The sequence below is a fragment of the Vitiosangium sp. GDMCC 1.1324 genome, from assembly GCF_003044305.1.
GTDB lineage: Bacteria > Myxococcota > Myxococcia > Myxococcales > Myxococcaceae > Archangium.
Genome location: NZ_PZOX01000016.1, coordinates 111,797 through 227,139 on the forward strand (window position 1 = coordinate 111,797; position 115,343 = coordinate 227,139).

Annotated in this window: 72 protein-coding genes and 1 pseudogene (2 of these 73 running past the window's edge); 46 read left to right on the plus strand and 27 right to left on the minus strand. The window is 68.2% G+C overall.

Annotated elements, in window-relative coordinates; translation table 11 throughout:
• The 7 genes from DAT35_RS37295 to DAT35_RS37325 all read left to right on the plus strand — a co-directional run.
• Positions 1 to 542, plus strand: the final stretch of a protein-coding gene (locus DAT35_RS37295; RefSeq protein ID WP_108074039.1) for a lantibiotic dehydratase. Its footprint begins 2,146 nt before the window's first position; 542 of the gene's 2,688 nt are visible here — the last part of the coding sequence; its start codon lies beyond the left edge, outside the window; its stop codon occupies positions 540 to 542.
• Entirely contained in the window at positions 535 to 1,521 is a 987-nt protein-coding gene (locus tag DAT35_RS37300) for a thiopeptide-type bacteriocin biosynthesis protein (RefSeq protein WP_108074040.1), read from the plus strand. The genes DAT35_RS37295 and DAT35_RS37300 overlap by 8 nt, the downstream gene beginning before the upstream one ends.
• Positions 1,521 to 2,609, plus strand: a complete 1,089-nt coding sequence (locus DAT35_RS37305; protein WP_108074041.1) for a lantibiotic dehydratase C-terminal domain-containing protein — start codon at positions 1,521 to 1,523, stop codon at positions 2,607 to 2,609. Before DAT35_RS37300 ends, DAT35_RS37305 begins: the two co-directional genes overlap by 1 nt.
• 22 nt (positions 2,610 to 2,631) lie before the next feature.
• Entirely contained in the window at positions 2,632 to 3,561 is a 930-nt protein-coding gene (locus tag DAT35_RS37310) for an acyl-CoA dehydrogenase family protein (protein ID WP_108074042.1), read from the plus strand.
• Between the two features lie 163 nt (positions 3,562 to 3,724).
• Positions 3,725 to 5,065, plus strand: coding sequence for a radical SAM family heme chaperone HemW (hemW, locus tag DAT35_RS37315; RefSeq protein ID WP_158502069.1), 1,341 nt, complete (start codon positions 3,725 to 3,727; stop codon positions 5,063 to 5,065).
• 227 nt (positions 5,066 to 5,292) lie between these two features.
• Entirely contained in the window at positions 5,293 to 6,936 is a 1,644-nt protein-coding gene (locus DAT35_RS37320; protein ID WP_108074044.1) for a GMC family oxidoreductase, read from the plus strand.
• Positions 6,937 to 7,098: 162 nt separating this feature from the next.
• Complete coding sequence (locus DAT35_RS37325; protein WP_108074045.1) at positions 7,099 to 9,102, plus strand: S8 family serine peptidase; 2,004 nt, start codon at positions 7,099 to 7,101, stop codon at positions 9,100 to 9,102.
• Between the two features lie 68 nt (positions 9,103 to 9,170).
• On the opposite strand, the gene DAT35_RS37330 is transcribed toward DAT35_RS37325, so the two are convergent.
• The 4 genes from DAT35_RS37330 to DAT35_RS37345 form a co-directional block, all read right to left on the minus strand.
• Positions 9,171 to 9,590 (minus strand): CBS domain-containing protein, encoded by a 420-nt coding sequence (locus tag DAT35_RS37330; protein WP_108074046.1) that lies wholly within the window; start codon positions 9,588 to 9,590, stop codon positions 9,171 to 9,173.
• Positions 9,591 to 9,674: 84 nt separating this feature from the next.
• A complete protein-coding gene (locus tag DAT35_RS37335; RefSeq protein WP_158502070.1) occupies positions 9,675 to 10,634 on the minus strand; it encodes an RNA polymerase sigma factor RpoD/SigA in 960 nt (319 codons plus the stop codon).
• Positions 10,635 to 10,831: 197 nt separating this feature from the next.
• On the minus strand, positions 10,832 to 12,931 hold the full coding sequence (locus DAT35_RS37340; protein WP_108074048.1) for an alkaline phosphatase: 2,100 nt from the start codon (positions 12,929 to 12,931) through the stop codon (positions 10,832 to 10,834).
• Positions 12,932 to 13,112: 181 nt separating this feature from the next.
• Positions 13,113 to 14,603, minus strand: coding sequence for a sigma-54 dependent transcriptional regulator (locus DAT35_RS37345; RefSeq protein ID WP_108074049.1), 1,491 nt, complete (start codon positions 14,601 to 14,603; stop codon positions 13,113 to 13,115).
• A gap of 488 nt (positions 14,604 to 15,091) precedes the next feature.
• Between DAT35_RS37345 and DAT35_RS37350 the strand changes: the two genes are divergently transcribed.
• From DAT35_RS37350 to DAT35_RS37420, 16 genes are all read left to right on the plus strand, one after another.
• Positions 15,092 to 22,240, plus strand: a complete 7,149-nt coding sequence (locus DAT35_RS37350; RefSeq protein WP_233261948.1) for a S8 family serine peptidase — start codon at positions 15,092 to 15,094, stop codon at positions 22,238 to 22,240.
• 521 nt (positions 22,241 to 22,761) lie between these two features.
• Positions 22,762 to 28,992, plus strand: a complete 6,231-nt coding sequence (locus DAT35_RS37355) for a S8 family serine peptidase (protein WP_233261949.1) — start codon at positions 22,762 to 22,764, stop codon at positions 28,990 to 28,992.
• A gap of 171 nt (positions 28,993 to 29,163) precedes the next feature.
• Positions 29,164 to 29,547 (plus strand): hypothetical protein, encoded by a 384-nt coding sequence (locus DAT35_RS37360; RefSeq protein ID WP_108074052.1) that lies wholly within the window; start codon positions 29,164 to 29,166, stop codon positions 29,545 to 29,547.
• A 123-nt stretch (positions 29,548 to 29,670) separates the two neighbouring features.
• Positions 29,671 to 30,426, plus strand: a complete 756-nt coding sequence (locus DAT35_RS37365; RefSeq protein ID WP_108074053.1) for an OmpA family protein — start codon at positions 29,671 to 29,673, stop codon at positions 30,424 to 30,426.
• Between the two features lie 26 nt (positions 30,427 to 30,452).
• Positions 30,453 to 30,887, plus strand: a complete 435-nt coding sequence (locus DAT35_RS37370; RefSeq protein ID WP_108074054.1) for a chemotaxis protein CheW — start codon at positions 30,453 to 30,455, stop codon at positions 30,885 to 30,887.
• A gap of 3 nt (positions 30,888 to 30,890) precedes the next feature.
• Positions 30,891 to 31,271, plus strand: a complete 381-nt coding sequence (locus DAT35_RS37375) for a protein CrdC (RefSeq protein WP_108074055.1) — start codon at positions 30,891 to 30,893, stop codon at positions 31,269 to 31,271.
• Positions 31,268 to 33,100 carry a methyl-accepting chemotaxis protein gene (locus DAT35_RS37380; protein WP_233261950.1) on the plus strand — a complete coding sequence of 611 codons (1,833 nt, stop codon included), beginning with the start codon at positions 31,268 to 31,270 and terminating at the stop codon, positions 33,098 to 33,100. Before DAT35_RS37375 ends, DAT35_RS37380 begins: the two co-directional genes overlap by 4 nt.
• Complete coding sequence (locus DAT35_RS37385; protein WP_108074056.1) at positions 33,100 to 34,920, plus strand: methyl-accepting chemotaxis protein; 1,821 nt, start codon at positions 33,100 to 33,102, stop codon at positions 34,918 to 34,920. Before DAT35_RS37380 ends, DAT35_RS37385 begins: the two co-directional genes overlap by 1 nt.
• Positions 34,917 to 37,412, plus strand: coding sequence for a response regulator (locus DAT35_RS37390; protein ID WP_108074057.1), 2,496 nt, complete (start codon positions 34,917 to 34,919; stop codon positions 37,410 to 37,412). Before DAT35_RS37385 ends, DAT35_RS37390 begins: the two co-directional genes overlap by 4 nt.
• Before the next feature lie 70 nt (positions 37,413 to 37,482).
• A complete protein-coding gene (cheB, locus tag DAT35_RS37395) occupies positions 37,483 to 38,547 on the plus strand; it encodes a chemotaxis-specific protein-glutamate methyltransferase CheB (protein WP_108074058.1) in 1,065 nt (354 codons plus the stop codon).
• Between the two features lie 6 nt (positions 38,548 to 38,553).
• Entirely contained in the window at positions 38,554 to 40,011 is a 1,458-nt protein-coding gene (locus tag DAT35_RS37400; protein WP_233261951.1) for a protein-glutamate O-methyltransferase CheR, read from the plus strand.
• Positions 40,012 to 40,114: 103 nt separating this feature from the next.
• Positions 40,115 to 40,978, plus strand: a complete 864-nt coding sequence (locus DAT35_RS37405; RefSeq protein ID WP_108074059.1) for a tetratricopeptide repeat protein — start codon at positions 40,115 to 40,117, stop codon at positions 40,976 to 40,978.
• Positions 40,975 to 41,106 carry a hypothetical protein gene (locus tag DAT35_RS61930; protein WP_255415235.1) on the plus strand — a complete coding sequence of 44 codons (132 nt, stop codon included), beginning with the start codon at positions 40,975 to 40,977 and terminating at the stop codon, positions 41,104 to 41,106. Before DAT35_RS37405 ends, DAT35_RS61930 begins: the two co-directional genes overlap by 4 nt.
• 66 nt (positions 41,107 to 41,172) lie before the next feature.
• Positions 41,173 to 42,090, plus strand: coding sequence for a 5'-nucleotidase (locus DAT35_RS37410; RefSeq protein WP_108074060.1), 918 nt, complete (start codon positions 41,173 to 41,175; stop codon positions 42,088 to 42,090).
• Positions 42,091 to 42,215: 125 nt separating this feature from the next.
• A complete protein-coding gene (gene rpmE / locus DAT35_RS37415) occupies positions 42,216 to 42,500 on the plus strand; it encodes a 50S ribosomal protein L31 (RefSeq protein ID WP_108074061.1) in 285 nt (94 codons plus the stop codon).
• Positions 42,501 to 42,697: 197 nt separating this feature from the next.
• Positions 42,698 to 43,588: a site-specific DNA-methyltransferase gene (locus DAT35_RS37420; RefSeq protein ID WP_108074062.1), complete on the plus strand. Its 891-nt coding sequence runs from the start codon at positions 42,698 to 42,700 to the stop codon at positions 43,586 to 43,588.
• A 78-nt stretch (positions 43,589 to 43,666) separates the two neighbouring features.
• On the opposite strand, the gene DAT35_RS37425 is transcribed toward DAT35_RS37420, so the two are convergent.
• The 6 genes from DAT35_RS37425 to DAT35_RS37450 all read right to left on the minus strand — a co-directional run bounded on the left by DAT35_RS37425 (position 43,667) and on the right by DAT35_RS37450 (position 56,985).
• Positions 43,667 to 47,209: an efflux RND transporter permease subunit gene (locus tag DAT35_RS37425; RefSeq protein WP_108074063.1), complete on the minus strand. Its 3,543-nt coding sequence runs from the start codon at positions 47,207 to 47,209 to the stop codon at positions 43,667 to 43,669.
• Positions 47,206 to 48,729 carry an efflux RND transporter periplasmic adaptor subunit gene (locus tag DAT35_RS37430; protein WP_108074064.1) on the minus strand — a complete coding sequence of 508 codons (1,524 nt, stop codon included), beginning with the start codon at positions 48,727 to 48,729 and terminating at the stop codon, positions 47,206 to 47,208. Before DAT35_RS37430 ends, DAT35_RS37425 begins: the two co-directional genes overlap by 4 nt.
• A complete protein-coding gene (locus DAT35_RS37435) occupies positions 48,726 to 49,949 on the minus strand; it encodes a TolC family protein (RefSeq protein WP_108074065.1) in 1,224 nt (407 codons plus the stop codon). Before DAT35_RS37435 ends, DAT35_RS37430 begins: the two co-directional genes overlap by 4 nt.
• 655 nt (positions 49,950 to 50,604) lie before the next feature.
• Entirely contained in the window at positions 50,605 to 54,795 is a 4,191-nt protein-coding gene (locus DAT35_RS37440) for a protein kinase (RefSeq protein WP_108074066.1), read from the minus strand.
• 339 nt (positions 54,796 to 55,134) lie between these two features.
• On the minus strand, positions 55,135 to 55,779 hold the full coding sequence (locus DAT35_RS37445; RefSeq protein ID WP_108074067.1) for a hypothetical protein: 645 nt from the start codon (positions 55,777 to 55,779) through the stop codon (positions 55,135 to 55,137).
• An 18-nt stretch (positions 55,780 to 55,797) separates the two neighbouring features.
• The gene (locus DAT35_RS37450; protein ID WP_146210055.1) at positions 55,798 to 56,985 is read right to left on the minus strand and encodes a hypothetical protein; all 1,188 of its coding nucleotides are present in this window, start codon (positions 56,983 to 56,985) and stop codon (positions 55,798 to 55,800) included.
• Between the two features lie 127 nt (positions 56,986 to 57,112).
• Here DAT35_RS37450 and DAT35_RS37455 point away from each other — a divergent pair, with 127 nt between their 5' ends.
• The 4 genes from DAT35_RS37455 to DAT35_RS37470 all read left to right on the plus strand — a co-directional run bounded on the left by DAT35_RS37455 (position 57,113) and on the right by DAT35_RS37470 (position 62,303).
• On the plus strand, positions 57,113 to 58,171 hold the full coding sequence (locus DAT35_RS37455) for a trans-acting enoyl reductase family protein (RefSeq protein WP_108074069.1): 1,059 nt from the start codon (positions 57,113 to 57,115) through the stop codon (positions 58,169 to 58,171).
• 93 nt (positions 58,172 to 58,264) lie between these two features.
• Entirely contained in the window at positions 58,265 to 60,430 is a 2,166-nt protein-coding gene (locus DAT35_RS37460) for an FAD-dependent oxidoreductase (protein WP_108074070.1), read from the plus strand.
• A gap of 5 nt (positions 60,431 to 60,435) precedes the next feature.
• Positions 60,436 to 61,254, plus strand: coding sequence for a hypothetical protein (locus tag DAT35_RS37465; RefSeq protein ID WP_146210056.1), 819 nt, complete (start codon positions 60,436 to 60,438; stop codon positions 61,252 to 61,254).
• An 11-nt stretch (positions 61,255 to 61,265) separates the two neighbouring features.
• Entirely contained in the window at positions 61,266 to 62,303 is a 1,038-nt protein-coding gene (locus DAT35_RS37470) for a polyprenyl synthetase family protein (RefSeq protein ID WP_108074072.1), read from the plus strand.
• Between the two features lie 25 nt (positions 62,304 to 62,328).
• Here the strand turns inward: DAT35_RS37470 and msrB are convergent, their stop codons facing one another.
• The gene (gene msrB, locus DAT35_RS37475; protein ID WP_108074203.1) at positions 62,329 to 62,751 is read right to left on the minus strand and encodes a peptide-methionine (R)-S-oxide reductase MsrB; all 423 of its coding nucleotides are present in this window, start codon (positions 62,749 to 62,751) and stop codon (positions 62,329 to 62,331) included.
• A gap of 328 nt (positions 62,752 to 63,079) precedes the next feature.
• On the opposite strand from msrB, the gene DAT35_RS37480 reads away from it, so the two are divergent.
• From DAT35_RS37480 to DAT35_RS37535, 8 genes are all read left to right on the plus strand, one after another.
• Positions 63,080 to 63,493: a ribosome-binding factor A gene (locus DAT35_RS37480; RefSeq protein ID WP_108074073.1), complete on the plus strand. Its 414-nt coding sequence runs from the start codon at positions 63,080 to 63,082 to the stop codon at positions 63,491 to 63,493.
• Complete coding sequence (locus tag DAT35_RS37485; RefSeq protein ID WP_108074074.1) at positions 63,490 to 64,647, plus strand: RtcB family protein; 1,158 nt, start codon at positions 63,490 to 63,492, stop codon at positions 64,645 to 64,647. Before DAT35_RS37480 ends, DAT35_RS37485 begins: the two co-directional genes overlap by 4 nt.
• 1,099 nt (positions 64,648 to 65,746) lie before the next feature.
• Positions 65,747 to 67,999, plus strand: coding sequence for a MopE-related protein (locus tag DAT35_RS37495; protein ID WP_158502071.1), 2,253 nt, complete (start codon positions 65,747 to 65,749; stop codon positions 67,997 to 67,999).
• Between the two features lie 664 nt (positions 68,000 to 68,663).
• Positions 68,664 to 69,032: a GFA family protein gene (locus DAT35_RS37505; protein WP_199243110.1), complete on the plus strand. Its 369-nt coding sequence runs from the start codon at positions 68,664 to 68,666 to the stop codon at positions 69,030 to 69,032.
• 636 nt (positions 69,033 to 69,668) lie between these two features.
• The gene (locus DAT35_RS37520; RefSeq protein ID WP_146210058.1) at positions 69,669 to 73,736 is read left to right on the plus strand and encodes a protein kinase; all 4,068 of its coding nucleotides are present in this window, start codon (positions 69,669 to 69,671) and stop codon (positions 73,734 to 73,736) included.
• A gap of 223 nt (positions 73,737 to 73,959) precedes the next feature.
• Positions 73,960 to 74,118, plus strand: coding sequence for a hypothetical protein (locus tag DAT35_RS59440; RefSeq protein WP_158502072.1), 159 nt, complete (start codon positions 73,960 to 73,962; stop codon positions 74,116 to 74,118).
• 96 nt (positions 74,119 to 74,214) lie between these two features.
• Positions 74,215 to 75,471: a glycosyltransferase gene (locus DAT35_RS37530; protein ID WP_108074080.1), complete on the plus strand. Its 1,257-nt coding sequence runs from the start codon at positions 74,215 to 74,217 to the stop codon at positions 75,469 to 75,471.
• A gap of 611 nt (positions 75,472 to 76,082) precedes the next feature.
• Positions 76,083 to 78,230, plus strand: a complete 2,148-nt coding sequence (locus DAT35_RS37535; protein WP_158502073.1) for a S8 family peptidase — start codon at positions 76,083 to 76,085, stop codon at positions 78,228 to 78,230.
• A 251-nt stretch (positions 78,231 to 78,481) separates the two neighbouring features.
• Here DAT35_RS37535 and DAT35_RS37540 read toward each other — a convergent pair whose 3' ends face one another.
• From DAT35_RS37540 to DAT35_RS62495, 4 genes are all read right to left on the minus strand, one after another.
• Positions 78,482 to 79,684 (minus strand): cytochrome P450, encoded by a 1,203-nt coding sequence (locus DAT35_RS37540; protein ID WP_108074082.1) that lies wholly within the window; start codon positions 79,682 to 79,684, stop codon positions 78,482 to 78,484.
• Positions 79,681 to 81,195, minus strand: coding sequence for a condensation domain-containing protein (locus tag DAT35_RS37545; protein WP_108074083.1), 1,515 nt, complete (start codon positions 81,193 to 81,195; stop codon positions 79,681 to 79,683). Before DAT35_RS37545 ends, DAT35_RS37540 begins: the two co-directional genes overlap by 4 nt.
• Positions 81,192 to 86,348, minus strand: a complete 5,157-nt coding sequence (locus DAT35_RS37550; RefSeq protein ID WP_108074084.1) for a non-ribosomal peptide synthetase — start codon at positions 86,346 to 86,348, stop codon at positions 81,192 to 81,194. The genes DAT35_RS37545 and DAT35_RS37550 overlap by 4 nt, the downstream gene beginning before the upstream one ends.
• 250 nt (positions 86,349 to 86,598) lie before the next feature.
• Positions 86,599 to 86,715: a M15 family metallopeptidase gene (locus DAT35_RS62495; RefSeq protein WP_158502074.1), complete on the minus strand. Its 117-nt coding sequence runs from the start codon at positions 86,713 to 86,715 to the stop codon at positions 86,599 to 86,601.
• Here DAT35_RS62495 and DAT35_RS61235 point away from each other — a divergent pair.
• A pseudogene (locus tag DAT35_RS61235) lies at positions 86,681 to 87,043 on the plus strand (DUF5953 family protein); the annotation flags it as partial. The gene DAT35_RS62495 and the pseudogene DAT35_RS61235 sit on opposite strands and share 35 nt — an antisense overlap.
• Before the next feature lie 107 nt (positions 87,044 to 87,150).
• On the opposite strand, the gene DAT35_RS37565 reads toward DAT35_RS61235, so the two are convergent.
• Positions 87,151 to 88,419 carry a phytochrome sensor protein gene (locus DAT35_RS37565; RefSeq protein WP_108074086.1) on the minus strand — a complete coding sequence of 423 codons (1,269 nt, stop codon included), beginning with the start codon at positions 88,417 to 88,419 and terminating at the stop codon, positions 87,151 to 87,153.
• Between the two features lie 287 nt (positions 88,420 to 88,706).
• Between DAT35_RS37565 and DAT35_RS37570 the strand changes: the two genes are divergently transcribed.
• The 3 genes from DAT35_RS37570 (at position 88,707) to DAT35_RS60155 (ending at position 92,932) form a co-directional block, all read left to right on the plus strand.
• A complete protein-coding gene (locus DAT35_RS37570) occupies positions 88,707 to 89,090 on the plus strand; it encodes a hypothetical protein (RefSeq protein ID WP_108074087.1) in 384 nt (127 codons plus the stop codon).
• Between the two features lie 118 nt (positions 89,091 to 89,208).
• The gene (locus DAT35_RS37575; protein WP_108074088.1) at positions 89,209 to 90,858 is read left to right on the plus strand and encodes an SAM-dependent methyltransferase; all 1,650 of its coding nucleotides are present in this window, start codon (positions 89,209 to 89,211) and stop codon (positions 90,856 to 90,858) included.
• Between the two features lie 16 nt (positions 90,859 to 90,874).
• Positions 90,875 to 92,932 (plus strand): hypothetical protein, encoded by a 2,058-nt coding sequence (locus DAT35_RS60155; protein ID WP_199243111.1) that lies wholly within the window; start codon positions 90,875 to 90,877, stop codon positions 92,930 to 92,932.
• A 381-nt stretch (positions 92,933 to 93,313) separates the two neighbouring features.
• On the opposite strand, the gene DAT35_RS37595 is transcribed toward DAT35_RS60155, so the two are convergent.
• The 4 genes from DAT35_RS37595 to DAT35_RS37610 form a co-directional block, all read right to left on the minus strand.
• A complete protein-coding gene (locus tag DAT35_RS37595) occupies positions 93,314 to 94,738 on the minus strand; it encodes a hypothetical protein (protein WP_108074092.1) in 1,425 nt (474 codons plus the stop codon).
• A 76-nt stretch (positions 94,739 to 94,814) separates the two neighbouring features.
• Positions 94,815 to 96,335, minus strand: a complete 1,521-nt coding sequence (locus DAT35_RS37600; RefSeq protein ID WP_233261953.1) for a glycosyl hydrolase family 18 protein — start codon at positions 96,333 to 96,335, stop codon at positions 94,815 to 94,817.
• A gap of 50 nt (positions 96,336 to 96,385) precedes the next feature.
• Positions 96,386 to 98,659 carry a CHASE2 domain-containing protein gene (locus tag DAT35_RS37605; protein ID WP_108074093.1) on the minus strand — a complete coding sequence of 758 codons (2,274 nt, stop codon included), beginning with the start codon at positions 98,657 to 98,659 and terminating at the stop codon, positions 96,386 to 96,388.
• A gap of 173 nt (positions 98,660 to 98,832) precedes the next feature.
• Positions 98,833 to 99,219: a sensory rhodopsin transducer gene (locus tag DAT35_RS37610; RefSeq protein WP_108074094.1), complete on the minus strand. Its 387-nt coding sequence runs from the start codon at positions 99,217 to 99,219 to the stop codon at positions 98,833 to 98,835.
• Between the two features lie 209 nt (positions 99,220 to 99,428).
• On the opposite strand from DAT35_RS37610, the gene DAT35_RS37615 reads away from it, so the two are divergent.
• From DAT35_RS37615 to DAT35_RS37625, 3 genes are all read left to right on the plus strand, one after another.
• On the plus strand, positions 99,429 to 100,178 hold the full coding sequence (locus DAT35_RS37615) for a YoaK family protein (protein WP_108074095.1): 750 nt from the start codon (positions 99,429 to 99,431) through the stop codon (positions 100,176 to 100,178).
• Positions 100,179 to 100,297: 119 nt separating this feature from the next.
• A complete protein-coding gene (locus tag DAT35_RS37620) occupies positions 100,298 to 102,154 on the plus strand; it encodes a glycoside hydrolase family 15 protein (RefSeq protein ID WP_108074096.1) in 1,857 nt (618 codons plus the stop codon).
• On the plus strand, positions 102,151 to 102,627 hold the full coding sequence (locus tag DAT35_RS37625; protein WP_108074097.1) for a hypothetical protein: 477 nt from the start codon (positions 102,151 to 102,153) through the stop codon (positions 102,625 to 102,627). Before DAT35_RS37620 ends, DAT35_RS37625 begins: the two co-directional genes overlap by 4 nt.
• Before the next feature lie 41 nt (positions 102,628 to 102,668).
• On the opposite strand, the gene DAT35_RS37630 is transcribed toward DAT35_RS37625, so the two are convergent.
• Positions 102,669 to 103,067, minus strand: a complete 399-nt coding sequence (locus DAT35_RS37630) for a VOC family protein (RefSeq protein WP_108074098.1) — start codon at positions 103,065 to 103,067, stop codon at positions 102,669 to 102,671.
• A 128-nt stretch (positions 103,068 to 103,195) separates the two neighbouring features.
• Here DAT35_RS37630 and DAT35_RS37635 point away from each other — a divergent pair, with 128 nt between their 5' ends.
• Positions 103,196 to 104,398 carry an acyltransferase gene (locus tag DAT35_RS37635; RefSeq protein ID WP_108074206.1) on the plus strand — a complete coding sequence of 401 codons (1,203 nt, stop codon included), beginning with the start codon at positions 103,196 to 103,198 and terminating at the stop codon, positions 104,396 to 104,398.
• Positions 104,399 to 104,473: 75 nt separating this feature from the next.
• Here the strand turns inward: DAT35_RS37635 and DAT35_RS37640 are convergent, their stop codons facing one another.
• The 5 genes from DAT35_RS37640 to DAT35_RS37660 form a co-directional block, all read right to left on the minus strand.
• Positions 104,474 to 105,169, minus strand: a complete 696-nt coding sequence (locus DAT35_RS37640) for a polymer-forming cytoskeletal protein (protein WP_108074099.1) — start codon at positions 105,167 to 105,169, stop codon at positions 104,474 to 104,476.
• Positions 105,166 to 105,960: an amino acid ABC transporter ATP-binding protein gene (locus DAT35_RS37645; RefSeq protein ID WP_108074100.1), complete on the minus strand. Its 795-nt coding sequence runs from the start codon at positions 105,958 to 105,960 to the stop codon at positions 105,166 to 105,168. The genes DAT35_RS37640 and DAT35_RS37645 overlap by 4 nt, the downstream gene beginning before the upstream one ends.
• Positions 105,957 to 107,435 carry an ABC transporter substrate-binding protein/permease gene (locus tag DAT35_RS37650; RefSeq protein WP_108074101.1) on the minus strand — a complete coding sequence of 493 codons (1,479 nt, stop codon included), beginning with the start codon at positions 107,433 to 107,435 and terminating at the stop codon, positions 105,957 to 105,959. The genes DAT35_RS37645 and DAT35_RS37650 overlap by 4 nt, the downstream gene beginning before the upstream one ends.
• 120 nt (positions 107,436 to 107,555) lie before the next feature.
• A complete protein-coding gene (locus DAT35_RS37655; RefSeq protein ID WP_108074102.1) occupies positions 107,556 to 109,940 on the minus strand; it encodes a glutamine--tRNA ligase/YqeY domain fusion protein in 2,385 nt (794 codons plus the stop codon).
• A 241-nt stretch (positions 109,941 to 110,181) separates the two neighbouring features.
• Positions 110,182 to 110,952 carry a TetR family transcriptional regulator gene (locus tag DAT35_RS37660; protein WP_108074103.1) on the minus strand — a complete coding sequence of 257 codons (771 nt, stop codon included), beginning with the start codon at positions 110,950 to 110,952 and terminating at the stop codon, positions 110,182 to 110,184.
• Between the two features lie 100 nt (positions 110,953 to 111,052).
• Between DAT35_RS37660 and DAT35_RS37665 the strand changes: the two genes are divergently transcribed.
• The 3 genes from DAT35_RS37665 (at position 111,053) to DAT35_RS37675 (ending at position 114,684) form a co-directional block, all read left to right on the plus strand.
• Positions 111,053 to 112,222, plus strand: coding sequence for an FAD-dependent monooxygenase (locus DAT35_RS37665; protein ID WP_108074104.1), 1,170 nt, complete (start codon positions 111,053 to 111,055; stop codon positions 112,220 to 112,222).
• Between the two features lie 121 nt (positions 112,223 to 112,343).
• A complete protein-coding gene (locus DAT35_RS37670) occupies positions 112,344 to 112,994 on the plus strand; it encodes a lipopolysaccharide assembly protein LapB (RefSeq protein ID WP_108074105.1) in 651 nt (216 codons plus the stop codon).
• Positions 112,995 to 113,133: 139 nt separating this feature from the next.
• Positions 113,134 to 114,684: a cytochrome B6 gene (locus DAT35_RS37675; RefSeq protein WP_108074106.1), complete on the plus strand. Its 1,551-nt coding sequence runs from the start codon at positions 113,134 to 113,136 to the stop codon at positions 114,682 to 114,684.
• A 46-nt stretch (positions 114,685 to 114,730) separates the two neighbouring features.
• Here DAT35_RS37675 and DAT35_RS37680 read toward each other — a convergent pair whose 3' ends face one another.
• Positions 114,731 to 115,343, minus strand: partial view of a Calx-beta domain-containing protein gene (locus tag DAT35_RS37680; protein WP_146210060.1) — the end only. The gene runs 3,113 nt beyond the window's last position; only the last 613 of its 3,726 coding nucleotides appear in the window; its start codon lies beyond the right edge, outside the window; the stop codon is at positions 114,731 to 114,733.

Sequence of the window (115,343 nt, forward strand, 5' to 3'; positions counted from 1 at the left end):
TCGTCCCGCGCTTGACGCCGCCGCTCTACCAGTTCCTCTTGCAGTTCGGTGAGGTGGGCAAGTACCCGCTCCCGTTCTGGAACCTCATCGACGCGAGGCGTCCCCCGCAGGAAGAGGGCCACATCCGCCACTACCCGCGCATGATGCTGGGGCGGTTGGTGCTCGGACGGCGCCGCTGGCTGATGCCTCGCGAGCTGCTGCCTCGCACGAATCCGGGCAGCCCGGGGTTTGGCGAGCTGCTGGAGCTCAATCGCTGGCGCGAGCGCCACGGCCTGCCGAAGCAGGTCTTCGTCCGTGCGGGGCGGGGCCGGGGACGGACGCGGGACGTGGAGCGCAAGCCCCAGTTCATCGACTTCGAGAACGCCTTCCTGCTGCGGCTGCTCGATCGGCAGATCGAACACGTGGAGCAGATGCTGACGGTCGAGGAGGCGCTGCCTGGACCGGACGCGCCGGTGATGGAGCTGGCGGATGGCCGCCACGCCTCCGAGTTCCTCTTCGAGGTGAACGAGGCCCGGTGGAGGCGAGGAGGCGGCCATGCATGACGCGGGAGCGTGGCTGAGCCTGCACCTCTTCTACCACCAGGTGGAGGCGCATGACCGGCTGCTGGTGGAGGCCGTCGCCCCGGCGGTGCAGGCGCTGCAAGGGGAGGGGTGGATCGACCGGTACTTCTTCCTGCGCTACGGCCAGGGAGGGCCGCACGTGCGGTTGCGGATGCGCGGTGTACGCGAGGGCTGGAGGGAGGTGGCGCGAGAGAAGGTCCGCCACGGTTTCTCCACCTTCATCGCGGCCCACCCGAGCCCGGTGACGCTCGAGCCCGAGTCCTTCTATCGCGGCGCGCCCTTCGCGAAGCCGGAAGGGGAGACCGGGCGCACGTGGTACGAGAACCAGAGCCTCCAGGAGCTCGCCTACGAGCCCGAGTACGAGCGCTACGGTGGGCCCGAGGCAATGGGACTCAGCGAGGACCTCTTCCACGTGAGCAGCACGTGCGCGCTGGGCGTGCTGCCCACGCTGCTGCAAGCACCGCAGAAGCGCATGGGCCTGGCGCTGGAGCTGACGTTCCTCGGCGCGCAGCCCATTGCCCCGCTGGCCCGGACGCTGGGCTCGTCCCTGGCGCACTACGCGCGCTTCCTCGGGCTGATGCGGGGACAGTCGGAGGAGATCCAGCGCGAGGCGCGCGCCATGTTCGACAAGCACGGCGCGCAACTCGGCGCGAGGCTGTCGTCGCTCGCCCAGGAGTACCGCGAGGGCCGCCTGACGGGGCTCTACCGCCGCTGGACGGAGGCGCTGCGCGAGACAGCCACCGCGCTCGAGGCACTGGAGCGCGAGGGGCGGCTGCAACAGGCCCGGGTCCGCGAGGCGGGGTTGAGCCCGGAGGGGCAGGAGTCCTCTCCCGCGCTGTCGGCGATCGGCATGTCGCACCTGCACATGCTCAACAACCGGTTGGGGGTGACGCTCCGGATGGAGGCCGTCCTCGCCTACCTCATCCAGCACCTGCTCGAGCACCGGAGGGTGGAAAGCTGATGTGGCACACCTGGCACGTCGTCTACTACCGCCCGGACAAGGACGCGCTGCTCCTGTCCGGTCTCAAGCCCCTGTTGGAGAGGCTCACCGCCGAGGGCACTCTGGAGCGGTTCTCGCTGCGCACCCGGTGGCGGCAGGGGCCTCGCGTCATCGTGGACCTGTGGGCGCGGCCCGAGCGCGAGGATGCGTTGGCCCGGGACTTCGAGGAGGGCATCCGCGCCTGGGTGGCCGCCCATCCCTCACAGGTGGAGATCTCCCCCGAGCAGATGCTGGCGCAGCACCGTCAGCTCGCGGCGCTGGAGCTGGAGACGGAGCCGCTGGAGCCGCTGCACCCCGACAACTCGGTCCTCCGAGTGCCCTACCAGTCTCCCTATACCGGGGTGGGCCCGGTCACGGAGCGCATGGCGCAGGAGTTCTACGCCGAGGCCTCGCCGCTGTTGCTGGAGCTCCTGCAGCGGGCGCGCGAGGGACAGGCGCGTTGGCAGGATGTGCTCTTCCAGATCCTCCTGTCGCTCACCCTGCTCAACGGAGACCTGCGCTACTCGCACTTCAGTTTGCGCTCACACTGCGAGGTGTTCCTCCAGCGCTTCGACACGAAGCGGGAGCTGCGGCAGAAGCTGGAGGCCTACGTGCAGGGCCACCAGGAGCAGCTCCTGAAAACGGTGGAGGTGGCGCGGCGCTACGTGGAAGGCGGCGGAGAGGATCCGCTCCTGCGCCAGTGGATCGCCCTGTGCGCGCGGCTGAAGAAGACGCTGACGGAGCTGGCGGTTTCGGGCGAGCTCACGCTGCCCACGAAGGAGTCCTTCGCGCCCCGCCGGGAAGCGCTGGAGTACAAGGCGGCCCCCATCACCCCGAGCGAGTTCCACAAGACAGTCCTCCACAGCCGCTCCTTCCAGGAGGTGTCGACGACGCCGGACTTCCTGACGATGCGCTGCCTGTTGGGGTGGCACTACGGCATCTTCATGCTGGCCGGGCTCGTGCCGCTGGAGCGGGTGAAGCTCGGCTATCTCGTGTCGCGGACGGCCGAGCTGTCGGTGGGCTCGACGTGGGCCGAGGCCCTCGAGAGGGGCGAGCGTGCCACCCGATAGCCTCGGAGTAGACTGGTCCGCCATGGACGAGCTCCTGCGCTTCCTTCTCACCGAGTCCCCGGTCCCGGAGCCCCTCGGCTCCGTCGAGGACTGGTGGACGCGGCACCTGCGGTTGTCCTCGCGCTTCTCCCTCCCGGTGGACGTGGCGTTCGCCGGAGGCTTCGCGGCCGACCGGTTGGGTTATGCCTTTGCCTCGGGCTACCACTCGGCGCTGCGCTCCCTCTTTCCCTCGCTGGCTCGCGAGCACCGCTACGCCCTGTGCGTCACCGAGGCCGAGGGCGGACACCCCGCGGCCATGAACACGCGGCTCACCGGCTCGGGCGAGGGTTCGCTGCGCCTGGAGGGCTCCAAGGCCTTCGTCACCCTGGGCACCGCGGCGGACGAGCTGCTGGTGGTGGCCAGCGAGGGGGAGGACGCGCAGGGTCGCAAGCGGCTGCGGCTGGTGCGGATCGATTCACACCGTCCAGGGGTGACGCTCACCGAGCTGCCCCCGACCCCCTTCGTACCGGAGGTGCCCCATGCCGAGTTGCACCTGCACGAGGTGACGGTGGCGTCCGGGGAGGTGCTGCCCGGCGATGGCTACGAGCGCTATGTCAAACCGTTCCGCACGGTGGAAGACTGTCACGTGTTCGCGGCGGTGCTCGGCTGGCTGTTCCAGGTGGCGCGGCGCTCGGGCTGGCCGGACGAGGTGCGCGAGGAGTTGCTGGCGCTCGCGGTGACGATGCGGGGGCTGGCGCAGATGGACCCGGCCTCTCCGGCGGTGCACCTGGCGCTGGCCGGGGCCATCGATCTGTGCCGGCGGCGGGTGGACGGGCTGGAGCCTCTCTGGGCGCAGGTGGACGCACCTACGCGCGAGCGGTGGGAACGGGACCGGATGCTGCTCAACGTGGCGGGCAAGGTGCGCGCGAAGCGCCGCGAGGTCGCCCGCCAGAAACTGGCCGCTCCCTCGTGAGACCGTGTGGGCGCGAAATTGAAGCCGGTCTTTACTTTTAGAGGACCGGATTATAAAAAGTATAAGAAGTCCCGTTGAAACCTGGAACTCCGGTCAGTAGCTGCTGCCGCATCTGAGCGCAGGGCGGGTTGGCCAGGATTGAACTCCTTCAGGGGGCATTTCCGTGAGCGACAGCGAAATCTTTACCAATAAAGATAACGAGTTCATCGCCTGGTATCCCAATGCGCTGACGCCCGAGGGTTCGGCATCTGTCTGGAAGCCGCGCCGGGCCGCCTACTATGTCCATATCCCGTTCTGTACCGCGATCTGTGACTATTGCGGCTTCAGCGTGGAGAAGGCCAAGGGAGCGCCCACGGAACGCTATCTCGACTCATTGCGTCGGGAGATCGAGCGCTACATCAAGGATGGCCGGTTGGCCAACCATCGCTTCGAGTGTGGACATTTCGGTGGCGGGACGCCTTCGGTGCTGGAAGCCTCGCAACTGCTGTCCATCAAGAAGCTGCTGCACGACTCGTTGAACATCGCGCCGGATGCGGAGATCACCGCGGAAGTAAACCCAATCAGTTTCACGTTGGAGAAGGCCCAGGCCTACTACGACGGCGGCATCAACCGGATCAGCTTTGGCTTGCAGTCCTTCAACGACAAGGTCCTGAAGGTGCTCGGCCGTCCCCACCGGGTGAGCGACTCCGAGGAGATCATCAAGATCATCCGCCAGGTCGGCTGGACCAACTATTCCCTGGACATCATCTATGGCGTCCCCGGCCAGACCATGGAGGAACTGCGGGAGGACCTGAAGCGGGCCGCGGATACGGGCTCGACCCACATCTCCTGTTTCCGGTTGCAGGTCGTTCCCTATACCGCGCTCAAGCTGCGCGAAGCGGCCGGCCAGCTTCCCGAGCAGTCGCCGATGGAAGTGCTCAACGAGATGGACCATGTGGTGGCCGAGGCGCTGGCCGGGTATGGCTATCGCCAGTACGGCGTCTTTGATTTCGCCAAGCCCGGCTACGAGACGGTCCACAACGCCATCGCCTTCGCCGCGCCCCAGGCCGACTACATCGGCTTCGGCAATAGCGCCTACTCGTTCATCAACCAGCACGTCTTCGTGAACTACGCCCAGAAGGAGGCCTACGAGAAGGCGATCGCCGAGGGCAAGGATCCGATCGCCTTCGCCAAGAAGGCCAACATGCAGGAGATGATGTCCCGCTACTTCGTGCTGGGGGTGAAGTTCCTGCGAGTGCCGCGCAGCGGCTTCATCAGCGAGTTCGGGGTCGAGCCCGAGAAGATCTTCGGTTCGGTGCTGGAGCGGCTGCTCAACAGCGGAATGCTCAAGCGCGACGGTGATGACTACGTACTGACCTCCAAGGGGCGCTACTACGTCAACAACGTCTCCAAGGAGTTCTACGTCGGCGAGAACGTGGGCAAGCGGCAGTACCTGCAGTTCGTGTCCAACCTCAGCCCCAAGCAGATGCAGGAGTACCACCAGCTGCACGCCGCGCGCCGCTAACGGCACGGGTACAGAGCAGGGTTTCCTTCGGGGGACTGGCCGGGAGCCCATTCCGGTCGGTCCCCCGCTTCATTTCGCCTGCTCCCCTGTCCGGCCAGGACTCAATCTTCCCGAGCGGGTACCAGAGGCTGGTAACGTCCGCGCGCCTGCTCATCTAGCAGGACGGGGGAGCACATCCGGCGAGCGCCCTCGAGTCTGTGAAGTATCCCCAGTGGGGGGAGGACACGATGGAGTTCGACTGCGACTGGCTCATCATCGGCTCGGGCTTCGGCGGCAGCGTGAGCGCCCTGCGCCTGACGGAGAAGGGCTACCGGGTAGTGATGCTGGAGAAGGGCCGGCGCCTGCAGGCGAAGGACTTCCCCAAGACGAACTGGAACCTGAAGCGGTGGCTGTGGATGCCGCGGCTCGGCTGGCGTGGCCTGTTCAAGATGACCTTCTTCCGCCACGTCACGGTGCTGTCCGGCGTGGGCGTGGGAGGCGGCTCGCTGGTGTACGCCAACACGCTGCCCATCCCGAAGGATGACTTCTTCCAGGCTCGCTCGTGGGGCGGACTGGCGGATTGGAAGACGGAGCTGGCGCCGCACTACGTCACCGCGCGCAAGATGCTCGGGGCGACGGTGAACCCGCTGCGCACGCTGCCGGACGAGGTCATCCAACAGGTGGGCAAGGACATGGGCCGCGAGGACTTCCAGCCCACCACGGTGGCGGTCTACTTCGGCCAGCCCGGGGTGACGGTGCCGGATCCGTACTTCGGCGGCGAGGGCCCCGAGCGCACCGGCTGCAACGCCTGCGGCGGCTGCATGACCGGTTGCCGCTTCAACGCCAAGAACACGCTGGACAAGAACTACCTCTACTTCGCCGAGAAGCGCGGCCTCACCATCCACGCGGACACCGAGGTCTCCTGGGTGCGCCCGCTGCCCGGTGGAGGCTATGAGGTGGAGGCGCTCGAGGGGGCCTCGCTCTTCTCCCGCCGCAAGCGGCGCTTCACCGCGCGCCAGGTCATCTTCTCCGGCGGAGTGCTGGGCTCGGTGGATCTGCTGCTCAAGCTCAAGGCCAGCCCGGACGGACTGCCCCGGCTGTCGGAGCGGCTCGGAGACGGCGTGCGCACCAACTCGGAGGCGCTCATTGGAGTGGTGGCCGGCAAGCGCTTCCACGACAGGGACTTGTCCAAGGGCATCGCCATCGGCTCCATCCTCCACACCGATGCGCACTCGCACCTGGAGCCGGTGCGCTACTCCGCGGGCTCCGACTTCTTCCGCGCCATGATGGCGCCCCACGTGGGTGGAGCCACCGCCTTCTCCCGGCTGGCGAAGGTGATGGGCCTCTTCCTGCGCCACCCCTTCAAGCTGATCACCACCTGGTTCACCCGCGACTTCGCGCGGCGGTCGATGATCCTCCTCTACATGCGCACGCTGGACGGGCACCTGCGCATGCGGCGCGGGCGCGGGCTCTTCACCGCCGGACGCAAGGGGCTCACCACGGGCCTTCAGGAGGGCCCCGCGCCCACGGCCCACATCCCCGAGGCCACCGAGCTGGCGCACCGGGTCGCGGAGAAGCTGGACGGCTTATCCATGACCCTGGCATCAGAAACGGTCATGGGCATCCCCACCACCGCTCATATCCTCGGAGGCTGCTGCATGGGGGATTCGCCCGAGACGGGCGTCATCGATCCCCTGCACCGCCTCTTTGGCTACGAGGGCCTGTACGTCATCGACGGCTCGGCCATCTCCGCCAACCCGGGAGTGAATCCCTCACTCACCATCACCGCGCTCGCCGAGCGCGCCATGACCTTCATCCCGGCCCGCCAGCAGGTGGACTCCGGGGCGAAGGGGACGGAGTCCGCTGCACGTTCCACCGCGCTCGGGGCGTGAGCCTCACGCGCAGTGAAGCGCGGACGCACGAACGACCTTCGCGGGTTGCGAAGTCAGAGAAAACAAGATTAGCGGTCTTGACCCTTTGGTCCCAAAAGACTAATTGCACGGGCCGCGCTCGTTTTCTTCACCCGCAGTCCTCCATACCCCCGGAGGTCGTTCATGAAGCTGAAGCTGACGCAGACGCTGTTGACGTGCTCTGTGCTGGGCCTGTCCGCGTGCGGTGGCCCGCTGCCCGAGGAGCAGGGAGTACTTCCGTCCAAGGAGGTGGGCCACATGGCTCAGCTCCTGCGCAAGCCGCGGTCGGTCCCGGACGAGTACATCGTCGTGCTGCGCGAGGACGTGAAGGACGTGGCCCTGCGCGGCTCGTCGGACGTGGCGCGGGAGATGGTGTCCGCGCGTGGCGGCCAGGTGCTGCACACGTATGAGCGCGCGCTCAGGGGCTTCTGGGTGAAGATGCCCATCTCCCAGGTGCGTGAGCTGCTGGCGGATCCCCGGGTGGCGTACGTCGAGGAGAACGGCATCGTGTCGGTGTCGGGCACCCAGACGGGCGCGACGTGGGGCATCGATCGCATCGACCAGGCGAGCCTGCCGCTCAACAGCACCTACAACTACAACGTCGATGGCACCGGGGTGCACGCGTACATCATCGACACGGGCATGCGGCTGACGCACTCGCAGTTCACCGGCCGCGTGGGCAATGGCTTCGACTCCATCACCTCGGGAGGCACGGCGTCGGACTGCCACGGCCACGGCACGCACGTGGCGGGCACGGTGGGCGGCACCACCTGGGGCGTGGCGAAGAAGGTGACGCTGCACCCGGTGCGCGTGCTCGACTGCACGGGCTACGGCTCGGACGCGCAGGTCATCGCCGGCCTGGACTGGGTGACGGCCAACCACGTCAAGCCGGCCGTGGCCAACATGAGCCTGGGCGGTGACGCGTCGCAGGCGCTGGATGACGCGGTGGAGCGCACCATCGCCGCGGGTGTGGTGGTCGCCGTGGCCGCGGGCAACGACAGCTCGAGCGCCTGCAACTACTCGCCGGCCCGCACGCCCAACGCCATCACCGTGGGCTCCACCACGAGCAGCGACGCCCGCTCGTCGTTCTCCAACTACGGCACGTGTCTGGACATCTTCGGGCCGGGCTCGAGCATCACCTCGGCCTCGTACTCGAGCGACACCTCCAGCACCTCCATGAGCGGCACGTCCATGGCCTCGCCGCACGTGGCGGGCGCGGCGGCCCTCTACCTGAGCGCCAACCCGAGCGCCACGCCGGCCCAGGTGACGGCGGCGCTCACCACCAACGCCACCCCGAACAAGGTGACGAGCCCGGGCACGGGCTCGCCGAACAAGCTGCTCTACACCGGATTCATCACCGGCGGTGGCGGCGGCGGTGACACCACGGCGCCCAGCACCAGCATCACCGCTCCGGCGGGTGGCTCCACGCTGAGCGGCACCACCACCGTGAGCGCGGACGCCTCCGACAACGTGGGCGTGAGCAAGGTGGAGTTCTACGCGGGCAGCAGCCTGATTGGCACGGACTCCACGACGCCGTACAGCGTGGACTGGAACACCACGGCGGTGGCCAACGGCAGCTACTCGCTGACCACCAAGGCGTATGACGCCGCGGGGAACGTGGGCACGTCGTCCACGGTGTCCGTCACCGTGAACAACGCCACGGGCAGCTGCTCCACCACCGAGCAGCTCCTGGCCAACGCCGGCTTCGAGAGCGGCAACGTGAGCTGGACGGCCAGCACGAGCGTGATTGACGGCACCACGTCGGGCAGCGCGGCGCGCACGGGCAGCTACAAGGCGTGGCTGGATGGCTACGGCTCGAGCCACACCGATACGATCTACCAGCAGGTGACGATCCCCTCCACGGCGTGCAGCGCCAGCTTCAGCTTCTGGGTGAAGGTCACCACGTCGGAGACGGAGGCCGTTGCCTACGACACGCTGACGGTGCAGGTGCAGAACAGCTCGGGCACGGCGCTGGCGACGCTGGCCACGTACAGCAACCTGGACGCGAGCACGGGCTACGTGCAGAAGTCGTTCGACCTGAGCGCGTACAAGGGCCAGACGATCCGCGTCTACTTCAAGGGCGTGGAGGACGCGTCGCTGAAGACGAGCTTCTTCCTCGATGACGCCGCGGTGAGCATCACCCGGTAGTCACTGAGCCCAGAGCTCGAAGTCCCGGCGGCGCGGGGGAGGCATGAGGCCCCCGCGCCGTTTCATTTCTACTGAGGCGTGTTGAGCTCCTTGAGCACCTCGCCGGCGTGCCTCGCCTCGCCCGGCACCGTGGCCAGATCATCCAGGCTGATGAGGCCCACCGGCCTCTTGTATCCATCGAGCACCACCAGGCGCCGCACCGCCTTCTCCTCCATCAGGTGCTCGGCCTCGGAGATCGGGGCATCCGCGTCGCACGTAATGACGATGTGGGTCATCGCCTCGCGCACGGTCGTTCGGTTCGGATCCTTGCCCGCGGCCGTCGCGCGCACGGTGATGTCCCGGTCCGTCAGCATCCCCACGAGCTGCTCCCCATCCATGACGGGCAGCGCCCCGATGCCGTAGGAGCGCATCCGCTCGGCCGCCGCGCGCAGGGGCGCATCCGCCTCGATCGTCTCCAGCCCCTTCGTCATCAGATCGCCGATCCTCATCTGGCGCCTCCTCGGGGCACTCCGAGCCCCTGTGTATTGCTTCCTGCCCACGTCGGGCTCCTCCGCCATGCGTGCCGCGCCGGCTCAGGCCGGTGCATGCAGTCCGGGCTCCTCGTCCAACCACGTGAAGTCCGGCATCCGCTTGAGCAGGTACTCGCGCATGCTCGCGATCAGCCCGGCCTCCACCTGGCGGGCCCGCTCGCGGCTCACCTGGAAGTGCTTGCCGATGGTCTGTAGCGTCTCGGGCTCTTCGGCCAGTAGCCGGTGCTCCAGGATGTAGCGCTCGCGCTCGTCGTGCAGTCCGCGGGCGAACTTGTGGGCCTTCTCCAGGAACCAGCGGGTGAGCTCTCTCTGTCCGAGCTCCTCGTCCACGGCCGGAGTCCCCGAGTGCAGGGCGCGAGCCTGGAAGGGGCGGCCCCGCTCGTCGTCGGGGGGAACATCGAGCCGGACCTCGTCCTGGCGCAGACGCTGGTCCATCTCGACGACCTCCTCCTCGGGGACGCCCAGGCGCGAGGCCAGCAGCCGGGGTGTCGCCTCCTGGCCCGAAGCGAGCAGGCGCCCCTCCTCCTCCCGCATCCGGAAGAAGAGCTTGCGCTGCACGTCCGTGGTTCCCAGCTTCACCACCCGCCAGTTCTCGATGATGAAGCGCAGCAGGTAGGCGCGGATCCACCAGGCCGCGTAGGTGCACAGCCGCACGCCGCGTTCGGGCTCGAAGCGTTCCACGGCGAGGAGCAGCCCGAGGTTTCCCTCCTGGATGAGATCCATCAGGAGGAGGGGAGGGCGGTGGTGCTCGCGCGCCAGCTTCACCACCAGCCGCAGGTTCGAGGCCACCAGCCGGGCACGGGCCTTTGGGTCTCCACATTCCCGGAGCTGCCGGGCGAGCGCCGCTTCCTCCTCCCGGGACAGGAGGGGATGGCGTCTCACCTCCGCCAGCCACGTCTCGAACAGCGCGCGATCACCGGGCGTCAGCGCCTCCAGGGAGAAGCGCCGGGACTTCGGCGACCGCGCCAGCCGGGCGGGGCGGAAGTGGCGGGCGGACAGCATGCATGCACCTCTTGGCGGATCAGGGTCGATTTGCGACCGCTGCCGTCGTGATGCAGCAGGCGTGCGAGGTGTGGCTCCTTCGGGAAGGTGCCCGGTCGCTCGCGAATTGGGCATGCGGGCGGGCGGCCGGACGCGGAAGGAGAGGAGGCCCCGGTGTGCACCGGAGCCTCCTGGGGTGAAGCGCGCCGGGGGTTGCGTCAGGCGTCGGTGATGGCGCCGTCGCGGACGCGGAGGGCCTTCTGGGAGAACTTCCCGCCGAGCGCCTGCGGCTGGTTCGCGTAGTTGGTCTTCACCTCGGAGCTGGGGATGAGGTGGAAGGTGGCGAGCGCCTCATCGGCGCGGACCTCGAGCACCACGAAGCCATGCGCGTCGCCGTTGGTGAAGGCGAGGCCGGGGTTGCTCGCGCGCAGGGTGGACTCCATCTCGGTGATGACGCGGCGGTAGACGGAGCTGCCGGGCGGGAAGCCCGCGGCGACCACGGAGCCGCTGGCGAGCTCCTTCACGGAGGAGGACGAGATGGCGGGGGTGGTGAGGGTGGGCACGCCGCCTTCCACCGAGGCGTGGGAGGAGTGGATGTCCCCGGAGATGAAGAGCGCGTTGTGCACGTTGTTGTCGCGCAGGAACTTGAGCAGCTCGGCGCGCTTGTTGGGGAAGCCGTCCCACTGGTCCGCGTTGAAGTAGAAGCGGGTGCGCAGCTGGGCGGGGATGTCCGTGAGGTCGCTCAGGTTCCACACCATGGAGGTGAGCGACACGGAGCTCACCACCACCTTCCAGGTGTTGTCCGCGCGCACCGTCTGGCGCAGCCAGGACTCCTGCACGGTGCCCAGGATGTTCTCGCTGGTGCCCTGCGACTTCAGGTAGCGCCAGCCGGAGTACAGGTCGAAGGTCTGCTTCACCACGACGTAGCGCGAGCCCAGCATGCTGAACAGCTCCGTCTTGCCCATGTGCGCGTAGGCGAGCCCGCGCGGCTTGTCGGACGGGCTGATGGGGGGAGCGCCGAGCTTCGCGAGCACCTGGTTCACGTACGCCAGCGCGAGCTTGCCGCGCACGTGCTCCACGGCCTTGGAGGCCGCCTCGGCGCCGATCCCCGCCTGGAGCGCGAGCTGGCCGTAGGCCTGTTGCAATGCTCCCTTCTGCTGGGCGTACTCCGCCGAGTCGATGTCCACATAGGCGTAGTCATCGGCCGTGAGGAGCTTGTCCACGCCCGCTTCCTTGAGCGCCACGTCATCCATCACCACGGTGCCGGGGTAGGCGTCCTCGGGGATGAGGTGGTCGGGCCGGTAGGTGCGCAGGTCGGTGAGGATCAGCCGCAGGTGCTTGCCGTACTCGAAGTCCCGGTAGATGCGCGTGGCGGGGTAGCGGGGCGTGCTGTCCACGTCGATGGCGCCCGCGCTCGAGTCGGTGGTGTCCAGGGGGATGTACTCGAAGAAGGCCTGCTCCGCGTTGCGCTTGCGCTCATCGGAGCGCTCATCGGCGCGGCCGTCCGAGTACGTCCCGGTCGAGCCCCAGCTGTCGTCGGAGAACTCGTGGTCGTCCCAGACGACGATGAAGGGATAGCGCTCGTGCAGTTGCCGCAGGTGGGTGTCCGAGCGCAGCGTCTTGTAGATGTCGCGGTAGTTGGAGAGCGCCGCCGCGGCGAAGTATTGCCCCGAGTTCTGGGACAGCGCCGAGGCGGTGTCGCTGAAGCGCACCGTGCGGGCCTCATCGGGCGTCTGGAAGGAGGTATCGCCGGTGGTCTCGTAGATGTAGTCGCCGAGGAAGACGATGAAGTCGAGGTCCTCGTCGCGCTGCAGCAGGTACTGCCAGGCGTTGTAGTAGCGGCCGATGAAGTCCTGGCAGCTGGCGAAGACGAAGCGCACGGGGACGTCCTGGCCCTGCTCGGGCGCGGTGCGGGTGCGGCCCACCACCGAGGCGTACCGCTTGCCATTCTTCTCGTAGAGGAAGCGGTAGTAGTAGGTGGTCCGCGGCTTGAGGTTGGTCACCTTCACCTTGAGGGTGTGGTCGTGCGCGGGCAGCGCCTGCAAGTCATTCAGCTCGAGCACGAGCGTGGTGAGCTCCGCATCCGTGCCCACCTGGAGCGAGAGCGGGGTGGCCGAGTCCTGGTTTGCGGGATCCACGGCGCGCGTCCAGAGCACCACGCTGTCGGAGCGCGGATCTCCCGATGCGACGGACTGGGAAAAGATCTCCTGGCCGGGAGTGATGGGAGAGTCTTCGTCCGGAGAACAACCGAAGGCGGTGCTGGCGGCGACAGCGGCGATGCACTTCAGGATGGTTCGACGGTGGAACTTCTGGCTCACGTGGGCCTCCGCTGAGAGGGACGGAGAGCCTAGCGCAGCCCCTCGCGGCACGTCCGTGACGCACCGCGGCCTGTGAGTGCTGGGAGAGCCACCGTGCCGCTGTGCCCGAGCACACTGAGAGCACACGGCGAGCACACGTCGTTTCACCCTCCATCAGGAGCAGTCAAAACGGTCACTGAAATCAAGGGGTTCCAGAGTCCGGCCCGCCGCGACGGAGTCCGAGCGCTTTCATCTTCTTGTAGAAGTGTCCGCGCTCCAGATCGAGCAGCCGCGCGGCCTCGGTGACGTTGTCCTGCGTATGCGCGAGCGTGTGCTGGATGATCTCCCGCTCGGCGTCCTCCACCTGCTCGCGGAAGGTCCGGTCCACGCGGGGCCGGAAGCCGCTGGCGGGTGCTGAAGCCACCGGAGCCTGGGCCACGGGCACCGGGATGGGCAGGGGAGGGGGATATGGCGTCGCGATGGCCGGAGTCCCCGGCGCGTCGGCCGGAGGTGGCGGAGGCAGGATGCCCTTGCCGCGCGGGAGCAGCTCGGCGGCTTCCTGGCCGGAGACGACGGGGCCCTCGCAGAGGATGGCGAGCCGCTCCACCAGGTTGCGCAGCTCGCGCACGTTGCCCGGGTAGTCATAGGCGGCCATCACCGCCAGCGCCTCGGGAGACAGCGACAGCGGCCGACGCCCGTTCCGCGCGCATGCTTCCTTCAGGAAGGCGTCGATCAACGCCGGCAGATCCTCGCGCCGCTCGCGCAGGGGCGGCGAGTGAATCTGCACCACGTTGATGCGGTAGTAGAGGTCCTCGCGGAACCGTGCGGCTTCAATCTCCTTCTCCAGGTTCTTGTTCGTCGCGGCGATGACGCGCACGTCCACCTTGAGGGTCTCCGAGCCGCCCACCCGCTCCAGCTCGCCCTCCTGCAGCACGCGCAGCAGCTTGGCCTGCATGGCCTGGGGCATGTCGCCGATCTCATCCAGGAAGAGCGTGCCCTCGTGGGCCAGCTCGAACTTGCCCCGGCGCACGCTCATGGCACCGGTGAAGGCGCCCTTCTCGTGGCCGAACAGCTCGCTCTCGATGAGCTCGTGCGGCACCGCCGCGCAGTTGAGCTTCACGAAGGGCCCGTTCTTGCGCTTCGAGTTCTGGTGCAGCGCCCGGGCGATGAGCTCCTTGCCGGTGCCGTTCTCCCCGGTGATCAGCACCCGGCCCTCCGAGGGCGCCGTGCGCTGGATGAGCGAGAAGATGCGCTGCATGGCCGGGCTACCGCCCACCATGTCGTAGCGGCCCACCTCCGCGCGCAGCGCCTGCAGCTCCTCCACCACCGCCTGGTGCTTGAGCGCGTTGCGCAGCGCCACCAGCAACCGGTCCCGGGCGATGGGCTTCTCCAGGAAGTCCCGGGCTCCCAGCTGCGTGGCCTTCACCGCCGTGTCGATGGTGCCGTGCCCGGACATCATGATGACCGGCAGATCCGGTTTGTGCTCCATCATTCGGGCCAGGGCCGTGAGCCCGTCCATGTCCGGCATCTTCACGTCCATCAACACCGCGTCCACCGGGCGAGCGGACACCACGTCGAGGGCCACCTGGCCACTGGCCGCCAGCTCCGTGCGGTATCCCGCCAGTTGGAGCGACGTCTGGAGGGTCAGGAGGATGTTCTTCTCGTCATCGACGATGAGGACGGTCGCGGGCATGTCGAGGCACCTTGGGGCGAGCCAGTGTGGCCGCCGGGCCACACCGTTCCGGAAATCCCGCGACCGTTCAAGGGCCGCGCCACCCGAAATCCACAGGCGTCACGCGCGCTTGGGGCGCAAGGGGGATGTCTCTACGGTGTTCCCCTGATCCCCTTCGAGCGGCGGCCAGGGCCCGGCCCGTCTCGAAGTCCGAAATTAAAAGAAACATTTGCTCAGCAAGTGAAAGCCGGCCTGTACACTGCTTGTCAACCTTTACGCTGCCGTGATATTTGTGCCTGCTCCGGTGGTGTGGATGGCGGTCGGAGCGGCTTCCGGATTCCCAGGGGGAGTACTCGCGCCCGCGGAGCAGCCGCCGGGTTTCACCCGAGTGGGTCCATGAAGAAGTGGCTCGCCCGGTTCCGTTCAGCAAAGGGGCAACAACAATGAAGGAAGCGGCGTACCGGTCCACCGGTATGCGCTCTCGGGGTGTGTCCAAGAGAGCGCTCGGGGTGGCATGGCTCGCAACGGCGTTGGCGTGCGGGGGCTCGGGGAGTGAGCCTGGAAACCAGCGGCTTGAGGGATATCGCTCGAAGGCGCCATTCCACAAGGTACAGCTCAGCGCGCAGCAGGCTGCCGAGCTGGAGAAGCACGGAGCGAAGGTCCTCGGCGACTACGGCTCCTACAAGCTGGTTCAGGTGGATGATGCCACGCTGGACTCGCTCTCGCCGGCCAAGGGCGCGGAGCTGCGCGATGACTATGATCACATCCTGCTGAACGCGGGAGTCATCGATACCGCCTCCGAGTACGCCAAGTCGCAGCGCGGGATGGTGAAGAAGGCCGCGGGCAAGGGCTTCCACATCGTGCACTTCGACGGCCCGGTGAAGGCCGAGTGGCTCGAGGAGCTCAAGGCCACGGGCGTACGGGTGGTGACGTACATCCCCAACAACGCCTACCTGGTGTACGGCGATGTGGCGGCCATGGGCAGCCTGCAGAAGCACATCGCCGCGGCGCCCGCCATCCGTTGGGACGGCGAGTACCTGAATGATTACAAGCTGGACCCCACCGTCCAGACGGTCGCGACGCCTGCCTACTCCATCCAGCTCATCAAGGATGAGGAGACGAACGGGGCGACGCTGGAGCTCATCCGCAAGCTGCAGACGCGCGAGGCCATTGTCCAGGAGGCCCTGGACTACGTGAACGTGGTGGCCTTCGTGGACCGCCAGGCGCTCAACGAGATTGTCCAGCGCGCCGACGTGCTGTCCATCCAGCCGCGCCTCGAGCCGAGGAAGTTCGACGAGCGGCAGAACATGATCATCGCCGGTCAGCTGACCGGAAACGTGCCGAGCGGTGCGACCTACCTGAACTGGCTGGCGTCCAAGGGCTTCACCCAGGCGCAGTTCACGGCGTCGGGCTTCGGCGTGGACGTGAGCGACAGCGGCATCGACAACGGTACGTCGCTGCCCAACCACTTCGGCCTGTACCTCAACGGAGACGTCACGGGCACCAGCCGCGTGGTGTACAACCGTCTGGAAGGTACGGCGAACTCCGGCAGCACCCTCCAGGGCTGCGACGGCCACGGCAACCTGAACTCGCACATCGTGGCGGGCTTCTCCAACCAGAGCGGAGCGCCGTTCGCGGACGCGGCCGGGTTCCACTACGGCCTGGGCGTGGCGCCCTTCGTGAAGGTGGGCTCGTCGGTGGTGTTCGACCCGGGCACCTTCACCTCGCCCAACTACGAGAACCTGCAGTCGCGCGCCTTCCGCGACGGCATGCGCATCAGCACCAACAGCTGGGGCTCGAACGCCAACACGTACAACTCGGACGCTCAGCGCTACGACGCGCTGGTGCGTGATGCCCAGCCGGCGAGCGCGGCGGTGCCTGCTGCCGGCAACCAGGAGATGATCATCGTCTTCGCGGCGGGTAACCAGGGCTCCGGCGCGAACACGGTGGGCAGCCCCGGTACGGCCAAGAACGTCATCACCGTGGGTGCCTCGGAGAACGTCCAGGCCTTCGGTGGAGCGGATGGCTGCGGCACCACGGATACGGAGGCCAACAGCGCCTACGACATCGTGGCCTTCTCCAGCCGTGGCCCTGCCTCGGACGGCCGCAAGAAGCCGGACATCATGGCGCCGGGCACGCACGTGTCGGGCGGTGTGGCGCAGACGGCGGGGCAGCGTGCGAGCCCGCCGGCGATTGCCACCGGCCAGGCGCTCTCGTGCTTCGACGCCACGGGCGTGTGCGCGGGCCCGAGCTCGAACTACTTCCCGGTGACGCAGCAGTGGTACACGGCGTCCTCCGGTACCAGCCACTCCACCCCCGCGGTGGCCGGTGCCACGGCGCTGCTGCGCCAGTACTTCATCAACCAGGGCGTCACCCCGCCGAGCCCGGCGATGACGAAGGCCTACTTGATGAACTCCACCCGCTACATGACGGGTGTGGGGGCCAACGACTCGCTGTACTCCAACAACCAGGGCATGGGATTGATGGACCTGGGAATGGCGTTCGACGGCGTGCCGCGCCTGTTGGATGACCAGAACCCGGCCAACCTCTTCACGGCCACGGGCCAGTCGCGCACCTTCAGCGGCGTGGTGGCGGATTCCACCAAGCCCTTCCGCGTGACGGTGGCGTGGACGGACGCGCCGGGCTCCACGACGGGCAGCGCGTGGAAGAACAACCTGGACCTGAGCGTGACGGTGGGGACCACCACGTACAAGGGCAACGTGTTCACCGGAGCCAACTCGACGACGGGTGGCACGGCGGACAGCTCCAACAACGTGGAGAGTGTCTTCCTGCCGGCGGGCATCGAGGGGGCCTACACCGTGACGGTGGCGGCCACCAACGTCACCTCGGACGGCGTGCCCAACAACGCCTCGTCGCTGGACCAGGACTTCGCGCTGGTTGCGTACAACTCCTGCGCCACCGCCACCCTGGCGCCCACGGGCACCACGGCGACGGTGAACGGGAACAACCGCATCGACGTGTCCTGGACTGAAAACGGCTCGGCTTCGTACAACATCTACCGTGCGACGGCGGCGGGTGGACCGTACACGCGCGTGGGCACGTCTGTTGCGTCGCCGTTCTCGGACACGGGCCTGTCGGGCGGCACGACGTACTACTACGTGGTGCGCGCGATGCAGTGCTCCGAGTCTCCGAAGTCCAACGAGTCCTCCGTGACGGCCACGGGCGTGTGCACGCTGCCGCCCACGTTCGCGGGTCTGACCTCCGCGGCCAACGGCGCGGCGAGCACCTGCTCCAACACGCTGAGCTGGTCGGCGGCCACGCCCATCTGCGGTGGCGCCATCAGCTACTCGGTGTTCCGCAGCGCCACTCCTGGCTTCGTTCCTTCGGCGGCCAACCGTGTCGCCACGGGCGTGACGGGCACCTCGTTCGCGGATGATGCGAACCTGTCCAACGGTACCCCGTACTACTACGTGGTGCGCGCCACCGAGGTGAGCTCGGCCTCCAACGAGGACACGAACACGGTGGAGAAGGCAGCCACTCCCACGGGCGTCATCACCCCGGGCGTGCGCTACTTCGACGACTTCGACTCCAGCCGTCCGGCCAACGCTTCGGCGTACTGGATTCCCACCGCGGGTACCGGCAGCGCGTCCACCATGGCCATCGTGTCTGGCTGCCGCTACCAGTCGGCCACCAACGCCTACCGCTTTGGTGCGGCCACCACGACTTGCGGTGGCACGTATCCGGTCAGCCAGCAGCACACGCTGGTGCTGGGTGGTAACGGCTCGGTGTCGTCCACCATCAATGGCTTCTCCGTCCCGACGGGCGCGTTCAACCCCCAGATGACGTTCAACGTCTGGTACAGCTTCGAGTCCCGGTACGACGGTGCCTGGCTCGTCTACAGCACCTCGGGGGCGAGCGGTCCGTGGATCAACGTGGGCGACGCAGCCGTGGCGACGGCGCCGTACATCTCGGCGGGCGGTTACGACAACACGCTCAACAGCAGCACCACCACGCGCATCTGGACGACGACGACCGCGGGCAGCTCCGGCACCAACGGCGCTCTCAAGGCCGTCACCGTCAACCTGGGCGCGCTGGCGGGCCAGAAGGTGTGGTTCGGCTTCAAGTTCTACAGCGACTCGTCCACTAACCAAGAGGGCTTCTACGTGGACGACGTCCGCATCAACGCGGACACGGCGGGCTCGTGCTCCACCAATGTGCCTCCTCCGGGACCGGCCGTTGCCTACAAGGTGACGGGTCTGCCCTCGGTGGCGCAGGTGACCATCCCGACCTCCTTCAGCGTCACGGCGGTTGACGCGGCGGGCGTGGTGGCCACGGGCTACAACGGGAGCGCCTCGTTCACCAGCACGGACAGCGCGGCGGTGCTGCCCGCCACGGCGACGTTCACCGCGGGCGTGGCGAGCGGTCTGCCCGTCACCTTCAACACGGGTGGCGACCAGTCCATCACCGCGACCGACGTGGCGGCTCCGGCCATCAAGGGCACGGGGAGCACGTTCGTCACCACGGCGACGAAGCTGGTGTTCACCACGCAGCCGACCAACTCGACGGCGGGCGCGACGTTCGCTCCGAAGGTGGGTCTGCAGGACAAGGACGGCAACGCGGTGACGACGGGCTCGTTCAGCGTCACGCTGTCCATCGCGAACAACGTGGGCGGGGGCTCGCTGTCGGGCACCACGACCGTGGCGATGAGCGGTGGAGTGGCCACCTTCAGCGGTCTGTCCATCGACAAGGTGGGTACGGGCTACACGCTGAAGGCGACTGCGAGCGGCCTGACGGATGCGACCAGCTCGGCCTTCAACATCACGGCGGCCACGGCCTCGAAGCTGGCCTTCGCGACCCAGCCCTCCGCCACCGTGGTGGGCTCGTCGATCGCTCCGGCGGTGCAGGTGGCCGTCCAGGACGCGTTCGGCAACCAGGTCACGTCCACGGCCAGCATCACCGTGGCGCTCAGCGGCGGTTCCGGCGCTACGCTCAGCGGCACGGCCACGGTCGCGGCGGTGGGCGGTATCGCCACCTTCGGCAACCTGTCGATCAACAAGGTGGGCACGGACTACAAGCTGACCGCGACCTCGGGGACGCTCACCAGCGCGACCAGCAGCGTGTTCTCCGTGACGCCGGGCGCTCCGTACCGGGTGCTCATCACCCGCCAGCCCTCCAATGTGGTGGCCGGTGCTTCCATGAGCCCGTCCGTTCAGGTCTCCCTCTATGACCAGCTCGGCAACCTGGCGACGCAGGCCTCCAACCCGGTGACGCTGTCCCTGGGCTACAACACGACCGGCGCTGTGCTGGGTGGTGTCACCACCGCCAACGCGGTGGCGGGCGTGGCGACCTTCGACTCGCTGTCGGTGAGCCGCGCTGGCACCAACTACACCCTGGTGGCGGGCGCGAGCGGCCTCTACCAGGACACCAGCGTCAGCTTCAACGTGAGCGAGGGTCCGTCGGCGAAGCTGGCCTTCCGTGCGCCTCCGGCCAACGCGGTGGCGGGCTCGGTGATCGCCCCCGTGACGGTGGAGCTCCAGGATGGTCAGGGCAACCTCAACACCGCCGCGACGGCGCAGGTGACGCTGTCGCTGGGTGGTCCTTCGGGCGGCGTGCTCGGTGGTACCTCCACGGTGACGGCCATCAACGGCGTGGCCACCTTCTCCGATCTCAAGATCGAGCGGGCGGCCAGCGGCTACACGCTGCATGCCGAGGCCACGGGCCTGACCGGTGCCACCAGCGGCGCCTTCTCCATCACTCCGGGTGCGGCGGCGGCTCTGGCCTTCTCCGCCCAGCCTGGGAGCGTGGTGGCGGGTGCGTCCTTCGCCCCCTCGGTGAAGGTCTCCATCGTGGACGCGTTCGGTAACGTCGTGACGGGTGCCCAGGACGAGATCTCCCTGGCGCTCGCCAGCCCGGTCGAGGGTTCCACGCTGACGGGCAACAACAGGGTGGTGGCCATCAACGGCGTGGCCATCTTCACCGGCCTGACCATCACCCGCGTGGGTGCTGGCTACACGCTGGTCGCCAGCGCGGGCTCGCTCGCGGGCGCCACCAGCTCCGCGTTCGAGGTCCTGCCCAGCACGTCGGCCCGGCTCGCGTTCAAGACGAGCCCGGCTCACACCACGGCGGGCGCGGTCCTGGGCACGGTCGAGGTGCAGATCCTCGACATCCACGGCAACGTGGTGCCGGCGACGAACGTCATCACCCTGAAGCTCGAGGGTGGCTCGGGTGCCTCGCTGGGTGGTACCACCGCGGTGTCCGCGGTGGCTGGCGTGGCGTCCTTCGGTGACCTGAGCATCACCCAGGCGTCGGCGGGCTACCGCCTGACGGCGCATGCGGAGGGGATGGCGGACGTCTCCAGCTCGGCGTTCGATGTCTCGCCCGGCGCGGCCGCGGCGCTGGCCTTCTCGGTCCAGCCCGGCACCGCCCAGGCGGGCGCCACGGTGGGCCCGGCGGTTCGCGTGTCCATCCTGGATGCGTACGGCAACGTCGTCACCTCGGCGTCCGACGCCATCACGCTCGCGCTGAGCGCCAACCCGGGTAGCTCCACCCTGACGGGCACCACCACGGTCGCCTCGGTCAACGGTGTGGCCACCTTCGCGGATCTGTCGCTCAACCGCGCCGCCAAGGGCTACACGCTCCAGGCGAGCACGGCCTCGCTGACGGCGACGAGCGCGGCGTTCGACATCACCGGCGGTGCTCCGGCGCGGCTGGTCTTCCGCAACGCTCCGGGCAACATCTCGGCGGGCGCCACGCTGGCCCCGATCGAGGTGGAGCTGCAGGACGCCCAGGGCAACGTGCTCACCGACAGCAAGGCCCTGGTGACCCTGAGCCTGGGTGCGAACCCGGCGGCCGGTACGCTGCTCGGTTCCGCTCCGGTGTCCGCGGTGGCGGGTGTGGCGAAGTTCGAGGGCCTCTCCCTGCGCAAGGCCGGCACCGGCTACACGCTGGTGGCGAGCGCCCAGGGCTTCGAGGGCGCGCAGAGCGCGGCGTTCAATGTGACGCCGGGTTCCGCGGCCAGCTTCGCGCTCGTCTTCCCCGCGAGCGTCACCGCCGGTCAGGAGGCCACGCTCTCCGCCACGGCGTATGACGCCTACGGCAACGTGGCCACCTCGTACGCGGGTCCCGCCAAGGTGACGAGCTCCGACGAGGCGGCGGCCCTGTCCGCCAACGCGACCTTCGTGGAGGGCGTGCTCAGCGGCTTGAAGATCACCTTCAAGTCCTCGGGCCTGAAGACGCTCACCCTGACGGATGCCGCGGAGGCCACGCTGACCGGCGTCGCGCAGACCAACGTCACGCCGTACGCGCAGCCCACGGTGTCCGTGACCGAGCCGGCGGGTGGTACGGAGGTGTCCGGCGAGGTCCGCATCTCCGCCACGGGCGCGGTGGCGGCTGGCACCACGCTGAGCCAGATCTCCATCCTGGTGGATGGCGTGGTGATCGCCACGGGCAAGGACGCGACGCTGACGGCCACCTGGGACAGCTCCAAGGTGGAGAGCGGCTCGTCGCACACCATCACGGCCGTCATCTCCGACAGCGCGGGCAACGTGGTGGGCTCCGCTCCGGTGGGCATCACCGTGAAGAACGAGGGCTGCGGCTGCGGCGCCACCTCGGGCACGGACGCGAGCATCTACATGGGTCTGTTCGCCCTGGCTCGCTACGTGACGGTGCGCCGCCGTCAGACGAAGAAGGCGGCCTGACGTGTTAACGGGTCCCGGTGCGCGCTGAGCTGGCGCGCCGGGACCTGGCCGGGTGCTCGAGCGCGTTGAGCAGCGCCACCCGCACCCTGTTTCAGGCGAGGGGCCTCCGCTGGAAGTCCCTCGTCCTCCCTCCCCGAGCGGTGTTCCGCCGAGTGCCCATCCTTCGGGCCCGTGCCGTGAGCCCGTCCACGTCCGGCGGCTTTTCCAGCCCAGTGCGTCTCAAGTTCGGGAAATCTGAAAACATTTTGTTAACTCTTGAAAACTGTTCTGTTGACATCTTGTCAACAGTTTAGGCTCCATGCTATTTGTACCGCTCCGGCGGTGTGGATGGCGGTCGGAGCAGCTTCTGGATTCCCAGGGGGTACTCGCGCCCGCGGAGCAGCCGCCGGGTTTCACCCAGGTGAGTCCATGAGAAGTGGGCTCGCCCGGTTCCGTTCAGCAAAGGGGCAATAACAATGAAGGAAGCGGCGTACCGGTCCACCGGTATGCGCTCTCGTGGTCTGTCCAAGAGAGCGCTTGGGGTGGCATGGCTCGCGACGGCGTTGGCGTGCGGGGGCTCGGGGAGTGAGCCTGGAATCAAGCGGCTCGAGGGATATCGCTCGAGTGCGCCGTTCCACAAGGTACAGCTCAGCGTGCAGCAGGCCGCTGAGCTGGAGAAGCACGGAGCCAAGGTCCTCGGGGACTATGGCTCCTACAAGCTGGTCCAGGTGGATGATGCCACGCTGGACTCGCTGACCGCGGCGCAGGGCGCGGAGCTGCGCGATGACTACAATCACATCCTGCTGAACGCGGGAGTCATCGACACCGCCTCCGAGTACGCCAAGTCGCAGCGCGGGATGACGAAGAAGGCCGCGGGCAAGAGCTTCCACATCGTGCACTTCGACGGCCCGGTGAAGGCCGAGTGGCTCAAGGAGCTGGAGGCCACGGGCGTACGGGTGGTGACGTACATCCCCAACAACGCCTACCTGGTGTACGGCGATGCGGCCGCCATGGGCAGCCTGCAGAAGCACATCGCCGTGGCGCCCGCCATCCGCTGGGACGGCGAGTACCTGGATGACTACAAGCTGGACCCCACCGTCCAGACGGTCGCAACTCCCGCCTACACCATCCAGCTCATCAAGGATGAGGAGACGAACGGGGCGACGCTGGAGCTCATCCGCAAGCTGCAGTCTCACGAGGCCATTGTCCAGGAGGCCCTGGGCTACGTGAACGTGGTGGCCTTCGTGGACCGCCAGGCGCTCAATGAGATTGTCCAGCGCGCCGACGTGCTGTCCATCCAGCCGCGCCTCGAGCCGAGGAAGTTCGACGAGCGGCAGAACATGATCATCGCCGGTCAGCTGACCGGAAACGTGCCGACCGGACCGACCTGGCTGTCGTGGCTGGCGTCCAAGGGCTTCACCCAGGCGCAGTTCACCGCGTCGGGCTTCGGTGTGGACGTGAGCGACAGCGGTATCGACAACGGTACGACGCTGCCCAACCACTTCGGCCTGTACCTCAACGGAGACGTCACCGGCACCAGCCGCGTGGTGTACAACCGTCTGGAAGGTACGCCGAACACCGGCAGCACCATCCAGGGCTGCGACGGCCACGGCACTCTGAACTCGCACATCGTGGCGGGCTTCTCCAACCAGAGCGGGGCTCCGTTCGCGGATGCGGCCGGGTTCCACTACGGCCTGGGCGTGGCGCCCTTCGTGAAGGTGGGCTCCTCGGTGGTGTTCGACCCGGGTACCTTCACCTCGCCCAACTACGAGAACCTGCAGTCGCGCGCCTTCCGCGACGGCATGCGCATCAGCACCAACAGCTGGGGTTCGAGCGCCAACACGTACACCGCGGACGCTCAGCGCTACGACGCGCTGGTTCGTGACGCTCAGCCCGCGACCTCGGCGGTGCCTGCTGCCGGCAACCAGGAGATGATCATCGTCTTCGCGGCGGGCAACAAGGGCTCCGGCGCGAACACGGTGGGTAGCCCCAGTACGGGCAAGAACGTCTTCACCGTGGGTGCCTCGGAGAACGTCCAGGCCTTCGGCGGTGCGGATGCCTGCGGCACCACGGACACGGAGGCCAACAGCGCCTACGACATCGTGGCCTTCTCCAGCCGGGGTCCGACCTCGGACGGCCGCAAGAAGCCGGACATCATGGCGCCGGGCACGCACGTGTCGGGCGGTGTGGCGCAGGCGGCGGGGCAGCGCGCGAGCCCGCCGGCGGTTGCCACCGGCCAGGCGCTCTCGTGCTTCGACGCCACGGGCGTGTGCGCGGGTCCGAGCTCGTCGAACTACTTCCCGCTGTCGCAGCAGTGGTACACGGCGTCCTCCGGTACCAGCCACTCCACCCCCGCGGTGGCCGGTGGCACGGCGCTGCTGCGCCAGTACTTCATCAACCAGGGCGTGAATCCGCCGAGCCCGGCGATGACGAAGGCCTACCTGATGAACTCCACCCGCTACATGACGGGTGTGGGGGCCAACGACTCGCTGTACTCCAACAACCAGGGCATGGGTCTGATGGACCTGGGCATGGCGTTCGACGGCGTGCCGCGCCTGTTGGATGACCAGAACCGGGACAACCTCTTCACGACCACGGGCGATACGCGCACCTTCAACGGCGTGGTGGCGGACTCCACCAAGCCCTTCCGCGTGACGGTGGCGTGGACGGACGCGCCGGGCTCCACGACGGGCAGCGCGTGGAAGAACAACCTGGACCTGAGCGTGACGGTGGGGACCACCACGTACAAGGGCAACGTCTTCACCGGAGCCAACTCGACGACGGGTGGCACGGCGGACAGCGCCAACAACGTGGAGAGCGTCTTCCTGCCGGCGGGTATCGAGGGTGCCTACACCGTGACGGTGACGGCCACCAACATCAACTCGGACGGCGTGCCCAACAACAGCACGTCGCTGGACCAGGACTTCGCGCTCGTTGCGTACAACTCCTGCGCCACCGCCACGGATGCGCCCTCCGGCGTCACCGCGACGGTGAGCGGGGACAACCGCATCGACGTGTCCTGGACTGAAAACGGCTCGGCCTCTTACAACATCTACCGTGCGACGGCGGCGGGTGGACCGTACACGCGCGTGGGCACGTCTGTTGCGTCGCCGTTCCCGGACACGGGCCTGTCGGGCGGCACGACGTACTACTACGTGGTGCGCGCGAAGGCGTGTGCCGAGTCCCCGAAGTCCAACGAGTCCTCCGTGACGGCCACGGGCGTGTGCGCGCTGCCTCCCACGTTCGCGGGTCTGACCTCCGCGGCCAACGGCGCGGCGAGCACCTGCTCCAACACGCTGACCTGGTCGGCGGCCACGCCCATCTGCGGTGGCTCCATCAGCTATTCGGTGTACCGCGGCAGCACCGCGGGCTTCGCTCCTTCGGCGGCCAACCGTATCGCCACGGGCGTGACGGGCACCTCGTTCGCGGATGATGCGAACCTGTCCAACGGCACCCCGTACTACTACGTGGTGCGCGCCACCGAGGTGAGCTCGGCCACCATCGAGGACACGAACACGGTGGAGAAGGCGGCCGCTCCCACGGGCGTCATCACCCCGGGCGTGCGCTACTTCGACGACTTCGACTCCAGCCGTCCGGCCAATGCTTCCGCGTACTGGATTCCCACCGCGGGGACTGGCACCGCGGACACCATGGCCATCGTGTCTGGCTGCCGCTACCAGTCGGCCACCAACGCCTACCGGTTCGGTGCGGCCTCCACGGCTTGCGGTGGCACGTACCCGGTCAGCCAGCAGCACACGCTGGTGCTCGGTGGTGACGGCTCGGTGTCGTCCGCCATCAACGGCTTCTCCGTCCCGACGGGCGCGTTCAACCCCCAGATGACGTTCAACGTCTGGTACAGCTTCGAGTCCCGGTACGACGGTGCCTGGCTCGTCTACAGCACCTCGGGGGCGAGCGGTCCGTGGATCAACGTGGGTGATGCGGCCGTGGCGACGGCGCCGTACATCTCGGCGGGTGGTTACGACAACACGCTCAACAGCAGCACCACCACGCGCATCTGGACGACGACGACCGCGGGCAGCGCCGGCACCAACGGCGCTCTCAAGGCCGTCACCGTCAACCTGGGCGCGCTGGCGGGCCAGAAGGTGTGGTTCGGCTTCAAGTTCTACAGCGACACGACCAGTAACTACGAGGGCTTCTACGTGGACGACGTCCGCATCAACGCGGACGCGGCGGGCTCCTGCTCCACCCACGTGCCTCCTCCGGGACCGGCCGTTGCCTACAAGGTGACGGGTCTGCCCTCGGTGGCGCAGGTGACCATCCCGACCTCCTTCAGCGTCACGGCGCTTGATGCGGTGGGAGTGGTGGCCACGGGCTACAACGGGACTGCCTCGTTCACCAGCACGGACAGCGCGGCGGTGCTGCCCGCCACGGCGACGTTCACCGCGGGCGTGGCCAGTGGTCTGCCCGTCACCTTCAACACGGGTGGCGACCAGTCCATCACCGCGACGGACACGGCGGCCCCGGGCATCAAGGGCACGGGGAGCACGTTCGTCACCACGGCGACGAAGCTGGTGTTCACCACGCAGCCGACCAACTCGACGGCGGGCGCGACCTTCGCTCCGAAGGTGGGCCTGCAGGACAAGGACGGTAAGCCGGTGACGACGGGTTCGTTCAACGTCACGCTGGCCATCGCGAACAACGCGGGCGGGGGCACGCTGTCGGGCACCACGACCGTGGCGATGAGCGCTGGTGTGGCCACCTTCAGCGGCCTGTCCATCGACAAGGTGGGTACGGGCTACACGCTGAAGGCGACTGCGAGCGGCCTGACGGAGGCGACGAGCTCGACCTTCAACATCACGGCGGCCACGGCCTCGAAGCTGGCCTTCGTGACCCAGCCTTCCACGACCGTGGCGGGCACGTCCATCACCCCGGCGGTGCAGGTGGCTGTCCAGGACGCGTTCGGCAACCAGGTCACGTCCACGGCCAGCATCACCCTGGCGCTCAGCGGCGGTTCGGCGGGCACCACGCTCAATGGCACGGTCACGGCTGCGGCGGTGGGCGGTATCGCCACCTTCGGCAACCTGTCGATCAACAAGGCCAGCACGGACTACTCGCTGAAGGCGACCTCGGGGACGCTCTCCGCCGCCACCAGCAGCGTGTTCTCCGTGACGGCGAGCGCTCCGCAGCGCGCGCTCATCACCCATCAGCCGTCCAACGTCGAGGCGGGCGCAGTCATCACCCCGGCCGTCCAGGTCTCCCTCTACGACCAGTTCGGCAACCTGGCGACGCAGGCCACCAACGCGGTGACGGTGTCCCTGGGCTACAACACGACCGGCGCTGCGCTGGGCGGTGTGACCACGGCGAACGCGGTGGCGGGTGTCGCCACCTTCGACTCGCTGACGGTGAACCGTCCTGGCACCAACTTCACCCTGGTGGCGGGCGCGAGCGGCATCTACCTCGACACCAGCGTCGGCTTCGACGTGCACGTGGGCGAGGCCAAGCGGCTCGTCTTCATCAGCACGCCGGCTGACAAGACGGCCGTGGGCTCGGCCTTCACGGTGCGCGTGGCGGTGCAGGACAACGCTGGCAACATCCTCTCCAGCTCGACTCCCGAGGTGACCCTGTCGCTCGTCAACGCGGCGGGCGCCACCCTCACCGGTCCCACGACGGCCACCGCCGTCGACGGCGTGGCCACCTTCTCCGGCCTCTCCGTGGACAAGGTGGGCACGGGCTACGCGCTCCAGGCGGACGCGGCGGGCCTGACGTCCGAGACCTCGCCGGCCTTCAGCATCGTTCCGGGTGCCCCGGGACAGGGCCGTCTGGTCTTCCGCAACACCCTGGGCAACGTCTCGGCGGGCGCCGCGCTGGCCCCGATCGAGGTCGAGGTGCAGGACGCCCTGGGCAACCTGCTCACCGACAGCACGGTCCAGGTCACCCTGAGCCTGGGTGCCAACCCGGCCGCGGGCACCCTGCTGGGCTCCGTCCCGGCTTCCGCGGTGGGTGGTGTGGCGAAGTTCGAGGGCCTCTCCCTGCGCAAGGCCGGCTCCGGCTACACGCTGGTGGCGAGCGCTCAGAGCTTCACGGGCGCGACGAGCTCGGCGTTCCAGGTGACGTCGGGTGAGGTGGCCAGCTACACGCTGTCGCTCCCCGCGAGCGTCACGGCGGGCCAGGAGATCTCCGTCTCCGCCAACGCGTACGACGCCTACGGCAACCTCGCCACGGCCTTCTCGGGCGCCGTCAAGCTGACGAGCTCGGATAGCGCCGCGGTGCTGCCCGCCGAGGCCGTCTTCCAGGAGGGTGTCGCCTCCGGTCTGAAGGTGACCTTCAAGTCCCTCGGCCTGAAGTCGCTCACCCTGGGCAACGGCGAGTCGTCCGTCTCGGCCGTCGCGCAGACGAACGTCACTCCGTTCGCCCAGCCCACGGTCTCGATCACCGAGCCCGCGGGTGGCACGGTGGTGTCCGGCAAGGTCACCATCAGCGCCACGGGTGCGGTGGCCACCGGTACCACGGTGAGCCAGCTCTCCATCCTGGTGGACGGTGTGTCCGTCGGCTCGGGTACGGACGCGAAGCTGTCCGCCTCCTGGGACGCCTCCAACGCCGCCCCCGGCTCGGCCCACATCATCACCGCCGTCATCACCGACGGCGCCGGTAACGTGGTGACCTCCGCTCCGGTGGCCATCACCGTGAAGGCCGACGAGGGGAGCTGCGGCTGCGGCGCCACCTCGGGCACGGACGCGAGCATCTACATGGGTCTGTTCGCCCTGGCTCGCTACGTGACGGTGCGCCGCCGTCAGACGAAGAAGGCGGCCTGAGGTGTGACGGGGCCCGGGCGCGCGCTGAGACGGCGCGTCCGGACCTGGCCGGGTGGAGGGGCTCGCTCCGCCCGGCTGCCAGGTAGACGAGCCGGTTGACCGGAACGCGCTGGTGTGGGCTCCTCCCCGCCGGCGCGTTCTCCTTTTTTGGGCGCGACGAGGAGGTGCTGCATGGCATTGCGGACGGTCCGGAAGGCGGCGTGGACGGTGGCGGTGATGCTGGCGGTGGGTGGAGTGGCGGCCGCGGGCGGCTCGAAGTTGAAGGAGCGGGCGGACAAGCTCGCGAGCGAGGCCCGGGCGCTGGCGAACCCGCGCGGGTGCGAGAAGGTGGAGGAGTGCGAGGTGGCGGGGTTCGGCCACAAGCCTTGCGGCGGGCCTCGCGAGTACATCGCCTACTGCTCGCGCACGACGGATGTGAAGGCCCTGCAGGCGAAGCTCGAGGCGCTCGACGCCGCCGAGCGCGAGTGGCAGGGCGAAGCGGACATCAAGTCCAACTGTGGCCTGACGCGCATCCCCCGGCCGCGGTTGGAAGCGGGGGAGTGCCGCGCCCGGTAGGGCTCCAGGGGCTCTGGGTGCAACCTTGCGATCGGGACAAAAGGCTTTGACTCAGCGTTCCAGGGCGGGCTAGACGCGGACGGCTTGTCACGTCCGCTGGACAACATCTTTTTTGGAGGAGAAATGCGTCGGATCTCGATGGTCGCGGGGCTCGCCCTCGCCGTGGCGGTTCTGGCTGGTTGTCCGCCGACCTACCCCAACTGCAAGAGCGACGAGACCTGCAAGGAGAAGGGCGAGGTGTGTGTCAACGGCACCTGCCAGGAGTGCTCTACCGACGCCAACTGCAAGGAAGGTTTCACCTGCCAGGGCAACAAGTGCACGCCCAAGGGCCCCGAGTGCTCGCGCGATGAGCAGTGCACGGGCGGGAAGATCTGCGAGGCCGGCAAGTGCGCCGAGCCGCAGTGCACCTCCAAGGCCCAGTGCCAGGGGGCCCAGGAGTGCCAGAAGGGCCGCTGCGCGCTGCCCCCGGGCGCCTGCAACTCCAACACGGACTGCGGCGAGGGCCAGGAGTGCCAGCAGAACAAGTGCATGGCCGCTCCCCACAAGGCCGAGTGCAACTGGGAGCCGCTGCGCTTCGGCTTCAACGAGTCCACCCTCACCCCCGAGGCCCAGAGCCGGTTGGGCGAGCTGGCCACGTGCATCAAGAACGCGGGCTCCGGCCGCATCGAGCTCGCCGGGCATGCGGACGAGCGTGGCACCGAGGAGTACAACCTCCAGCTCTCCCAGAAGCGCGCCGCCTCGGTGAAGAAGTACTTGGTGGACCTGGGGGTGCCGGCCAGCCAGCTCAAGTCGGTGGGGTACGGCGAGAACAAGCCGGCCGAGCAGGGTGCCACCGAGGAAGCCTGGGCGGCCAACCGTCGCGTCGAGTTCGTGCGCTAGCCGTCTTGAGGTAGGCTGCGCGCGCAATGGCCTCGACCGAGACCGAGACGCGGCAGTCCTACCTCGTATTCGCCTGCGGAAGCAGCTGGTACGCCGTACCAGCTGAGTGCGCGGCGGAAGTGGTCAGTTTTCCCGAGCTGACGCGGGTGCCCGGTGCCCCCGCGCACCTGCTGGGAGTCTTCGCCCACCGCGGGGAGGTCATCCCCGTGGTGGACATGAGCATGCTGGTATCCGGCGAGAGCGAGCCCACGCGCCGCGCGGTGCTGGTGCGGCTGCCTCGTGGCACCCTGGCCCTCACCGCCAGCCGGGTGGCCGGTGTCTCCCAGGTGGATGGACGCCTGGAGCCGCTGGGGGTCAACGGGGTGCACCTCCACCTGAGAGGGCCCGCCCGCAGCGCCCAGCGCGACGTGGCGGTCATCGACCCCGAGGGCTTGTTCGATCACCTCAGCCAGGGAGGCTGAGGGATGGTCACGGGCCATCGAAGCATCACGGGTCTGCTCCTGTGCCGGGCGGGTGCCCATCGGGTGGCGTTCGCCGCGCACGAGGTGGCCACCATCGAGTCCCCCAGCACCTTCGGCGGGCTGGCCGGCTGTGCGAGCCAGGCCTTCGGGGGGGCTTGCGGCGCCGAGCGCATCCTCGTGGCCGCCACGGGCGAGGCGGTGGGCGTGGACGCGCTCGAGATCGATCCCGAGCCGATGGCCCTGTTGCCCGCTCCGGGCGTGCTGGCCCAGGTGGCGGGTGGCAGCCTGAGCGGCTTCGTCCAGGTGCGCGGCGCGCTGTGGCCGTTGATGTCGCTGGCCGGTTTCGGGCGTTTCCTGGCGCCCTCCGCCCGGGAGGCCGCTTGAGCACACCCGAGGGACAGAAGGGGACCGAGGGGCAGAATGGCCCCGAGGGACTGAAGGGCCTGGCGCTCTGGACCACGCGTCCGTCCTGGCTGGGCGGCATGGTGGGCCTGGGGCTGGCGCTGCTGTATGGGCAGCTCACCAGGCCGATGCCTCCGGACACGGGCTGGCTCTTCCTCGGGTTGTTGGTGGCGGTGCTGGCGATGAACACCGTCCTGTCCGGCGCCCAGGAGCGGCACGCGCTGCGGGTGCTGCGGGCGGTGGCGGAGGGCCGGCTGCCTTCCAACCCGGACAACCTGCGCCGGGCGTTGCAGGAAGTCCGTCGCATCCCCGGGCGCTGCTTCTGGTTCACCCTCCAGGGGTGGCTGGGCGGCGCGTTGATGCTGGCGGTGACGTACTGTCCTCTGGCGGATGCCCATTGGACCATGGCGGTGCGCATCGGGCTGGTGGCCCTGTCGATCGGTCCGCTGTCCGCCATGCTCGTGTACCTGCTGGTGGTGCGCCGGGGCCGCCATGCCGCCGAGCGCATCGCCGCGCAGGGACTGTCTCCCCAGGAGATCATCGCCGCCCTTCCCTCCGAGCGGCTGCGGCTGCGGCGGCGGCTGGTGATGTTCACCGCGGTGGCGGTGCTCAGCCCGTCCGTCTTCATCCTCGACGTGTCGGTGAGCCGCTCCGTGAGCACCTTCAACCAGATATTGGAGACGAAGGATCCCCTGGTGCAGCGCGCGGTGGTGCACCGGGCCCGCCAGGACACCGGTTGGCCTCTGGGGCTGCTCGCGGGCATGGTGGTGCTGCTGGTGGTGGGCACGGCCTATGTGGCCGGCACCGCGCTGGCCGAGCCCCTGCGCGCCCTCTCGGAGGACGCCACCCGCATCGCCCAGGGCGAGGTCCGCACCCCCCGCTTCATCCCCGCCGAGGACGAGGTGTGGGCGGTGTCCGGGGCCTTCACCCGGATGCAGGCGCAGCTGGCCCAGGCGCTCGTCCAGTTGCAGCGCGCGGGACTGCAGATCTCCTCCACCACCGAGCAGCTGGTGGCCACCTCGGCGGACCAGGAGTCCGGCGCGGGGGAGCAGGCCATCTCGCTCAACGAGACTCGCGCCACCACCGAGGAGCTGGCGCGCTCGGCCCAGCAGATCGCCGTCAACGCCGAGTCGGTGTCCGCCATGGCGGAGACCACCTTCGGCGCGGCCCAGAGCGGGCAGCGCAGCGCGGCGGCCTTCCTCGCCGCCATGCACCGCATGAAGGGCGACAACCAGGCCATCGCCGATGCGGTGGTGCGGCTCAACAAGCGCGTGCAGCAGATCGGCAAGGTGGTGGAGTTCATCAACGAGATCGCCGACAAGTCGGACCTGCTGGCACTCAACGCCGAGCTGGAGGGTACCAAGGCGGGCGAGCCCGGCCGGGGCTTCTCGCTGGTGGCCGCGGAGATGCGCCGGCTGGCGGAGAACGTGTTGTCCTCCACGCTGGCCATTGAGCGGCTCATCGACGAAATCCGTGACGCCACCCAGGCGGCGGTGATGGCCACCGAGGCGGGCCTGAAGACGACGGAGCGCGGCGCCTCGCTGGCGGCCCAGGTGGATCAGAGCCTGGGCCTCATCCTCGAGCTGGCGCGCCAGACGTCCCACGCGGTGCGCTCCATCTCCCTGGCCACCCAGCAGCAGCAGACGGGCACGGATCAGCTCGCCGCGGCCATGGGCGACATCCTGCGCGTCACCGAGGAGAACGCCGAGGCCACCCAGCAGATGGTGGCCGCCAACACGGACCTGTCCGCGCTGGCCAGGGACTTGAAGGCCACCGTGCAGCGCTTCCGCGTGGCGGAGAAGGAGGGGTGATGGCGAGCCTGCGCTTCCTCCGGATTCGCCGCCCCTACAGCCGGGGCCTGCTGACGGCCATCGTCTACGCCAACCTGACCACCGCCATCCTCGGGGGGCGCTATGCGCAGCTCACCCTCGGGGAGCAGATGGTCGGCAACTTCCCGCTGTTCCTCCGGCTGATGGGCGTCTTCTCCCTCATCGCCGTGGGGGTGGCGGTGGTCCTCTGCATGCGCCGGTTGCGCGTGCTGCGCGGCGTGGAGGCCTCGGCGGGGCCGGTCGAGCCGGAGCGGCTCGGGCAGGCGCTGCTGGAGGTCCACCGCCTCGCGGACTTCGCCTTCTACTCCACGCTCGCGCTGTGGCTGCTCACCTCCGTCTTCGTCAACCTGGCGATGTGGGTGGGGGGCGCGCCCATGAGCTTCCTCCAGGCGCTGCGCCTCAGCTGGCCGGGGTTGCTCTTTGGTCCGCTCTCCGCGCTGCTGACGTACTGCATCGTCACCCTGCGGGCCCGGCGCGTGGTGCTGGAGATGTCCTCCCAGGGGCTGTCGCACGAGCTGGCCATCTCCCTGGCGCCCCGGCGCTCGGAGATCCGCCTGCGCCTGGTCATCTTCACCGCCATCGTCGTGGTGACACCGGCGGTGCTCATCTGGGACGTGTCCTCGTCGCTGGCGAACCGGGCCTTCGATGAGGTGCTGGCGGAGACGAGCCCCGCGCGGCAGGCGGAGCTGGCCGAGCTGTTGAAGGATGAGGCCCTGTGGTCCGGCAGCGCGCTGTGTCTGCTCGTCTTCGGGGTGGCGCTGGCCGCCGCCTACCTGGGGGGCACGCTCCTGGGCCGCCCCATGCGCCAGCTGGGCGAGGAGGCCCACCGCATCGCCGAGGGAGATCTCAGCCGTCCGTGCATCATCCCCGCCGAGGACGAGGTGTGGGCTGTCTCCGCCGCCTTCTCCACCATGCGCACCCACCTGGCCAACGTGCTGGCGCAACTGCGGCGCGCGGGGACCCGCATCGGCTCCACCACCGAGGAGATCATCGCCACCTCCGCCCGCTACGAGGCCGGTGCCGCCGAGCAGGCCAGCTCGCTGGACGAGACGAGCGCCACCACGGAGGAGCTGGCGCGCTCGGCCCGGCAGATCGCCGAGAACGCCGGCTCGGTGGCGGAGATCGCCCACAAGACGCTCGCGGCGGCCAAGGGTGGCCAGGCCAGCGCCGAGTCCTTCCTCGAGACGATGAACCGCATGCGCCACGACAACCAGGCCATCGCCGCGGCGGTGGCCCGGTTGAACAAGCGCGTGCAGCAGATCGGCAAGATCGTCGAGTTCATCAACGGGGTGGCCGACAAGTCGGACCTGTTGGCGCTCAACGCCGAGCTGGAGGGCACCAAGGCGGGCGAGGTGGGGCAGGGGTTCTCGCTGGTGGCCGCGGAGATGCGCCGGCTGGCGGAGAACGTCATCGAGTCCACCAAGGAGATCGAAGGGCTCATCGAGGAGGTGCAGGACGCCTCGGGGGCGGCGGTGATGGCCACCGAGGGCGGCGTGCGCGCCACCGAGACGGGCACCACGCTGGCGCAGCAGGTCTCCGAGTCGCTGCGGCAGATTGTCGAGCTGGCCGGGCGCACCTCGGACGCGGTGCGGGCCATCTCGCTGGCCACCCAGCAGCAGCAGGGTGGGACGGATCTGCTGGCCGAAGCCATGGCGGACATCCTGCGCATCACCCAGCAGAGCCACAACGCCACCAAGCAGGTCATCAGCGCCAATGGAGACCTGTCCTCGCTGGCGCGTGACTTGCGGGGGGTGGTGGAGCGCTTCCAGATCGACCCGTCACCGCCGGGGGGCAACGGGTGAGCGCGCGGGAGAAGCTGCTCAAGCAGTTCCGCGAGCTGGTGGGGGTGCGCCTGGAGCGCATCAATCGCCGCATCGTGGAGCTCGAGGCGGGGGCGAGCCTGGAGGCGGGCCGCACCGTGCTGCGTGAGCTGCATGGGCTCAAGGGCGAGGCCCGGATGATGGGCTTCGACGACATCAACGTCGTCGTCCACGAGATGGAGGAGCTGGTGCGCTCCACCGAGCGCGCCGAGCATGCCCTGTCCGCCGGCTCCATCGACGCGCTGCTCCAGGCCGCGGACGCGGTGCTGGTGCTGTCCGGGGCTTCGTCCGAGCCGCAGCAGGCCCCTCCCGAGGTGGGCAAGCTGGTGCGCTGGTTGCAGTCCTGCACCCGGACCGAGGTCAGCGGGCTGGCGGAGTCCGCTCCGGTTTCCCCGGGCGTGGCGCAGAGGGCGGAGCCTCCCGTGCCGGCCCCGGCTCCCTCCGTGGCGCAGAAGGTGGACCCGCCCGCGCGCAAGGAGCTCCCGGAGCGGGACGACCGGGAGGATGTCACGCCCGCGTGGGGCTCGGCCCCGCTGGGCGCCGTCCTGGCCCCCTCGTTGGTATCCCGTCAGGCACCTCTTCCGACGCAACCTCCGGTGCCGCCGTCCTCCTCCGCACCCCGGACGCCCATGGTGGGCCGGACGGTGGCGGTGGAGCCTCCGCGGACACAGGGCTCGGCGGCGTCCACGGCCTCCGTCACCATCAGCCGGATGCCGCCGGCCACACCCGAGCCGCCTCCCGCCCGGACGGGCTCCGTGTCGGGCCTGCGCACCGGGGACAGAGCGGATGGCTCGGTGCGCATTGGCGTGGCGAGCCTGGACCGGCTGACGAGCGCGGTGACCAACCTCACCCAGGTGTCCCGCCGCCTCGAGCTGGCCACGGCCCGGCGTCTGGAGCTGGCCCGGGAGTTGAGCCTGTTGGCGCGGGCCGCGGAGGACCTGGGGCCCGCGGGGGGCATGCTGGCCGAGCGGCTCGGTAGGGCGAAGGAGCTGGCCGCCTCGCTCCACCGCGAGGCGAAGCTGCTGGCCAACGAGGAGCTGCGCGACCTGGGCTATGTGGCCGACGAGGTGCAGCGCCTGCGCATGCTGCCGCTGTCCGTCCTCTTCGAGCCCTACCCGCGCATGGTGCGCGACATGGGGCGCGAGCTGGGCAAGGAAGTGGAGCTGGTGGTGGACGGCGAGGACACCCGCGCGGACCGGGCGGTGGTGGAGGCGCTGAGAGACCCTTTGCTGCACCTGGTGCGCAACGCGCTGGACCATGGGTTGGAGTCGCGGGTGGACCGGGTGGCCTCGGGCAAGCATCCGCGTGGGCGGCTGACGCTGGGCGCGGCGCGCGACGGCAACCGGCTGGTGCTCCGGGTGGAGGACGACGGCGTGGGGCTCGAGCCCGCGCTGCTGCGCCGGGCGGCGGTGCGCAAGGGCTTCCTGGACGAGGCTACGGCGGCGGCGCTGACGGATCAGGCGGCGCGCGAGCTCATCTTCCTCTCCGGCTTCACCTCGCGCGAGGTGGCCACGGACATCTCCGGGCGCGGCGTGGGGCTGGACGCGGTGCGCAGCTCCCTGCGGGCGCTGGGCGGGGACGTGCTGGTGGAGTCCACGGCCGGCCGGGGCACACGCTTCGAGCTCCGGGTGCCGGTGTCCCTCACCGTGGCTCCCTTGCTCTTCGTGAAGGTGGCGGAGGAGACGCTGTGCCTGAGCGCCGCCCACGTATCGCGGGCGGTGAAGGTGGAGGCCTCACAGGTGAAGGAGGTCGCCGGGCGCTCGGTGCTGGAGGTGGACGGCCAGCCCATGCCCTTCGCCGCCCTGGGCGCCCTGCTCGGGCTGGGTCCGGAGCAGGTGGCGGACGCGGGGGCACTCGTCCTGGTGGTGCGCAGCCAGGGCGCCACGGCCGCGCTGGCGGTGGATCAGGTGCTCGAGGAGAGCGTCCAGGCCATCCTTCCGCTCAAGGGTCTGCTGGCGCGCTTTCCCCACCTCACCGGTGCCACCACCCTGGCGGACGGCCGGCTCGCCATGGTGCTCTCCGCGGCCCACCTCATCGCCGGCGCCCAGGGGGCCATGGGCCTGCGCGCTCAGCGTCCCCCCACGCACGCCCGCCCCCCTCCCGCTCCCCGCCGCCGCATCCTGGTGGTGGACGACTCGCCCCTCACCCGGGAGCTCATCGGCTCGCTGCTGGAGGCCGTGGGGTATGACATCGTCATGGCCACCGACGGCATGGAAGCCTTGGATCTGCTCAACGTCACCAAGGTGGACCTGGTCTGCAGCGACCTGGAGATGCCCCGGGTGGACGGGCTGGAGCTCACTCGCCGGCTCAAGGCGCACCCGACCCACAAGGTCCTCCCCGTGGTCATCCTCACCACCCGTGGAGGAGAGGAAGACCGGCAGCGGGGGTTGGCGGCCGGGGCGGACGGCTACATCACCAAGGGGGACCTGGTGCGTCAGGACCTGGTAGACGTGGTGGGCCGTCTCCTGGGCTGACGAGCACCTGGGGGACAGTCGGCCACATTCGGTATACTCGGACCGGTCGCGCACGGGGTATGGAAGCCACATGGGCAAGAAAGTGTCGGTGCTGGTCGTTGACGACTCGCACATCTGCCGACAGCTGATCTGCGAAGCACTGAGCCGGGATCCGGATCTGGAAGTCGTCGGGACTTGCGCCAACGGCAAGGAGGCCCTCGAGGCCGCGAGGGATCTCCGTCCGCAAGTCATCACCATGGACGTGGAGATGCCGGTGATGGACGGGCTGACGGCCGTGGAGCACATCATGGCCGAGGTGCCCACGCCCATCCTGATGCTCACGGCGGATCCCCGGCATCAGGCGCCGGAGCTGACGTACCGGGCGCTGGAGCTGGGCGCGCTGGCGCTGCAGATCAAGCCCTCCATCGACGCGGGGGCGGAGGCGTGGAACCTGTCGCGCGAGGTGAAGTTGCTGTCCTCGGTGCGGGTCATCCGGCACATCCACAGCAAGCGCCGGCCCCCGTTGCCGGGCAGCGGCGGCGTGACGCCGGCTCCCGCGCCGGTGGGCATGCCCTACGGAGTGCTGGCGGTGGCCTGCTCCACGGGAGGTCCGCAGGTCCTCTTCCGGATGCTGTCCGAGCTGCCGGCGGACTTCTCCACGCCCATCGCCATCGTGCAGCACATCAACGCCGCCTTCTCCGAGTCGCTGGCGGGCTGGCTGGCCAACTCCTCGAAGCTGAAGGTGCGGCTGGCGCAGGATGGCGAGCAGCTCCTGCCGGGCAATGTGCTGATCGCCCCGCCGGGGCAGCACATGATGATTCCCTTCCGGGGGCGGGTGGCGCTGCGGCCGGGCGTGGAGCGGGATGGGCACATGCCCTCGGGGACGGTGCTGATGGAGAGCGCGGCCAAGGCCTACGGGCGGCGCACGCTGGGGCTCATCCTCACCGGTATGGGCGAGGACGGAGCCGAAGGCATGCTCGCCATCAAGCAGGCGGGGGGAATGACGCTGGCGCAGAACGAGGAGTCCTGCGTGGTGTTTGGCATGCCAGGAGCGGCGGTGGCCCGCAAGGCGGTGGACCACCTCGTCCACGGCGACGACATCGCGGGGGCATTGGTGCGGCTGGCTCGCGGTGAGTCCCTCTCCTTGGGACGTTGAGGCCCGGTGGCCCCCACCCCTCCGCCCGTCTTCAGTCAGGTCCACGCGCTCGTGGCGCGGCGGACGGGCATGGCCCTGAGCGAGCTGCAGTGCCGGCGGCTGGACGAGAAGCTGGCATCGCGGCCGGGTGGGATGAGCATGCAGTACCTGCTGTACCTGCAGTCCCCCGCGGGGCTCGCGGACCTGGCCGAGCTCATCGACGCCATCGCCGTGCAGAAGACGGAGCTCTTCCGGGATGAGTCACAGCTGGCGGCGCTGCGCTCGCACGTGCTGATGCCGCTGGTGGCGAGGATGCACCGGCCGCTGCGGCTGTGGAGCGCCGGCTGCGCCACCGGTGAGGAGGTGGCCACGCTGCTGGTGATGCTCGCCGAGGCGGGAGCGGATCCTTCCAGCACGGTGCTGGGCACGGACATCTCGGAGTCGGCCATCGCCCGGGCGCGGGAGCTGTGCTTCACCTCGGAGCAGCTGCAGCGGGTACAGCCCGGGGTGCGCGACCGCTGGTTCGTGCCCGTGGGCGCGGGCCGCTTCACCCTGGTGGGGCACCTGAAGGAGCGGGCCAGCTTCCAGTGCCACAACCTGATGGACGCGCCGTACCCGACGGCGGCGGAGGGGCAGGGCTTCGACGTCGTCCTCTGCCGCAACGTGCTCATCTACTTCACCCCCGAGTCCTTCGACCGGGTGGTGGAGCTGCTGGCCGGGCGGCTCGCTCCCGAGGGCATGCTGGTGCTCTCCGCCGCCGAGCCCCTGTTGCGCGCGCCTCCGTGTCTGCGCACCGTGCGCTTCGACCAGGCCTTCTTCTATGCCCGTGCGCAGGAGGCCACGCCTTCCTCCGACGGGGTGCTGCCCGGAGCCGTGAGGACGCCGAGCTCCAGCGGCCTGCCGGCGGTGGGTGCACGGCCGTCCCTGGGGAAGACGCCGAGCTCCAGTGGACTGCCGGCGGTGGGTGCACGGCCGTCCTCGGAGCCGGGCTCCACGCTGGCGGCGGGGACGGACAAGGGCCGGGAGCCTCGGAGCTCGGGACGCTTCCCGGTGGTGGCTCCCGCGAAGGCGCCGGAGTCCCCGGTGTCGGGGCGCTTTCCCTCGGTGTCCGGGAGCTTCCCCGTGGCGCCCGTGAAGGCGGAGGCCCCGGGTGGAGCGCAGCCCGGGGGCGCTGGCGCGCACGAGGCCGACGCCCTCTTCGCCCAGGTGCTGGAGTGGGCCCCGGGAGGCGATGCGAGCCCCCAGACGGCGGAGAAGCTGCGGCGCTGCCTCGAGCTGGATCCGGACCTGGCTGCGGCGCGCTACCTGCTGGGGATGTTGCTCGAGCAGGGCGATTCCCCGGCCGAGGCCGTCGAGGAATACCGGCGGGCCCTGCGCTCGCTGGAGGAGGGGAGGGCCCGCGCCACGCCCTTCTACCTGAACAACGCCCGGCTCCAGGTGGCCTGTGCGCACGCCATCGAGCGGTTGGAGCGGGCCTCCTCCTGACCCACCGGACCCACGTTGCCGCGTTGATGGGCAGGCAGGCGGGGCGCGGGGACGAGAAGAAGCCCACGCGGGCCGAGGGGTTTGCCCGTAAGATGCGCGCCCTATGCGAAGGCTTGCTCTGATCGCCCTCCCGCTCGCGATCTCCGGCTGCTTCTACCCAGCGGATCGCGGGCGCACGCTGGAGGCGCGCCTCGATAAGATCGACGCCACCCAGGCACAGCTCCAGGCGGAGCTGAAACAGACGCACGAGCAGCTCGACGCCACGCTGCCGCGCATCGACGAGAAGATCGCCGAGGTCTCCAAGGCCCTGCAGGGTCTGGACACCGCCTCGCGCCGCACGGGCGCGGACATCGGCATCCAGCTCCAGAAGACGGTGGAGGACCTGGCGCAGCTGCGCGGCCAGGTGGAGACGTACCTCCACAAGATTGGCGAGCTGGAGGCGGCGCTCGCCAAGACGAGCGACGAGACGGACAAGAAGCTGGCGGCGCTCAAGGGCGACGAGGCCCTCAAGGAGGCCGAGGCCCGGAAGAAGGCCGAGGAGCTCAAGCGTCCCACGGACAAGAAGGAGTTCCTCGCGCTGGCGCAGGAGAAGGCCAAGGGCGGGGACGTGGCGCTGGCCCGGCAGCTCTACGCGGAGTTCCTCAAGAAGTGGCCGAAGGATCCGCTGGCCGCCGACGCCCACTATGGCCTGGGCGAGACGTACTACGCCGAGGACAAGTGCCGGGAGGCCCTCTTCGAGTACGGCAAGCTGCTGCAGGAGTACCCCAAAGCGGACGCCACGCCGGACGCGTACCTGCGCTCGTCGGACTGCTTCAAGAAGCTGAAGATGGCGGAGGAGTCGCGGCTGGCGCTTGAGGAGCTCGTGAAGGGCTACCCGAAGTCGGAGGCGGCGAAGACGGCCAAGACCCGGCTCTCGGAGCTGGAGAAGGCCAAGAAGCCCGAGCCGAAGAAGGGAACCAAGAAATGAAGATGCGTCCGGCGCTGCTCGCCCTGCTGGCCCTGCTGCTGACGCCCCTGGTGGCCGGTGCGGCACCCAAGCAGGTGGTGCTCCTCTTCACCGGAGACAACGGGGGCGAGATCGCCCCCTGTGGTTGAAGCCACAACCCGTCTGGCGGTCTGGCCAGACGAAAGACGGCCCTCTCGCAAGAGCGCGCGAAGGGGATGCCGGTGCTGGTGCTGGATGCGGGTAACGCGCTCTTCAAGCTTCCCACTCCGGGGGGTGACCCGAAGGAGAAGGAGCGTGCCGGGCTATTGCTTGAGCAGATGGACGCGCTGGGCACCACGGCCATGGCGGTGGGCGCTCGCGACCTGACGCTCGGGACGGACTTCCTCGTCAAGGGCACGAAGGACCGGAAGATGAAGCTGCTGTCCGCCAACCTGGTGGATGCGGGAGGCAAGCTGCTCTTCCCGGCCTCCACCGTGGTGACGGTGGGCGGGGTGAAGTTCGGCCTGGTGGGGCTCTCCCCCGAGGGGCCGGTAGCCACGCAGAAGGGTCTGATGGGCAAGCCCCCCCTGCCGGCCGCCCTCGCCGAGTCCCGCCGCCTGCGCGCCAAGGACAAGGTCGACGTGGTGGTGGTGCTCGCGGCGGTGCCCTACCTGGAGGCCGTCAGGCTCTCCACGGAGGCGGGCAACGCCGTGGACTTCATCATCCAGTCGAACGACAGCCGGACCCTGGGGGTCGCGCAGCGCGAGGACTTCGCCGTCCTGGTCGCGGGGGGAGAGCGGGGCCGGCAGCTCGGCCGCCTGGAGCTCGCCGTGGATGGGACGGGGCCCTTCGTGGACCTCGACGAGGTGACGCGCGCCCAGCAGAACCTGAACATCCTCGACACCAACCTCCAGCAGGCGAAGCAGAGCCTGGCCGCCGCCAAGGACGAGCGGACCCGCAAGATGTGGCAGGAGACCATCGACAGCTTCGAGACCCGCCGCAAGGGGCTGGTGACCCAGACGGAGGCGAGCAAGCAGGGGGTCGGGCGTACCCTCCGCCTGTCGTACCTCATGCTGGGGACCGGCTTCACGGATGATCCCGCGCTGAAGCAGCGGGTGGAGCGAATCCAACCCCCGGGTTCCGCATCTCACTAGAGCTGGACGGGGCCCGGTAACGGGCCTTGTGCCAGGGCCGGTCCGCCGTTATAAGCGCCGGCCTACCTCTAGAACGCCAGACCTCCCACCTTGGGGGTGGGGGCAAGGCGTGGGAGTCGTCGAACATGAAGGCTGATCTGCATCCGGTCTACCCGCCCTCTCGCATCACCTGCGCTTGCGGCAACGTCGTCGAGACCAAGTCCACGCGTGGCTCGTTCACGGTGGAAGTCTGCTCGAACTGCCACCCCTTCTTCACCGGCAAGTACAAGCTGCTCGACACCGCGGGCCGCGTGGAGAAGTTCCGCAAGAAGTACGCGGCGAAGCCCGCCGAGGGTGCCGCGCCCGCCGCCGCTCCGGCCGAGGGCACCGCGCCCGCCGAGAAGAAGACCACCAAGAAGGCCAAGGCCTAGTCTCTTCCGCACCGCTTCGTAGCACCCGCCGAGCACGGCGCTGGATGCCTCTCCACGAGGCACTCCCGCCGTGCTCGCGGCGTTTCTGGCGCTCGTGTTTCTCGTCAAGTTTCTGGGTGCTACAGCCCAGAAATTGGACGTAGCAGCATGTTGACCGCACAGTCCCGCCCGTCACGACGACCCCTGACGGAGGCGAGATGTCCGCGGAAGCCGCAGCTCCTGCACTGAAGCTTGTTCAGCAGCCCTCGCTGCGCGAGAGCCTTTTCGCCAAGAGCGATGCGTACCGGCTGTACCAGGGCGACAGCCTGGCGCTGCTCGAGCAGTTCGAGCCGGGTACCTTCGACATGGTGTTCGCCGACCCCCCCTACTTCCTGTCCAACGGGGGCTTCACGTGCAAGAACGGCAAGCGCGCCGCGGTGAACAAGGGCGGCTGGGACGTGTCGCGCGGGGTGGAGGAGGACCACGCCTTCACCACCGCCTGGCTCAAGGCCTGCCAGCGGGTGCTCAAGCCCACCGGCACCATCTGGGTGAGCGGCACGCAGCACGTCATCTTCTCGGTCGGCTTCGCGATGCAGAAGCTCGGCTACAAGCTGCTGAACACCGTCACCTGGTACAAGCCCAACGCCAGCCCCAACCTGGCGTGCCGCTACTTCACCCACTCCTCCGAGCTGCTCATCTGGGCCTCGCCGAAGCCGGCCTCGAAGCTCCAGCACACGTTCAACTACGCCAAGATGAAGGCGGAGAACGGTGGCAAGCAGATGCGCGACGTGTGGGCGCTGCCGCGCACGGGCGACGAGGAGCTGGCCGCCGACGAGTCCGGCCGCGTGTGGACGATGACCGCCCCGCGCCGCGAGGAGAAGGCGCACGGCAGCCACCCCACGCAGAAGCCGGTGTCGCTGCTCGAGCGCGTCATCGAGGCGAGCACCCCCGAGGACGCGCTGGTGTTGGATCCCTTCAACGGCAGTGGCACCACGGGCGTGGCGGCGATGAAGCTGGGCCGGCGCTACGTGGGCATCGACATGGACGAGCAGTACCTGAAGCTCTCGCAGAAGCGCCTGGCCGAGGCCGAGCGCAACGCGGGCCGCTAGTGTCGAGTACCGGCCACTCGCGAAGCGGTGGGGCGCGCCTTCACGTTGCCCTGCCAAGCACGTCCGTCGCTCATGGTCCTACGGCAGCCGTCCGTGCTTGAGCTGCCACAGCCTCCAGTAGGTGTAGACGACGGGGATGATCTCCAGCGTCAGGAAGGCTGAGGAGAGGAGTCCCCCCACCATTGGCGCCGCGATGCGCTTCATGACATCCGCACCGGTGCCCTGGCTCCACAGGAGTGGCACCAGGCCGAAGAGCATGGTGGAGACGGTCATCAGCTTGGGCCGCACGCGCTGGACGGTGCCCTCCATGTGCGCCCAGATGATGTCGTTCAGGTCGCGCACCTTGCCTGCCCGCAGGCGGCGCTCGAAGGCTGCGTCCAGGTAGACGATCATCACGATGCCCGTCTCGGCGGCCAGCCCTACCATGGCGATGAGGCCCACGTAGCTGGCTGTGGAGAGCCGGTAGTCCAGCAGCCACATTAGCCAGATGCTGCCCACCAAGGCGAAAGGCACTGACAGCAGGACGATGAGCGCCTCGGTCAGGTGCTTGAAGTTGGCGACCAGCAGCACCACCACCAGGAGCAGCGTCAGGGGCACCACCCACTGCATCCGGGCCATCATCTTCTCCAGAAGCTCGTACTGGCCGGTCCACTGGAGATAGCCCCCTTTCGGCAGGTGCAGCCGCCCGTCCACCACCGCGCTCGAGACGGCGGCCTTTGCGTCGTGGACGTACCCGCCCACGTCACGCGCGCCCGTGTCCACGTCCACGTAGACGTAGCCGACCAACAGGCCCGCCTCGTCCCTCAGCATGGGCGGCCCTTGCACCACCTTCACCTCCGCCAGTTCCGAAAGCGGCACGAATGCCTGCCCGGGTAGAGGTGCCTCCGGTCCCCCCTTGCGCGTGGACGCCGCGGCTCCCATGCCTCCACTCGCCGGCACCATGGCACCGCCCGGTGGCATCGGACTCATTCCCATGCCGCTATCGGAGGCCGTCCGGCCGGGGCGCTCGGGCAGCCGCAGCTCCGTGCCGCTCGGCATTCCCGCGGCACCCGTGCGGCCCATGCCCGCCATGTCCGCCTGTGCCAGCGCGTAGGGGCCGGAGAGCAGGCGGCGAACGTCCAGTCCCGTTTTGCCCATCGTCCCCATGCCGGAGGTGCCCATCCCCGTGGCGCCGGTGCGCAGTGGCACCAGCACCTCGCGCAGCTTCTCCACGTCACTGCGCACGTCGCGCGGGTAGCGGACATTGACGCTGAAGCGGTTGCGCCCCTCCACCGTCATCGTCACTGGCTCCCCACCGATGGCGCCCTCGATGATGTCGTTGAGGTCTCCCACCGTCATCCCGTAGCGGGCGAGCGCGTCACGGTCGGGGATGATGTCGATGTAGAGCCCTCCCTGGGAACGCTCATAGAAGGCGCTGCGCGTGCCGGGCACCGCCGCCAGCACCCGCTCCAGCTCCTCCCCGGCCCGCTCGATTTCGGCCAGGTCCGTGCCGAAGACCTTCACCCCCACGGGCGTGCGGATTCCGGTCGTCAGCATGTCCAGCCGGTTCTTGATGGGCATGGTGAAGGCGTTGGTCCAGCCGGGCAGTTGTAGGGCCGCGTTCATCTCCGAGAAGAGCTCCTCGGTCGTCTTCCGCCGCTCGTCGGGGAAGAGCGGGCGGAAGGGTGCTTGGAGCCACGTGGGCCAGTGGCTGTAGAAGCGTTCGATCTCCACCTTGCGCCACTCCGCGTGCGGCTTCAGCCGTACCACCGTTTCCACCATGGAGAGGGGGGCTGGGTCCGTCGCGGTCTCCGAGCGCCCTACCTTGCCGAAGACGGACACCACCTCGGGAAAGCCACGCAGGATGCGGTCCTGAACCTGAAGAGCGCGCCGTGCCTCCTCGATGGAGACGTTGGGCATGGTCACCGGCATGAAGAGCAAATCGCCCTCGTCCAGGGCGGGCATGAATTCGCTGCCCAGCCGGGGGATGAGGGGCAGAGCCGAGATGACGGCCAGCACGCCGATGGCGAGCGTCGTCTTCGGCTTGCGCAGCGCGACATAGACGAAGGGCTTGTAGAGGGCGACGAGGAAGCGACTCACCGGGTGGCGGTGCTCGGGGACGATGCGCCCCCGGATGAAGAGCGCCATCAGCGCGGGCGCGAACGTCACCGACAGCAGCGCCGCGAAACCCATGCTGAACGTCTTCGTGTAGGCCAGCGGCTTGAAGAGGTGCCCTGCCTGCCCGTTGAGCGCGAAGATGGGCAGGAAGGCCACCGTGATGATGAGCAGCGAGAAGAAGATGGGTGGGCCCACCTCGCGGCTTGCCTCGGTGATGGCCTTCAGCCTCGCGCCCTCGCCCGCGTCTGGGGGCAGGTGCTCCAGGTGCTTGTGGGCGTTCTCCACCAGGACGATGGCCGCGTCCACCATGGCGCCCAGGGCGATGGCGATGCCACCCAACGACATGATGTTGGTGGAGATGCCGAGCGCGTGCATGGGGATGAAGGCGAGCAACACCGCCACGGGCAGCGTCAGGATGGCCACCAGCGCGCTGCGCACATGCAGCAGGAAGGCGATGATGATGAGCGAGACGACGAGGGCCTCCTCGATGAGCGTCCGGTTCAACGTGCCCACGGCCCGGTCGATCAGCCCTGAGCGGTCGTAGACGGGTTGCACCTCCACTCCCTCGGGCAGGGAGGGCTTTATCTGCTGGAGCTTCTCCTCGATGCGGGTGATGAGGGCGCGGGCGTTCTCCCCGTAACGAGCCACCACCGTGCCCCCGACGACCTCTCCCTCACCGTCCAGGTCGGCTGCCCCGCGCCGGATGTCGCCGCCCAGGGAGAGCGTGGCGATGTCGGTCAGCCGTACCGGCGTGCCGGTGGGGCTCGCCTTCACCACCACCTTGCCCAGCTCTCCCAGGTCCTGAAGGTAGCCGCGCCCGCGGATGTAATACTCGCGCCCGCTCATCTCCAGTACCCGCCCGCCCACGTCCGCGTTGGAGCGCCGGAGGGCCTGGGCCACGTCACCCAGAGTGAGTCCCAGCGCTTGGAGACGGCGCGGGTCCACCGTCACCTGGTACTGCTTCTCGAAGCCGCCCACGCTCGCCACCTCGGCGACGCCGGGGACGCTCTCCAGCGCGTAGCGCAGGTGGAAGTCCTGGAGGGTGCGCAGCTCGGCGAGGTCGTGCCTGCCGCTCCTGTCCACGAGCGCGTACTGGTACACCCAGCCCACTCCCGTGGCGTCCGGACCCAGGGTGGGGGTGACGCCCGGGGGCAGCCGGCGCTGGAGCGTCTGGAGGTACTCGAGGACGCGGCTGCGCGCCCAGTAGACGTCCGTCCCCTCCTCGAAGAGGACGTAGACGAAGCTCATGCCGAACATGGACACGCCGCGAACGTCCGTCACCTTCGAGGTGGCGAGCAGCGCCGAGGTGATGGGGTATGTCACCTGGTCCTCCACCAGCGGGGGACTGCGGCCCATCCACTCGGTGAACACCACCACCTGCGGATCCGACAGGTCCGGGATGGCATCCACCGGCACCGCGCGCATGGAGAAGAAGCCCGCCGCTGCCGCCACCAGCGTGGCCGCGATGACGATGGACTTGTGGCGGGCGCACCATTCGATGAGGGCTGCCAGCAGGCGGCTCATGGCGACCTCCAGAGCTTGGGAATGGCGTTCTTGCAATCGGCCTCCATCGTTCCCATGCCGCGATGGACGCGCTCGCACTGCTTGCACTGGGCGTACTTGTCGGGGGCGGCCCGGGCGTCGAACTCGGTGTCGCAGTCCGGCCCCGAGCCGGGTGGGGGTGGCGCCCGGGATGGGGCGGCCTGGGGCGCGGAGGCCACGGAGGCCCGCAGGCGGCTCTCCGAGTCGATGAAGAAGTTGCCGCTCGCCGCGATGCGCTCGCCCTCGGCGAGGCCAGACAGCACCTGCACCCGGTCCCCTGCTCGCGTCCCCACCACCACGGCCCGGGGCTCGAAGCGGCCCGCCTTCACCTCCACGAAGACGTAGCGGTGCTCTCCGGTGTCGATGAGGGCTTCCGCGGGAAGGGTGAGACCCTCGGTCGCGGGGAGGCCCACCACCACGCTTCCGAACAGGCCGGGCTTGAGTTTCCCCTCCGGGTTGGTGAAGGCGATACGTACTGGCAGGGTGCGCGTCTGCGCATTGAGCGTGGGGTAGACGTACTCGATGCGCCCCTGGAAGGTCTCTCCCGGGTAGGCGTCGAGGTGGAGCTGCACGGCGAGGCCCTTGCGGACACGGGCGACGTCGCGCTCGTACACCTCCGCCACCACCCATACGCGCGAGAGGTCGGCCACCTCGAAGAGAGCGCGATCCGGTTCCACCCGGTCCCCCTGTGCGACGTTGAGAGCCGTCACGAAGCCGTTCACCGGGCTGCGGAGGAGCAGCTCGTGCTGCGCCTGTCCAGAGGACTCGATGGCCGCGATGTCCGCCGGGGAGATGCCGAGCAGCCTCAGCCGTTCGCGCACCGGCCCGGCGGTATCTCCTCCCCAGCGCAGGGCCTGGAGCAGCTCGCGTTGGAGCAGCTGCAGGTCATCACTGTAGATGGCGGCCAGTGGCTGTCCCTTCTTCACGGGGGCGCCTTGCTCGGCGACGAGCAGCTGCTCGACGTAGCCAGTGACGCGCACGGAGACGCGAGCCAGCTTGGACTCGTCCGCCGTGACCCGGCCGAACAGGGAGAGGGTGCCCGCGAGCGGCTGGCGGCGCACCTCCTCGACACGCACGCCAATGGCCTGGGCCCGCCCGGGCTCCACCTCCACGGGCACGAGGCCCGGTAGTGCAGGCCCACGCTGGCCGGCCTCCTGGGCGTGCCCATCCTGCACGGCCGCGTTCTCTCCCTCTGGCTTCACCGGCACGAGGGGCATGTTGCAGATGGGGCAACTGCCCGGTTTGTCGGAGACCACCTGCGGGTGCATCGGGCAGGTGTACCGGGTGGCTGGCCGGGCAGCCTTCTCCTGCCCGGGCGCAGCGTGGCCCTCCTCGTGCGGAGAGGCTGGATGCGAGGCTCCGAAGATCGCCAGCGCCAGGGTGTAGATCGCCGCGAGGGCTACCAGCCCGAGAATGACCCAGCGCACGATGGCCATGGCCCGCGTCCCTGGCGGCGGGGCCTCCTCCCCCTCGGGGAGGGGGTTGTGGGGATGGTCGGTCATGGCTTTTCCTCCTGGATGAGGCTGAGCCCCAGGGCCCGGCGCAGATCCGCGATGGCATCTCCCAGCGCCGCGCGCTGGCGTACCTGTGTGAGCCGCGCGTCCAGGAGCGCGTTCTCCGCATCCAGCAGGGCCACGAGGTCGGCCTGGCCCGCCACATAGGTCGCCCGGGTGGCCTCGAGCGTCCGCTCCGCGCTCGGCAGCAGGCGCTCCTCGATGACCTGGAGCCTCGCCCTGGCGGCGGCGGTACGCGCCCGCGTCTCCGCCACCTCGTAGCGGGCGGCATTCTCCGTGGAGGCTTGCGCGAAACGGGCTTCCTCCACCCGGTGTCGTGCCTGCTCGGCTTCCGAGGCCCGCTTGCCCGACACCCACGGCAGTGGCACCTGGACCATGAGGGAGTAGGCGTCTGGCATGCCGGGCATCAGCATGTAGTCGAAGCCCACCATGACCTCTGGAACGAGGCGGGCGCGCGCCGTCAGGGCCGCGTTCTCCTGGGCCTGTTTGGCGCGCAGCTTCGCCGCGCCCACCTCGGGACGCTCGGCACTTCCCGAGGGCAGCTCGGCCTCGGGCTCGGCGGCGCGTGGCAGCGGCACATCCGGCGGCCGACCCAGAAGAGCATTGAGCAGCGCCGTGGTGCCCCGCAGCTCTTCCTGGAGTCCCCCGATGCTGGAGTGCAGCCGGTAGAGCTCCGTCTCGGCTCGGAGGATGTCCGCCTGCCGCGCCTGCCCCGCCACGTAGCGTGCCCGGACGGCGGCCAGAACCTCGTTGCCCAACGCGGCATGACGCTCGTGGAACTCCAGCTCGCGTTGCAACCGCCAGGACTCGGTGAGGGCATGCGCCACCTGGGCTTCCAGCCGCAGGCGTGCCGCACGGTAGTCCGCTTCCCGTGCGGCGGCCCCAGCCTCGGCGGCCCGGCCTGCTCGCTGGAGCTGGCCCGGGAAGGGCACCATCTGACGGATGCCCAGCATGTGCATGTTCGTGGCGCTCGGGTCGAAGGGCCTCGCCAGCGGCTGCTGCCATGCCTGATAGGAGAGGCTCGGCTCCGGCCAGGCCCGTGCGCCCGCGACACCCGCGCGCTCCGCGTCACTTCCGGCCCGGGCCTGGGCCAGCTCCGGATTGTGTTGCAACGCTTCGTGGATGGCGCTGCGTAGGTTCATCACTTCGGGCCCGGCCTGTGCGGAAACCACCAGCACCAGCCCGCCCACGACGGCGGAAAAGGACATGTTTCCCTCTGACGGCGCCCTGGGGGCGCCGCTTGGATGAGGTGGCGCACAGCGCCCTGGGCAGCCGCGCGGCCATCCCAGGTCATCAGCGCGTCACGAGGAGAGCCACGGCATGAGGACGTGCTTGGGCCTACCCACCACGCGGTGGCACGAGCGCGTGCACGTCACCCAGCGACAACCAGCGGAAGGCCGGTTGCTGGCCGGTTCCTCATCTCAGGAGGGGACGGTTGATCTGCAGTGGAGGTGGTGAGGGGGCGAATCTGGGGAGTGCCGGTGGGGCTGGCCTGGCCGCCCAGATGGCCTCGAATACGACGGGGGGCACCGCGACCGCTACCTCGGGCAGATGGACCGAGCGGGCATGCGGCTCCGCGGGTGGCGGAATGGGGGCCGCGCGGACAGTGCAGCAATCCGCCTTGAACGCGGGCCCACCACTCGTCGGAGCCTTCTTGCAATGCGGGCAGGAGGGCGGGCACTCCGCTCGGACCTGTGCCGACATCGCACGACACTCGACGAATGCCAGAGCGGGCGTGGCGGCCCAGCCCGTCACGGCGATCAACAGCAGAGTGGTGATGGCACGTGCCCACATCACAGGCGCACCTTAACGACTTGGTTCCCGGGCCTTCAATGTGGATCGCCAGGAAAACTGCCTACAACCCTAGGCCGGTGGTGGGCTTCCCGGTGAGTGCTCGGGCTCGGACGAGAGCTCGGCCAGCAGCTCCCGGGCGGCCTTGTGGTCCCGAAGGTCGAGGCCTTCGGTGAACCGGTCGCAGACCTCCGAGAGGAGGACGCGGGCTTCCTGGGTCTCACCGGACTGTCGCATGAGCCGGGCCAGGCTCGAGACCGCGCGCAACTCGTGGAGTGTCGCCCCGGAGTCATGGGCCTCCTGGCGTGCCTGCTCCAGGGAGGCCCGCGCCGCTTCCGTCTCGCCCTGCCGCAGCAGGAACTCACCCCGCAGCCGCAGCAGCTCTGTACGGGACCGGCGGGCCATGAGGGTCTCGAGGAGCCCCAGCCCTTCCTCCACTGCGGCCAGCCCTTCCGCGAGCTGCCCCGCGAGGAGCTGGGCCTTGAGGAGGCATCCCAGACAGGTGGGGTAGACGACCATGGCGCCCATGGCTCGCAGCAGGCCGAGCCCCTGGCGGATGGTGGCGATGCCCGCGGCCGCGTCCCCCAGCTCGGCGGTGGCCCAGCCGTGGACGCAGTGGCCGAGCGCCAGCGTGAACAGGAACCCGTTTCCGGCGGAGATGGAGATCAGCCGGTTGGACAGATCTCTCGCCGCTTCGGGCTCACCCGCCTCGTACTCGATGGATGCGCAGAACGAGAGGACGACGGCGACGGCATAGGGGTGCGCCTCGGCCATCGCGAGCGCCCGCTGGTAGGCCTCACGGGCCCGGACCATGTTTCCCCGCATGCTCTCGCCGAACGCCTCGGTCAGTTGCACATAGAGGATCTGCTCGGAGACATAGCTCTGGATGCCACCGCCGCGGATGTGGGCCACGTCCCCCAGGGCGCGCTCCCGGTCGAGCACCTCCCGGGCCTGGGCGCAGTGCCGCAGGGCCTCGGTGTAGGCGCCCCGCCAGAAGTTCCAGGCCGCGAGCGCCGCATGGGACACCACTCCCGTCGTCGGATCGTCACTGCTCTCGATGAGGCCCTGGTAGAGCGCGGCGATGCGGCCCGTGTCTTCGCGCTCGCCTCGGACCAGCGCGACGACCCAGATGCCCCAGAGCACCGAGGAGGGGACGTCGCCATAGCGCTCGCACAGCGCGCGAGCCCGGGAGTAGGCCTCCTCGACCTCGCTGGCGGCATAGCCCTTCGTCGAGATGAGGATCTGCCCCAGCTCGACGCTCAGGGCGATCTCCCGCTCGTCCCGCTCGCGCGAGGCGGGCAGCAACGCGAGCTGCTCGAGGGCCCGGGTGAAGTGGGTGACGGCCTCGGAGCAGGCGGACTTCGCTCCGGCGCGCTGACCGGCCCGCTGCCACAGCTCCGCCGCCTGTGCTGCCAGCCCCGCCCGGGAAGCATGGTGCGCCAGGACCTCCGGCTGCTCTTCCATCATCGCGGGGAAGCGCTCGCTCAGGACGTGGAAGATGCGCGTGTGGAAGTGCTGGCGCGTGCTCCGTGGCAGTGACTGATAGGCGGTGTCCTGGACGAGCGCGTGCTTGAAGGCATACGTGAGCTGGGGAGGCCAGCCCTGCTGGAAGAGGAGCCCGGCCTGCTCGAGCCGCTCGATGTCCTGTTTCAGCTCGTCTTCTCCGAGGAACGAGACGGCGCGGAGTACGTCGTGGTTGAACTCCCGGCCCAGCAGGGCCGCGAGCTGCGCCAGCGCCTTCGCCCGGGGCTGGAGCTGGTCGAGCCGGGCCAGGAGGAGCTCCTGCAGCGTGGCGGGGATGGGTGGAATGCCGCCCTCGCGAACGGGTCCGGCCGGGCCCTGCTGTTCCAGCATCATCCGGGTCATCTCCTCGATGAAGAAGGGGATGCCGTCGGACTTCGCCACGAGCTGCTCCACCGTTCCGGCCGGCAGCGTCCTGCCCTGGGCGGTCTCCTGGACCAGGCGCGTGGTGGCCTCGGGGGACAGGGGCTGGAGCCGCAGCTCATGGAAGCCGGGATGGCCCGCCCAGTCATGGGTGAGCTCGGGCCGGGTGGTGAGCAGGACGCAGATCCGGATGCGCTCGATGTTCGCCAGGAGGAACCCGAGGAACTGGAGGGTGGAGGGATCGGCCCAGTGCACGTCCTCCACCACGAAGACCAGGGGCCGCTTCTGGCTCAGCCGTTGGAGGAGCTCCGACAGGGCCTGCACGCCGCGCTCCCGCTGACGCTCCGGTGGGAGCAGCGGGAACGAGGAGCCCTCGGGGAGCGGCAGGGAGAGCAGTGCGGCGAGGGGCGCGACGTACTCCGGGTCCATGCCATACGCCGACAGCCGCTCCTCCAGGGTCCGCAGCTTCTGCCGGGGAGTGTCCACGGGCGCGAGCTCCAGGATGCGCTGGAGCCAGTCGATGAGCGGGTAGAAGGCGCTGTTCTTGTACTGGGACCAGCACTGACACCGGGCCCAGGTGCTCGCTCCCGGGGGCTCCTGGTCGTGCAGCTCCTGGACGAGCCGGGACTTGCCGATGCCCGCCTCGCCTCGGAGCAGGACGACCGCGCCGTGCTCGTGCGTGGCCTCGTCCTGGAGCAGGGTGAGCCGCCGCAGCTCGCGCTCCCTTCCCACCAGGGGCGTCAGCGGGCCCATCACGAGCGCCCGGTCGAAGCGCGTCACGTTCCTGAGCTCGTGGAGTACCTGGTGGACGCCGATGGAGCGCGAGCCCAGGAGGCCCTCGAAGATCCACTGTCCCAGGGGGCGGGTCTGGAAGCGGCCTCGAACGAGCGCATGGGTCTGATCACTCAGGAGCACCGTGTCCCGCTCGGCCTGCGTCGCCAACCAGGAGGCGATTCTCGGTCCCTCGCCCTGCATGGCGGGCGCCACTCCGTGGAACTCGGGCATGACGTCGGCCAGGGCCACCATGTCCGTGTGGATGCCCACCTTCACGGACAGCCCGTGACGCCACAGGCACAACAGCTGTCCGGGGAGCTCCTGGAACTGCCGCAGCGCCGCGCGCACCGCATGATCCGCGTCCTCCTCCTGGACACGGGGGTAGCCGAAACACGCGAGCACCTCGATGCCCACGGCGGTGGTGATGACACCTCCCTGCTGATGAATGATGTGCGTGCAGGCGCGGTGGAAGGCCGCCTCCAGCTCGCTGAAGTCCTCGGGATCGATCTCCCCGGTGCCCGGAGCCAGTTGGAGCCGGCAGGCCACGAGTGTCACCTGCCGCCGCTCGGCGTTGACCCGTGGACGCTGGGGACGGAGGGCGAGCCGCTCCTGGAGCGCGCACAGCTGCTTGAGCAGCTCGGAGCCATCGGCGGGCCGCTTGTCCGGCTCCTTGTCCAGGGTGGCCGCCACGAGCTGATCCACCTCCTCGGGCAGCTCGGGCCGGCGCTTGCGCACCGAGGGCATGGGCGCGGCGGAGAGGGTCTGGGCCCGGAGCTCATGGGGGCTCAGCCGCGGGAAGGGGAGCTCGCCGGTGAGCAGCTCGTAGAGGAGGATGCCGCAGGACCAGATGTCGTCGTGGGCCTGGGGCGGCGTTCGCCTCCAGCGCTGCGGGGACATGTAGGGCGGCGTTCCCGAGCCGCTGGAATCGACCTCGGTACGGGTGCCGATCAGCAACCGGGAGAGGCCGAAGTCGAGCAGCTTCACCCGGTGGGTGGCGAGGACGAAGACGTTGCCCGGTTTGAGGTCCAGGTGGACGAGCTGGCGCTCGTGCGCATGCGCCAGGCCCGCCGACACATCGACGACGATCTCCAGGATGCGCCGCAAGTCCAGCCGCTCGCGCTGGAGGAGCACCTGCAGGGACTCCCCCGGAAGGTATTCCATGACCAGGAAGGGAATCCTCGTGGTGGGGACGCCCCTGCTCGAGCGGATGCCGGTGTTCCACAGGGAGACGTCGTAGATGCGGACGATGTTGTCGTGCTCGAGCCGCGCGGTCGCCTGGGCCTCCTCGCGGATGAGCTCCGCCATCTGCTCCGGGGCCAACCGCAAGAAGGAGAGGAGGAACTTCAGGGCGACCGTTCGTTGCAGCTCGTGGTCGAGCGCCCGGAAGACCTGACCCATGCCGCCCCGGCCGACCAGCCCGAGGATCTCATACCGGCTCCCCTCCAGGCCGCCCAGCCGCTCTCCCAGGACAGGCATGGGGACCAGGGTGGGTTGCTCGGCGACCTCTCGCAGGAACGAGTCATCGAACTCGGAGCCCGTGAGTGGAAGGGACTCTCCGGTGAGGAGTGCCTCGTTCGCTCCCTCGAGATCGACGGCGTTGCCCATGGCGTTTCCCTCTCTGAATTTCTACTGCTCGCGGGAGGGCCTGTCCGCCGTGCGCTCTACGGCACCGACGGCGCCAGAACGAGGACGGAAAGGAGGGCGACAGGACGAGGCACCGCCACCTCGGTGGCATGGATGGCACCCGATGCGTCCCTGTGCCATTTCCTCCGACCCAGATAGAGGTCCGTCGTTGTGATTGTGACTTCGTGATTGTGATTTCGGCCGGTAGTCCTCCCGAGCGGACGCGGTCCTCAGCCCGGTGGGGGCTCGGGTTCGGACGAGAGCTCGGCCAGCAGCTCCTGGCTCTTGCCTGGCCTCGGGAGGGCCTGTCCGCCGCACGCTCTAGGGCACCGTCGGCGCCTGGATGAGGACGGAGAGCAGCGCCACGGGACGGGGGACCGCCACCTCCGTGGCAAAGATGGCACCCGCGTAGAGGCCCGGTGCGACTCCCTTGAGTGTACGCGCGGCCACACCTCGACCGAGATCGACGAGGGAGACCTGCACCCGATCACCCCCTGGTGAGAGTCCGGCCCGGACATGATCCCTGGCGGATATCGTGCGAGCTCCCGCGGCCTGGCTGGCCGTCGTCGCTCCCGTGCCATTTCCTCCTATCAGGAAGAGATCCGTCGCCGTCGTTGTGACTTCGGGCGGAAGGAAGACATTGAGCGGTGCGTCGACGGGATCGTGGAACTCGGCGTCGCCATCCACGACGAGGAACAGGGTGGGGAGCTGCCGCACGTTCTGGGTTCCCAAGAGCCACGGCGTCGCCGCCAGCTGGGCCAACGCGTCCCACGTCCCGGCGGCGTCCTTGAACCATTGGGTGGCGTCATACTGCCCCGCCCTCATCCTCTGGAGGATGTCGGACCAGCGGGTGACCTGGTCCTGCAAAAACGAGGTGGTGGCTATCAGCACATCATTCCAGAACTCCGTGGAGCTGGTGGGGTCCGTCTGAAGCCCCGTGCTGCTGCCATTGGTGCTCGTCGTCATCGTGGCCTCCCTTCATGTCTAGCATTCGAGGCTCTGGAGAAGCTGGTTCATCCAGAGCCCCACGATGGCTGGTGCGAGGTAGGAGAGTGCCTGTCCGTTGCCGGCTGGACCCTCGTTGGGGATGCGTCTATCCAGGAGGTCCGAGTAGCGGATGTTCTTCACCGTGCGCAGCCTGAACCGACTCCCCGGTGGGCTGGGGAGCGACTGGACGCACTGGAAGCCGCTGTCGACGTTGAGGCCTCCGTTCTGCACGATCACGAAGATCTGACTGCCTGCACAGGCATAGAGAGCGAAGTCCAAGCGGATTGCCCTGGCGTGCGTGTCCACGGCGTATTTGATTCGCAGATGGTTCTGGAACGAGGCGGCGCGATTCGTGTTCCAGTTCCATTCGACGTTCTCGAAGAGGAATCCCTCCCAACTCGTCCCGATGGCCGTCCTGTTGGTGATATCGCGGGTGAACTCCTGTCCATTTGGGGCCAGCTCCTCCTGGAAGACCTCGGGCCAGAACAGCGAGGGGCCCCAGCTCCGAGGATCCAGCATGCGAGCGAGTATCCCGAAGTCGCAGATGACCTCCGAGGGAATGTCCACCGTCGTGACCAGCGATAGCAGGTCCAGGGTGCTCTCGGGCCTGGGGGGCTGGGGTTGAGCGGCCCCCGTGTCGAAGCACGTCTCGACGTCCAGGCTGGGGGTCTCGGCGGGCGTCGGGCTCGGCTCGATGCCCTGAGGGGAGGGAGGGAGAGCCTCCCGTGGCTGAAGCGCCTGCTGGGAGCTGGCGTCCCTGCGGCGGATGAAACGCCGGATGTCGTCGTTGCTCGGCGTTCGGCCCGCGATGTCCGACCCGCCGAGCACGCTTGCCGTATACTCCTTCACGAAGGATTTGGGATCCTTCACCTCCCGGCCGCTGAGCTCCGAGAGCTGGGGGATGAACTCCGCCCGGTGCTCGACGATGACGGCGGAGGCCAACCTGGCCTCGGCGACAGCCTTCGCCCCCCCTAACCGCGGGCTCCTGAGGAGGCTGTCGGGGAGTTGCTGGAGTAGCTTGATGGCGCTCGGGAGTGGGATCGGCTGCATGTCTGGAGTGAGGGCACACGAGGGAACGCCTCGCAGGTCGGTATGAAGGAACACGCTGGCCAGGGCCGCGCGCGCTTCATGGACACCCGGGGGCCGCTCGGGAAGAAAGGGGTCGGACTGTTGCTTGTCGCTCATCGGGACTCCACCGCCGAGGCCTGATCGAGTCACCCAGGTAGAAAATGAGTCAGCTCGGTGTGATCTCAACTGGCGGCCGTGCGGCGGGTCGGGTGCCCTGCCGTAGGCTGCCAGGAGGGGCGACCTGATGCCGAACTCCCATCCCTTTCTCATCTATGGAGCCACGGGCTACTCGGGCCGGCTGCTGGCCCGGGCGGCGAAGGCGCGCGAGCTGCGTCCCATCCTGTGTGGCAGGGACGAGCCCCGGCTCGCGGCCATCGCCTCGGAGCTCGGGCTGGAGTATCGGGTGGCGCGACTGGACCAGGACGTGGACCTGGACGAGGCCCTGCGCGGAATCAACGTCGTCCTGAACACCGCGGGACCGTTCTCCACCACCTTCGGTCCCATGAGCGAGGCCTGCCTGCGCGCGGGGGCTCACTATCTCGACTTCAGTGGTGAGGTCCTGGCCATCGAGGGCGTCTTCCAGCGGGACGCGCGGGCGCGACGGCGCGGGGTGATGCTCATGCCCGGGGTTGGCTTCGACGTCGTCCCGTCGGACTGTCTCGCGCTCCACCTGGCACGCCAGGTACGCGGAGCGCGGCGGCTCGTGCTGGGCATCTCCGGGCTCGAGATCATCTCTCGCGGCTCGTTCCGGACGCTCGCCGAGGGCGCGGGAGAGTCCATTCGCATCCGCCGGAAGGGCCGGATCGTCGGCATCACCCCGGGATCGCTCCAGCGCGAGCTGGACTTCGGAGCGGGGCCGCGCCCGAGCCTCGCCATGAGCTGGGGCGACGTCAGCTCCGCGTACTATTCGACAGGCATTCCAGACATCGAGGTGTATTGCGACGCCATCCCCGCCCTGAGGGTGATGGTGATGGCGAACCGCTGGTTTGGAGGGCTGCTGGCGATGCCCCCGGCTCGCATGTGGCTGGAGCTCCAGGCCCGGGCCCTGCCGGATGGACCCTCGGAGGCGGAGCGCGCCGGGCGCCAGGGCGTCATCTTCGCGGAGGTGGAGGACGCGGCGGGCCGCCGTCTCCGTGGGCGCTTGCGCACCCCGGAGGCATATGGGTTCAGCTGTACCACCGGGCTGACCATCGTCGAGCGCGTGCTCGCGGGAGACGTGGAGGTGGGAGCGCAGACGCCCGCGCGGGTGTATGGCCCGGACTTCGTGCTGTCGTTTCCGGGTGTGAGGCGGGAGGAACTTTGATTGCCCTGGAGTGCAGGTGGCCGTTCGCGCATGGACTGTCGGGGGCCCCGCTGGATTGACAGGCTTTGCGAAGGTCCTCATGTATGTGAGTCGATGAGCAATGAGCGCCCCATCAACGTCGCCATCATTGGAGGTGGTTGCGCTGGCGTCACCGCCGCGTTCGAGCTGACGCGGCCCGAGCACCAGGGCCGCTATCGCGTCACGGTGTACCAGCTCGGCTGGAGGCTGGGAGGCAAGGGCGCCTCGGGGCGGGGATCGGCGGACCGTATCCAGGAGCACGGCCTGCACCTGTGGATGGGATTCTACGAGAACGCCTTCCGGGTGATGCGCGAGTGCTACGCGGAGCTGAAGCGAGATCCCGCGACCTGCCGCATCGCGGACTGGCGCGATGCCTTCACGCCAGACCCCTTCAATGGATTGGCGGACTGGTCGCCTGGCCAGGTCTGGTCTTCCTGGACGGCACGGCTGCCGCCCTTCGAGGGCCTGCCTGGTGATCCTGGCAACGAGGTCCCCCGGTGGACCATCGCGCAATACATGGCGAGGAGCCTGGAGCTGGTGCGCGCGCTGGTGATGACGGTGCAGGAGCCCGCAAGCGAGGCGGCTTCTGGTGCTCAGCGGGCTCCGGCCGGAGTGGGGACTCCGGAAGCGCTACTGGAGTCGATGTCGAGCCTGCTCAAATACGGGCAGTTCGCCACGCTCGCCGTGGTCATCGAGGCCCTGCGGTTGATGGAGCTCGCCCTCGGGACGCTGCGCCGCTACCCGGAGAACCTGCTCCTGCGCTTCCATGATGCGGTGGCGACTGCTTTGCGCGAGCGCTTCGGGAAGCTGGTCGAGACGGACGACAGGCTCCGCCGCCTCTGGGAAATCATCGACATGATGCTGGCGGTCATCCGCGGGGGGCTCCGCTTCCGCCTGATGACGGACCCGAGAGGTTTCGACGCCATCGACGATTACGATTGCCGCGAGTGGCTGCGTCTCAACGGGGCTTCCGAGGGAACCATCAACGGTGCCTTCGTTCGGGCGCTCTACGATCTCACCTTCGCCTATGAGGACGGGGATGTGAGGAGGCCCCGGGTCGCCGCGGGGCAGGGCCTGCGGGGTGCGTTCCGCGCGTTCTTCGCCTACCGGGGGGCCTTCTTCTGGAAGATGCGCTCGGGGATGGGAGACGTGGTGTTCGCTCCCTTCTACGAGGTGTTGAAGCGGCGGGGGGCCCGCTTCGAGTTCTTCCACCGTCTGGAGAACGTGAGGCTGGCGGATTCCTCCCGGCTCGCGGAGGGCGAGCGCCCCTACGTGGAGGCACTCGAGTTCGACGTGCAGGCGGAGGTCGTGGGAGGAGGGGAGTACCAGCCGCTCATCGACGTGCGCGGGCTGCCCTGCTGGCCGGCGGTTCCGGACTACCGGCAGCTCGTGGAGGGCGAGCGGCTGGAGCGGGAGGGGTGGCGGTTCGAATCGCACTGGGACCGGCGCAAGGCGAGGTCTCGGACGTTGCGGGTGGGGCGGGACTTCGACCTCGCCATCCTCGCGGTGGGCGGCGGGGCGATTCCCTACGTCTGCAAGGAATTGCTCGAGCGGGACGCTCGCTGGCGCACCATGGTCCAGCAGGTCAAGACGGTGCCGACCCAGGCCCTTCAGATCTGGATGAGCGCGAGCATGAGCGAGCTCGGCTGGAACGAGCCGCCGATCAACATCTCGGGCTTCGTCGAGCCCTTCGACACCTGGGCGGACATGTCCCATCTGGCCTCGGAGGAGAGCTGGCCCTGGCCACCGGCGTCGATCGCCTATTTCTGCAGCGTGCTGCCGGATGTCCCCGAGGAGGAGCGGGTCCGCCCCGCCTTCCCCGAGGAGCAGCACGAGCGGGTCCGGCGCAACTGCGTCCACTTCCTCCGCGAGGACATCGTCCACCTGTGGCCCCAGGCCCTGGGAGCATCCGGCGATTTCCGATGGGACGTGCTTCTGGATCCCCACGAGCAGCCGGGCGTGGACGGGAGCGGGCAGGGGGAGGCGCGCTTCGCCTCGCAGTATTGGACCGCGAACGTCAATCCCACGGACCGGTACACCCTCACCCTGCCGGGGAGCCTGAAGTTCCGCATCTCGCCGCTCGACAACACCTACGACAACCTCACCGTCGCGGGTGATTGGACGGATTGCGGTTTCAACCAGGGCTGTGTGGAGGCCGCCGTGATGTCGGGACGGCTGGCGGCCCATGCCATCTCGGGCGCTCCGCGGCTCGAGGAGATCGTGGGGTTTGACCACCCGTGAGTTCCATGGATGCTCGTGAGAGGGTGAAGAAGCCGGAGCCGGAGCGCGTGCAGCCCATCCGGAGCTGGGGCGTGGTGTTCGGGTCTCCGGGTGCGGTCCCGCCCCAGGCGCCGCCGGGTACACCCTCTCCTCGAGGGACGGCGCGCCCAGGTACCCCTGTCTCTCAAGGTGTCGAGATGGGGTACCGGGTCATCGAGGAGTATCTGCGCCAGGGGCAGAACGTGGCTCGCGCGATGGGGCTCCCGTTTCCCGGGGGTTCAGGGGGTGCTCCGGCCGATGATGGGCTCCAGAGCCGCATGGGGGCGATGTTCCGGAGCTTCTCGGACTTCGCCAGCCTGTGGATGGACCTGATGGGCAGGGTGGGCGCCGGGGGTGGATTCGCGGTGCCGGGGGCGGGCGTCGCGCCCGCGACGGGGAGGGCGGATCCCTTCCCGGTGAGCGGCCCGGGTGATGCCGGGGCCCCTGTGCCGGTGTCTCCGCGAGCCCCTGCGGCCGTGGAGCCTCCCGTGGCGCCTGAGGCCCAGGTGGCTGTCCCGTTGGGGCTCACGCTCGACATCGAGTCGTCACGGCGCGTCGAGGTCTCGGTCGAGCTTCGTCCGCGCTCCTCGGGTCTGTCGTTGGTGGTTCACGACCTGCGTGCTCCCGAGCCGGACAAGCCGCGCCTCACGGGGGTGAAGCTCGAAGTCCTGCCGGACGAGGAGCGGATGGTCCTCCGCCTCCGGGTGCCCGAGGACCACCCTCCGGGCATCTACAGTGGCCTCATCCTCGATGAGCGGACGAGCCTTCCGCGCGGCACGCTCTGCGTGCGGATTCCTTCGCCGTGACAGGGAGGCCCATGTCCGCCACGGCCCTATCGGAGCATGTCCGGGAGCGGCTCGAGGAGTACGGCACCGCGGCGCGGATGCGCATGCGGCAGTACCTGCGGGACAGACAGTCCCAACATGCGTTCTATGAGCTGGTCTCGGACTATCCCGAGAGGGGAGGCCGGGTGCTTCGCGCCAGCCTCTGCCTCGCCACGGCGCGCGCCTTCGGGGCCCAGCCCGAGGACGCCTTGAACTCGGCCGTGGCGCTCGAGCTGCTCCACAATGCCTTCCTGGTCCACGACGACGTGGAGGACGAGAGCGAGGAGCGGCGGGGCCGTCCGACCCTGCACTTGAGCCACGGGGCGCCCCTGGCCATCAACGTCGGAGACGCTCTGGCCGTCATGAGCCTGCGTCCGCTCATCGACAACGTGGGCACGCTGGGCTCACGGCTCGCCCTGCGCATCCTCGAGGAGGCGGAGCGGATGGCGCGCGAGTCCGTCGAGGGGCAGGCGCTCGAGCTGTGGTGGCGCCAGCATCACGTCATCGACCTGGCAGAGGCCGACTACCTGCGGATGGTCCTGAAGAAGACCTGCTGGTACACCACCATCTACCCGATGCGTGTGGGGATCCTCATCGGCACGCGGGACGGCGTGGAACTGGACCGCTATCTGCACTTCGGTTTCTTCGTCGGCGCTGCCTTTCAGATCCAGGACGATCTGCTGAACCTCGTGGGAGACGCGGCGCGCTACGGCAAGGAGCTCAATGGCGATCTCTGGGAGGGCAAGCGCACGCTGATGCTCATCCACCTGCTCAACGTGATGGAGCCCGATGAGCGGGCCCGGCTCTCCCGGGTGCTCGGAGTGCCGAGAGTGGAGCGGACCCGGGAGGACGTCGGGTGGATCCGCGAGCAGATGGACCGGTATGGGGCGATCGACTACGCGCGGCAGGTGGCGCACGGGCTGGCGGGGGCGGCGCTCCACGAGTTCGCGCTCGCCTTCGCCGACCTGCCCGACTCGCCCGACAAGGACTTCCTCGCGGCGCTGCCCACCTGGGTTCTTGAGCGGACCTGAGGCGGTGCAGCGCGCGCGGTACCGCTCACTTCGTGACGAGCTGGAGGGGCTGACCTTCGGGCAGGTGCTTCATCGCCACCGAGTTCATGCAGTAGCGCAGCCCCGTGGGAGGCGGGCCATCCGGGAAGACGTGTCCCAGGTGGCCATCACACCGGCCGCAGCGCACCTCGGTGCGGAGCATGCCGTGCGAGCGATCCTGGTACTCCGTCACCGCGTCCGGCTGGACGGGCCGGGTGAAGGAGGGCCAGCCGGTGCCGGACTCGAACTTCTCGCCCGACTTGAAGAGGGGGTTGCCACAGCCGGCGCAGACGTATGTACCGGGCTCCTTCGTCCCAAGGAAACAGCCCGTCCAGGGCCGCTCCGTGCCATGCACGCGCAACACCTGGTACTCCTCGGGTGTCAGACGCTTCCGCCATTCCTCGTCGCTGAAGACCAATTTGTCGACCATGCGGCCATCCTGCGTTCCGGCCACCTCGGGAGCAACGGTTTCCGAGGGCCTTCGGACCAGGCGTTGACACATGGGGGCCGTGGGTTCATTTTGTAGGGCTGGCTCGCGCTGATGGACCTCGCGCGGCGGGAGGTGTGCCATGGGACGTGTGCAAAACGGTGTCTCGGGTCTCTCCACGCTGCCGCTCGTGTGACCGGGCGCGTTCCGTTTCCCCGCTAGAACGGACCGCTGACTCCGGCGTCCTCGCGCCGGTGTGGAGCCTCGTCTCTTCCTGATTCATCGCGCCGTGCCCGGCTCCGGGTGCGGCGTGTCGGGAACCGTTCGCTCCATGAGCTCCAAACATCGCCGTACCCGCGCGTCCCACCGGCGCACGGGCTTTGATTCCTTTTCGTCTGAAGAAGCCTCCGTTCCGGCGCGCCACCTGCGCCTCCAGTCCACCCTCTTCGAGGAGGTATCCCTCCTGTTCCGAGGCGAGCTGTCCGACCCGCTGCTCGAGGGCGTCACGGTGACGTCGCTCGAGCTGTCACCGGATGGCCGCAATGCCCGTATCGGTTTCACCCTCCCGCCCGAACGCCAGGAGTCAGGCCCGGCACCGGTGGAGGAGGCCCTCGAGCGCGCGATGGGCTACATCCGCTCGCAGCTCGCGCTCGGCCTGAACCTCAAGCGTGTCCCTCACCTGCGCTTCGTCTGCGTGGGCGTGGCGCCGCGCCTGGCCCCGGGCGGGGAAGGAGACGAGCCATGATGCCTCGTGTCCTCGAGAGCCCGCCGGGAGCCGTCCCCATCCTCGCCTGGGCGCGCGAGGTGCCACCGGGGGCGGTGAAGCAACTCCAGCACATCGCCAGCCAGCCGTACGTGGTGGAGCACGTGGCGGCGATGCCGGACGTCCACGTTGCTCACGGAGTGGCCGTGGGCACAGTCTTCGCCACCGAGCACACCGTTGTCCCGGGCGCGCTGGGGGGAGATCTGGGATGCGGCGTCAGTGCGCACCGCTTCGCCTTCCCGGCGGCGTCACTCGGGCGTGCGGACCTGGAGCGGTTGCTGGCATCCGTGGCGCGGCGGGTGCCGGTGGGAGACGCGGTGCACCGGGGCGCGGGCCTGCCCCTGCCTCCCGCGCTCCAGGCCGTGAGCCTGTCGACCCACCGGCTCCAGAAGGAGTGGGAGCGCCTCGCGCCGAGGCACTTGGCCACGCTCGGGGGAGGCAACCACTTCCTCGAGCTGGACCGGGACGCGGGGGGAGACCTGTGGCTGCTCATCCACTCGGGCTCGCGGGGCGTCGGAGGAGCCATCGCCGCGCACCACCTGCGAGTGGCGGCCGCGCGGGGAGAGGGCTCACTGCCGGGCCTGCGCACCGACACACCCGAGGGAGCCGCGTGCCTGGCGGACATCGCCTGGGCCTGCCACTTCGCCCGAGCCAACCGCGAGGCCCTCGCGGCGCGAGCGGTGGAGGTGCTGGCCGAGGCGCTCGGCTGCGAGCCGGAGCCCGGGGCGAGCGTGGACGTGCACCACAACCACGTGGCGGAGGAGACGCACCTGGGGCGGGTGCTACTCGTGCACCGGAAGGGCGCGGTAGGGCTCGAGGCCGGACAGCGGGGGCTCATCCCCGGCTCGATGGGGACGGCCTCGTACGTAGTGGAGGGGAGGGGAGAGCCGAGGGCCTTCCGCTCGTGCTCGCACGGAGCGGGGAGGGTGCTGACGAGAGGAGAGGCGAGGGCGAGCATCCGCCCGGCGGCGCTGGAGCAGGCGATGCGCCGGGTGGTGTTCGACCGGGGCCGGGTGCATGACCTGGTGGAGGAGGCCCCGGCGGCCTACCGGGACATCATGGACGTGCTGGAGGACGAGGAGGACCTGGTGACACCGGTCCTGCGGGTCACGCCCATCGCCGTACTCAAGGGCTGAGGTGTACGGGGGGCGGGACTCTCAGAGCGTGCTGCATACTCCAACGGAGGTCAGGTCAGCCTTGACCTGCAGAGCCCCTGCTTGATGAAAGGAAGTGGCTATGCGTTTGCGAACATGTTGCGCGCTCATGTTGCTGCTCTCCGCCTGTGCTAGTGCGCCCGCCCCGGAGTTGATGCCAAGGCCCTACGCCTTCGTATCGACTCCCACTTCGGGCCCGCGCATCCGGCTCGTTTCCGCGCCGATGGAGCCTGCGCCGGAACGGTCGCAAATTGGAAAGGCGGATCTGGACAAGGCGAGGGCACTGCTCTCTCGGGCGCGCAAGGACCTGGAGCCGCGTCAGTGGGAACAGTTGGATCGCAAGCTCGCCGCGGCGGAACGGGCCTTCGAGCGCTTCTCCAGAGCCGCGAATACGAGCGGGCAAGCCGCCGAGGTGGTGAGGGGGGGGCGAGGGCTTCGCCCGGGTTGGACGCGCAAGCGAGGCCACTTCAGCGCTCTCCAGGGTGGGCCCGGTGCTCGTGGCCCTCGTCCTGCTCTGGCCCTCCAGCACCGCCGGGCCGGAGCAGGACAGCCGCCCGCCCTGGCTCGACGCTCAACTGGAGTTTGAGGCACGGCTGCGGGACGTCATAGAGCGGTCAAAGTCTGTTGAAGTCAAACATTCTTTGTGGGGGTCGGGGCACGAGCCTGACTGCCTGAGGTGCAGGGGCCTGCCCATTTAACTGATTGCTCGCCTTGTTCCTGAAGCAGGCATGCGCAGCAGGCACTTGGAGTGCCCATTGCGTTCCGTTCGGCAATCACGCTCTCATTCCTGGTGAGTTGCCTCTCTCATCCATCATCCATTGTCGCTACCTCTGATCGAATCGAGCGCCGAGCAGTTCAAGGTGAGCGGGCGGGTGTGTCGATGGTCAGGGTCTCGTGTGGATTCACGCAGCCATTCATGCACCGGGAGAGGCGAATGCATGGATGGTTCTCAGGAGCAAACGTCTTGAAAAAGCAGTACACGCGGGGCTCTTGGCCCTGCTTTCGGTGGTGTGCGGCCATGCTTGCCGTAGTGGCTACGGGCTGTGCTTCGTCGCAATTGGACGAAGATGCTGTCCCGGGTATGACGGTCTCGGCGAAGCAGCAGGCGCTCGTGGCCGTGAACGTACCGGAAACAGTGGTCGCTGGGGCCTACCACTCCCTGGCGTTGCGCAGGACAGGGCAGGTGATGGGATGGGGCCAGAACCAGTACGGACAGCTCGGGCTGGGAAGTGGTGGGGCCTCCGTCGTCGCCACTCCCACGCTGGTGGCGGGGCTCCCCGCAGTGAAGGCTGTCGCTGCTGGTATCGGTCACTCACTCGCCCTGGACCTGGACGGCCAAGTGTGGGCCTGGGGTCAGAACGCCTCCGGACAAATGGGCATGGGCAGCGCCGGTGGCACCGTGACGGTTCCCACGCAGGTTGCGGGGCTCACGGGCATTCAGAGCATCGCGGCCGGTGGCAACTACTCCCTGGCTCTGGATGCGGCTGGTCAGGTATGGGCCTGGGGTCAGAATACCGCTGGACAGGTGGGAACGGGTGCCTCCAGTGCTTTGGTGCCCTCGCCCGTGAGAGTGGCTGGGCTTCCGACCATCCGCGCTATCGCCGCTGGTTTGAACCACGTGCTGGCATTGGACACGGATGGTGGGGTCTGGGCCTGGGGGCAGAACACCTTCGGCCAGGCGGGGACGGGTGCGACCAGCGCCGCCGTGTTGGTTCCCACGCGAGTGGCGAGTCTGCCTCGCGCCAAGGCCATCGCCGCGGGAGCGGGTCACTCGCTGGTGATTGATGCGCAGTTCGGCGAGGTGTGGGCGTGGGGCCAGAATAACTTCGGGCAGACCGGCAGTGGCACCATCAGCACGATGCCCACGCTGGTACCTACCCGGGTGAGTGGTGTGTCCGCCGCCACCTCCATCGTCGCGGGCCATTACTTCTCCATGGCCATCCTGGGGAACAATTCCGTGAAGGCCTGGGGACAAAACACCTACGGTCAGCTCGGCAATGGCACGACGGAGAACAGCGCCGTGTCCGTGGACGTGGCGGGTCTGGGTGATGCGAAGGCGATTGCCTCCGGTGCCCAGCACGTGTTGGTGATGCGCCCGGGTTGTCCGGTGTGGGCCTGGGGCAACAATGGCCAGGGCCAACTCGGCAATGGCACCACCTCCAGCAGCGGGACGATGGTGCAGAGCCTGGTCTTCAATACCTTCTACTTCGATGGAGATGGAGACGGTTTCGGTGACGAGTACGTGACCGAGCTTGCATGTACCCCGTCGACTGGCTTCGTGGCGCAGGTGGACTGCGATGACTACTCGCCGGATACCCATCCTGGGGCGATGGAGGTGTGCAATGGCGTGGACGATAACTGCGACGGGGTTGTGGATGACGGCAACCCGGGTGGCAACCTGGCCTGCTCGACAGGCTTGAAGGGTGTGTGCGCCCCAGGCACGACCGCCTGCTCCAATGGCCACGTGCTCTGTGTTCAGAACCAGCTGGCATCTCCCGAGCGGTGCGACGGGTTGGACAATGACTGCGATGGGGAGAGCGACGAAGACAATCCGGGAGGCCTGCAGGCCTGCTCGATGGGGAAGTCGGGTGTTTGCGACGCTGGCGTGACCTACTGCTCCAGCGGCACCCTCCACTGCGTGCAGACGGTGGCCGCCTCCAGTGAGGTCTGTGACGGGCTGGACAACGATTGCAACGGTCAGGTGGACGAAGGCCTGCCCACGCAGACGTGGTACCGCGACGCGGACGGCGATGGCTATGGAAACCCGAGCGACCCGAGACAGAACTGTCGGCAACCTGCGGGCTACGTCGCGAACGCCCTGGACTGCAACGACGGGAATGCGGCCATCAGGCCCGGGGCGGTGGAGGTGTGTGATCTCGTGGACAACGATTGCGATGCCCAGGTGGATGAGGGCGTGAAGACGACGTTCTACCGGGATGCGGATGCGGATACTTACGGAGTGACGACGTCGACGACGCAGGCCTGCTCGAAGCCCGCTGGCTATACCACGCGCGGAGGTGACTGCAACGACTCCAATTCGAGCATCCATCCTGGAGCCACCGAGGTGTGCGATGGGAAGGACAACGATTGTGACGGTAACGTCGATGAAGGCGTGAAGAAGACGTTCTACCGGGATGCGGATGGGGATACCTACGGGGTCACTGGGACGACGACGCTGGCGTGCTCGAAACCCACTGGGTATGCCACGCGTGGAGGCGATTGCAACGATTCCTATGCTGCCATCCATCCAGGGGCCCCTGAGTCGTGCGGTTATATCGACTATAACTGTGATGGAGATGTTCATCGGTGCCCAGATCCTGATAATGGTCACTGAGCGGCTTTTGAGCGCCCCTTGCTACCATCGGGGGGCGCCAATTCCTGCTCCGACAGCTTGTGCCTGAGCGGCTGCTGGGGTGACAGCACCTCCTGTGACTGCTAACCCCAGACCCAAAGAAGCTCAGTACCTCTGTGACTCGCGCGTGGGGGGGTGATTTCAGCCCCCCACCAGCGGTTCCTGGAGCTGCTGCCCGAGAATGCCCGGGTACTCGCTTTGGCCCACGAGCGGCACCTTGTCGAGGCGGAGGGCTAACGGCGCTGGCCCGCCGCACGTACGAGATGGGCACTGAGCTCGGTGACGTAGGTGTCGTCGAGGGGGGCGTACCCCACGAGCTCACCTTCAGCTGCCCGAGCGGCCGCCGCGGCTGGCTGCGGCGCAGGGGCCAGCGCAGCAGGCGCTCTGGGAGTAACTCTCGGCTGAGGGTCGCACCCTCTCGAGCAGCTCGCGGCAACCGGTCGCCCGCGCAAGGCAGTGGTGCGCCTGGAGCGCGACGTGCAGGCCTCCTTGGGAGGCCTCCTTCACCGTCCAGGGCATGTCGCAAGGCCCTCCTGGCCCACCACCTACCCCGGCCCTCGTCCGCAACAGGACTCCCATCCGGCCTATACTCAACCCTTTCACTCATGAACGTGGGAGACTGGGAAGTCCATTCGGGGGGAGAGCCATGACTGCAACCACCATTCAGTGCCACTGCGGTGCTGTCAGGATCGAGCTCACGGGAGAGCCCCTGGCACAGGGCTACTGTCACTGTGACGACTGCCAGGCAGCGCATGTGGCCGCCTACGTGCCGTTCGCGATGTACCGGATCCCTCAGACCCGGATCGTCTCGGGCTCGCCGGGCCAGTGGAAGCGCAAGACGACGCCGCGCTTCACCTGCCGGGACTGTGGCACGCGCCTCTTCGCGGAGCCGCTGGGCCTGGGGATTCGGGGCGTCAGTGCGCTCCTGCTGCCTCAGGGCATGTTCAAGCCCGCGTTCCACATGCAGTGCCAGTACGCACTGCTGCCCATCCAGGACGAGCTTCCCCACTACTAAGGAGTTCCCGGCCGCGTTCGGCGGCTCCGACGAGCAGATGCCCTGGTAGGGGCTCTTCGCTCAGGGAGCCTGCTCGGGGGCGGCGGCTGGCCCCAGCGCGAGGGCCACATAAGGCCGCGTGGTGGTGTGCCCCTCCTGCAACGCGAAGCGGGCGCATGTAACGGCGGTGCACTTGGTGGAGCGCGTGCTGCCGCGCGTGCCCTACCGGCAGTGGACGCTGTCCTTTCCCCACCGGGTGCGGTGGGTACTGCTGAAGGAGGCGGGACTGCTCTCGGACGTCCTCACTCTCTTCCTGCGCGCGGTTTTCGCATTGCAGCGGCGGAGGGCAAGGCGGCGAGCCGGGCCTGTGAAGAGGCGGTGCAGCCCCTGTGGGCCCCACCGAAAGCCATCAGGTACGCCAGCACCTGGCACCTGCCTCCACACCTCACGCGCGCGAACACGTCCAGCGCGTTTGTCCTGCACAGCAGTCCTGGAGTCCTGCTTTCTCCACGCCATCGAGGTCGCCCTTGAGCAGGGGGCCGGCCTCTGACAGGGCCTCCAGGCAGGCCACCCCGTCACATCCAGGGGAGAGCGCTCTATCTTTCAAGGAGGAGACCGGCTCGGGGCGTGGCCCGGCCGGAAGAGGGGATCGCGGCGATGAGCAAGGAAGTCTCCAGGGCGGACGAGCACGATGGGTTACCCACGAGCCTGGGCCTGTCCTTCTTCGGGGAAGGAGAGTCGGAGGACTCGTTCCTGAAGGAGGTGCTCCAGGTGGAGCGTGCCCCTCGGCTACCCGTCCCCGGGGAGCGGCTCGGAGGCTCGGACGGTCGCCGGTACACCGTGCTCGGCTGGATGGGCGGGGGCGGGATGGGGCAGGTCTTCCGCGCGCGGGACGAGGTGCTGGGCCGCGAGGTGGCGCTCAAGTTCCTCGTGGCCCGTCAGGGACTCGAAGGCGCCGTCCTGAGCGAGGCGCGGGCGGTGGCTCTGCTGAACCACGAGAACATCGTCCGCATCTTCGACGTGGCCGAGTGGCGGGGCACTCCCGGAGGGCGGGGCATCCCCTTCCTGGTAATGGAGTGCCTGGAGGGTGAGTCGCTCGCCGCGTTGCTGAAGCGGGAGTCACTGCAGGTCGAGCGCGCGTTGGAGATTCTGGATGGCATCGCCGCGGGCCTGTCGCACGCGCACGAGCGCCACCTGGTACACAGGGATCTCAAGCCCGCCAATGTCTTCCTCACCCGACAGGGGACGGTGAAGCTGCTGGACTTCGGCCTGTCACACCTCACCCCGTCCTGCGTGGCCCGGAGACTGGAGCTGGCCATGGCGGGGACGCCGGCCTACATGGCGCCGGAGCAGTGGCGGGGCGAGCCCCAGGACGCGCGCACCGACATCTGGGCGGTCGGAGTCATGCTCCACGAGATGCTCACCGGCAGGTTGCCCCATCCGAGCGCCACCCTTGAGGAGCTGCGCGCATGGGTCACCTCCGACGAGCCCGTACCCCCGGTGCGCGCGCGCCGGCCCGAGGTGCCCCAGGAGGTGGAGGCGCTGCTGTCCACCGCGCTGGCCAGGGACCCGGTCCGGCGCTTCCGCACGGCGCTGGAGCTGCGCGCGGAACTGCACGAGCTGAGGGCACGGCTCCGGCCTGGACGCGAAACCCCCCGGACCTCCCAGCGCCACCAGTTGACGCTGATGGTGTTCCTGCTCACGGGGCTCACCGAGGGCGCCTCGTCGCTCGACGCGGAGGACGTGGACGAGGTGGCGCTGGCCTTCCACGAGAAGAGCGCGGAGATCATCGGACAGCATGGGGGCCTCGTGGCTCTGTCCATGGGAGGTGAGGTGCTCGCGTGCTTCGGCTGTCCCCAGAGGCGAGAGGCTGACGCGGAGCGCGCGGTACGTGCGGGGCTCCAGCTCACCCGGGAGCTGCGGGACACCCTCCAACGCAAGCTGCCGCACCTGCCCCTCTCCGGCCTCTCCGTGCGAGGGGGTATCCACACCGAGTGGGTCACCGTGCGAGTGCCGGAGATGGGCTCGCCAGGCGGCGGAAGGCTGGCCATCCAGGGCGACGCCCCGAGGGTGGCCGAGTGGCTCGCGCGACAGGCCGGGCCCGGGGACGTGTTCCTCGGGGAGACGACGTGGAAGCTCGTGCGCGGGGCCTTCCTCACCGAGTCGTTCGGGCTCCGCGTTTTCGAGGGGCTCTCGGGGAGCCTGAGCCTGGAGGCCCACCGCGTGCGGGGCGAACGGAGGATGACCTCCCGGTTCGACCAGTCCCTCGTGACGGGGCGCCTCTTGCCGCTGGTGGGGCGGGAGCCCGAGCTGGCGCGGCTCCTGGATCTCTGGGAGCGGGCGTGGCGCGGGCAGGGTTCCTTCGTCCTGGTGAGCGGCGAGGCGGGGATCGGCAAGTCGCGCCTCATCGAGGAGCTGTGCGAGCGCGTGGCTCCGGAGTCGGCACTGCTGCTGCGCGTGCAGTGTTGGTTCCGATTCAGCACCCATGCCTTGCACCCGGCCAGCGCGATCCTCCAGGAGGTGGTCCGTTTCAGCCCGGAAGAGTCTCCGCCCCAGCGCCTGCGGAAGTTGGAGGCGCGGCTCCGGGAGATGGGGTTGTCCACGGAGGACACGCATCTGATGGGCCAGTTCCTGTCCCTGCCCATGCCCGAGGATTCTCCGGTGCAACAGCTCACGCCCGAGCGGCGCAAGCAGCGCATCTTCGAGGCGCTGGCGCGCATCCTCCTGCAAAGGAACTGTAGTGAGGCGCCAGTGTTGCTGGTCGTGGAGGACCTGCACTGGGCCGACTCCAACCAACTGGAGTTCCTCGGCTTCTTCCTGGAGTGCATCGAGCAGGGGCGGATCCTCGTCATTTTGAGCACCCGCCCGGAGCTGCGGCCGGACTGGCCTCGGCGGCCCTGGTTCCACCCGCTCACGTTGGAGCGGCTGCGGGCTGGACTTGCCGCGACCCTGGTGAAGGAGGCGGCCCGGGGCCACGCGCTGTCGGAGGAGACAGTCCAACGGCTGGTGAGTAGGACGGACGGTATTCCCCTCTTCATCGAGGAGATGACGCGCATGGTGCTGGAGGGCGGGGCGGAGGACTCCATCCCGGTCACCCTGCACGAGCTGTTGCTGGCGAGGCTGGACCTGTTGCCCTTGCGCCAGCGGGCACTGGCCCAGCTTTGCGCGGTGGTGGGGCGCAACTTCCCGAGGGCGCTGATCGCCGCGCTGATGGACCTGGAGGATGCCGTGCTGGAGCGCGAGTTGGCCGGGCTGGTGGCGGCGGGTCTGCTCCAGGAGGAGGCGGGAGCGGATGGTGCGGAGCCCGGGTTCCGGTTCCGGCACGCGCTCATCCAGGACGCGGCCTATCAGTCTCTGTCCCGGAGCACGCGGAGGCAGCACCACCAACGCATCGCGCGAATCCTGGAGGAACGCTTTGCCCACCTGGTGACGATGAAGCCGGAGATGCTCGCGCACCACTACACGGAAGCGGGGGATGTCGAGCCAGCCGTCCACAACTGGTTGCGGGCCGGGCTGCTCGCCAACCAGCGCTGGGCCATTCAGGAGGCGGTGAATCATCTCACGCTGGCGCTGAAGCTGCTGCCTGGACTGTCCGGGGAACGGCAGCGCCTCCATGCGGAGCTTCGGATATTGAGTGCCCTGAGCCTGCCCATGGCCCACCTGCATGGCTACGGCTCGCCCCGGTTGGCGCAAATGCTCTCCCGGCTCCGCGAGCTCTTCCTCGAAGTGGGCGATGCATTGCCACAAACGGACCTGTGGTGCTGGGGAATCTTCGCCTACTCCTATGCGCGGTTGGATTTTCCCTTGACGTTGAGCCTGGTGGAGCGGCTCATGGATCAGGGAGCGCGTCATCACAATCAGGAACTGCTCTCCGTGGGGCACCGGCAGATGGCCAACGTCCTTTTGCTCACGGGGCGGCTCCAGGGGGCCATGGAGCGGATTGATCGCGCCATGACGTGCGCGCGGCTCCATCTGAGGTCGCACCGGCGGCTCGCCACTCCGCAGTGGACCGATCCAGAGGCAACGGCGCTGGGCCTCGCCAGCATCATCTACACGGTGGCGGGCCGTATCGAGGAAGCACAGGCTTTCGGCCGGAGCGCTCTCAAGTTGGCGGGGCGTATCCATCACGTCGACACCACGGCCTATGCGCTGACATACACCGCCATTGCCTGTCAGCTCCGCCGCGAGCCGGGTGAGGTCCTGCGGTGGGCGGACCAGGCGCTCGCGCTCGCTTGCGAGAACAGCTACTGGCTCTGGCGCTCGTGGTCCACGCTGGTCCGGGGTTGGGCGCTGTCGGAGTTAGGCCATCCCCGCGAGGGCCTCGCCATCGTGGAGCAGGAAATCTGGAGCCGCAGGGAGCGGGGCATCCTGGTCGGGGTGCCGCACTACTACGGCATGCTCGCGGAGATCCATCTGAAGCTGGGTTACCTCGGGGAGGGGCTGGACGCGACGCGCAAGGCGCTGGCGGAGCTGAAGGCCACGGGCGAGTGCGCCTACGAGTCCGAGCTGCACCGCCTGTATGGGGAACTGCTGCGGGCGGGCGAGAGGGAGTGCGAGGCGATGCCTCACTTCCTCCGTGCCATCGCGGTGGCCCGCCACCAGGGGGCCAGGCTCTTCGAGTTGCGCGCGACGGTGGACCTGGGCCGCTTGCCGCGGGCGCTCCTGCGAGCACTCCAGGTCGGCGGACCGGGACTGGCGTCCCAGCTACCCTCTGCCGAACCTTGAGCCTGGAGGGCTTCGCTTCAGCACGTTCCACGAATGCGCACCGCATGGGAAATCCGGGAGGAGCTCGAAGCGCGCTTCGTGCAGCGGGTGGCCCGGCTGGCCGTGCCCGTGCTCGCCGATTGGTGCGGGGTGGACGTGCTGGATGAGAGGGGGCAGACGCACCGGCTCGTCGTCGTCCACCGGGAACCGGAGAAGGCTCCGCGGCGAAGGGGTCGGTGGTTGGGTGCTGAGGGTCGCACCCTCTGGAGCAGCTCGAGTCAACCGGTCGCGCGAGGTGGACGCCTCGTTCGTGGCGGGCCACGGGCAGCTGCGCCTGGTAGCCCAGGACGGCGGCACGGCGGCGGGCAAGGCCCCCGTTCCGCCCACTGGTACGGGCGCCTGAGCCTCACGGTAAAACCCGGGATGTAATGAAGCCCCGCGCACGCACAGTGCCGCGGGGCTTTCTATTTCCGCCCTGCAACTGGGTATCATCTGCCCAATGCGTGCTCTCCTGATCGGCTCCGGCACACGTGGTGACTTCCAGCCGATGCTCGCGCTCGCGGTGGCGATGCGGCGGGCCGGCCACGAGGTGACGCTGCTCGGCTCGCCCGTCTTTCAGCGGGAGGCCGAGGCCTTCGGAATCCCCTTCGGGCCGTGCGGCCGTGACGTGCAGGCGCTCCTCGACGAGACCCGCAAGCAGACGCGCAGCCCGCTCGGCTTCATCAAGACGCTCAATTCGATCATCTCCAGCGAGTTCGAGCTGCAGGTGGCCTACATCGAGCCGCGAGTCCGGGAGGTGGACCTGGTAGTCGGCGGAGGCGCGACGATGGCGGCGCACCTGCTCGCGGACGCGGCGCGAGTGCCGTACCGCTACATCGGGTACACGCCCCAGATCCTCCCTTCCTCGTACCACCCGATGATGTTCGTGCCGCTCACCCGGCCACCGCGCTGGCTGAACCGGTTCCTCTGGCGGACCTCGAAGGGGTTCTACAACCGCCTGCTCGAGAAGCAGTACAACGCCCATCGGACGCGGCTCGGCCTCCCGCGCGACGAGGACAGCTTCAGCGCCATCTTCCCCCACGAGAAGACACTCCTCGCCTGCGATCCGGAGCTCGTGCCCGCCCCGCCCGACCTCGCCCACGTGCCCCAGGTGGGCTCCTTCGCGCTGAGTGACGACCGGCCTCTCCCGCCTGACGTCGAGGCCTTCCTGCGTGCCGGGCCGCCGCCCATCTACGTGGGCTTCGGGAGCATGCCGGACGACGACCCTCAGCGGACCACCCGGCGGCTCCGCGAGGCCGCGCGGAAGGCCGGTGTCCGGCTCCTCCTGTCCTCGGGGTGGTCGGGCCTCGGGAGCGGCGAGGACCTCGATTCCTCCGTGCACGTGATGGGCCCCGTGTCGCATGGGCTGCTCTTCCCACGCCTCGCGGGTTCGGTGCACCACGGAGGCGCCGGAACCACCGCGGCGTCGGCGCGAGCCGGCATTCCCCAACTTCTGGTGCCTCACGCGTTCGATCAGTTCATGTTCTCCCGGCACGTCCACCAGCGCGGCCTCGGCCCGAAGCCCATCTCGAAGACCTCGCTGACGGTGGAGAGACTCGCCGAGGGCCTCCGTGCGCTCGCCAGCGACGGGCCCATGCGGGAGCGGGCCAGGACCATCGGGGAGAGCATCCGGAGCCGGGACCCACTTCGAGCCGCCGTTTCCTGGCTCGAAGGCGCCATCGCCGGACAGGACAGGTCAATGGCCCGTACCGGCTGACGTGCAGCGTCTCCGCATCCAGACCCGTTATGGCCAGACGGCGGATGACGCGAGTCACGCTGCCGAATGCTCCACATTCAACGTGTGCGACGACTTCAGGAAATTCACGGCACACATCCCGTGCAGTGCGCCCAATCACATCTGCGTGGGTGCTGATACCAGCGGCGATGGCAGTGGTGCTTGCTACCCCGCCTGCGACTTCAGCCGTTATCCGACCACGGGGTGCGGTATTACTGGCAGCAGTTGCTGCGACGGCGTCTATTGCAGTGGCTCCTGCTTCTAATTCCCGTCGGGGAAGTCTGAAAAGGGAACGTCCTGGCCCCCGTCCCGACACCGAATTGGCCAGTCTGGGTGGCGCGGCCGGAGCGGTGGTCAGTTCTGGCTCTGCCGGAGCCTCACGGTGCCCGAGTTCTCGAAGGATTGCCTTTGGAAGTGGTTTGCAATGGAGCGAGGGGGCCGCCAAGCCGTTGTATATCGGGAGGATGGATGGCCTCCGGGCCCTCGAACGCTTGCCCAGCAACTTGCCCATGAGAGCGCTGAGCTCATGTTATGAGGCTCGCCCCCGCCGAGGTGTGTCAAGCCCTGGCGACAACCCATTTCCCGAGAACAGAATGAAGGACACCCGGAGTCGGCTCAGCAAGAAGTTCTACTCAAGCCTGTTGACTGCCCTTTTCCTGGGATGCTCGGGTTCAGAAGCTCCCTCCGCTGTGGAAACTCTGGCCACGAGTAGGGAGGCGGCCACGGCGGTGCGTTTGGGCATGACGTGGACTGTCCTGGGTCAACAAAACGGATATGTTCACGTGGGCGGTGATTCGCAGAGTGGCCCGTATTCGGGTGATACCGCTGTCACTCAGTTCCAGCCCATTCTCTGTGTGCAGGTGGACAACCGAGCCGCTCCGGGGGGAATTGCGTTCGACTTTTATAATGGATGGCTGCGCGGAGAGGTCCGTGCGACACCTCCCGTCCCGGGAATGCTGCTCTCGTCCCAGGCACAGGCGGACACCATGTGCGCCGACAACTTCGGTTCCGGCTGGCGCATGGCCGAGTTTCACGATGGCCGCTATCGCAGCGACTTCTCGGCTGGTGGTGGCTGGTCTTTCTGGGGCGCGGGCCAACTGCCCGCCGGGACGCGGTTCTGGGTCGCCATCAAGGATCAGCCAGCCAATCCCTGGAACTCCGCAGGGGACATGCCCACCACCGTGAAGTTCATTCCTTCGGAGGCTCCGGTCCCCGGGCAGTTCATCGTGATGTTCAGCGAAAGCACCCCGTCGGATCAGATCACGTCTCTGGCCAACAACCTCATTTCTGCCTATGGCGGAAGCATCATTGATGTGCTTCCGGCGGCGCAGATGTTCACTTTCTCGGGGTCGGATGCACAGGCTCGGGCCATGAGCCAGGATTCGCGGGTTGAGTCCGTGGAGCAGGATTCCTACGGCCAGGAGTACACATCCTGGAATCAGGACCGCGTGGATCAGCGCAACCTGCCCCTGGATGGCCGATTCACCCCAAGCAACAACGGCTCGGGGGTCAACATCTACATCCTCGACACGGGCTTCCGCCGCACGCACCAGGAGTTTGGCGGCCGCGCCTCGCAGGCGGTGGATTTCATTCGATTCCTCGGCCAGCGGGATGATTGCAATGGCCATGGCACTGCGGTGGGCAGCTTGGCGGGTGGAGCGACCCTGGGCGTGGCTCCTGGCGCGAACCTCATCTCCGTGCGGATCGCTGGCTGCGGGGGAAATGCCTATAACCCGGCCATTTCCGTGTTCAGTTCGACCATCGTGGCTGGCCTGAACTGGGTAGCGATGTTTCATACCAAACCCGCCGTCGCAAACGTCAGCTACGGCTTTCCACCCGGTTTCTGGCGCCGCTGGTTCAATTCGGCCACTCCGATGGATCGCGCCGCGCGTACGGCGGTGCGGGCGGGCGTCACGGTCATCGCCGCGGCAGGAAATGAGGGGAGGAACGCGGATCGCTCGAGCCCTGCCCGGGATGGCTCCGTCATCTCCGTCAGCGCAACGGACTTGAATGATCAGCGTGCGTCGTTCGCCAACTACGGCAAGGTTGATCTCTTCGCGCCTGGAGTGAGCGTCCAGATCGCGTCGCTGGCCAGCGACACGCAGACCACTACGGGAAGTGGGACTTCATACGCCGCCCCAATGGTGGCGGGGGCCACTGCCGTCTACCTCCATGACCATCCCACCGCCAGCCCCCAGGAGGTGCGCAACTCGCTCCAGAACGGTGCCACGCCCAACGTGGTGGGTAATGCAGGCTCGGGCTCCGCCAACCGGTTGCTGTATGTGAGCTCGGTAATGCCCGCCACCCATGCGGGGATGACCTGGGTATCTCGTCAGCAGCGCACGGACGGTGTGGTCTTGGTGGGCAATGACAGCCAGACCAATGCTTACAATGGTGATACGCCAGCGACCACGGCGCTGCCGATGCTTTGCCTGCTCGTCGACAACAGCCCCGTTCCCACTGGAATCACCCCCAGCTTCAATCCTGGCTGGGCGCGCGGCCAAGTCCGGACGACTCCTCCCATTCGAGGAACGGAGCTCGTCAGTCGTGCCGCGGCTGACAGCATCTGCGCCGCGAACTTCGGGACGGGCTGGCGAATGGCCGAGTTCCACGATGGCCGGTATGGCGCGGCTCTCTCCTCGTCCGGTGGTTGGAGTTACTGGGCCAGGGGCACCATCCCCGTGGGCACGCGCCTCTGGGTGGCCATCAATGATCAGACGGCCAATCCCTGGGGCCGGTAGTCATTTCTGAAATGACGCAGTCGGCCCGCCAACGCCTGGACCAGGTGCTACGTCTGGAGGGGGTGGGCCCATGACCCTGGCGGTTGCACTGCTTGATGAACCCCTTCCATGGGGAAGGGGTCGCGCAAGGCGGTGGGTAACCTCTCTCCGGCGTCAGGGTGGCCGAGAAGCCTTGGAGCGCGTGGGTATACGTGCGCCGTACCTGGGCGCCGTATGCCACGGGTCCACGGCCACCGCGGTAGGCACCGCGACTACCAGGTGACCGGCAGCTCGTACGCGCCGAGCAGGTTGTCATTCTGCCTGAAGGGGATGTCCTCGACGGGCACGGCCACCCGCAGGGTGGGGACACGCTGGTACAGCGTGTGGAACACGACCTCGAGCTCGACGAGTGCGAGCGAACGTCCCGTGCACGTATGAATCCCGTGGCCGAGGGCGAGGTTGCGTTGCGGTGTGCGGTGGATGTCCAGGCGGTCCGGGTCAGGGAATGCCGTCTCATCGCGGTTGGCCGAATCCGGCTGGATGAGGACGCCTTCTCCGGTGCGGATGAGCTGGCCGCCAATGGTGACGTCCTCCGTGGCGACTCGCTGCCGACCGTTGTGTGAGACGGTGGCGTAACGCAGGAGTTCCTGCACGGCCGCGGAGAGCTGGCGGGGATCATCTGCTATCACACGGAGCTCGCTGATCTGGTCTGGGTTGAGCGACAGCGCCAACACGCCCATGCAGATCATATACGCGGTGGGCCCATGCCCGGCGTGGAACAGCATCTGGAACATGGCGGCTGCGTCCTGTTTGCTCAGCGCTCCCGTCAACACGTTCTTGGCCACGACGCGGCCGACGAGCGTGTCGCGGGGGTTGCGCACGTTCGCTTCCACCAGGCGGTGGAAGTAGCCTTCCATCTCGTCCAATGTCTGTCCGACCGTCTCCTTCGACGAGGCGCGGGAGCCGATCGTGCGGCTGAGGCCGTGCAGATACATGGAGTCGTCGGAGGGTACGCCAAGCAGGTCGCAGATGACGCGAATGGCCATGGGGAGAGCGAAGGCCGCCATCAGGTCGGTCGGCCGCGGCCCGGCCAGCATCGGGTCGAGCGTCTCGTCGACGATGCGCTGGATCTGCGGTCGCAGGGCCTCCATCTGCCGCGCGGAGAACTCCTGCACGAGCATGGCCCGCTGGGCCCGGTATTCCGGATCGGGGCGAAATGGGAACGACATGATCCGGTCTCGCCGGGCAACCGATGAGGGCGACGTGTGAGGGATTCCCGGCAACCCGAAGTCCATGCTCAGCGTCGGGTCGCCGAGAGCCGCGAATGCGTCGTCGTAGCGGGTGATCAACCATGGCGTGCTGCCGTCCCACACCTGAACGCGAGTCACTGGGGCCTCCCGCCTGAGCCGCTTGTACTCAGCCGGAGGATCCAGCGGGCACCGCCAGTTCTTGGGCATTGGATAGGAATCGGTCATCGTGACTCTCCTGATTGCTCGAGTAGGGCGGCGGCTCCGGCCGCCGTCGGGGTGGCGTAAAGGTCGCGCAGTCCGATGTGACGGCCGAGCTCGGCGCGTATCCGGACCGCGATGTCGACCAACTGTAGGGAATGGCCGCCGAGGCGGAAGAAGTCGTCGTATGGACCGACGGCCTCGATACCCAGCACGTCGGCGAAGATCCGGGCGAGGGCCTTTTCGGTCGCGGAGCGCGTGGGCAGCAAGCGAGACACCGGCACACCGGGCGCGGCGGTGCGCAGGACCTCCTCGTAGGCCGACAGCAGGCCGTCGATGAATCCGATGTCGAACATGCTCTCATCGAACTCGGCCCAGACGACGCTCGCGCCGTCGGGGGTCTCCTCGACGCGAAGGGTGAGCTCGAACTTGGCGATGGCGAAGTCCAGCAGGTGTTCGGTCACCGAGCAACCGTGCAGCTCCAGCACACCCGCCGTGCGCGCCGGGTGGTAGGCGAAGTTGACCTGCACGATGGGCGATCGGGTGGGATCTCTTGGTGGGGCGAGCTCGGCGACGAGCTGCTCGAAGGGCAGATCCTTGTGAGCGTAGGCGGCGGCCGTGGCCTCGGCCACCCTCACGAGCAGCTCACGGAAGTTGGGGTCGCCGCTCAGATCGACCCGCAGCACGACGGTGTTGACGAAGAACCCAAGCACGCGCTCGATCTCGGGTTGATCGCGGTTGGCCACGGCCAGACCCAGCAGCACCTGTTGCCTGCTCGCGCGGTGCCCGAGCACGACTCCGCATGCGGCGGCCAGAACCGTGAACACGGTCTGATGCTCGGCGCTCGCGAACGCGTGCACCGCCGCGGCGACCTCGGCGGGTAGAACGCGATGCATGCGCCGTCCCCGCCCCAGTGCGCGGCGGGGCGGGACAAGGTCCAGCGACAGAGGGAGTCCGGACAGTCGCTGACACCACCAGCGCGACAGCTCCGCGCGCCGCGGGTCGGTGAGCTGCTCCCGTTGCCACGCCGCCCAGTCCACGTACTGCACGGGGAGCTCAGGCAACCTAGCGGGCGCACCGAGGACTGCTGCCCGGTAGGCGGTGGACAGCTCCTCGAAGAAGACCTGAAGCGAACATCCATCGGCCGCCAGGAGATGCGCCGAGAAGACAAGGAAGTGCGTCTCCGGAGCCAGCCGCAGCAAGGTGAGCCGCAGCAGCGGCCCGTGCTCGATGTCGAACGGCTGGGACAAGACGGCTTCCGCGTGCCGCAGCGCCTCGGCTTCGCTCGCCACGTCGATCACGCGAACGTGTCCGCGTCCGTCCGTCAACACGTGCTGGTGTGTACCGAGCGGGAAGACGGTCCGCAGCGGTTCGTGCCGGGCCACCAGCATGTCCACCGCTGCATGCACAGCGGTGGTGTCCAGCGGTCCCGTCACCCGGAGGCAGCGGGTCGAGCTGTGGGCGAATCCCGTGGGATCGAGCCAATGGAGGAAGCACAGCCGCTGCTGGGCGAAGGACATCGGGAACACGGTCGTCATGTGCGGGGCAGTCTGCCGATGGTGGGCCGTGCGGACGGCAGCGTGGTGAGCACGTCGGCGAGCTGCGCGATGGTCGGGCCCGAGAAGATCGTGGCGAGACCGACCTCCCGGCCGGTCATCTTGCTCAGCCGCGAGGCGACTCTCATGGCCAGCAATGAATGCATGCCCAGCGCGAACAGGCTGTCATGGACACCAACCCGGTCCACCCTCAGCAGCTCCGCGACGATCTCGGCGATCCGGGCCTCGGCCTCGTTCCTCGGTGCCGTGAACGGCACGTTCACGTCCCCTTGCGGCTTTGGCAGGCGGGTCCGGTCGAGCTTGCCGTTGGTGGTCAACGGCCACGCGTCGAGGACCATGACGACACCGGGCACGAGATGTCCGGGCAACCTGCGCGCCATCTCCTCTCGCACGGCCTGGCCAGACACCGCTGCTCCCGGTGTGGCCAGGACGTAGCCGACGAGCTGCGGGTCGCCACCCGTCCGGGTGATGACGGCGGCGGCGTCGGTTACTCCAGGATAGGCGGCCAGTCCGGCCCGCACCTCGGCCAGCTCCACCCGGAAGCCGCGGATCTTCACCTGATCATCGCGGCGGCCCAGGAACTCAATCACCCCGCCTGGGAGCCACCGGCCCAGGTCTCCGCTGCGGTACATCCGTTCGCCTGGAAGCGACCCGAACGGGTTCGCCACGAACCGCTCGGACGTGAGCTCCGGCATGCCAAGGTATCCACGCGCGACGACGGGTCCGCCGATGCAGATCTCCCCGACCACGCCCGGCGGCACCACCTGCAGGTGCTCGTCGAGCACGACGAGTTGGGAGTTGGGCAGTGCGCGACCGATCGGCACACTGGCTCCCTCGATGTCGTGCCAGTCGGCGAGCCACTGACCGCTGACCACGAGGGTCGTCTCGGTCGGGCCGTAGGCGTTCACCACCCGCGCGACGCTCCTGCGCCGCAGCGCACGGAACGCGTCCGCGGAGACGACATCACCCCCGAGTATGACCTGGTCCAGGTGGTCGAACACCTCCGGGACTTCCGCCACCAGGGGGTGGAACACCGCGGGCGTGAACACGGCATGGGTGATCTCATTGCCGGTGATGCACCGCGCCAGTTCGTGCACATCCCAGCCGGACCGCAGGAAGTGGATCGCGGCACCGTTTATCAGCGCCCCCCAGATCTCCAGCACCGACATGTCGAAGGCGGCCGACGTGATGGCCAGTATCGTCTTGCCCGGCACCAGGTTGAACTCTTCCGCCCCATGCAGACGGGCCACGACCGAGCGATGCTCGACCTGGACTCCCTTGGGCCCGCCGGTCGACCCGGACGTGTAGATGACGTATGCGCGGTCGGTAGGCGCTCCCGAGGGCAGCGGGAGACCCGGCGTGTCGGGGATGTTGTCCAGCACCACGATCGGAAGGCCCGGGACCCGCTCGGCCAGCCCCGCCGTCGTGACCACGGCTCGTGCCCCGGCGTCCCGAACGATCCTCTCCAGGTGGGACGGCGGATGGACAGGCTCCAGCGGGAGGTAGGCCGCACCGGACTTGAGCACCCCCAGTTGTGCCACGGCCAGCTCAGCCGAACGGGGGGCGCACACCGCCACGACGTCCCCACGGCCGATCCCCATCCCGCGAAGATGACGTGCCAGCCGTCCCGCCAGACGCGTGAGCTCGCGGTAGGACATGGGCGAGTCGCCTGACGCCACAGCGGTTGCGTCCGGTGTGCGTTCGGCCCAGTGCTCGACGAGGTCGGGCAACCATTCTCCCGGTGCATCACGCCTGGGCCCCGTGGCGACGAGCGCCCTTCGCTCCGCGTCATCCAGCAGGGACAGTCTCGACACCGGGGTGTCCGGAGCGGCGGTGATGGCGTGCAGCAGCCGCTGGTACGCCGACAGCATTCCGGTGATGAAGAACTCCTCGAAGAGGTCGGAGTCGAACTCCCAGGCGAGCAGGATGCCGCTCAGGGACGAGCGCGGACTGGGACGCACGGGGCCGTCGGACTGGGGGATGTGCACGATGTCCCCGGTCAGCCTGCTGATATGCCCCGGCTTGGCGTAGCGGGGAACCGCCACGACGCCCAGCTCGAACTTGGCCGAGCCGTTGCTGAGTCCTTCGACGATGGTGACGTCGAGCGGGGCCCCACCGAGCGTGCCCTGCGGTGCGTCGTGGAAGTTGAACATGGTCTGGATCAACGGGTTGAGCCCGCCGTAGTGCTTCGCGGGCGACTCCGCGAAGATCATCTCGTACGGCAGTTCCTGGTTGTCATAGACCTCCAGGGTGGTCCGCCGCATCCGCGCGAGGAATTCCTCGAACGTGGGGTCTCCGTGCAAGCGGCCGCGCAGCACGACATTGTTGACGAACATTCCCAACAGGCTCTCGGTGTCCTGCCAACGCCGGTTGGCGACCCCGGAGCCGACGAGGATGTCTCGTGAACCGGTGTATCTGTGCAACAGAACGAAGAACGACGCGAGGAGCGTGGTGAACAGCGAGGTATTGTTCCGGTCGGCCAGCTCCTGCAGGCGGCGTGCGAGCTCGCCGTCGATCTCCATCCGGGGCGCCACTCCGCGGAACTTCCTCGACCCCGCTACCGTGCGGCGGGGGAGCTGGAGCATGGTCTCGGCGCCTTCCAGCTCCTGGCGCCAGAAGCGGCGCTGCGCCGCCGCGGCCCCGGTGCCACACCACTCTCGCTGCCATCGCGCGTAGTCGTAATACTGCACGGGCAGGTCCGGGCGTCGTACCTGGCCGTGGCGCACGAAGTCAGCGTAGCCGTCGAGCAATTCGTGGACGAAGACGTTGAACGACCAGCCGTCATGCACGATGTGGTGTTCGACGTGCACGAAGACGTGCTCGTCCGCGCCGAGCTTGAGCAGCAGCCATCGGAAAGGCCTGCCTTCGGCGAGCGAGAACGGAGCCTCGACCATGTCGCGAACGGCCTCACCGACCAGGAGCTCCTGCTGGGCTTCGCCCGCGCCGCTGAAGTCTCGCAGCGAGACCTCCACCTTCCAGGGCGGCTCCAGCTCACACCGCAGCTCCCCATCCACCTCGGGGAAGCGTGAGCGCAGCACGTCGTGGCGCCGGACGATGTTGGTGAGGCTGGCGTTCAACGCGGTGATGTCCAGGTCGCCCGCCAGCCTGAGCACCGCTTGCGTGTGGTAGGCCCGCGCGTCCGGGTTGAGCTTGTGCATCAGCCACACCCGCTGCTGGGCGTACGACGGAGCGAGCGCGGTGCCTGGCTCGGCCACCCGCGGGCCCGGATCCGCACCGTCGTGCTCATCACCCATCCGCGTCGCGATCTGGGCGACCGTGGGAGTTTGTAGAACGGTACTCAGCTCGAGGTGCGCACCCAGCGTGCTGCGCACCCTCGCGACGAGCTGGGTGGCGAACAGGGAGTGCCCCCCCAGTTCGAACAGGTTGTCGTTCACCCCGACCCGCTCCATCCCGAGCAGCTCCGCCGCGATTTTCGCCAGCGCCTCTTCCGCGGGCGTGTGCGGCGGCTGGTAGTGGGTGTTGTCCGACCGTTGTGGCCGGGGCAGCCTGGCGCGGTCGACCTTGCCGCTCGTGGTCAGCGGCCACGCGTCGACCGGCACGATCACATCCGGTACCAGATAGTCGGGCAGGTGATGGCGGAGCTCGGTGCGTACCTCGTCGACCGACAACACCGTTCCGGAACTCGGTATCACGTAGCCCAGGAGGCGCTCGCCCGTGCCGTCGATGACGGCCACCGCGTCACGCACGTTCGGCAGCGCGACCAGTGCCGCTTCGACTTGCCCCAGCTCGATACGCGCGCCGCGAACCTTGACCTGGTCGTCGCGCCGGCCGAGGAACTCGATCGTGCCGTCCGGCAATTGTCTGCCGACGTCGCCGCTGCGGTACAGGCGGCTTCCCGGCAGTGGATTGAACGGATCGGGAACGAACCGCTCGGCGGTGAGGCTGGGCCTCCCCAGATACCCGCGTCCGACACCGTCTCCTCCGATGCAGATTTCCCCCGGGGTTCCGTCGGGGACCGGTCGCAGGTGCTCGTCGAGGACGACGACGTGGTAGTTGGAGATGGGGCGGCCGATGGGCACTCGCTCGCCGTTCTGGGCTCCCGCCGTGTGCAGTGTGCTGGCCACCGTCACCTCCGTGGGGCCGTAGCCGTTGATGAAGCGGTGGAACGCCGCCCATTGCCGAGCGGTTTCCGGGAGGCACACGTCACCGATGCTCAGCACTACCTCGAGGTGGGTGAACTGGCCCGGTGGCAACGTGCGCAGGACAGTCGCGGGCAGCACCGCGTGGGTGATCCGGCGTGTCAGCAGCACGTTGGCCAGCGGCTCGCCGGAGATCTGCGAGTCCTGGATGGTCTCCAGACGACCGCCGTTGGCCAGCGCCATCAGGATGTCGAACAAGGCCGCGTCGAAGGCCGGATGGAAGAACTGCAGCACCCGGGTGTCCGGCCCCAGCGCTCCCAGGGTGTCCCGCTGGGCGTGGATGAGATTGGCGACGCCTCGATGCTCGATCATGACCAGCTTGGGCTCACCGGTCGAGCCGGACGTGCAGATGATGTACGCCAGATCGTCCGGGGCGAGCGCCACCTCGCCTGCTGTGTCCTCGATCTCTGGCACGACGGCGCTGGGCTCACTGCCGAGGACGAGGTGGGGCACGCCCGGCACGGCACTGTCCTGCGACAGGCCCACCACCAGCGTCGCACCCGCCCTCCGGATGACGTCCTCGCGCCATGCCGCCGGGTGCGCCGGAGCCAGCGGGAGATATGCCGCACCGACCCGCCAGATGGCGAGCGCGGTCTCGATGAAGGCGGGTCCGCGGTCCAGCACGACCGCGACCACCTCACCGCGCCCGATCCCTCTGGCTCGCAAGCTCCCGGCCAGGGCGTGGATGCGCTTGCGCAGTTGCGCATAGGTCACTTCGACGGTTGCGTCCGCTATCGCGACGTGGTCGGCGTGCAGTCGCGACTGCTGATCGATCACGTCCAACGCCGACCGCCAGGGTCCGTGATCGACCCTGCTGGCTTGTGCGCGTGTGGCGATCCACGCACGGTCCACACCATCCGGCGGTGTGGTCATGGCGTGAGCTCCGAGCGCCCAAGGGCTCTTCAGCCGGAGGCTGGAAAGCAGTCGTTCGTACTCTGTTCCGGTGACCAGGGGAGACGGAGGCGTGGAATGCAACGAAGTCTCCTGCGAGAAGTCGGTATTGATGTTGCCCGTGCCGGGAACCGGCCTGGCAGCTTGGTTTCCGCGCACCTTGTCATGAGGAGTGCCCACGGGGAACAACGTAGGGTGGGGCAGGAAGACTAATGCTCACGGCGATTGCCGCCGAGATAGGCCATTACTTGCAGCCTCAACCTGGTCCGCATGGCGAAGCTCACGCTCGAGGCCTCATGAGCCACGGGGACACGACAAGCGGCTTCCCGCGGCCTCACATCAGCTTGGCCACCTCGAAGTGCATGCCATCGAGCCGCGAGAAGTGGCCGCCCCAATAGAAGCCATTCGTCGCCCAGGAAAGGAAGGACGGGGAATTTCCGCTCCTGCGCAACGGCGATGATACGTTCCGGGTGACCGTGACGGGATGGGAAAGCCCAGCGGGCAGCTCGCTGGGTGGTCAGGCACAGTTCGAAGTCCATGCGGGTCTGCCATTGGACACAGCCGGTATTGCAGCGGCGGCGGATGTGCTGGAGGCCGTAGGGGAGGGTGCTCGCGCGTTCTGGGGGCACGTGGACGTGTTCGCCTGTCCGCGGTGTGGAGGCTGGCGAAAGGTGACGGCCCCCGCAGGGGTGCGCTCGATATGGGAGCACCTGGGACTTCCCATGCAGGCTCTGAAGCGGGCCCCGGCCCGGGGACAACCCCAGCAGGCGTGGTGCTGAACCTGGCGCAGCCACTGTCAATACGCCCCAACTCCCTGCCTCTCTCCTCAAGCGAGGGCGGCCAGGGCAGGGGTGTGCCCCAAGGCGTCCCTTTCCACTGGACGCGCTCACACACCTGATGCCGGACGCGCCTCACCGGGTGCCATCTCCAGGGTGGGCAGGCGCCAGAGGAGTGGCTCCCGCTCCTCTCCGAACCTGAGGGCCGGGCTCGTCACGCTCTGCGGTAACGGGGCCACCTGGGCCTGCTCAAGGGCTGGGAGGGGGAGAAATGTGGCCTTTCCTGCCAACAACTGGCGCTCCAAGCGCACGTCGATCCGGACCGCGCCTCCTGGTTCCGCCAGCGCCAGGGCCTGCAGGGCCGCATGGAGCAACTGGCGCGAGAGCACCAGGGCGTCGGCCTCGACGTGCACTGGCTCCAACTCGCCGAAGACCAGCTCGACCCGCTGGCGGAGCGCCTCTTCCCGGAGCAGCCCGAGCAGTTCCCGCACCAGCTCGGTGAGCGCCACCGGGCGGCGCTGCCCCTCCTCCAACGAGGCCAGGCTATGCCAGACGTTCGCCCGGTGGCGGATGTCATGAACGACCTCCTCGGCGAGCCTCAGCAGGCGGAGGGCATACTCGAAACGGCTCACCGTGGCCTGACGGGCGGCCATCCGAAACCCCTTGCGTGAGGACTCCCTCAGCCGGTCCACATCCTCGCGCAACACCCGCAGCGCCTGCTCGTCCCCGGGAGCCGCCAGCACCTCACGGATGTCTTTCTCGAGCTGGCGCAAGAGCAGCTCCGCTTCGATGCCATGGGCCGCGCACAGCAGCATGTCGCGAAGCCGGCGCGAGGCCTCCGGCCGCCGGACCGCGGTGGCGAGGACCCCGACCACCTTGCCCTCCGCGTCCCGGATGGGGATGCCCTGACCGGTGTAGAGATGGAAGACACCGATGAAGTGCTCGGGCCCCACCACCTCGAAGTAGCCGCTCGTCGCCAGAGGGGTCCCCACGCCAGTGGTGCCACTCTCCTCCTCCGACAAGAGGGCCCCTGGACCTGGCACCCGCTCGGGTCCGTTCACGCTCTCCTCGTCCCCCAGTTGGAAGAGCTTGACCGCCTGGGCGTCGCTGAGGTCGACGATGGCATGGCGCTCGAGCCCCGCGGCCGCGAAGAGGACTTCCATGTAGGGCCGGGCCGCAGTGATGAGCGCCTGCTGCTGCTCGAGGAGCCGCTCGAAGTCCCGCTCCGAGAGCCGCTCCGCCTTCGCCGCCTTGGGGTTCACCCCCAGCTCATGCGCCCGCTCCCAGGCCCGGAGCACGGGCTCGCGAAGCTGCGAGCCGTCGATGCTTCCCGTCGAGACGTAACGGTCCCAGGCCCGTCGGGTGGATTCGGGGGTCAACGCTCGTTCTCGCGTGCCGAGGGGGCAGGTAGGCATCAGCTTCAGTCCTCCAATCCGCGCGCGGTTCAAGCGCCGGGCATGGACTCAACAAGACGTTGCTCCCGGAACGTCCCCACCTCGCGCTGGGCCGCCGCCATCCTGGCTCCCGGTGATTCGTGGAGACGCTGGGTGTCTACGCGTGAGCGGGGCGTCGAGGGCGTCTCCTCACCGGCAAGGGGAGCGGCGTCGAGCCCAATGCGCCCAATACGCTCGGCGACGCCTGCATCGAGAACTCTCACGACACCGGGATGGCGGTGGAGCGCGTGAAGGTCTCCGGCCTGGACGGCGGGCCCATCACCTATGGGAAGACGGTGCAGATCGAGGCCACCGTCCGGGCCACCGTGGCGGACCGGCTGGAGTTCTACATCACGTCGACTCCCGAGTCCCCGAGCTGGACCTACACCGGATTGTCCTTCTACATCAGCACCGTGGGCTCGCAGGTGAAGACCGGGACAATCACCCTGCCATGGGCGAGCAACATCGCCATCCGGACCGTGCTGCGGGCCTCGAGCAGTGGGACGGTGTGCTCGAATGATTGGTTCGCCTTCCGCTTTCAAGACATCGGTGGGCTGGCTCCTGGCAGCGGGAGTTGCCGAGCGCCAAACCCCTCTCGTCAGCTGGCGTGGTGTTGAGCCTCTAGGAGCTTGTCGGAGAACCCCACCGTTGAGGGCGGGGCGGAGGGGAGACGCCCCAGGTGGTCCTTCAGAGGGGATGCAACAGGTATGGGGGTTGGTTTCAACGAATTGCGGTGTGTCGCTCATCGCTCCTATCCTCTCCCTCATGCCCCATCGTGGAGACCTGCATCTTCTGAGGCCCGAGCTGCCCGAGGAACTGGAGGATCTTCCCTCCACGGCGGAGGGCGAGTGGCGGCGCCTCTCCGAGTCCGAGGTGTGGCAGGCCCAGCGTGGCTTCTTCCACCACCAGGGAGTGGGCGCCTGGAGCAAGGGGACGGTTCCGCACTACATCACCACGAACCCCGCCCTCGCTCGAGCCTATGCCCAGGTCGTCATCGGGTACTGGAGGGACTGGCAGCGCGACGCGATGGGGGGCGGGGAGGAGCCCTTCTACATCCTCGAGCTGGGCGCGGGCAGTGGCCGCTTCGGCTACATGTTCCTGAGAGCCCTCCTCGAGCTGCGCCAGCGCTCGCCGCTGGCCTCGCTCCCGTTCTGTTACATCCTGAGCGACTTCACCGAGTCCAACCTCCAGTTCTGGCAGTCCCACCGCTCCCTGCAGCCGTTCGTGGAGCAGGGCGTCCTCGACTTCGCGCTCTTCGACGCGGAGAAGGACGGCGAGGTGCGGCTGCGCCGGGCCGGGCGGACGCTCGAGCCCGCGCGCCTAGCGCGCCCGCTGGTGGCCATCGCCAACTACGTCTTCGACAGCATCCCGCACGACGCCTTCGCGGTGAAGGACGGTCAGCTCCACGAGTGCCTGTTCTCTCACGGGGGCCTGGCGCTCGACGGGAAGAACCCGGAGTGGTTCCAGGAGGTGCTGCCCGAGTTTCGCAGTCGTCCCATCGATCCGGCGTACTACCCGGAGCCAGGCTTCAATGCGCTCCTGGCCAGCTACGCGAGCCGGCTCGGCAACAGCACGTTCCTCTTCGAGGTCGCCGCGCTGCGGTGCCTCGACCGCCTGCGGCGGCTGACGGGTGATCGCCTGCTCGTCCTCTCCGCCGACAAGGGGTACGTCGACGAGGAGTCGCTCCAAGGTCTGGGCGAGCCTCACCTCGAAGGGCATGGCAGCTTCTCGCTCGCGGTGAACTTCCACGCCATCGGCGCGCACGTCGCGGCGTCGGGTGGGCGGGCGCTCTTCGGGGGCCATCCCCGCTCCAGCATCAACATCTGCGCATTCCTGAATGGCGCGCCTCCCGGCGGGTACGTGGAGTGCGAGCTGGCGTTTCACGAACATGTCGTGCGGGCTGGCCCCGACGACACCTACACCGTGCGGCGGGGAGCCGAGGCCCACTACGAGTCGATGACGACCGTCCAGCTCCTGTCGCTCATCCGCCTGACGCGCGACGACCCGCGCGTGGTCCGTGACTGCCTTCCGGCGCTCATGGAGAAGGTCGAGGAAGCGGACGCCTCGCTCAAGAAGGAAGTCGCCACGGTCGTCCGCCGAGCGTGGGACAATCACTATCCCATCGGCGAGGAGCGCGATCTTGCCTTCGAGGTCGGGCTCTTGATGGTGCGGGCGGGGCTTCACGAGGAGGCGCTCTTCTACTTCAACGCCTCGCTCGAGCTGTGCGGGGCAGCCTCGGCGACACTGTGGAACGTCGGCATGTGTCACCTGGCGCTGGGGCGGTTCGACGAGGCTGTGGCCCGGCTTCGTCGCGCGCGGGAGCTCGACGCCCATGTCATTCCGCTGAACGCGTTTCGACCGAACAAGGAATCAAGCCCCCCTTGAGGGGCGGGAGACATCCATGCCCATCACAGACGAAGAACTCCGGGCGCACATCCCGGCGCTCAAGTACTTCAGCGTAGAGGTCCGCACGAAGATCCGCAGCTTGGTGGATCCATGGCCATGGCCCAAACGCCCAGACAATGTACTGGACGCGCTCAAGGCGGAGGTCGACGACACCCTGGCCATCCTCGACTGGGCGAATGAGAGTGAGGAGAGACGCCAATCAATCGCCGCTGACGAGGAGAGGCCTGGCAGTGCTTCGGTGGTTCGTGGCGTGGAAGTAGGTCTCGGGATGAAGTTCGATCCCGAGGGAAAGGTCAAGGCAGAGAAGGAAGCAAAGGAGAAAGCGAAGGAAGCAAAGGAGGCTGCAGAGGCTGAACTCAAGGAGGCAGCCGAACGCAAGCGTCTCGTCGCGCAGGAGCGCGAGGGCTGGTACAAGGAATTCACAGGGAAGTACGAGAAGGATATCAAAGCGTCCGATCTGCAGCTCAGCGAGGTCAACAAGAGCCGCCGCATCGAGCTCGCGAAGAGGCGCGACGAGCTCAAGCAGTTCATCAAGATGAAGTATCCCGGCCTGTTCTCCAGCGGGTTCGCCCCGGGCCGCAAAGCATTCGACGCGCTTCTCATGGACTACGTCGAGTCCGCTCCCACACAGAGCAGTGTCATCATTGAGCGGGCCCTGGCCGCGATCGAGAAGTTTGCAACGAAGCGGAAGTACGACTTCAAGTCGATGGGAGTAGACGAGTACTACGATCTGGTGAAGTCCGTGAGGGGGGCCCTGGAGAAGCATCTCAGTCTGAAGGTGAAACGGAAGCGCCAGTTCTCGATCGATGAGCTTCGCCTGGCACTCAGGAAGGCCAACCCGGCTGGCGACGAGAAGGCCGGCGCGGCTGCTGCGGCCGGCGCGGCTGCTGCGGCCGGCGCGGCTGCTGCGGCCGGCGCGGCTGCTGCGGCCGGCGCGGCTGGCGCGGCTGGCGCGGGGGAGCTCAGCCAGGCCGGCTCGGCTGTCTCCGACGCGTGGGCCTTGCTGTGGGAGAGGAAGGCGCTTTCGCTGATTAATGAGTTTGCCTTCGACTGCCCCATTACCCAGGAGGGAATGGAAGAGATCATCGCGCAGGTGAACAAGGGGGCCGACGACGCGGAGTTCCTGGACAGCCTGGAGGCGGCGCTTGATAGGGAAAAGGCATCTGCCAGACGCAGATGGGAACACCTCTCTGATTCCGAAGACGAGGATGGAGACGAGGATGGAGTCGAGTACGACGAGAAGGAACGGGATGCCAAGGAGGCAGGCTCCGCAAGGAGTGCGGGCCGGCAGCCGAAGCAACAGGAAGCCAAGGCTGCCAGGGGGAGATGGGAGCCTGGCGTCGGTGTGGAGTGCCTCCGCAGGTTCTCCCATCAGGAACTCCTGAGAGCGGTGCGCATGACCAGTGTCGAGTTTGGCAAGATCGAGGGGCTCTGTTCGATCCTGTCACTCGACTGGTTGCATCACATGACGAGGAGTACCGCGTCTGCAAAGAGCTACAACCCCGATTTTGCGAGGATCGGGCAGAAGCACTTCTGGTATTCCAAGACGTACACTCGGGCCATGGATGTGTTCAAGAGAGGCCAGGATGAGGCCAAGATGAAACACGCCGAGGAGGATGCGAAGACCGACTCCAAACGACCGAAAAAACCAGAGCCGGGGATACTCAAGCTGGAGCTGGATAGGAAAGCCACCTTCGAGCGGCTTGGCGTGTTCAGGAGGTTGTATCCTGGTCTTTGGTTGAATTTTCCCGTGGAGCTGGATAGGTGGTTCGGCCCTGAGGATGCCAGCGATGAGAAGCGGAAGAAGGCATTCATCGAGGACATCGACAAGATCTTTCGTGGGGCTCAGGATGAAAAGGCTGACCAGGGAACCGCAGCCGCCAGCCGAGCTCCCCGTGTCGACGATTGGGCGTGTTACGTCAGCATGAAGCTGAGCAATCTGAGCACCAAGGAGGAAGGCAATCACGCCATTGCCCTCTGCCGCTCGGGACGGCACTTCTACCTCATGGATCAGAACTTCGAGATCCTGAGAACCCCTGCCGTCGCCCACTAGGTCCGCTGGGAGGCCAGGAACCAGAAGGACACGAAGGGAGCGCAGGTCTGTACGATCGGTCGGTTCCTGACGGAGGCCCTTCTGTGTCGCTATGCGAGGGCCCAATGGGCCATCGGGAAGTGGGAGTTTTATTTCGTGGAGCGACGCGGGGCCGAGGCTGACTTGATGGAGATGTAGCCAGGACCCGCCCGCGTTCAAGCCGGACCCGAGTCCCGTACAACGAAACTTGCACCTCAGTGCGGGGACCTTCGTGGTCGAGCAAACGTGCGCAGGCGTCGCCATGCTGGATGCGGCGGGAATCGAAGCCGCCGGGCGCCGAGCCGGCACCGGCCGGGAGCAGTGCCACCCCCCGGCTTCCTCTCAGCCGGAGCGAGGCGCGCCCTACTTCGGCTTGGGGGGCGGGACCGTGGCCGTGGCGGGTAGCGAGGGCGTCAGCCGGGTCGCGTAGATGACCCCGTGGTACCCCTGACTGTTCAGGTGCGGGAAGAGGTAGAGGAAGGGGGTCACCAGAGTGATCGACGGGAGCCATTGGGTGCGAGCGATCCGATAGACGCGGCAGTCGAGCTGGCCTTGCGCGGTGAAATCACACCCCCACCGGAAGCCCGGCAGGTGGCTCAGGTCGAGCGCCTTGAGCGTCGGATCCGCCTGTGCCAGGTGCCAGCCCATGGGGGTGTAGTCCTTGTCCCAGGGGGCGCCCTTGAGGGTGGTGACGTGGGCGTTGCCCGCCAGCACGAGGATGAACTCGTCCGGGTGTTCCGCGCGTCGCTTCAACCAATATTGGGCCAGCACGTCGTCGCGTCGACTGCCGTAGGAATCGTCCGTGTCATAGGCCACCAGGTTGATGAGCAGTCCCAGGGCGCGCAGTGCCCGCACCTGATCCACCAACATCAACATGGCCCGGCTGCTGCGTCCGTCCTGGTAGGGCCTGCGCCAGAAGTCTCCATCCAGCAACAGGTCCTGATCCGCGGGGGTGCCGCGGCTGGCCAGATAGGTGTTGAGCCGTGACTGCTCGTTCTTGGGCATGGCGATGCCGAGCGTGACAGCCAACCCGGCCGCGGCGGCCTGGCAGGCGAGGTCTCCCACCAAGGCCGGGACCTCACGGGTACCGAGCTGTTCGCCTACCAGCACGGTCTGGCCGGGCCGCAGGAGCTCCTTCGCGTCCCGGAGCCAGTTCTCGCACAGCGAGACGCGAGCGGGCTCCTTCCATCCCTGGAGATAGAAATCCTCGTTCCGGCGCGGCTTCAGGGGCGACTCGGGGGCACGCTCTCCCACGAGCTCGACGGAGGGCCTGCTCTCCAGCCGCTGCGTCAGTTCCTGTTCGATGGCCTCATCCCGGATGCCACGCATCAGGGTGCGCGATTCCTCGACGCCGTGCATGTAGGGATCCATCTCGATCTTATCGGGGTGAATATTCACCTCGGAGTAGGAGGCTACCTCGGCGGTGCCGCCTGGAATCGAGACATCGGTCAGCCGGAAGACGCGCACCACGGACTGCTTGGGCGCGACCTGGATTCCGACCAGCAGGTAGCGCTCTCGGGTCCTGAGCAGGCTGTCCGGGGCATGCTGCACCCAGGAGCTGATGAGCCGGTGGGGGTCCCCTTCGAAGGGCTCCAGGACGAGGCGCCGCTCCTGCAGCAGCTTCTGGGCCTCGAGGAGCGTCTCCTCGAGGGGGAGGAGGTAGACGTGCTCGGTTCGCGGAGCCGATGCGGGGTTGGCGCCTGGACCTTGTGACGCGCCCTGGGTGTGGGAACAACCCGCCCACACCAGCAGGGCAAGGCCTGTCATGCACAGCCGGCCAAAGGACATGGGACTTCCTCCGTGTACCTCGAGGATGAGGAGACGGCCGGAAATATATCCCGAACCCATGGCCTTCCAGGTGGTTTCAGTGCACCGAGCCGTCGATGGCGCGCAGCAGGGATTGATCGCTCGAAGTGGCCACGTCTCCGGCCAGCTCCCAGATCATGATGCCGCCGTACTGCTTCGCCAGGGCCGCCTTCGCGCGCATCGTCGCGAGCCCGTTATACGAATACTGGGCCCCGTCGGCGTTGATCCAATCCGAGTTCCAGGCGTTGGGGTACTTCGCCAGGATGTCTTTGTAGAGCACGTACGTGCTGCTCTGTCCTCCCCCGCAGTTGCCCCAGCAGTACCCGTAGAAGGGCACCCCGAGCACCATCTTGTTCGCGGGCACACCCTTGTTCGCATAGTAGGAGAGCGCGTCCACCGCCTGCGAATAACTCGAGTGCTCGCCCGGGCCCGTCCAGGTGCCCGTGTTGTCGTAGGACATGATGGTGATGAAATCGAAGGAACGCAGCGTCGTGTCCGACATGCCGTACTGCATCCACTGCGAGACGGCGGCCGTCACGGGAAGACCGCGAGGCCGGGCCTTGGCGATCAACTTCGCGATGAACGTGTCGTACGTGGCACCCATGCGATCCGGCGCCTCCACGTCCACGTCGATCCCGTCCATGTTGTGCGAGACCACGTAGTCGATGATGTGATCCACGAAGGCATCGACCTTGGCGGGCTGGTAGAAGGGCGTGATCTGGCTGTCTCCTCCGCCACCACAGAGCGAGGGGAACACCTTCACGCCCTTGGCATGCGCGGCGTTCACGAACGTCGCGAGGTCGCTGTCCGACGCCAGCTGGAGGTGTCCGTTCGCGTCGCCCAGGGCGAACGCGAGGTTCACGTGCGTGAGCTTGCTGAAGTCGACCTTGCCGACCCAGCTCGCATAGGAGCCGTACCAGTTCGGCAGATAGCCCACGACGCGCGTCTGCTGCGGCGGCGGCGTGCCCGTGGGCAGGCCGGAGATCGTCAACTGCTCCCACGGGCCGAGCGCGGCGCCATACGCGAACACCGTGCTGCCGCCGCCGTTCTCCGCGGACACCCAATGGCCCGTCGTCACCGTCTGCAGGCCGACGACGTCGCCGTTCGCGATGACGCCGCTCCCGTTCTGCTTGACGATGCGGAACGTCTCCCAGCCGAGGCGATTCGAGCTGGCGGCGTTCAGCGTGGAGCCGCCGCCGTTCGCCGCCTGGAAATACTGTCCGTTGCCCGCGATGATGAAGATCGAGTCCCCACTCTCGAGGGCCCCGCCGTTGATGTCATCGATCGTGAACTTTTCCCACGCTTGCGCGGCCGTCGCCGTCGCGATGACCGCACCGCCACCGTTGTTTTGAGCGCCCACATACCGGCTGCCGAGCACCGTCTTGAAGCTCACGCCAGAGGTGAGCAACGCACCCGAGGCGGCCTGGGTGATGTCGTCTTGCCCGTCGGGCGAGCCGCTCGCCGGGTTGCACGCGCTCGTGAAGAGCAGAGCCGCGCACGCGGCACGAAGGAATCGCGTTGAATTTTTGTAATGGAGCATGAAGTCTGCCTTGAGCTGGCGAGGGGGGAGATTCGCCATCAAGACATAGAGGCTCCTACCGCTGAATCTGGGTCACCAGAATCGACCTCTCACTTCTCGAGGTTGGCGACTCCATCGAAGGGCAGCGGGGGTGGGTGCTGCTGGTACTTCCGGCAGCGCGAGAGCAGCGCGGCCGTCGGGCCATCCTCCAGATCCTCGGCCAGCCGCGCCTCCAACACCTTTGCTGCCTCCGCGAAGCGTGCCTGCCGGTACAGCGCGAGCGCTTCGTGGTAGCGCTCGACCGTCTCGAGCTTCTCCGCTGGCAGCTCGCCCTTGAGCGCCAGCAACTCATACACCGTCACCGCCTCCTCCTTGCCCGCCACCCGCACCCGGTCCAGCTCCCGCACCTCGATGTGGTCGCGCGCCAGCTCATAGGTGCGCGGGCCGATCATGATCAGCGAGCCATAGGCCTTGTTCGCTCCCTCCAACCGCGAGGCCAGGTTCATGCCGTCGCCCATGGCCGTGTAGTCGAAGAGCTGCTCGCTGCCGAAGTTGCCCACGAAGAGCCGGGCGCTGTTGAGGCCAATGCGCGTGTACACGTCTGGAAGACCCTGCTTCCGGAACTCGGCGCGCAGACGGTTGACCTCCGCCTGCGCCGCCAGGGCGCCCCGGCAGGCGCGCACCGCGTGATCCGGATGGTTCACGGGCGCTCCGAAGAGGCACACCACCGCGTCGCCGATGTACTTGTCCAGGCAGCCCCCCTCATGCAGCAGCGCCGAGCTCACCCGCGTCAGGTATTGGTTGAGCACGCGGACCAGCTCACGCGGCTGGTCCTGGAAGGTCTCGGAGAAGCTGGAGAAGCCACGGATGTCGCTGAAGAAGGCGGTGAGCTCCCGCTCTTCACCGTCCAGCCGGGGGAGCCGGTTCTCCTCGATCATCTGCTCGATGAGCCGGGGCTCCATGTAACGGCTGAAGGCCTGCCGGATGAACGCGGCCTCGCGGTTGGCGAAGAGGTGGTTGGAGGCCATCGCGCCCAGGCACGCCAGCAGGCCCGCCGCCGCGGGCATTGCCGCGAGCAGGTGTACCCGCCCCAGCGCCAATGAAGCGCCCATCACCAGGAAGACGATGGGAACGACCACCAGCAGCAACCACGCCAGCTCTAGCTCGGGCATGCGAACCGTCATCAGGAGCACCGCCGACACCACTGCCAGCCCGAGCCCGAACAGCAGACTCACCCAGAAAGGAGCCTCGGTGATGAAGCGGCCGGAGAGGAGGTTCTCCATCACCGCGAGCTGTTTGCTCACCCCTGGCACCGGCGCCCCGAACGGCGTGGCCCTGGCGCCTCCCAGCTCTTCCACCGCCGTGCGGCCGATCACCACGACCCGGCCTCGGAACAGGTCTGGCTTGAGCCCTGTTGGCTTTCTGTCCTTGCGCAGCGTCCACGCGTCCAGCAGTGTCACGACCGGGACGATTGGGAATCGCTCATGCAGCGAGCCGCCGAAGTCGAGCTCCGCGCTGCCGTCCGGGTTCACCTCGAGCTCGCGCGAGCCCAGCCGCATCGTGCGGCCGGAGAACACGAGCTCCCTGGCCCCGAAGAGGTCCGCCGCCGCCACCACCGGAAGCGTGACATACGCGTTGACTCCATCCGTGTACGCGAAGCGGGTTCGCCGTATGAGCCCGTCCGGATCCGGCTCCACCTCCACCAGTCCGAAACCCTTGGCCTCCGCGAGCAGCGGTGTGGCGGGCGGGATGAGGTGGTTGGGCTGACGTGCTTCCGGCAGGGGCTCGGACTCCAGGAGCGGCAGCGCGCGTCCGTCCGTCCGCACCGGGAAGGCCAGCACCTGTGCCGCGGCCATGGGGTCCGCCACCTCCCCGAAGTCCTGGGCGGGCGGAGGATGGACGGGATCCACCTTCGGGAGGGGAGCGGCTCTCGGATGGGTGGCCACTCCCAGGTACACGGGCAGGCCGGTGTCCCGCAGCACGCGGGCGAAGTCGGGCTCCGCGCCGGTGGAGCGCTCGTCCATCACCCCGTCGAACAGCACGGCCCGGGCGCCGTGATGCGCCAGTTCCTCCATCACCCGTGCCCACAGGCCGCGGTTCCACGGGTAGGTGCCGAAGTCGCGCGCGTACGTGGGGTTGTCGCGGACACCATTGAGGCTCGTCTGATCAATGGCGACCACAACGATGTCGGGTGACAGGCCGCGGCTTCGGGTGAAGGTGGTGAGCGCGCGGTCGTAGAGGGCGCGCTCCAGGGCCGGAAGCCCCAGCCACCCGAGGAGCCAGCACGCAGCCGCCACAGCCGTGGACAGTACCGCCACCCCCAGCATCTGCGGCAGGTGGTGGCGCAGGCGCAGCAGCAGGATCTTCCAGGTGTCACTCTCCATTCACGGCTTCCTCGCTCCCGCCGACTCTATGTCACCTCGCGGGGCGTTCCGTACCTGGCTTCTCTGTCCTGGCTGGCTTCCTTCGACGTCCGCTCTGTGCCGCACCGGCAGCAAGCGGGCAGGTGCGCGGCCAGCCAGGCCCGGTGGCAGCCGCACCCGTCGGCCATATTCCGTCAATCGACGGGGAAGGCCATCGTGGAGATGAGCGCGAGCTCGGACTGCCTCGAGTCGAGCCGCGTGTGCTGAACCACGATGGGAACGTCCGACTGGATGAGGCTCGCGTAGTCGGTGTCGCGAGGAACGGGAGCCGGGTCCTTCAAGTCGTTGAAGCGCACGTGCTGCGTGCGTCGTGCCGGTACTGTCACCCGGTAGGGGCCCACGGGCTCGCGGTCCTTGAAGAAGAGGGTGATTTCCACATGGGCGTCCTGGTCGGACGCGTTGAGCAGGCAGGCTGTCTCATGACTCTCCAGTGCTCGACTCTGCTCCGCGCTCTTCGTGCTCTTCCCGGGGATGTAGCCCTCTGCGATGGCCCACTGCTTGCGACCCACGGGGGTTGGCATCACGCACTCCTCCTTCGTCTCCTGGCCCTTGCTCCCGATAACCTGTTCCCGCTGGTGCGGGTGTGAAGGGGCGGGCCCGGCCAGCGCAGACGGGCCCTTGGTCTGCCCACCGTGGCCCTGGCGGGCGGAGTGTGCATTCACCCCCTGGGCCCCGCCCCTTGCCATTTCATACGTGCCCAACTCCTGGTAGCCAGGGGAAGGGGAGGCGTATGAGCGAGCCCGCACCGGCATTCCGTTCCAAGGTTGTCATTGCGCTGTGCCTGTGTCTGGTGGCGGGCTTTGTGGATGCGGTGGGCTACCTGACGCTCGACAAGCTCCTGCTGGCGAACATGAGCGGCAACACCGTGCGGCTCGCGATGCGCGGCGTGGAGGGTGAATGGGGCCCGGCCTCCGTGGGGCTCCTGGCCATCGTCATGTTCACTGGCGGGCTGATGCTGTCGGGGCTGGTCTACGAGCTGTGCGTCCGCCTCCGGGCCCCGCCCTTCCGCTTCACCGTGCTGCTGGAGGTGGCGCTGCTCGGTGCTTTCCTGGTGCTCGGGCCGGGGCTCCAGGGGCCGTTCTTCCATGCGCAGGTGTCTCTTGGCGCCCTGGCCATGGGAATGCAGAACGCGAGCCTCCGCCGCGTGGGGCCCTTCTCGGTGTTCACCACTCACATCACCGGGACACTCACCAAGTTCGGTGAGTCGGTCGTATCGCTCGTCTTCTGGGTGCTCGACACCCGAGGGCGGATGCCGCGCATCACCTGGCGTGGACTCTTTCGGCTCGGGCTGGGCGAGAAGAGTGTGCAGGAGACCTTCTTCATGGGCGGCCTGTGGCTCATGTTCCTGCTCGGCGCGGCCTGGGGCACGCTGTTTCAGCGGCGCTTCGGGCTCCCTTCGCTCGTGGCACCGGTGGTGCTGCTCCTGGCGGTCGCCGTCTATGATGGATTCCGTCCGATCAACCCGAGGGGGAATGCTTGACTCCCTGGCCAGGAGGGGTGGAACGGCTCACTCAGTCACCAGACGGGCGGGCGCCAGGCCCTCTCCCAAGGCTGCCGCTCCCGCCCGAGGTGACCACCCTCCCCGGAAGGGAGGCCTGCTTGCGGCCCGCGCGCATTCACGACTACGCCCTCATCGGGGATGGGCACAGCACCGCGCTCGTCTCGCGCGCCGGTGCTATCGACTGGCTGTGCTGGCCCCGCTTCGATAGCCCCTCTCTCTTCGCGGCGATTCTGGATCCGGAGGTGGGCGGCACCTGGCGCCTGCACCCCGTGGGACCCTCGCGGGTGACGCGGCGCTACGTGCCGGACACCAACGTGCTCGAGACGCGCTTCGACACGGATGGAGGCACGTTGGTGGTCACGGACCTGATGCCCCTCCACGAGAAGCACCTGGCCTTTACACAGCCCGAGCGCGAACTGTTGCGCTGCGTCTCGTGCGAGCGGGGGGAGGTGACGCTGGAGGTGCTCTACGACCCGAGACCGGACTACGGACGGGCGAAGGCCCAGGTGAAGGACGGGGGGAACCTGGGCTGGAGGCAGGAGCATGACGGGTGGCTGTACACGCTGCGCACGGACGTTCCACTACAGCCCAGGCCCGAGGGAGGGCTGCATGGGCGGCTCACGCTCCGGGCGGGGCAGCGGGTGCATTTCTCGCTCACGGCGACGAACGACGGGCCGGCCGTGCTGCCGCCGGTGGGGCGCTTCTCATGGGGGCAGGTGGAGCGCACGGTGAAGGCCTGGCGCGGCTGGGTGAGCAGGTGCCGCTACGCGGGCCCCTGCCGCGAGGCCGTGGTGCGCAGCGCGCTGGTATTGAAACTGCTGACCTTCGGGCCTTCGGGCGGATTGGTGGCGGCGCCTACCACGTCGCTTCCGGAGGTGATGGGCGGGCAGGACAACTGGGATTACCGCTTCTGCTGGGTGAGGGACTCGGCCTTCACCGCGCGGGCCCTCTACGGGCTGGGCTACGAGGCGGAGGCCGAGGCCTTCGTGTCCTGGCTGCTGCGAGCCACATGGCTGACGCAGCCGCGGATGCATGTCTTCTACGACGTCTACGGCCGGCTGCGCACCGGCGAGGAGGAGCTGCCGCACCTGCGCGGGTACGAGGGCTCACGGCCAGTGCGGGTGGGGAATGCGGCGGCGATACAGTTGCAGCTGGACTCATACGGCGAGGCCATCGACGCGGTGGCACAACTGGCCCGGCGTGGCGGGCACCTGGACCGGGAGGAGCTGAAGATGCTGAAGCGGTTCGGCGAGTACGTCACGAAGGTGTGGGAGCGGCCGGACGAGGGCATCTGGGAGCCACGCACGGGCAAGCGCGAGCACACCTTCTCCAGGCTGTCATGCTGGGCGGCGCTGGATCGGCTGCTGGAGCTCTATGGGCGAGGGGTGTTCCGGAACGTGCGGATTCCCATGGAGCGCTTCCAACAGGCGAGGGAGCGGCTGCGGGAAGAGATTGAGACGCGGGGCTGGAATCGGCGGCTGCACAGCTACGTGCGGGTGCTGGACGGGGACGAGGTGGATGCGGACCTGCTGCTGATGGCCTGGTACGGCTTCGAGGACGCGCGCTCGGAGCGGATGCGGAGCACGTACCGGCGTATCGAGGAACGGCTCGGGGCGGGGGACGCGCTGCTCTACCGCAACGAGAACGACATCCAGGAGGGCAGTGGCGCCTTCGGCATCTGCTCCTTCTGGAAGGTCGGTTTCCTGGCGAAGGGCGGGGGGAGCTTCGCGGAGGCGGAGCGGGCGTTCGAGAAGCTGCTGGGGTTGGCCAACGACGTGGGGCTGTTCGCGGAGGAAGTGGACGCGGAGACGGGGGAGGCGCGGGGCAACTTCCCGCAGGCCTTCACGCACGTGGGACTCATCTCGGCGGCGCTGGAGCTCGAGGAGGTGAGGCCCTGGCGCGAGCCCGTGTGGCGGACGGGACGGGAGGAGGGCAGCGAGGAGGCGCGGGCATGAGCTGGGTTCTGGATTGGGCGGTGTGGGGCTTTGTGAGCACCCTGGTCCTGACGGCGCTGTTGGAGGGGAGCCAGCTGCTGAGGCTGACGCGGATGAACCTGCCCTTCCTGTTGGGGACGATGCTGACGGCGGACCGGGATAGGGCGAAGCTGTATGGATTGGGGCTGCACCTGCTCAACGGGTTGTTGTTCTCGGGGGTGTACGTGGCGGCATTCGCCGCGTGGGGGCGGGCGAGCTGGTGGCTGGGGGGGCTGATGGGCGTGCTGCATGCGGGCTTCCTGCTGCTCGTGGTGCTGCCAGCACTGCCTGCACTGCACCCGAGGATGGCGAGCGAATCCCAGAGCCCGACAGAGGTGAAGCAGTTGGAGCCCCCGGGGGTCCTGGGGTTGCACTATGGGATGCGAACACCGCTGACCGCATTGGTGTCGCACGTGGTGTTCGGGGTGCTGCTCGGCAGCCTCTTCCGGGTGTGAGCCCGGTAGGCCTCGTGGGCCGTGGCCCATGGAGTCCGGAATCAGTCCCCGTCGGCGAGCACGACGAGGTAGCCATCGGGATCGGCGAGCCAGAGCTCTTGCTGACCCGAGTTGGGGTTCACGTGGACCTCTTCGACGATCCTGGCCCGCAGGGAGTGAGCGCGTTCGACAGCGCTCTCGAACTCGTTGATCTGGAACCACAGGAGCACGCCATGGCCCGGCCGGGCCTCATCCCGGTTCATCAGGTTCGGATGCTCTTCTTCATCCCATGCATGCAGTTGGAGAACGACGTTGCCCTGATTGACGAGCGTCTCGTACGTCCGTCCTCCGTGACCGCTCTCGCACCCGAGGAGCTTCCGGTAGAAACGGCTGCTGGCCTCGACGTCGTTGACGGCGATGAGCGGCAGCGGCTGGACGCGAACGTTGGGCTTGCGGGCCATGTTCCGGCCACTCTAGCCCGGGGTGTACACGGGCGTGGCAGATACTGGCGGGGCCGGAGTTTTCAGCCGATTCTCCGGTGCCGCAACCGCGGGAGCTCGACCGCTCCCGGGACGAGGACGCACGCACCGTGATCTCTCAGGAAGCCAGCAGCACGTTCAAACGGTTCGATGGGCTCGACACGCTGAGAGCGGTGGCCATCCTGCTGGTGTTCGCCTACCACTACATGGTCTTCGTCAGCGGCACGCCGACCTTCGGCTGGGTCAGCACCGTGGGCTGGACAGGGGTGGACCTGTTCTTCGTGCTGAGCGGCTACCTCATCGGCAACCAGCTCTTCGCCGGCATCGCGAAAGGGAAGGCGCTGTCGCTGAGGGCGTTCTACATCCGGCGGATCCTGCGAACGCTGCCCAACTACTACGTGGTGCTCGCGCTGTATTTCATGCTGCCCACGGTCATGGGCGGCAAGCAACCGCCGCCCCTGTGGCGCTTCCTCACCTTCACCCAGAACCTGTGGTTGAAGCCGGGGACGGCGTTCTCACATGCCTGGTCGCTGTGCATCGAGGAGCAGTTCTACCTGTTGCTCCCGCTGGTCATCGTCGGTGCGCTGCACTTCGGCAGGTCCATGTCGAAGCGGGCCGCATGGTTCGCGTTGACGGGCCTGATCCTCGCGGGCGTCGCGCTCCGCTGTGTGCTGTGGTTCCAGTACGGACAGGAGGCGGGTGGTGCCGTCGAGGGCTACTACCCGAACATCTACTACTCCTCGTTCTGCCGATTTGACGAGTTCCTGCCGGGCGTGGCCATCGCCCTGCTGAAGAACTTCCATCCGCGCCTCTGGGAGCGGGTGGTCGGATGGGGCCGTACCACGCTGGCCGCCGGTGTGCTCGCCACCGCGGTCCTCTTCTACCTGCTCGCGAATTATTACTACATCGATGGCTACGGTTATGGCTTCGCCATGACTGGCTTCGGCTACTCGCTGATGGCCTGTGCGTTCGCGCTGCTGGTCGTGGCCGCGCTGAGCCCGGGCTCGCTGCTGTACCGCGTGCGCGTGCCGGGCGCCGCCTCCCTCGCGGCGTGGTCGTATGCCATCTACCTGTCGCACAAGCCGCTCGCCCATATCATGCGGACGCAATTGGAGCCCTGGGGCCTGGGCGAGGGCACCAGGGTGGCGATCATCTCGGCCGTCTGCCTGCTCGGCGGCTGGCTGCTGTATCGCTTCGTCGAGACGCCGTTCATGCGGCTGCGCGATCGCCACCATCCGACGAACTTCCACACCGCGGACGGCGCACGGACCCGCCAGGCTGGCGGCTCGCTGGCTGGCGAGCCCTCGCGATAGACCCGTCGTCGGCCGACTCAGGCACACCCCCACTCAGGTGACAGGGTGGGGGCATGGCTTCAGTCCAGGGGCTGTTCAAAGTCCCTTCTTCGCGCGCAGCGATTGTTCGACCTCGGGGAGGAACGGGCTGCCGCCCCGCTCCGCGTGCTTCCTGGCCAGATGGAGGTCGTGCACGCCGTTCTTGAGCACCTCGGGCACGAAGGTCTGTTCGTCGTTCTCCAGCGCGTTGGCGTCGATGTCGGGCTCGAACTCCTGCCAGCCCCTGCCGCCGACGATGAGGGTGCGGAAGGCCTCGGGCACGGAGCGCGGTCCGCCCGCATTCGCCCAGATGGGGGTGTGCGAGTCGAGCAGCACCGCCCGCGCCGTCAGGATTCCACTGGTTCCAAGCACCGCGCCATCGCTTCCCCAACTGCCAATGATGACTCCGGACGCCGTGATATCGCCGTCCACCGCCACACGCGCGCTGCCCCCGTAGATGATGTTCCGTGCGCGGACGTTGCCCGTCACGATGAGCGCGCAGGTGCCGGCGCCCTCGGTCTTGAAGATGAGGTCCCCAGTCGTCACGAGGTCTCCGTCGATGATGAACGCCCAGGGGCCGTCGCCGGTCTCCAGGTCGTGGGTGACGTGGAGGCCTCCCTCGATGAGGCGGGGGCGTGGCTCTTCGTCGTTGAGGTCGCGCGTCTCGAGGAACCAGCTCAGCAGGTCGTGGCCACGGTAGCGGGCCGCGATGTCCTCGAAGGACACCTCGTGGCCCATTTCATCGAGCATCATGTCGTATCTCCTGCCTCGGAGCGGACGTGGAGCACCTTGCGCAGGAACTCGCGGGTGCGGGGCTGCGAGGGCTGGGTGAAGATGAGCGAGGGTGGACCCTGCTCCAGGACGAGGCCCGCGTCCAGGACGACCACGCGGTGGGCCACCTCGCGTGCGAACCCCATCTCGTGGGTGACCACCAGCATCGTCATTCCCTCTCGGGCCAGGCCTTGCATCACCTGGAGCACCTCGTCGGCCAGCTCCGGATCGAGCGCGGAGGTGGCTTCGTCGAAGAGCATCACCTCCGGCTCCATGGCCAGGGCCCGGGCGATGGCTACCCGCTGCTGTTGCCCTCCGGAGAGGCGGGCCGGGTACTCGTCCTTCCTGTCGAGCAGCCCCACGCGCTCCAGCAGCCGCAGGCCGATGGCCTCCGCCTGGGCTCGGGACAGCCCCTTCACCCTCTGGGGCGCTTCGATGATGTTGCCCAGGGCCGTCATGTGGGGGAACAGGTTGAATCGCTGGAACACCATGCCGATGTGCGTGCGCTGCTGATCCACCTCGGCCTCGGGACGCGCGACGAGCCGTCCCTCCTTCTCCTTGCGCCCCAGCAATTCACCCCGGAGCCAGATGCGCCCCTGCGTGGGTGCCTCCAGGTAATTCAGACAGCGCAGCAGCGTGGACTTGCCGCAGCCACTCGGCCCGATGATGACGACGACCTCACCCGGGGCCACCTCCAGGTCGATGCCCCTGAGCACCTCGCGGTCGCCGAAGGACTTGCGCAGCCCCTCCACCCGGATGATCGGCCCGCTCATGTGCCGCGTGCCTCCATGCGCCGCTCCAGCCGCTGGGCCAGGGTGGACAGCGCCACGACGATGATCAGGTATCCAATCGCCGCCCACGCGTACACCTCCGGGCGCAGGTACGTCCCGGCGATCTGCTTCGTCTCATAGAGCATCTCCGGCAGGGCGATCACCATGACCAGCGAGGTGTCCTTGGAGAGCGCCGCCAGCTCGTTGACGAGCGGGGGAATGAGGCGGCGGAACGTCTGCGGCAGGATGACCCGGCGCATGGCCAGCTCGTGGCTCATGCCCAGCGCCCGCGCTGCCTCCATCTGTCCCTTGTCGATGGACTCGATGGCGGCCCGGAAGATCTCCGCGATGTAGGCCGCGGCGTTGAGCGACAGCGCGGAGAGCCCCGCGGCCATGGGTCCCATCCGGATCCCCGCGAACAGCGGCAGCGCGAAGAAGATGAAGAGGAGTTGCAGCAGCAGGGGCGTCCCGCGGAACAGGGTGATGTAGGCCACGGCCACGGCACGAAGCCCCGAGCGGCGGGAGATGCGCGCCAGCGCCACGAGCAGCCCCAGGGCAATGCCGAGTACCCCGGAGCCGAGTGTAAGCTGGAGCGTCACCCCCAACCCTTGCAGCACCCGGGGCAACACCACCTCCCGGGAGAACACCCAGAAGCCTCGCGGCTTCGCGGTCTGCCCCAGCTCTCCCCCGAACCAACGCTCGGAGAGCCGCTTCAGCTCTCCGCTGGCCTTGATGTCCGCGAACGCCTGGGTGATGGCGGCGGTCAGGTCCGCGTCCTGCTTGTTGATGGCGATGCCGATGGGCTCCGGCTCGAGCGCCTGGCCGGTGATGACGAAGGTGTCGTCCTCGTGGGCGAAGTACAGGCCCACGGGCTCGTCGACGACGATGACGTCGGCCTGTCCGGACTTCAGCGCGGCGAAGCTCTCGGTGGCACCGGGGAAGGCTCGAATCTCCCGCACGGCGATGCCTCGCTGTTGGAGCTGCTCCACCCAGCGCTGCGAGGTGGTGTTCGTCTGCACCGCCACGCTATGGCCGGCGAGCTCCTGCTCGGTGCGGATGTTCCGGCCCCGGGTGGTGACGAAGACCTGGGACAGGCGCGCGTACTCGACGAAGTCCACCTGCTGCTGGCGTGCGGGGGTGATGTTCATCGACGAGAGGATGATGTCGTAGCGGCCGGAGGTGAGCCCGGCGAGGATGCCGTCCCAGTCCATGACGATGAACTGCGCGGTGACGCCGAGCCTGCGGGCGATCTCCCGGGCGAGCTCCACGTCGAAGCCTACGGGCTGGCCGTTCTCCAGGAACTCCATGGGCGGGTAGGTGGCATCGATGGCCACCCGAAGCACCCCGGAGGCGCGGATGCGGGCCAGGGCGCCCGCAGGCGCGGTGGCGGGTACGTTCGGCGGCTCATCTCCCGCGGCGAGGCCGGGCAGGAAGGCCGCCAGCAGGATGCATCCGATGGCGAGACTCCAGCGTCTCATCGGGCCATGCATATCACCCAACGGGTGCGGCGCCGTGGGTCTGTCGCCCGATGAGGCCCGTCCTGCCCGGACGGGCCTCCACTTCGTCCCCTGCCTGACGCACTCGCGTGCGGGGCGGGTTCAGCCGAGCATCTCGCTCAGGAGCCGCGCGACGGCCTTCGGGTCCGCCTGACCATTCGTGGCGCGCATGACCAGGCCGGTGAAGAAGCCGGTCAGGCCCTTCTTCCCGCCGCGGTACTCCGCGACCTTCGCGGGGTTCGCGTCCAGCACGCCCTGGATGGCGGCGCGCAACTGACCCTCGTCGCTGACGACGCGCAAGCCCTTGCGTTCCACGATGCTCTTGGGCGCCTCGCCGGATGCCTGGGCCTCCGCGAGCACATCCTTGGCGATGCGGGTGCTGATGCTGCCCTCCGAGACCAACGCGACGAGCGCCGTGAGCGCCTCCAGTCCCACGCGGTTGGTGCCCTCGCGGATGGGCGTGGCCAGGTCGTTCACCACCCAGGTCGCGAGGTCCGCGAGCCGCGAGTCACCCGCGCCCGCCAGGTACGCGGCGAGCTGCGGTTCGCGGGCGAGCAGGTGTGCCTCGTTCTCGGTGACGCCGTGCTTGCGCAGGCGCGTGAAGGTGGACTCCTGCTCGGCCGTGAGCGCCGGGCGGACGGGGGCCGCCGCTTCGGCCTTCTTCTCGGGCTTCGCCCGGGCCTCTGCCTTGGGCTCTACGCCTTCCGCCTTCTTGCCCCAGGTGTCCTTCAGCGTGATGACACGGTTGAACACGGGCGCGTCGTCACGGCTGTCCACCGGGTCTCGCCAGAAGTACCCGGCGCGCTCGAACTGGTAGCGGGCGTTGGCCGGATTCTTCATGACGCTCGGCTCCACCAGCCCGCGAGTCACCACCAGGCTGTTCGGGTTCACGAAACGCATGAAGTCCGTGTTGAGCGGCTTCGAGTCGTCCTCGTGGCCGGGCTGCTCCGGGTCGAACTGCTGGGCCTCGCTGTCGGGCTCCGGCACGGTGAACAGGCGGTCGACCAGGCGGAACTCGGCGCTCACGCCGCGCGTGGCGCTCACCCAGTGGATGACGCCGCTGGCCTTCGCGTCCTCGCCGAGCAGCGTGACACGCAGCTCGACCGGCTCACCGTCGGCCCCCTTGATGACCTCGTCGCAGCGGATGATGCCCGCGCCGCGCAGACGCACCGCTCCGCCCGGCGTGAGCCGCTTGAAGCCCTTGGGCGGGTCCGCGCTGAAGTCGTCGCGCTCGATGACGAGCTCTCGCGTGAACGGTACATCCCGCACCGCCTGCTCGGGCGGCACGCGCTCTCCGGTCGGCAGCGGCACCTTCCCATCGGCGCTGCTCACGTCTTGCGGCCAGTAGGGGAGGCTGAGCGTGCGCTCCGCGTCGAGGTTCTGGATGACGATCTTCAGCGGGCGCGTCACGGCCATCACGCGGGGCGCGCGGGTGTTCAGGTCATCGCGGACGGCGTTCTCGAAGAGCGCGATGTCCACGGTGCGGTTGGTGCGGCTCACGCCGATCTGCGCCGCGAAGGTCCGGACCGCCTCGGGCGTCACGCCGCGCCGGCGCATCGCGCTGAGGGTCGGCATGCGCGGGTCGTCCCAGCCCTTCACGACTCCCTCGCGCACCAGCCGGCGCAGCTTGCGCTTGCTGACGACCGTGTACTCCATGCTGCGCCGCCCGAACTCGTACTGGTACGGAGGCGTCCGGCCCGTCTCCCGAGCGGGGAACAGGTGCTCCATCAGCCACTCGTAGATGGCGCGGTTGTCCACGAACTCCAGGCTGCACATGCTGTGCGTGATGCCCTCGATGGCATCGCTGATCGGATGGGCGAAGTCGTACATCGGGTAGATGCACCACTTGTTCCCGGTCCTGTAGTGCGGCGCGTGCAGGATGCGGTAGAGCACCGGATCGCGCAGCTTGAAGTTCGGGCTCGCCAGGTCGATCTTGGCGCGGAGCGCGTGCTCACCGTTCTTGAACTCGCCGGCGCGCATGCGGCGGAAGAGGTCCAGGTTCTCCTCGACGCTGCGGTTGCGGTACGGGCTGGGCGTGCCCGGCTGGTCCACGGTGCCGCGCAGGCGTGCCATCTCCTCGCCGCTGACGCTCTCCACATACGCGAGGCCCTTGCGGATGAGCTGCTCGGCGTACCCGTACAACTGCTCGTAGTAATCCGAGGCGTAGAACAGGTGCGAGGCGTCCCACCCCACCCACTGCATGTCGCGGATGATGCTGTCCGCGTACTCCTGCGTCTCCCCTTCGGGGTTCGTGTCATCCATGCGCAGGTGGCAGACGCCGCCGTAGTCCTGCGCGGTCATGAAGTCCAGGTAGCTGGCGAACGCATGCCCGAGGTGGGCGTAGCCGTTCGGCTCTGGTGGGAAGCGCGTGACAATGCGCGTGTGCCGCCCCGATTGCAGGTCCGCGTCGATGACCTCCGTGATGAAGTTCGGAGACACGCGGCGCGCTTCGGGCGCGGGGATCTGGGATGCTGGGGGCTTGCTCATTAAGCCCTACATACTACCGTCCTGGACGGTTTCCAGAGGGAGAGAAGCGCAGGCTGGAGGCCGAGCGGCCGGCCCGGGCCGGAGAGAAGCCGCATGCGGCGACACACCCAGGACAGGCAGGGGCGGGAGAGGGCTCCGGGTCCGTGAGTTGCTCGCGCGGCTGTCGTCAGTTGCGGTGGAGGGCCCGGCTCCCGGATTTACGACGGAGAGGATCTCAGATGTCGTCTCATAAATCGTCGCACTATCGTCTCAGTATTTCCGAGCCGAGATGCCGATAGACCGTGGCGCGTGAGACGCCCATCTCCTCGGCGATTTCCTCGGCGGTGGCTCCTTCGGCGTACATGCGCTGGGCCGTCTCGGCCATCTCCGGACTCATGGTGCTCGGCCGGCCACGGCGGGCACGAGCCGGACGCCTCGCCTGGCCGGCGGCTGGGGAGGCTGTCCGGTCCACTGCGCCGACTCGCGGCTCCTTGCCGCCCAACACCCGGCGCACGCCCCGCAGCACGCTGGCGCGCAGCGCTTCCGTCGGTGCGTCCGCGAACAGCACGACCGGATCCGCGAGCATCCCGATGACCTGGGCTGCCGTGACCTTGTCCGTGAAGTCGGGAGCTGGCCCTGCCACCAAGGCGTTCGCCCGCATCATGGCATCGCGGAAGCGCTCGAAGACGGGGGCGGCGGCGGCCATCGCCATGTCGTGCAGGTTCATCCGCAGCAGGCGCCGGTGGGTCAGCCACACCTCGAGCACCCCCTCGATGACGGCCCACCGCGCCTGCACGGGCTCCATGGCCCCGGTCGCGGCCAGCACGGTGTCCAGGTCGTCGAGCATCGGCTCCGCCAGCGCGCCGAGGAGCTCGGCCTTGCCGGGGAAGTGATAGAGCACCGCGGTCTTCGTCACGCCCACGCGTTCGGCGATCTCCCGGATCGACGTCGCGTGGTAGCCGCGGACGGCGAACTCATCGAGCGCCACCTGGAGAATCCGCGCCCGGGTGTCTGGCGGTGCGTCCTGACTCACCCAGCCGACGCTATCGGTTGACTGACCCGGGGACAAGGCTTATTGAATCTCCGCTGACCATTGGTCAGTGTCTCGGCTCGAGGGTCGCCAGGAGAGCGTCATGAACAATCGAACAGTGCTGATCTCAGGAGCGGGCATCGCGGGGCCGACGCTCGCGTACTGGCTCGCGCGGCATGGATACCGTCCCACTGTTGTCGAACGATCGGCGGCGCTCCGTTCCAGTGGAAGCCCGGTGGACGTCCGGGGCCGTGCCGTGGAGGTGGCCGAGCAGATGGGCGTGATGCCGCGGCTTCGCGAAGCCGCCACGGACGTCACGGGCATTCGCTTCGTCAACGCCACGGGTAGACACGCCGGCCGGATCGACCTCCAGGCCCTCCAGCGGGCCAGCGCGTCCCGGGACGTCGAGCTCCCACGTGGAGATCTCGCTTCGATCCTCTACCAGGCGAGCCGGGACAGCGCCGAGTACCTGTTCCACGACTCCATCGTGGGCCTGAGCCAGGACGAGGACGGCGTGAACGTCACCTTCGATCGCGTCCAGCCCCGCCGTTTCGATCTGGTGATCGGAGCCGACGGGCTGCACTCAGCGGTGCGCCGGCTGGCATTCGGGCCGGAGTCCGACTTCGTCCGCCACGCGGGCCTCTATGTCGCGACCCTGCCGCTCGAGGGGCACGTCGAAAGCGGGCGGGATGTCCTCATCTACAACGCACCCGGCAGGGCGGTCAGCATCCACCCTTCACGAGGCAGCCCCCTGGCGGCTTTCATTTTCAGAAGCCCGGCGGTGCCGGACTTCGACCACCGCGATACGGCGCAGCACAAGCGCCTGCTGATGGCCACGTACGCGGACGATGCCTGGCGGGTGCCCGAGTTGCTGAGCCGCGTGCGTGACGCCGCCGACCTCTACTTCGACTCCGTGAGCCAGGTGCGTCTGGACCCGTGGTGGCGAGGCCGGGTCGCGCTCCTGGGCGACGCCGCGTCCTGCGTATCGCTGTTCGGGGATGGCTCCACTCTGGCCATGGCGGGGGCGTTCACCCTCGCACAGGCGCTGGAGGCCAGTCCTGGCGACCACCGTCTGGCCTTCCGCAGGTACGAAGCCGAACACCGGAGGTTGGTGGACCCGAGGCAGCGGAGCGTTGGGCTCGCCGCCTCGCTCATCGTTCCAGCGACGCAGTCCGGAATCCTGACCCGGAACCTGGCCAGTCAACTGTGGCCGGTGGCAGCCGCCGCCGGCTGGCTGCGGAGCAGGCTCGTCCCTCACCGTGCGGCCGCATGAGCGGGTGGCGGCGGAAGGAGTCGAGCTCTTCGACACCTGCTCTCGCGCCCCGGCGGTGAGATTTTCCGCCCGCGTGGCAACTCGCTCATGAGGCGCTTCGTTGCGGTACCATGGGGGCACCATGCTCTTCGGAAAGAAAGAGCCTCCCTCGCGCTCGGAGCTGATCGCCGAGGCCGATCGCGCCCGCTCCAAGGGCAACCTCAAGAAGGCGATCGCGGGTTACCGCAAGGCGCTGGAGTTGGAGCCGAAGGATCCGATCGTCCACGGGAAGCTGGCGCCGCTGCTGGCCCGGGTGAACGAGCCCGAGGCCTCGCTCCAGAGCTTCCGCGCCGCGGCGCAGGGCCACCTGGACAAGGGCTTCTCCGACAAGGCGCTGGCCGTCTACACGCAGGCGGCGGAGACGTTCCCGGCCCAGGTGAACCTCTGGCAGCAGGTAGTGCAGATGTACCTGGCGCGGGGGCACCGCGCGGACGCGGTGCGGATGCTCCTGCGGGGCCGGATCTACCTGCGGCACAAGAACGAGCGGCGCGAGGCCATCACCTTGCTGAAGGAGGCGCTCGAGCTGGATCCCACGCTCTTCGAGCCCAGGCTGGATCTGGCGCGGTTGCTGGCGAAGCAGGGGCAGCGGGCCGAGGCGATGGCGCTCCTGGAGCCCATGGTGGGTGAGCTGCAGGGCGGGATGCTCCGACGGGTGCGAGAGACGATGTTGCGTATCTCTCCCAGCCCGGGGACGTGGTGGCGGTGGTTTCGTGCCGTGCTGCTGGGACGTTGAGGGCAGTGTCCTCGGTTGAACCCGAAACCAGCGTGCCCTGTCAGGTGCGCGGCAGCAGGGCTCGTTGGCTCATGAGTGGCGTTGTCGCTCGAGTGCCCTGACTGCACGCTCCGCCGGCCCATCCGCCAAAGGAGCGCTCATGCGCAACAGCCCATCACCCGTGCCGGTGGGGGCGGGAGTCCTCGTCGGTACCCTCCTGCTCACCCTCTCGATTGTCTCGTGGGCCCAGACTCCGCCCAAGAACGGCGCGCAGCCGCCACACGATGCGATCTCCGATTTCCAGACGCCGCGCGCCGTCCCGGAGGCCCGGCCGGAGCAGAAGAAGAACGATCACGACAGGTCGGACGCGTTCAGCGCGACGAAGGCGCAGCCGTCCTCGTCGGCTCTGAGCACCCAGCCCGACCAGGGCAAGGTGCTGGGCTTCGAGTTCTACCGGGACCCGCTCGATGCCAAGAAGCCCATGCAGAGCCCCGAGGAGCTCATGCAGGCGGACATGGCGGCCAAGGCCCAGGTCATGGCGGCGCAGCGCAAGCTCCTCGAGAGCCGTTACGAGCTCACCCCTCGTCTGGATCCGAGCGTCCGGATGACCCGGGGCAAGCCGCTCGCGGTGGGGCCCACGGCGCGGCTGCCCAAGGGCCTGGACTGGGACAAGCTCGCGAAGCTGAGTCCGGAGGCCATCCGCAAGGACAACCTCTTCCCATACCCGGCACTTCCGCACCCGAAGCACGCGACCGGCGGCATGGTCTTCCCGAAGATGCAGACGGCCATGTTCCCGCGGCTGGAACGCTTCGACGTGGAATACGATCTCCCCGAGGAGTTCCTCCCCGAGTTCCCGCCCGCGATGTTCCTGCAGAACCGCCCGGAGCTGGGTGACGTCTCGCGAGGGGAGGTGGTCTCCATCAACAACTTCTACCGGCTGTTCAAGGACATCCTCACCCCGGTCCAACTCGATGGCCTGCGCTTCCTCCTCATGCCGCTGCCCCAGGAGGAGTTCAACGCCACGGACGATCGCAAGTCCGTCAATCCCAGTCTCGGAGTGACGTGCTTCGACTGCCATGTGAACGGCCATACGACCGGCCAATTCCATCTCAACCCGGATGATCGTCCCCAGGAGCGCCGGCTCCGGCTGGACACCACCAGCCTGCGCGGGGTCTTCAACCAACAGCTCCACAGCTCCAAGCGCAGCCTCCGCTCGGTGGAAGACTTCACCGAGTTCGAGCAGCGGACCGCCTACTTCAACGGCGATCCCATCCACGCCATGAAGAAGGGGATGATCATCCTCGACCGCGTGCACGTCTCACACATGGCGCAGTTCCAGAACATGCTCGACTTCCCGCCCGCGTCGAAGCTCAACGTGCTTGGCCGGTTGGATCCAGCCAAGGCCACCGAGAGCGAGCTGCGCGGTGAGAAGGTCTTCTTCGGGAAGGGCCAGTGCGGCACGTGCCATCCGGCGCCGTTCTACCTGGACCACCAGATGCACGACCTGAAGGTCGAGCGGTTCCTCGACGAGGCGCCGCTGGGGTCCATGAAGACCTTCACCCTGCGCGGTATCAAGGAGAGCCCGCCCTACATGCACGACGGCCGGTGCCTCACGCTGGAGGACACGGTGGAGTTCTTCAACCTCGTGCTGGAGCTGAAGTTGACGAAGCAGGAGAAGGCGGATCTCGTGGCCTTCATGCGGACGCTCTGAGAAGAACCGTGGCGGGGCCCGCGTTGGGTGGGCCCCGCCAAGCCTCTCAATCGTTGTCCGCGATCGTCACGGTAGCGCTTGCCGTCCCGACGCTGTAGCTCGTGGTGGCCGGGAGGGTCACCACGACCGTTTCGCTCCCTTCCTTCACGGTGTCGTCGATGGGGGTGAGAGGCAGGTCCACCGAGGCTGTCCCCGCGGGGAGGAGCAGCGGCGAGGCGAGCGCCGCATAGTCGGTGCCCTGGCTGGCGGTCCCCGACACGGTGAAGGCGATGGAGAGGTCCACCTTCGGGGCCGGGATGGCCTTCACGGAGTACAGGCCCCCATTCGAGCCGGCCTCGGACGCGGAGGCATCCACCGCGGTGATGCGCAACTCCGGCTTCTCATCGTCGAAGAGGTTCACTGTCGCGGAGGTGCTCGTGGCGAGCTGATAGGCCGCGTCCGCCGCCAGCGTCACGGTGACGGCCTCCTTGCCTTCCACGAGTTCATCATCCACCGGTTGCACGTTCACCTGCGCCGAGGCCGCGCCCTCGGGAATGACCAGCGAGGTCGCGAGCGCCTGGTAGTCACTCGTGGCTGCCGCCGTTCCGCCGACCGTCAGCAGGACGGTGAGCGGTGCCGTGGTCGGTCCGGTGCGCGTCACGGTGAATGCCCCGGGGTTG

What these genes read in the sequence shown, in the direction of transcription:
- DAT35_RS37535 (WP_158502073.1), top strand. Translation starts at nt 76,083, where the DNA reads ATGAAGGACACCCGGAGTCGGCTCAGCAAGAAGTTCTACTCAAGCCTG.
- DAT35_RS37615 (WP_108074095.1), top strand. Translation starts at nt 99,429, where the DNA reads ATGAGCGAGCCCGCACCGGCATTCCGTTCCAAGGTTGTCATTGCGCTG.
- DAT35_RS37665 (WP_108074104.1), top strand. Translation starts at nt 111,053, where the DNA reads ATGAACAATCGAACAGTGCTGATCTCAGGAGCGGGCATCGCGGGGCCG.
- DAT35_RS37600 (WP_233261953.1), bottom strand. Translation starts at nt 96,335, where the DNA reads ATGGCGAATCTCCCCCCTCGCCAGCTCAAGGCAGACTTCATGCTCCAT.
- DAT35_RS37570 (WP_108074087.1), top strand. Translation starts at nt 88,707, where the DNA reads ATGGCGGTGGAGCGCGTGAAGGTCTCCGGCCTGGACGGCGGGCCCATC.
- DAT35_RS37375 (WP_108074055.1), top strand. Translation starts at nt 30,891, where the DNA reads ATGGTCACGGGCCATCGAAGCATCACGGGTCTGCTCCTGTGCCGGGCG.
- DAT35_RS37610 (WP_108074094.1), bottom strand. Translation starts at nt 99,219, where the DNA reads ATGCCAACCCCCGTGGGTCGCAAGCAGTGGGCCATCGCAGAGGGCTAC.
- DAT35_RS37370 (WP_108074054.1), top strand. Translation starts at nt 30,453, where the DNA reads ATGGCCTCGACCGAGACCGAGACGCGGCAGTCCTACCTCGTATTCGCC.
- DAT35_RS37505 (WP_199243110.1), top strand. Translation starts at nt 68,664, where the DNA reads ATGACTGCAACCACCATTCAGTGCCACTGCGGTGCTGTCAGGATCGAG.
- DAT35_RS37455 (WP_108074069.1), top strand. Translation starts at nt 57,113, where the DNA reads ATGCCGAACTCCCATCCCTTTCTCATCTATGGAGCCACGGGCTACTCG.
- DAT35_RS37595 (WP_108074092.1), bottom strand. Translation starts at nt 94,738, where the DNA reads ATGTCCTTTGGCCGGCTGTGCATGACAGGCCTTGCCCTGCTGGTGTGG.
- rpmE (WP_108074061.1), top strand. Translation starts at nt 42,216, where the DNA reads ATGAAGGCTGATCTGCATCCGGTCTACCCGCCCTCTCGCATCACCTGC.
- DAT35_RS37480 (WP_108074073.1), top strand. Translation starts at nt 63,080, where the DNA reads ATGAGCTCCAAACATCGCCGTACCCGCGCGTCCCACCGGCGCACGGGC.
- DAT35_RS37445 (WP_108074067.1), bottom strand. Translation starts at nt 55,779, where the DNA reads ATGACGACGAGCACCAATGGCAGCAGCACGGGGCTTCAGACGGACCCC.
- DAT35_RS37655 (WP_108074102.1), bottom strand. Translation starts at nt 109,940, where the DNA reads ATGAGCAAGCCCCCAGCATCCCAGATCCCCGCGCCCGAAGCGCGCCGC.
- DAT35_RS37420 (WP_108074062.1), top strand. Translation starts at nt 42,698, where the DNA reads ATGTCCGCGGAAGCCGCAGCTCCTGCACTGAAGCTTGTTCAGCAGCCC.
- DAT35_RS37670 (WP_108074105.1), top strand. Translation starts at nt 112,344, where the DNA reads ATGCTCTTCGGAAAGAAAGAGCCTCCCTCGCGCTCGGAGCTGATCGCC.
- DAT35_RS37485 (WP_108074074.1), top strand. Translation starts at nt 63,490, where the DNA reads ATGATGCCTCGTGTCCTCGAGAGCCCGCCGGGAGCCGTCCCCATCCTC.
- DAT35_RS37540 (WP_108074082.1), bottom strand. Translation starts at nt 79,684, where the DNA reads ATGACCGATTCCTATCCAATGCCCAAGAACTGGCGGTGCCCGCTGGAT.
- DAT35_RS37650 (WP_108074101.1), bottom strand. Translation starts at nt 107,435, where the DNA reads ATGAGACGCTGGAGTCTCGCCATCGGATGCATCCTGCTGGCGGCCTTC.
- DAT35_RS37495 (WP_158502071.1), top strand. Translation starts at nt 65,747, where the DNA reads ATGACGGTCTCGGCGAAGCAGCAGGCGCTCGTGGCCGTGAACGTACCG.
- DAT35_RS37675 (WP_108074106.1), top strand. Translation starts at nt 113,134, where the DNA reads ATGCGCAACAGCCCATCACCCGTGCCGGTGGGGGCGGGAGTCCTCGTC.
- DAT35_RS37625 (WP_108074097.1), top strand. Translation starts at nt 102,151, where the DNA reads ATGAGCTGGGTTCTGGATTGGGCGGTGTGGGGCTTTGTGAGCACCCTG.
- DAT35_RS37330 (WP_108074046.1), bottom strand. Translation starts at nt 9,590, where the DNA reads ATGAGGATCGGCGATCTGATGACGAAGGGGCTGGAGACGATCGAGGCG.
- DAT35_RS37305 (WP_108074041.1), top strand. Translation starts at nt 1,521, where the DNA reads ATGTGGCACACCTGGCACGTCGTCTACTACCGCCCGGACAAGGACGCG.
- DAT35_RS37360 (WP_108074052.1), top strand. Translation starts at nt 29,164, where the DNA reads ATGGCATTGCGGACGGTCCGGAAGGCGGCGTGGACGGTGGCGGTGATG.
- DAT35_RS61930 (WP_255415235.1), top strand. Translation starts at nt 40,975, where the DNA reads ATGAAGATGCGTCCGGCGCTGCTCGCCCTGCTGGCCCTGCTGCTGACG.
- DAT35_RS37530 (WP_108074080.1), top strand. Translation starts at nt 74,215, where the DNA reads ATGCGTGCTCTCCTGATCGGCTCCGGCACACGTGGTGACTTCCAGCCG.
- DAT35_RS37470 (WP_108074072.1), top strand. Translation starts at nt 61,266, where the DNA reads ATGTCCGCCACGGCCCTATCGGAGCATGTCCGGGAGCGGCTCGAGGAG.
- DAT35_RS37425 (WP_108074063.1), bottom strand. Translation starts at nt 47,209, where the DNA reads ATGAGCCGCCTGCTGGCAGCCCTCATCGAATGGTGCGCCCGCCACAAG.
- msrB (WP_108074203.1), bottom strand. Translation starts at nt 62,751, where the DNA reads ATGGTCGACAAATTGGTCTTCAGCGACGAGGAATGGCGGAAGCGTCTG.
- DAT35_RS37640 (WP_108074099.1), bottom strand. Translation starts at nt 105,169, where the DNA reads ATGATGCTCGATGAAATGGGCCACGAGGTGTCCTTCGAGGACATCGCG.
- cheB (WP_108074058.1), top strand. Translation starts at nt 37,483, where the DNA reads ATGGGCAAGAAAGTGTCGGTGCTGGTCGTTGACGACTCGCACATCTGC.
- DAT35_RS37300 (WP_108074040.1), top strand. Translation starts at nt 535, where the DNA reads ATGCATGACGCGGGAGCGTGGCTGAGCCTGCACCTCTTCTACCACCAG.
- DAT35_RS37450 (WP_146210055.1), bottom strand. Translation starts at nt 56,985, where the DNA reads ATGAGCGACAAGCAACAGTCCGACCCCTTTCTTCCCGAGCGGCCCCCG.
- DAT35_RS37430 (WP_108074064.1), bottom strand. Translation starts at nt 48,729, where the DNA reads ATGACCGACCATCCCCACAACCCCCTCCCCGAGGGGGAGGAGGCCCCG.
- DAT35_RS37605 (WP_108074093.1), bottom strand. Translation starts at nt 98,659, where the DNA reads ATGGAGAGTGACACCTGGAAGATCCTGCTGCTGCGCCTGCGCCACCAC.
- DAT35_RS37365 (WP_108074053.1), top strand. Translation starts at nt 29,671, where the DNA reads ATGCGTCGGATCTCGATGGTCGCGGGGCTCGCCCTCGCCGTGGCGGTT.
- DAT35_RS37440 (WP_108074066.1), bottom strand. Translation starts at nt 54,795, where the DNA reads ATGGGCAACGCCGTCGATCTCGAGGGAGCGAACGAGGCACTCCTCACC.
- DAT35_RS37320 (WP_108074044.1), top strand. Translation starts at nt 5,293, where the DNA reads ATGGAGTTCGACTGCGACTGGCTCATCATCGGCTCGGGCTTCGGCGGC.
- DAT35_RS37460 (WP_108074070.1), top strand. Translation starts at nt 58,265, where the DNA reads ATGAGCAATGAGCGCCCCATCAACGTCGCCATCATTGGAGGTGGTTGC.
- DAT35_RS37465 (WP_146210056.1), top strand. Translation starts at nt 60,436, where the DNA reads ATGGATGCTCGTGAGAGGGTGAAGAAGCCGGAGCCGGAGCGCGTGCAG.
- DAT35_RS37335 (WP_158502070.1), bottom strand. Translation starts at nt 10,634, where the DNA reads ATGCTGTCCGCCCGCCACTTCCGCCCCGCCCGGCTGGCGCGGTCGCCG.
- DAT35_RS37645 (WP_108074100.1), bottom strand. Translation starts at nt 105,960, where the DNA reads ATGAGCGGGCCGATCATCCGGGTGGAGGGGCTGCGCAAGTCCTTCGGC.
- DAT35_RS37545 (WP_108074083.1), bottom strand. Translation starts at nt 81,195, where the DNA reads ATGACGACCGTGTTCCCGATGTCCTTCGCCCAGCAGCGGCTGTGCTTC.
- DAT35_RS60155 (WP_199243111.1), top strand. Translation starts at nt 90,875, where the DNA reads ATGCCCATCACAGACGAAGAACTCCGGGCGCACATCCCGGCGCTCAAG.
- DAT35_RS37520 (WP_146210058.1), top strand. Translation starts at nt 69,669, where the DNA reads ATGAGCAAGGAAGTCTCCAGGGCGGACGAGCACGATGGGTTACCCACG.
- DAT35_RS37435 (WP_108074065.1), bottom strand. Translation starts at nt 49,949, where the DNA reads ATGTCCTTTTCCGCCGTCGTGGGCGGGCTGGTGCTGGTGGTTTCCGCA.
- DAT35_RS37345 (WP_108074049.1), bottom strand. Translation starts at nt 14,603, where the DNA reads ATGCCCGCGACCGTCCTCATCGTCGATGACGAGAAGAACATCCTCCTG.
- DAT35_RS37410 (WP_108074060.1), top strand. Translation starts at nt 41,173, where the DNA reads ATGCCGGTGCTGGTGCTGGATGCGGGTAACGCGCTCTTCAAGCTTCCC.
- DAT35_RS37325 (WP_108074045.1), top strand. Translation starts at nt 7,099, where the DNA reads ATGAAGCTGAAGCTGACGCAGACGCTGTTGACGTGCTCTGTGCTGGGC.
- DAT35_RS37405 (WP_108074059.1), top strand. Translation starts at nt 40,115, where the DNA reads ATGCGAAGGCTTGCTCTGATCGCCCTCCCGCTCGCGATCTCCGGCTGC.
- DAT35_RS37310 (WP_108074042.1), top strand. Translation starts at nt 2,632, where the DNA reads ATGGACGAGCTCCTGCGCTTCCTTCTCACCGAGTCCCCGGTCCCGGAG.
- DAT35_RS37385 (WP_108074056.1), top strand. Translation starts at nt 33,100, where the DNA reads ATGGCGAGCCTGCGCTTCCTCCGGATTCGCCGCCCCTACAGCCGGGGC.
- DAT35_RS37630 (WP_108074098.1), bottom strand. Translation starts at nt 103,067, where the DNA reads ATGGCCCGCAAGCCCAACGTTCGCGTCCAGCCGCTGCCGCTCATCGCC.